General features: G+C 63.6%; 95 protein-coding genes and 3 riboswitches (2 of these 98 cut by a window edge). Of the genes, 45 read left to right on the forward strand and 50 right to left on the reverse strand.

Going from position 1 to position 115343, the window contains the following annotated elements; genetic code table 11:
• The 7 genes from nrdF to RTP54_RS22660 all read right to left on the reverse strand — a co-directional run.
• Positions 1 to 372, reverse strand: the start of a protein-coding gene (nrdF, locus tag RTP54_RS22630) for a class 1b ribonucleoside-diphosphate reductase subunit beta (protein ID WP_112815109.1). 618 nt of this gene lie to the left of the window's left edge; only the first 372 of its 990 coding nucleotides appear in the window; its start codon is at positions 370 to 372; its stop codon lies off the left edge, out of view.
• A gap of 16 nt (positions 373 to 388) precedes the next feature.
• A complete protein-coding gene (gene nrdE / locus RTP54_RS22635) occupies positions 389 to 2542 on the reverse strand; it encodes a class 1b ribonucleoside-diphosphate reductase subunit alpha (protein ID WP_312365869.1) in 2154 nt (717 codons plus the stop codon).
• Entirely contained in the window at positions 2512 to 2928 is a 417-nt protein-coding gene (gene nrdI, locus RTP54_RS22640; protein ID WP_112811163.1) for a class Ib ribonucleoside-diphosphate reductase assembly flavoprotein NrdI, read from the reverse strand. The genes nrdE and nrdI overlap by 31 nt, the downstream gene beginning before the upstream one ends.
• A 17-nt stretch (positions 2929 to 2945) precedes the next feature.
• Positions 2946 to 3167 (reverse strand): glutaredoxin-like protein NrdH, encoded by a 222-nt coding sequence (gene nrdH, locus RTP54_RS22645; RefSeq protein ID WP_077501226.1) that lies wholly within the window; start codon positions 3165 to 3167, stop codon positions 2946 to 2948.
• Between the two features lie 298 nt (positions 3168 to 3465).
• Positions 3466 to 3691: riboswitch (cobalamin riboswitch) on the reverse strand.
• Between the two features lie 156 nt (positions 3692 to 3847).
• Positions 3848 to 4648, reverse strand: coding sequence for an acyl-CoA thioesterase (locus RTP54_RS22650; RefSeq protein WP_312365870.1), 801 nt, complete (start codon positions 4646 to 4648; stop codon positions 3848 to 3850).
• The gene (gene metE, locus RTP54_RS22655; protein ID WP_312365871.1) at positions 4645 to 6999 is read right to left on the reverse strand and encodes a 5-methyltetrahydropteroyltriglutamate--homocysteine S-methyltransferase; all 2355 of its coding nucleotides are present in this window, start codon (positions 6997 to 6999) and stop codon (positions 4645 to 4647) included. The genes RTP54_RS22650 and metE overlap by 4 nt, the downstream gene beginning before the upstream one ends.
• A gap of 96 nt (positions 7000 to 7095) precedes the next feature.
• Positions 7096 to 7316, reverse strand: a riboswitch (cobalamin riboswitch).
• Positions 7317 to 7334: 18 nt separating this feature from the next.
• Positions 7335 to 7679, reverse strand: a complete 345-nt coding sequence (locus RTP54_RS22660) for a hypothetical protein (RefSeq protein ID WP_312365872.1) — start codon at positions 7677 to 7679, stop codon at positions 7335 to 7337.
• A gap of 130 nt (positions 7680 to 7809) precedes the next feature.
• On the opposite strand from RTP54_RS22660, the gene RTP54_RS22665 reads away from it, so the two are divergent.
• The 9 genes from RTP54_RS22665 (at position 7810) to RTP54_RS22705 (ending at position 18719) form a co-directional block, all read left to right on the forward strand.
• The gene (locus tag RTP54_RS22665; protein WP_162703648.1) at positions 7810 to 8697 is read left to right on the forward strand and encodes a LysR substrate-binding domain-containing protein; all 888 of its coding nucleotides are present in this window, start codon (positions 7810 to 7812) and stop codon (positions 8695 to 8697) included.
• 194 nt (positions 8698 to 8891) lie between these two features.
• Positions 8892 to 9920 carry a substrate-binding domain-containing protein gene (locus RTP54_RS22670; RefSeq protein WP_112811167.1) on the forward strand — a complete coding sequence of 343 codons (1029 nt, stop codon included), beginning with the start codon at positions 8892 to 8894 and terminating at the stop codon, positions 9918 to 9920.
• 65 nt (positions 9921 to 9985) lie between these two features.
• Complete coding sequence (locus RTP54_RS22675; RefSeq protein WP_112811168.1) at positions 9986 to 11533, forward strand: sugar ABC transporter ATP-binding protein; 1548 nt, start codon at positions 9986 to 9988, stop codon at positions 11531 to 11533.
• 28 nt (positions 11534 to 11561) lie between these two features.
• Positions 11562 to 12551 carry an ABC transporter permease gene (locus RTP54_RS22680; RefSeq protein WP_112815104.1) on the forward strand — a complete coding sequence of 330 codons (990 nt, stop codon included), beginning with the start codon at positions 11562 to 11564 and terminating at the stop codon, positions 12549 to 12551.
• 2 nt (positions 12552 to 12553) lie between these two features.
• A complete protein-coding gene (locus RTP54_RS22685) occupies positions 12554 to 13564 on the forward strand; it encodes a sugar-binding transcriptional regulator (protein ID WP_312365873.1) in 1011 nt (336 codons plus the stop codon).
• On the forward strand, positions 13561 to 14556 hold the full coding sequence (locus RTP54_RS22690; RefSeq protein WP_312365874.1) for an aldo/keto reductase: 996 nt from the start codon (positions 13561 to 13563) through the stop codon (positions 14554 to 14556). Before RTP54_RS22685 ends, RTP54_RS22690 begins: the two co-directional genes overlap by 4 nt.
• A gap of 12 nt (positions 14557 to 14568) precedes the next feature.
• A complete protein-coding gene (locus tag RTP54_RS22695) occupies positions 14569 to 16317 on the forward strand; it encodes a glycerol-3-phosphate dehydrogenase/oxidase (RefSeq protein ID WP_312365875.1) in 1749 nt (582 codons plus the stop codon).
• Positions 16314 to 17132, forward strand: coding sequence for a class I fructose-bisphosphate aldolase (locus tag RTP54_RS22700; RefSeq protein ID WP_173422252.1), 819 nt, complete (start codon positions 16314 to 16316; stop codon positions 17130 to 17132). Before RTP54_RS22695 ends, RTP54_RS22700 begins: the two co-directional genes overlap by 4 nt.
• A gap of 54 nt (positions 17133 to 17186) precedes the next feature.
• A complete protein-coding gene (locus RTP54_RS22705) occupies positions 17187 to 18719 on the forward strand; it encodes an FGGY-family carbohydrate kinase (protein ID WP_112832472.1) in 1533 nt (510 codons plus the stop codon).
• A gap of 163 nt (positions 18720 to 18882) precedes the next feature.
• Here the strand turns inward: RTP54_RS22705 and RTP54_RS22710 are convergent, their stop codons facing one another.
• From RTP54_RS22710 to RTP54_RS22750, 9 genes are all read right to left on the reverse strand, one after another.
• On the reverse strand, positions 18883 to 19521 hold the full coding sequence (locus RTP54_RS22710; RefSeq protein ID WP_112811175.1) for an outer membrane protein: 639 nt from the start codon (positions 19519 to 19521) through the stop codon (positions 18883 to 18885).
• 215 nt (positions 19522 to 19736) lie between these two features.
• Positions 19737 to 21074: a HAMP domain-containing sensor histidine kinase gene (locus RTP54_RS22715; protein ID WP_312365876.1), complete on the reverse strand. Its 1338-nt coding sequence runs from the start codon at positions 21072 to 21074 to the stop codon at positions 19737 to 19739.
• On the reverse strand, positions 21071 to 21745 hold the full coding sequence (locus tag RTP54_RS22720; RefSeq protein WP_112811177.1) for a response regulator transcription factor: 675 nt from the start codon (positions 21743 to 21745) through the stop codon (positions 21071 to 21073). Before RTP54_RS22720 ends, RTP54_RS22715 begins: the two co-directional genes overlap by 4 nt.
• A gap of 374 nt (positions 21746 to 22119) precedes the next feature.
• Positions 22120 to 23859, reverse strand: coding sequence for a M14 family metallopeptidase (locus RTP54_RS22725; protein WP_312365877.1), 1740 nt, complete (start codon positions 23857 to 23859; stop codon positions 22120 to 22122).
• A complete protein-coding gene (locus tag RTP54_RS22730) occupies positions 23856 to 24710 on the reverse strand; it encodes an ABC transporter permease (RefSeq protein WP_112832477.1) in 855 nt (284 codons plus the stop codon). The genes RTP54_RS22725 and RTP54_RS22730 overlap by 4 nt, the downstream gene beginning before the upstream one ends.
• Positions 24711 to 24714: 4 nt before the next feature.
• Positions 24715 to 25638: an ABC transporter permease gene (locus tag RTP54_RS22735; protein ID WP_112832478.1), complete on the reverse strand. Its 924-nt coding sequence runs from the start codon at positions 25636 to 25638 to the stop codon at positions 24715 to 24717.
• A 61-nt stretch (positions 25639 to 25699) separates the two neighbouring features.
• The gene (locus RTP54_RS22740) at positions 25700 to 27232 is read right to left on the reverse strand and encodes an ABC transporter substrate-binding protein (RefSeq protein ID WP_112811181.1); all 1533 of its coding nucleotides are present in this window, start codon (positions 27230 to 27232) and stop codon (positions 25700 to 25702) included.
• Between the two features lie 50 nt (positions 27233 to 27282).
• Entirely contained in the window at positions 27283 to 29115 is a 1833-nt protein-coding gene (locus RTP54_RS22745) for an ABC transporter ATP-binding protein (RefSeq protein WP_312365878.1), read from the reverse strand.
• A 13-nt stretch (positions 29116 to 29128) separates the two neighbouring features.
• The gene (locus RTP54_RS22750) at positions 29129 to 29713 is read right to left on the reverse strand and encodes a winged helix DNA-binding protein (protein WP_112811183.1); all 585 of its coding nucleotides are present in this window, start codon (positions 29711 to 29713) and stop codon (positions 29129 to 29131) included.
• A gap of 121 nt (positions 29714 to 29834) precedes the next feature.
• Here RTP54_RS22750 and RTP54_RS22755 point away from each other — a divergent pair, with 121 nt between their 5' ends.
• Entirely contained in the window at positions 29835 to 33455 is a 3621-nt protein-coding gene (locus RTP54_RS22755) for a hydantoinase B/oxoprolinase family protein (protein ID WP_312365879.1), read from the forward strand.
• Between the two features lie 284 nt (positions 33456 to 33739).
• Positions 33740 to 35641, forward strand: coding sequence for a methyl-accepting chemotaxis protein (locus RTP54_RS22760; RefSeq protein WP_112811185.1), 1902 nt, complete (start codon positions 33740 to 33742; stop codon positions 35639 to 35641).
• An 89-nt stretch (positions 35642 to 35730) separates the two neighbouring features.
• On the opposite strand, the gene RTP54_RS22765 is transcribed toward RTP54_RS22760, so the two are convergent.
• From RTP54_RS22765 to RTP54_RS22775, 3 genes are all read right to left on the reverse strand, one after another.
• Entirely contained in the window at positions 35731 to 37275 is a 1545-nt protein-coding gene (locus RTP54_RS22765) for an aldehyde dehydrogenase family protein (protein ID WP_409517185.1), read from the reverse strand.
• A gap of 15 nt (positions 37276 to 37290) precedes the next feature.
• Positions 37291 to 38178: an NAD(P)-dependent oxidoreductase gene (locus RTP54_RS22770; RefSeq protein WP_312365880.1), complete on the reverse strand. Its 888-nt coding sequence runs from the start codon at positions 38176 to 38178 to the stop codon at positions 37291 to 37293.
• Between the two features lie 155 nt (positions 38179 to 38333).
• On the reverse strand, positions 38334 to 39323 hold the full coding sequence (locus RTP54_RS22775) for a zinc-dependent alcohol dehydrogenase family protein (RefSeq protein WP_312365881.1): 990 nt from the start codon (positions 39321 to 39323) through the stop codon (positions 38334 to 38336).
• A 103-nt stretch (positions 39324 to 39426) separates the two neighbouring features.
• Between RTP54_RS22775 and RTP54_RS22780 the strand changes: the two genes are divergently transcribed.
• Positions 39427 to 40326: a LysR family transcriptional regulator gene (locus tag RTP54_RS22780; RefSeq protein WP_312365882.1), complete on the forward strand. Its 900-nt coding sequence runs from the start codon at positions 39427 to 39429 to the stop codon at positions 40324 to 40326.
• Between the two features lie 16 nt (positions 40327 to 40342).
• Here the strand turns inward: RTP54_RS22780 and RTP54_RS22785 are convergent, their stop codons facing one another.
• The 4 genes from RTP54_RS22785 to RTP54_RS22800 form a co-directional block, all read right to left on the reverse strand.
• A complete protein-coding gene (locus RTP54_RS22785; RefSeq protein ID WP_312365883.1) occupies positions 40343 to 41260 on the reverse strand; it encodes a LysR family transcriptional regulator in 918 nt (305 codons plus the stop codon).
• Between the two features lie 24 nt (positions 41261 to 41284).
• Positions 41285 to 42442 (reverse strand): M20 aminoacylase family protein, encoded by a 1158-nt coding sequence (locus RTP54_RS22790; RefSeq protein WP_312365884.1) that lies wholly within the window; start codon positions 42440 to 42442, stop codon positions 41285 to 41287.
• A 61-nt stretch (positions 42443 to 42503) separates the two neighbouring features.
• Positions 42504 to 43019 (reverse strand): hypothetical protein, encoded by a 516-nt coding sequence (locus RTP54_RS22795; protein ID WP_112815095.1) that lies wholly within the window; start codon positions 43017 to 43019, stop codon positions 42504 to 42506.
• A 17-nt stretch (positions 43020 to 43036) separates the two neighbouring features.
• The gene (locus tag RTP54_RS22800; protein ID WP_112811190.1) at positions 43037 to 43852 is read right to left on the reverse strand and encodes a DUF3100 domain-containing protein; all 816 of its coding nucleotides are present in this window, start codon (positions 43850 to 43852) and stop codon (positions 43037 to 43039) included.
• Positions 43853 to 44290: 438 nt separating this feature from the next.
• Between RTP54_RS22800 and RTP54_RS22805 the strand changes: the two genes are divergently transcribed.
• The 6 genes from RTP54_RS22805 to RTP54_RS22830 all read left to right on the forward strand — a co-directional run bounded on the left by RTP54_RS22805 (position 44291) and on the right by RTP54_RS22830 (position 51121).
• Complete coding sequence (locus RTP54_RS22805) at positions 44291 to 45316, forward strand: ABC transporter substrate-binding protein (protein ID WP_312365885.1); 1026 nt, start codon at positions 44291 to 44293, stop codon at positions 45314 to 45316.
• A 68-nt stretch (positions 45317 to 45384) separates the two neighbouring features.
• Complete coding sequence (locus tag RTP54_RS22810; RefSeq protein ID WP_312365886.1) at positions 45385 to 46890, forward strand: sugar ABC transporter ATP-binding protein; 1506 nt, start codon at positions 45385 to 45387, stop codon at positions 46888 to 46890.
• The gene (locus RTP54_RS22815; protein ID WP_312365887.1) at positions 46890 to 47882 is read left to right on the forward strand and encodes an ABC transporter permease; all 993 of its coding nucleotides are present in this window, start codon (positions 46890 to 46892) and stop codon (positions 47880 to 47882) included. Before RTP54_RS22810 ends, RTP54_RS22815 begins: the two co-directional genes overlap by 1 nt.
• Complete coding sequence (locus RTP54_RS22820) at positions 47879 to 48835, forward strand: ABC transporter permease (protein ID WP_312365888.1); 957 nt, start codon at positions 47879 to 47881, stop codon at positions 48833 to 48835. Before RTP54_RS22815 ends, RTP54_RS22820 begins: the two co-directional genes overlap by 4 nt.
• Positions 48832 to 49854: a LacI family DNA-binding transcriptional regulator gene (locus tag RTP54_RS22825; RefSeq protein ID WP_312365889.1), complete on the forward strand. Its 1023-nt coding sequence runs from the start codon at positions 48832 to 48834 to the stop codon at positions 49852 to 49854. Before RTP54_RS22820 ends, RTP54_RS22825 begins: the two co-directional genes overlap by 4 nt.
• A 22-nt stretch (positions 49855 to 49876) precedes the next feature.
• Entirely contained in the window at positions 49877 to 51121 is a 1245-nt protein-coding gene (locus RTP54_RS22830; protein WP_312365890.1) for a Gfo/Idh/MocA family oxidoreductase, read from the forward strand.
• A 72-nt stretch (positions 51122 to 51193) separates the two neighbouring features.
• On the opposite strand, the gene RTP54_RS22835 is transcribed toward RTP54_RS22830, so the two are convergent.
• Positions 51194 to 51664 carry a pyridoxamine 5'-phosphate oxidase family protein gene (locus RTP54_RS22835; RefSeq protein WP_112832486.1) on the reverse strand — a complete coding sequence of 157 codons (471 nt, stop codon included), beginning with the start codon at positions 51662 to 51664 and terminating at the stop codon, positions 51194 to 51196.
• 274 nt (positions 51665 to 51938) lie between these two features.
• Here RTP54_RS22835 and RTP54_RS22840 point away from each other — a divergent pair, with 274 nt between their 5' ends.
• Both RTP54_RS22840 and RTP54_RS22845 read left to right on the forward strand, forming a co-directional pair.
• Positions 51939 to 53414, forward strand: coding sequence for an SLC13 family permease (locus tag RTP54_RS22840; protein WP_312365891.1), 1476 nt, complete (start codon positions 51939 to 51941; stop codon positions 53412 to 53414).
• A 171-nt stretch (positions 53415 to 53585) separates the two neighbouring features.
• On the forward strand, positions 53586 to 54758 hold the full coding sequence (locus RTP54_RS22845; protein WP_312365892.1) for a glycerate kinase: 1173 nt from the start codon (positions 53586 to 53588) through the stop codon (positions 54756 to 54758).
• 126 nt (positions 54759 to 54884) lie between these two features.
• Here the strand turns inward: RTP54_RS22845 and RTP54_RS22850 are convergent, their stop codons facing one another.
• Complete coding sequence (locus tag RTP54_RS22850) at positions 54885 to 56297, reverse strand: S8 family serine peptidase (protein WP_312365893.1); 1413 nt, start codon at positions 56295 to 56297, stop codon at positions 54885 to 54887.
• A 158-nt stretch (positions 56298 to 56455) separates the two neighbouring features.
• On the opposite strand from RTP54_RS22850, the gene RTP54_RS22855 reads away from it, so the two are divergent.
• Together RTP54_RS22855 and RTP54_RS22860 are read left to right on the forward strand one after the other, a co-directional pair.
• Positions 56456 to 56998 (forward strand): RNA polymerase sigma factor, encoded by a 543-nt coding sequence (locus RTP54_RS22855; protein WP_112815089.1) that lies wholly within the window; start codon positions 56456 to 56458, stop codon positions 56996 to 56998.
• Positions 56995 to 57807 carry an anti-sigma factor gene (locus RTP54_RS22860; protein ID WP_312365894.1) on the forward strand — a complete coding sequence of 271 codons (813 nt, stop codon included), beginning with the start codon at positions 56995 to 56997 and terminating at the stop codon, positions 57805 to 57807. Before RTP54_RS22855 ends, RTP54_RS22860 begins: the two co-directional genes overlap by 4 nt.
• Before the next feature lie 3 nt (positions 57808 to 57810).
• Here the strand turns inward: RTP54_RS22860 and RTP54_RS22865 are convergent, their stop codons facing one another.
• Positions 57811 to 58305 (reverse strand): Lrp/AsnC family transcriptional regulator, encoded by a 495-nt coding sequence (locus RTP54_RS22865; RefSeq protein WP_312365895.1) that lies wholly within the window; start codon positions 58303 to 58305, stop codon positions 57811 to 57813.
• A gap of 103 nt (positions 58306 to 58408) precedes the next feature.
• Between RTP54_RS22865 and RTP54_RS22870 the strand changes: the two genes are divergently transcribed.
• Genes RTP54_RS22870 through RTP54_RS22880 form a run of 3 tightly spaced genes read left to right on the forward strand, consistent with a single transcriptional unit; the run spans position 58409 to position 62081 of the window.
• Positions 58409 to 59617, forward strand: a complete 1209-nt coding sequence (locus tag RTP54_RS22870) for a diaminopropionate ammonia-lyase (RefSeq protein WP_312365896.1) — start codon at positions 58409 to 58411, stop codon at positions 59615 to 59617.
• 5 nt (positions 59618 to 59622) lie between these two features.
• Positions 59623 to 60798: a M20 aminoacylase family protein gene (locus tag RTP54_RS22875; RefSeq protein WP_312365897.1), complete on the forward strand. Its 1176-nt coding sequence runs from the start codon at positions 59623 to 59625 to the stop codon at positions 60796 to 60798.
• 44 nt (positions 60799 to 60842) lie between these two features.
• A complete protein-coding gene (locus tag RTP54_RS22880) occupies positions 60843 to 62081 on the forward strand; it encodes a Zn-dependent hydrolase (RefSeq protein ID WP_312365898.1) in 1239 nt (412 codons plus the stop codon).
• Positions 62082 to 62230: 149 nt separating this feature from the next.
• Here the strand turns inward: RTP54_RS22880 and thiC are convergent, their stop codons facing one another.
• The 3 genes from thiC to RTP54_RS22895 form a co-directional block, all read right to left on the reverse strand.
• Entirely contained in the window at positions 62231 to 64051 is a 1821-nt protein-coding gene (gene thiC / locus RTP54_RS22885; RefSeq protein ID WP_312365899.1) for a phosphomethylpyrimidine synthase ThiC, read from the reverse strand.
• 95 nt (positions 64052 to 64146) lie between these two features.
• A riboswitch (TPP riboswitch) is annotated at positions 64147 to 64279 on the reverse strand.
• A 153-nt stretch (positions 64280 to 64432) separates the two neighbouring features.
• Positions 64433 to 65797: a sigma-54 dependent transcriptional regulator gene (locus RTP54_RS22890; RefSeq protein WP_312365900.1), complete on the reverse strand. Its 1365-nt coding sequence runs from the start codon at positions 65795 to 65797 to the stop codon at positions 64433 to 64435.
• Between the two features lie 3 nt (positions 65798 to 65800).
• A complete protein-coding gene (locus RTP54_RS22895) occupies positions 65801 to 67669 on the reverse strand; it encodes an ATP-binding protein (protein WP_409517186.1) in 1869 nt (622 codons plus the stop codon).
• A gap of 228 nt (positions 67670 to 67897) precedes the next feature.
• Between RTP54_RS22895 and RTP54_RS22900 the strand changes: the two genes are divergently transcribed.
• Complete coding sequence (locus RTP54_RS22900) at positions 67898 to 69223, forward strand: dicarboxylate/amino acid:cation symporter (protein WP_312365902.1); 1326 nt, start codon at positions 67898 to 67900, stop codon at positions 69221 to 69223.
• Positions 69224 to 69458: 235 nt separating this feature from the next.
• On the opposite strand, the gene RTP54_RS22905 is transcribed toward RTP54_RS22900, so the two are convergent.
• On the reverse strand, positions 69459 to 70175 hold the full coding sequence (locus RTP54_RS22905; protein ID WP_112811208.1) for a helix-turn-helix transcriptional regulator: 717 nt from the start codon (positions 70173 to 70175) through the stop codon (positions 69459 to 69461).
• Positions 70176 to 70251: 76 nt separating this feature from the next.
• Here RTP54_RS22905 and RTP54_RS22910 point away from each other — a divergent pair, with 76 nt between their 5' ends.
• Positions 70252 to 70863 carry a glutathione S-transferase family protein gene (locus RTP54_RS22910; protein ID WP_312365903.1) on the forward strand — a complete coding sequence of 204 codons (612 nt, stop codon included), beginning with the start codon at positions 70252 to 70254 and terminating at the stop codon, positions 70861 to 70863.
• Between the two features lie 98 nt (positions 70864 to 70961).
• On the opposite strand, the gene RTP54_RS22915 is transcribed toward RTP54_RS22910, so the two are convergent.
• The 4 genes from RTP54_RS22915 to RTP54_RS22930 all read right to left on the reverse strand — a co-directional run bounded on the left by RTP54_RS22915 (position 70962) and on the right by RTP54_RS22930 (position 75384).
• A complete protein-coding gene (locus RTP54_RS22915; RefSeq protein WP_312365904.1) occupies positions 70962 to 71846 on the reverse strand; it encodes an aldose 1-epimerase in 885 nt (294 codons plus the stop codon).
• A gap of 6 nt (positions 71847 to 71852) precedes the next feature.
• The gene (araH, locus tag RTP54_RS22920; protein WP_312365905.1) at positions 71853 to 72803 is read right to left on the reverse strand and encodes an L-arabinose ABC transporter permease AraH; all 951 of its coding nucleotides are present in this window, start codon (positions 72801 to 72803) and stop codon (positions 71853 to 71855) included.
• Positions 72804 to 72805: 2 nt separating this feature from the next.
• On the reverse strand, positions 72806 to 74332 hold the full coding sequence (araG, locus tag RTP54_RS22925; RefSeq protein ID WP_312365906.1) for an L-arabinose ABC transporter ATP-binding protein AraG: 1527 nt from the start codon (positions 74330 to 74332) through the stop codon (positions 72806 to 72808).
• Positions 74333 to 74400: 68 nt separating this feature from the next.
• The gene (locus tag RTP54_RS22930; protein ID WP_112811212.1) at positions 74401 to 75384 is read right to left on the reverse strand and encodes an arabinose ABC transporter substrate-binding protein; all 984 of its coding nucleotides are present in this window, start codon (positions 75382 to 75384) and stop codon (positions 74401 to 74403) included.
• Between the two features lie 198 nt (positions 75385 to 75582).
• Between RTP54_RS22930 and RTP54_RS22935 the strand changes: the two genes are divergently transcribed.
• The 6 genes from RTP54_RS22935 (at position 75583) to RTP54_RS22960 (ending at position 82144) form a co-directional block, all read left to right on the forward strand.
• Positions 75583 to 76344, forward strand: a complete 762-nt coding sequence (locus tag RTP54_RS22935; protein ID WP_112816040.1) for a FadR/GntR family transcriptional regulator — start codon at positions 75583 to 75585, stop codon at positions 76342 to 76344.
• 70 nt (positions 76345 to 76414) lie between these two features.
• On the forward strand, positions 76415 to 77563 hold the full coding sequence (gene dgoD / locus RTP54_RS22940) for a galactonate dehydratase (protein ID WP_112811214.1): 1149 nt from the start codon (positions 76415 to 76417) through the stop codon (positions 77561 to 77563).
• 38 nt (positions 77564 to 77601) lie between these two features.
• Positions 77602 to 78378, forward strand: a complete 777-nt coding sequence (locus RTP54_RS22945) for an SDR family oxidoreductase (RefSeq protein WP_312365907.1) — start codon at positions 77602 to 77604, stop codon at positions 78376 to 78378.
• Between the two features lie 306 nt (positions 78379 to 78684).
• Positions 78685 to 80400 carry an IlvD/Edd family dehydratase gene (locus RTP54_RS22950; protein ID WP_312365909.1) on the forward strand — a complete coding sequence of 572 codons (1716 nt, stop codon included), beginning with the start codon at positions 78685 to 78687 and terminating at the stop codon, positions 80398 to 80400.
• A gap of 12 nt (positions 80401 to 80412) precedes the next feature.
• Positions 80413 to 81321: a dihydrodipicolinate synthase family protein gene (locus RTP54_RS22955; RefSeq protein ID WP_312365910.1), complete on the forward strand. Its 909-nt coding sequence runs from the start codon at positions 80413 to 80415 to the stop codon at positions 81319 to 81321.
• Between the two features lie 142 nt (positions 81322 to 81463).
• Positions 81464 to 82144: a FadR/GntR family transcriptional regulator gene (locus tag RTP54_RS22960; protein ID WP_312365911.1), complete on the forward strand. Its 681-nt coding sequence runs from the start codon at positions 81464 to 81466 to the stop codon at positions 82142 to 82144.
• Between the two features lie 14 nt (positions 82145 to 82158).
• Here RTP54_RS22960 and RTP54_RS22965 read toward each other — a convergent pair whose 3' ends face one another.
• Positions 82159 to 82659 carry a hypothetical protein gene (locus RTP54_RS22965; protein WP_312365912.1) on the reverse strand — a complete coding sequence of 167 codons (501 nt, stop codon included), beginning with the start codon at positions 82657 to 82659 and terminating at the stop codon, positions 82159 to 82161.
• A gap of 519 nt (positions 82660 to 83178) precedes the next feature.
• Here RTP54_RS22965 and RTP54_RS22970 point away from each other — a divergent pair.
• Both RTP54_RS22970 and RTP54_RS22975 read left to right on the forward strand, forming a co-directional pair.
• Positions 83179 to 84081 carry a hypothetical protein gene (locus RTP54_RS22970; protein WP_312365913.1) on the forward strand — a complete coding sequence of 301 codons (903 nt, stop codon included), beginning with the start codon at positions 83179 to 83181 and terminating at the stop codon, positions 84079 to 84081.
• Positions 84082 to 84271: 190 nt separating this feature from the next.
• A complete protein-coding gene (locus RTP54_RS22975; RefSeq protein WP_112811220.1) occupies positions 84272 to 84676 on the forward strand; it encodes a hypothetical protein in 405 nt (134 codons plus the stop codon).
• 109 nt (positions 84677 to 84785) lie between these two features.
• Here RTP54_RS22975 and RTP54_RS22980 read toward each other — a convergent pair whose 3' ends face one another.
• From RTP54_RS22980 to RTP54_RS23005, 6 genes are all read right to left on the reverse strand, one after another.
• Positions 84786 to 85058, reverse strand: a complete 273-nt coding sequence (locus tag RTP54_RS22980; RefSeq protein WP_112811221.1) for a curli assembly protein CsgF — start codon at positions 85056 to 85058, stop codon at positions 84786 to 84788.
• A gap of 31 nt (positions 85059 to 85089) precedes the next feature.
• Positions 85090 to 85698, reverse strand: a complete 609-nt coding sequence (locus tag RTP54_RS22985; protein WP_112811222.1) for a hypothetical protein — start codon at positions 85696 to 85698, stop codon at positions 85090 to 85092.
• A 31-nt stretch (positions 85699 to 85729) separates the two neighbouring features.
• Positions 85730 to 86071, reverse strand: coding sequence for a curli-like amyloid fiber formation chaperone CsgH (gene csgH, locus RTP54_RS22990; RefSeq protein WP_162704230.1), 342 nt, complete (start codon positions 86069 to 86071; stop codon positions 85730 to 85732).
• 135 nt (positions 86072 to 86206) lie between these two features.
• Positions 86207 to 89728: a hypothetical protein gene (locus tag RTP54_RS22995; protein WP_312365914.1), complete on the reverse strand. Its 3522-nt coding sequence runs from the start codon at positions 89726 to 89728 to the stop codon at positions 86207 to 86209.
• Positions 89729 to 90010: 282 nt separating this feature from the next.
• Positions 90011 to 90706, reverse strand: a complete 696-nt coding sequence (locus RTP54_RS23000; RefSeq protein ID WP_312365915.1) for a CsgG/HfaB family protein — start codon at positions 90704 to 90706, stop codon at positions 90011 to 90013.
• Between the two features lie 492 nt (positions 90707 to 91198).
• Complete coding sequence (locus RTP54_RS23005; RefSeq protein ID WP_312365916.1) at positions 91199 to 91582, reverse strand: hypothetical protein; 384 nt, start codon at positions 91580 to 91582, stop codon at positions 91199 to 91201.
• A 140-nt stretch (positions 91583 to 91722) separates the two neighbouring features.
• Between RTP54_RS23005 and RTP54_RS23010 the strand changes: the two genes are divergently transcribed.
• On the forward strand, positions 91723 to 92442 hold the full coding sequence (locus RTP54_RS23010) for an invasion associated locus B family protein (protein ID WP_162703652.1): 720 nt from the start codon (positions 91723 to 91725) through the stop codon (positions 92440 to 92442).
• A 57-nt stretch (positions 92443 to 92499) separates the two neighbouring features.
• On the opposite strand, the gene RTP54_RS23015 is transcribed toward RTP54_RS23010, so the two are convergent.
• The 3 genes from RTP54_RS23015 to RTP54_RS23025 all read right to left on the reverse strand — a co-directional run bounded on the left by RTP54_RS23015 (position 92500) and on the right by RTP54_RS23025 (position 97344).
• Positions 92500 to 93420, reverse strand: a complete 921-nt coding sequence (locus RTP54_RS23015; protein ID WP_409517188.1) for a response regulator — start codon at positions 93418 to 93420, stop codon at positions 92500 to 92502.
• On the reverse strand, positions 93413 to 96799 hold the full coding sequence (locus RTP54_RS23020; RefSeq protein WP_312365917.1) for an ATP-binding protein: 3387 nt from the start codon (positions 96797 to 96799) through the stop codon (positions 93413 to 93415). Before RTP54_RS23020 ends, RTP54_RS23015 begins: the two co-directional genes overlap by 8 nt.
• 113 nt (positions 96800 to 96912) lie before the next feature.
• Positions 96913 to 97344, reverse strand: a complete 432-nt coding sequence (locus RTP54_RS23025; RefSeq protein WP_112811230.1) for an OsmC family protein — start codon at positions 97342 to 97344, stop codon at positions 96913 to 96915.
• Positions 97345 to 97608: 264 nt separating this feature from the next.
• On the opposite strand from RTP54_RS23025, the gene urtA reads away from it, so the two are divergent.
• From urtA to urtE, 5 genes are all read left to right on the forward strand, one after another.
• Entirely contained in the window at positions 97609 to 98901 is a 1293-nt protein-coding gene (gene urtA, locus RTP54_RS23030) for an urea ABC transporter substrate-binding protein (protein WP_312365918.1), read from the forward strand.
• 187 nt (positions 98902 to 99088) lie between these two features.
• Complete coding sequence (gene urtB, locus RTP54_RS23035; protein WP_312365919.1) at positions 99089 to 100705, forward strand: urea ABC transporter permease subunit UrtB; 1617 nt, start codon at positions 99089 to 99091, stop codon at positions 100703 to 100705.
• Positions 100702 to 101853, forward strand: a complete 1152-nt coding sequence (urtC, locus tag RTP54_RS23040; RefSeq protein WP_312365920.1) for an urea ABC transporter permease subunit UrtC — start codon at positions 100702 to 100704, stop codon at positions 101851 to 101853. The genes urtB and urtC overlap by 4 nt, the downstream gene beginning before the upstream one ends.
• Positions 101854 to 101858: 5 nt before the next feature.
• On the forward strand, positions 101859 to 102623 hold the full coding sequence (gene urtD, locus RTP54_RS23045; protein WP_312365921.1) for an urea ABC transporter ATP-binding protein UrtD: 765 nt from the start codon (positions 101859 to 101861) through the stop codon (positions 102621 to 102623).
• Positions 102624 to 102663: 40 nt separating this feature from the next.
• The gene (gene urtE, locus RTP54_RS23050) at positions 102664 to 103359 is read left to right on the forward strand and encodes an urea ABC transporter ATP-binding subunit UrtE (protein ID WP_312365922.1); all 696 of its coding nucleotides are present in this window, start codon (positions 102664 to 102666) and stop codon (positions 103357 to 103359) included.
• A 62-nt stretch (positions 103360 to 103421) separates the two neighbouring features.
• Here the strand turns inward: urtE and RTP54_RS23055 are convergent, their stop codons facing one another.
• From RTP54_RS23055 to RTP54_RS23070, 4 genes are all read right to left on the reverse strand, one after another.
• The gene (locus tag RTP54_RS23055) at positions 103422 to 104675 is read right to left on the reverse strand and encodes a hypothetical protein (protein ID WP_312365923.1); all 1254 of its coding nucleotides are present in this window, start codon (positions 104673 to 104675) and stop codon (positions 103422 to 103424) included.
• A gap of 73 nt (positions 104676 to 104748) precedes the next feature.
• Entirely contained in the window at positions 104749 to 105792 is a 1044-nt protein-coding gene (locus RTP54_RS23060) for a substrate-binding domain-containing protein (RefSeq protein ID WP_312365924.1), read from the reverse strand.
• A gap of 32 nt (positions 105793 to 105824) precedes the next feature.
• The gene (locus RTP54_RS23065; RefSeq protein ID WP_112832514.1) at positions 105825 to 106847 is read right to left on the reverse strand and encodes an ABC transporter permease; all 1023 of its coding nucleotides are present in this window, start codon (positions 106845 to 106847) and stop codon (positions 105825 to 105827) included.
• A gap of 4 nt (positions 106848 to 106851) precedes the next feature.
• A complete protein-coding gene (locus RTP54_RS23070; protein WP_312365925.1) occupies positions 106852 to 108327 on the reverse strand; it encodes a sugar ABC transporter ATP-binding protein in 1476 nt (491 codons plus the stop codon).
• A 351-nt stretch (positions 108328 to 108678) separates the two neighbouring features.
• Here RTP54_RS23070 and RTP54_RS23075 point away from each other — a divergent pair, with 351 nt between their 5' ends.
• The 3 genes from RTP54_RS23075 to RTP54_RS23085 all read left to right on the forward strand — a co-directional run bounded on the left by RTP54_RS23075 (position 108679) and on the right by RTP54_RS23085 (position 111809).
• Complete coding sequence (locus RTP54_RS23075) at positions 108679 to 109722, forward strand: substrate-binding domain-containing protein (RefSeq protein ID WP_409517189.1); 1044 nt, start codon at positions 108679 to 108681, stop codon at positions 109720 to 109722.
• A 265-nt stretch (positions 109723 to 109987) separates the two neighbouring features.
• Positions 109988 to 110446: an RrF2 family transcriptional regulator gene (locus RTP54_RS23080; RefSeq protein ID WP_112811240.1), complete on the forward strand. Its 459-nt coding sequence runs from the start codon at positions 109988 to 109990 to the stop codon at positions 110444 to 110446.
• Positions 110447 to 110582: 136 nt separating this feature from the next.
• On the forward strand, positions 110583 to 111809 hold the full coding sequence (locus RTP54_RS23085) for an acyl-CoA dehydrogenase family protein (protein WP_312365926.1): 1227 nt from the start codon (positions 110583 to 110585) through the stop codon (positions 111807 to 111809).
• A gap of 431 nt (positions 111810 to 112240) precedes the next feature.
• Here the strand turns inward: RTP54_RS23085 and RTP54_RS23090 are convergent, their stop codons facing one another.
• Together RTP54_RS23090 and RTP54_RS23095 are read right to left on the reverse strand one after the other, a co-directional pair.
• The gene (locus tag RTP54_RS23090) at positions 112241 to 113638 is read right to left on the reverse strand and encodes an LLM class flavin-dependent oxidoreductase (protein WP_312365927.1); all 1398 of its coding nucleotides are present in this window, start codon (positions 113636 to 113638) and stop codon (positions 112241 to 112243) included.
• A 76-nt stretch (positions 113639 to 113714) separates the two neighbouring features.
• Complete coding sequence (locus RTP54_RS23095) at positions 113715 to 114932, reverse strand: SfnB family sulfur acquisition oxidoreductase (RefSeq protein ID WP_312365928.1); 1218 nt, start codon at positions 114930 to 114932, stop codon at positions 113715 to 113717.
• A gap of 392 nt (positions 114933 to 115324) precedes the next feature.
• On the opposite strand from RTP54_RS23095, the gene RTP54_RS23100 reads away from it, so the two are divergent.
• Positions 115325 to 115343 carry the start of a hypothetical protein gene (locus RTP54_RS23100; RefSeq protein ID WP_409517190.1) on the forward strand. 368 nt of this gene lie beyond the right edge of the window, so the window shows 19 of its 387 coding nt (coding positions 1-19); it begins with the start codon at positions 115325 to 115327; the stop codon falls past the right edge of the window.

Raw genomic sequence — 115343 nt, forward strand, 5'->3', positions numbered from 1 at the left:
CGAGCAAAGCGTCGAGAAGATCGAGGAATAGGAACGGGCGTGCACCGCCTCCATGAAGGAGATGTTGGAATAGACGGCTTCCTCGTGCGGCGTGATCGAATCCGCCATCAGCGTCGGGGCGCCGATGCTCGTCTGGATCGTGTCGAGCAGGGTCAGGCCGGTGAACACGCGGATCGTCAGTTGCTGTTCTTCCGGGCGAAGTGCCGCCCAGGAGGGGATGTCGTTCGACAGCGGCACTTTTTCCGGCAGCCAGAAATTGCCGGTGAGCCGGTTCCAGACTTCGAGGTCCTTGTCGTCCTCGATGCGGTTCCAGTTGATGGCGCGCACGGCCTGCGCGACCTTGGGCGCCTTGGTCTTGACTTGGATGTTCATGATTGTCCCCGGAATATCAAAGAGCGCAGGATACGCAGCCCTGCACTTCCGTGCCGGACAGCGCCATCTGACGAAGGCGGATGTAGTAGATCGTCTTGATGCCCTTCTTCCAGGCATGGATCTGCGCCCGGTTGATGTCGCGGGTCGTCGCCGTGTCCTTGAAGAACAGGGTCAACGACAGGCCCTGGTCGACATGCTGGGTCGCCGCCGCATAGGTGTCGATGATCTTCTCCGGGCCGATTTCGTAGGCGTCCTGGTAGTAGTCGAGATTGTCGTTGGTCATGAAGGCCGCCGGGTAGTAGACGCGGCCGATCTTGCCTTCCTTGCGGATCTCGATCTTCGAGACGATCGGGTGGATCGAGGAGGTCGAGTGGTTGATGTAGGAGATCGAGCCGGTCGGCGGCACTGCCTGCAGGTTCTGGTTATAGAGGCCCGTGGCCATGACGGCCTTCTTGAGATCCTGCCAATCTCCCTGTGTCGGGATATCGATGCCCGCGGTTTCGAACAGCTCGCGCACCCGCTCCGTCGCCGGCTTCCATTCCTGTTCCGTGTATTTGTCGAAGTAGTCGCCAGACGCGTATTTCGAGTTTTCGAAGCCCTTGAAGCTCGTGCCGCGTTCGACCGCGATCCGGTTCGAGGCGCGGATGGCGTGGTAAGCCACGGTGTAGAAGTAGATATTGGTGAAGTCGATGCCTTCGTCCGAGCCGTAATAGACCCGTTCGCGGGCGAGATAGCCGTGAAGGTTCATCTGCCCAAGGCCGATCGCATGGCTGTCGTCGTTGCCCTTCTCGACGGAGGGAACCGAAGAGATGTGGCTCATGTCGGACACTGCCGTCAGTGCCCGGATCGACGTCTCGATCGTCTTGCCGAAATCCGTGCTGTCCATCGCGGCCGCGATGTTCAGCGAGCCGAGGTTGCAGGAAATGTCCTTACCCATGTGCTTGTAGGACAGGTCGTCATTGTATTCGCTGGCTTCGCTGACCTGCAGGATTTCCGAGCAAAGGTTGCTCATGGTGATGCGCCCGGCGATCGGGTTGGCGCGGTTCACCGTGTCTTCGAACATGATGTAGGGGTAGCCGCTTTCGAACTGGATTTCCGCCAGCACCTGGAAGAACTCGCGCGCCTTGATCTTCTTCTTGCGGATCCGGCTGTCGGCGACCATCTCCCGGTACTTTTCCGTGACCGAAATGTCGGTGAAGGCGACGCCGTAGACGCGTTCCACGTCATAGGGCGAGAACAGGTACATGTCCTCGTTGTTCTTGGCGAGTTCGAAAGTGATGTCGGGCACCACGACGCCGAGCGACAGCGTCTTGATGCGGATCTTCTCGTCGGCGTTCTCGCGCTTGGTGTCGAGGAAGCGCATGATGTCGGGATGGTGGGCGTTGAGGTAGACGGCGCCTGCGCCCTGGCGTGCGCCGAGCTGGTTGGCGTAGGAGAACGAATCCTCGAGCAGTTTCATCACGGGGATGATGCCCGACGACTGGTTCTCGATCTGCTTGATCGGCGCGCCGGCCTCGCGGATGTTGGTGAGCGAGAGCGCAACGCCGCCGCCGCGCTTCGACAGCTGCAGCGCCGAATTGATGCCGCGCGCGATGCTCTCCATGTTGTCCTCGACCCTCAGCAGAAAGCAGGAGACGAGCTCGCCGCGCTGCTTCTTGCCGGCGTTGAGGAAGGTTGGCGTCGCCGGCTGGAAGCGGCCGGAGATGATCTCGTCGACCATGTCGCGCGCCAGCGCTTCGTCGCCGCGCGAAAGCGCCAGCGCCACCATGCAGACGCGGTCCTCGTAGCGCTCGAGGTAGCGCTTCCCGTCGAAGGTCTTCAGCGTGTAGCTGGTGTAATACTTGAACGCTCCGAGGAAGGTCGGGAAGCGGAACTTCTTGTCATAGGCGTGTTCGAACAGATCGCGCACGAAATTGAACGAATACTGGTCGAGAACCTCCTGCTCGTAATAGCCCTCGGTCACCAGGTAATCGAGCTTTTCGCGCAGGTTATGGAAGAACACGGTGTTCTGGTTGACGTGCTGCAGGAAGTACAGCTTCGCCGCCAGCCGATCCTTGTCGAGCTGGATCCGGCCGTCCTCGTCATAGAGGTTCAGCATCGCGTTCAGCGCGTGGTAATCGAGCGCCGCTTCCGTCGCCTTCAGGGGGCGTTCGAGTGTTGAGACGTCCAAAATCGTTCCATCCCGTCTTTGACATTGGCGACGTCCTCGTCGGTGCCCAGAAGCTCGAACCGGTAGAGATAGGGCACCTGGCACTTGGCCGAGATCACGTCGCCGGCGATCCCGTAGGTCGCGCCGAAATTGCTGTTGCCCGCGGCAATCACGCCGCGGATGTGGGAGCGGTTGTCCGCATCGTTCAGGAAGCGGATGACCTGTTTGGGCACGGCGCCCCGGCCGTCGTCGCCGCAATAGGTCGGCACGACCAGCACATAGGGTTCCTTGATCTCAAGCGGCCCGTCGGCCGCGCTCACCGGAATGCGGATGGCGCGAAGGCCGAGCTTGCCGACGAAGCGATGGGTGTTTTCCGAGCGCGTGGAGAAGTAGACGATCAGGCCCATCGCCCGGCACCTCAAGCTTACGAGAGCGCGCTGATCTTGTCGGGGCGGAAGCCTGCCCAATGTTCCGGGCCGGCAACGACGACGGGAAGCTGCATGTAGCCGAGGCCCTTGACCGTCTGGAGCGCGTCCTCGTCGATCGAGATGTCGATCACCTCGTAGTTGACGCCCTTGCGGTCGAGCGCGCGGTAGGTGGCGGTGCATTGGACGCAGGCGGGCTTGCTGTAGACGGTGACGTTCATTTCTTCCTCGTTGGGTCGGCTGGATCTGGACATGAAAAGGCATGCGGGCGCGCGAGCGCGTTCCGGCGAAAGGGCAGGGCTGGCAGAATGGCGACGGGCTCGGATAAGGACCGAGCACGGGTCTTCGTCAGATGCGCGGGAACCCGCGCCTCTTCGGTGGCGAATGATAGGAATTCGATGACGCGGACATGACTTCACCCCGAAGTTGAAGACGGCGCTTCCGGGGAGACGTCGAGACGATCAGGCAGGTTTCATCCTGCCTCAAGCATACCTCTGACCTCTCCGGACACCCCGCCCGTGGACGTTTATCGATCGAGGCAGGTCTCCTGGCTCACGGGTCGCTGCTTCTGCCCGGACCTTCCCGAAGCCTCATGCTTCAGTGGCCGAATGCTGGACAGTCGCTCGCCGTTTACAGTTGCGGGGGCAGCCACGGCTTGACCGGGCGAAATCGCCACGGGGCACCGTATTCCCATCTTCGCTCCCAATCCTTGCGAATCGGAAGAACCTCGAACACTAGATATAGTATATGGCCGGAAAATCGCGTCAATAGGTTCGATGGCGCGGATGCCCGATGGCGTGGGCAATATTTTCCCGGGTGTGGATAACGGGGAGTAAATGCGCGGTTCCAACAAAGCCTGTGGATGAAGAGCCGTCGTCGACGGCTCCCCAAGTCGAACACGTCAGGCAGCGAAGGCCGGAACCGGGCGGTTGTCGCGGTCGACGGCCACCATGATGAAGACGCCACGGGCCGTCAGCGTCGGTTCTCCGCCCATGAGATCTTCCGACCACAACTCCACCTCTACGGTCGTCGAGCTCCGGCCGGTGCGCACGATCCTTGCAACAATCTCGATGATCGAACCAACGGTGATGCGATGCTTGAAGTCGATGCTTTGGCAGGAGGCAAGCACCGTCGTCTTGCGGCTTGCCCGTGTCGCCACGACGAAGGCCGCCTTGGTCATCTGCGACAGCGCGTCGCCACCGAACATGGCGCCGAAGCTGTTGGCCTGGTCGGGAAAGACGATGTCGACCATGCGTACCGCATCGTCTTTCGGCGGACCGATCGCGGCAGAGGCGAGCGAAGGCAGCGACCAGCTTCCTTCCTTGCCTTCGGGCATCGCCACCATGGTGAACTGGCCGCGGGTGCAAAGATCGCTTGTGCCCTCGATAAGATCCTCGGCGATCATGTCCACCTCCACCACCATCGAGCGCCGGCCAACCTTCATCGGGCGCCCGGAAAAGCTGACGATCTGGCCGATACGGGCAGGGGCGCGGAAATCGACCCGGTCGCAGGACGCGGTGACGAAGGGGACGCGGCCGTGGCGGGTGGCGACGATGAAGGCGATCCGGTCCATCAGCGCCAGTCCCGCACCGCCGAACAGCGTGCCGTGGTGGTTGGTGTCGCCGGGAAAGACGATGTCGATCAGCGTGGATGGCGCCGGGGTTTCCCCCGGCGCCATCCAGATATTCCCGTCGTCCGTCATGCGCTTGCCGCATCCCGGCCGGAGGCGGCGAAAGATTGCCGCAACGCCTGTGCCGCCTGCACCATGTTGACGAGGGCGGGGCGCACCTCCTCCCAGGCCCTCGTTTTCAGGCCGCAATCCGGGTTGACCCAGATCTGTGCCGGCGTCAGCCCGTCGGTCGCCTTTTCGATCAGGGCCACCATCTCGTCGACCGAGGGCACCCGTGGCGAGTGGATGTCGTAGACGCCCGGGCCGATCTCGTTCGGATAGGCCTGATCGGTGAAGGCGCCGAGCAGTTCCATCTTCGAGCGCGAGGTTTCGATGGAGATGACGTCGGCATCCATTGCCGCGATCGCCGCCATGATGTCGTTGAACTCCGAGTAGCACATGTGCGTGTGGATCTGCGTTTCGTCACCGACACCCGAAGCGCTGATCCGGAAGCACTCGACGGCCCAGTCGAGATAGGCCTTTCGATCGGACCGCCTGAGCGGAAGCCCCTCGCGCAGCGCCGGTTCGTCGATCTGGATCACGGCGATGCCGGCAGCCTCCAGGTCGGTGACCTCGTCGCGCAGCGCCAGCGCGATCTGCCGGCACACGATCGAGCGGGGCAGGTCGTCACGCACGAACGACCATTGCAGCATCGTCACCGGGCCGGTGAGCATGCCCTTCATCGGCCTTGACGTCAGCGACTGCGCATAGGATGCCCAATCCACCGTCATCGGGTTCGGCCGCGAGACATCGCCGAAGATGATCGGCGGGCGCACGTAGCGCGAGCCGTAGCTCTGCACCCAGCCGCTCTGGGTGAAGGCATAGCCGGAAAGCTGCTCGCCGAAATATTGCACCATGTCGTTGCGCTCGAACTCGCCATGCACCAGCACCTCGATGCCGATGTCCTCCTGCCAGCGCACGGCCTTCTCCGTCTCCTGGCGCAGATATGCAAGATAGTCGACATAGCTGAGCTCGCCCTTGGCATGCAGCGATCGCGCCTGGCGCACCTGCGGTGTCTGCGGGAAGGAGCCGATCGTCGTCGTCGGGAAAAGCGGCAGCGCCAACCTCTCTTCCTGCAGCCGCCGGCGCGTTGCAAAGCCCGACTGGCGGCGGCTTTCGGCAGCCGTCAGGCCTTTCAGGCGTCCGGCGACCAGCGGGTCATGGACCTTGAGCGAGGTCAGACGCGCCGCTGCCGCCACGATCGATTTCTCGAATACCTGTTCCGGATTGGCGAGGCCGGGCTCGAAGGCGCGGGCAAGCAGATTGAGCTCGTCCAGTTTCTGCAGGGCGAAGGCAAGCCATGAGGCGAGCTCCGGGTCGAGCGCTTTTTCGAGGTCGAGATCAACAGGCACGTACAGCAGCGAGCAGGACGGCGCAAGCTCGATGCGCTCGCGGCCGTGCGCCTCGATCAGCGGCTGCAGGCGGCGGAACAGGCCGGCGAGGTCTGTTCGCCACACATTGCGGCCATCGATGACGCCAAGCGACAGCACCAGATGCGCCGGTGCCGTCTGGATGAGGGCTTCCAGCTGCTGCGGTGCACGGACCAGATCGAGGTGCAGGCCCGCGATCGGCAGCGAAAGCGCCGTCGGCAGGTTGTCGCCAATCGCGCCGAAATAGGTCGCAAGCATGATCTTCAGCTGAGGGATTTCCGAGGCGAATGTCTGGTAGGTGAGCGCCAGCGCCTGGCGCTCCCGCTCGTTGAGATCGAGCACCAGGCAGGGCTCGTCGATCTGCAGCCATTCGACGCCCGCGTCTGCAAGCTCGCTCAGAAGCTTCACATAGACGGGCAGCAGCCGCTCGATCAGATCGATCGGTTCGAACCCGCCGGCAAGCGCCTTGCCGAGCTTCAGGAAGGTGACGGGGCCAAGCAGGACAGGCCGGGTGACATGCCCGAGCGCCTTGGCTTCCATGAAGGCCTCAAGCGGTGCGTTGCGCGTCAGCTCGAAGCGCTGGTCTTTGGTAAACTCGGGGACCATGTAGTGGTAATTGGTGTCGAACCACTTGGTCATCTCCTGCGCCGGGTTGCCGCTGTCATCGACTCCATGGCTGCAACCGGAAGCGCACGTGGCAGCCGTCGAACCGCGCGCCATGGCAAAGTAAGTGTCGAGATCGACCGGGCCGCCCTTCCAGCCATAGGCCGCAGGCACCGCGCCGACGAGCACGGATGTGTCAAGAACCTGATCGTAGAGCGAGAAGTCGTTCGATGGAATGATCCGGATTCCCCGCGCCTTCTGCGCGGCCCAGTTTTCCGCCCGCAGCGTCGCTGCGACGTTCAGCAGGTCGTTCCGGTCGATCTTGCCGGCCCAGTAGCGCTCCAGCGCGAATTTCAGTTCGCGGTGGCGGCCGATACGTGGAAAGCCGAGATTGGCTGTCTTGATGGTCATTTCCTTACCCCGAGGTTGTGGGCAAGGCTTTGAACGCGACGCATCCACGACCGAGGCAGGCTCGCTCGTCAAGGCGGCACATCGGACACCCCGCCCGTGGACGTTATCGATCGCGGCAGGTCTCCTGGCTTGCGGGTCAACACGAACCGTCCCGTCTTCCCGAGGCGTCTCCCTCAGTGACATCATTGGACGGCCGCTCGCCGCTTACAGTTGCGGGGGCAGCTCCGGCATGAGCACCTCACGGTGCCGCACCGAATTCCCTCTTAGCTCCGGCCCGTCGCAAGACGAGCCGCAGAACCACGATTGCACGACAATGCCCTTCCAAGTCGGCAAGGTCAACCGCATAAAGAAATGTTTATGTCTTTATTTTCCTCCGTCCGCGGTCGGGCGGCACTCGTTGCCTCGGGTCGCAGCGCGGCATCGACGTTCACGACCTGTGTGGAAGCGGAGGCGCTATCGGGCGCAGGCGCCAGAGGCGCTTGGAAGGGCTTGGCATCCACCACGTGCTGCCAAGGCGCGGCGATGTCGCCCGCCCGGGCACGGATGCTGTCATTGTCGCGCGTCAGGCCGATGTCCCTCAGCTGGAATTCGTTGAATGTATCGACCGACGTCGTGACGTCCGCGGCTCTTCTCGCGAAAGTCCAGACATGACGGATGATCGATCGCAGTGCGCTCGGCATTGCTAACCCCTTCAATTCTGCGGTGATGTGTTCGCGACAAAATTGAGGATTTTCGTGGATTCGCGCAAAGCGGTTTCTCGCATGCTGCCATAAAGAATGCTTATCTCAACGCATGAGCAAATTGCCCCCCATGAGCGCGGTGCGTGCCTTCGAGGCCGCCGCCCGACACCTGAGTTTCACCCGCGCGGCGCAGGAACTTGGCATGACCCAGGCCGCCGTCAGCTATCAGATCCGGTTGCTCGAGGAGCGCACCGGCACAGCCCTCTTCGTCCGTATGCCGCGGGAAGTGCGGCTCACGGCCGCCGGCCGGCAACTCGCGCCGAAAGTGACGGAAGCCATAGACCTCCTGGGCAACGCCTTTTCGGAGATCGCCGACAAGACCGAGCATCACCTGCACATCTCCGTCCTTCCGACGGTGGTCTCGAGCTGGCTCGGATCGAGGCTCGCCTCGTTCCAGGCGGCCCATCCGAACATCAGCATCCGGGTGCACATGTCGACCGAGCTCATCGACTTCAAGCGTGATGCCATCGACCTGGTGGTGCGCAGCGGCAACGGCGACTGGCCGGGCCATGACGTCTTTCCGCTTTTCCCGATCGAGTACCTGCCGGTCTGCACGCCGACATTCCTGGAGAAGCATCAGCTCAAGCACCCCGCAGACGTTCTCAATGTCAGGCGATTCGGCAATGCCAGCTGGTGGCGTCGCTGGATGGTCGAGACCGGCGTGGAACCGCCGGCCAGCAACGGCACGGAGCTGATCTTCGACGTCCAGGCGATGGATGTCGCCACCACATTGCTCGACCACGGCATCGCCATGGCGGTCTCCACCTTCCTGATCGAGGAGCTTCGCAGCGGAAAGTTGATCCGGCCGTTCAACCATGTGGTCCGGGACGGCCGCGCCTATTGGCTGGTCTATCCGCAAAGCCACCGGCGGCAGAAGAAGATCCAGGCGTTTCGGGAGTGGATCATTGCAGAGGCCAAGGCATCGAACCTGATGCTGGCGCAGGCGATGGGGGAATAAGGGCCATATCGGTCTGAAATACAGGCAGGCATGAATTATTATTCATGCCATGAATTATATTGACAGATGCCTTGGCCATGGTTTTAATCGTGACAGTCGGAAGTCGAGGAGGAGTTCCGGCAAACTCACACATCAGCGGTCATTTCTGACGGCAGTTTTGGTTTTGGGAGGGGCTTCGGCCTCGAGGAGGACGCGTGCGCACTTTTTTGAGCACGACCGCGCTGGCGGTCATTGCAACGACGTTTCTGGCTGGCCCCGCCAGCGCGGAGACGGCCAATCCGTTTCGCTGCGAACCCGGCGAAAAATACGTGATGAACGTCATGGTATCGGGTGTCGAATACTGGTTCCCGGTCTATGAAATGTTCAAGCAGGCCGGCCAGCAGTTCGGCTGCGAGACCGAATACACCGGCACGCCGGAATATGACGTCAACAAGCAGATCGCCACCTTCGACCAGGCGCTGGCGCAGAACCCGGCAGGCATCCTCGTTCACCCGATGAACTCGGATCCCTTCATCGAGCCGATCAATCGCGCCATCGACCAGGGCACGGCAGTCGTCACCTTTGCGGCCGACTCGCCGCTCTCCAAGCGCATCTCGTTCATCACGTCGGATAACACACGCGAAGGCGTCTATGCCGCCGATGCGATCGCCGAGAAGATGGGTGGCAAGGGCGAATACGCCGTTCTGGAAAACCCCGGCCAGGACAACCACGACAAGCGCATCACGGCCTTCGTCGGCCGCATGGCTGAAAAATGGCCCGACATGAAGCTCGTCGGCCGTGCCGCCTCCAACCAGGATCCGAACAAGGCCTACCAGGGCCTGATGAGCCTGATCCAGGCAAACCCGAACCTCGGCGCGGTCTTCATGCCTGAAGCCAACTCGGCGATCGGTGCAGCCCAGGCCAGCAAGGAAAGCGGCGGCAAGGTTCTCGTCATGTGCGCCGACGTCAACGCCAACATTCTCGACATGATCAAGGCCGGCGAAGTGTTCGGCTCGATCAACCCGAACCAGGGCATGCAGGGTTACATGGGCTTCATGCTGCTGTGGCTTGCCAAGCATCCCGAACTTATCGATCCGATGAACGACGCCAAGCGTTCCGGCTTCAATCCGATGAGCATTCCCTTCGTCGATAACGGTCTGTCGATCGTCACCGCCGCCAATGCGGACGACTTCTACTGGGACAAGTACCTGAAGCGCCGCGGCACCAAGGGTATTGACGAGTAAGGGTCTTTGACATGGCTATCCGGATGTCCGGATAGCCCGTCGAACGCATGAGAGTGGAGAAGGCGATGATATCGCAGCCGGTCCTTCAGGTCCGCAACGTCACCAAGCACTTCGGAGCTGTGAAGGCGTTGACCAATGTGGATTTCAACCTTGAAAAAGGCGAGATCCACGCGCTTTGCGGCGAGAACGGCGCCGGAAAATCCACCCTTATGAACATCATCGCCGGCGTGCTGCAGCCGAACGAGGGCGAGATCCTCGTCGACGGCACGCCGACGAAAATCGCATCGCCCGCCGCGGCTCAGACGCTCGGCATCGGCCTCGTGCACCAGGAGATTGCGCTCTGCCCGGATGCGACGGTGGCGGAAAACATGTTCATGGCGGCGACCAACCGGCGGCGCTCGCCGCTGATGAACTACGCGGCGCTTGCCCGCGACGCGCAAAAGGTAATGAACCGGCTGGCGCCGATCGACGTGCGCCGCAAGGTTGCTGACCTCACCATTTCCAGCCAGCAGCTGGTCGAGATCGCCAAGGCGCTGACGCTCGACTGCCGCGTGCTGATCCTCGACGAGCCGACAGCGGCACTGACGGAAGCCGAGGCGCAGGCGCTGTTCGGCATCATCCGCGACCTGAAGGCGGCGGGCATTTCGATCATCTATATCAGCCATCGCATGGCCGAGATTTTCAGCCTGTGCGACCGTGTCACCGTCTTTCGCGACGGTCGCCATGTCTCGACGGAGCGCATCGCCGATGTGACGCCCGATGACGTCGTGCGCCGCATGGTCGGCCGCGAGATCACCCAGCTCTATCCGCCGAAGCAGGCAGAGGGCGAAAAGTCCGGCGAGGTCATCCTGTCGGTACGCGGTCTTGGCGACGGCGAGCGTATCGCCGATGTCGGCTTCGAGCTGCGCAAGGGCGAAATCCTCGGGATCGGCGGGCTGATCGGCTCCGGCCGAACCGAGATCGCGGAAGCCATCTGCGGCCTGCGCCGCAAGGTGCGCGGCGACGTGAAACTGCACGGCAAGACGCAGGCGATCGGCAATTACCGAGACGCTGTCGATGCCGGCATCGTGTATCTCTCCGAGGATCGCAAGGGATCCGGTGTGTTCGTCGACATGTCGATCGCCCAGAACATTTCGGTACTGGACCTGAAGACGCTGACCGGGCCGCTTGGGCTGATGAACGCGAAGGCGGAAGCGGACCTCGCCAGCGAGTTTACCCGGCGGCTCGGCGTGCGCATGGGCGGCATCGCCATGCCGGTGTCGTCGCTGTCGGGCGGCAACCAGCAGAAGGTGGCGATCGCCAAGCAGCTTGCGGTGCGGCCGAAGGTCATTCTCATGGACGAGCCGACGCGCGGCATCGACGTCGGCGCAAAATCGGAAATTCACCGGCTGCTGCGCGACCTCGCGCGCTCCGGCATCGGCATCGTCGTCATCTCGTCGGAACTGCCTGAGCTTCTGGGGCTTTGCGACCGGGTTCTGGTCGTTCGCGAAGGCGGTATTGCCGGCGAACTCGGAGAAGCCGAGATGTCGGAGGAGGCGGTCATCCGCCTGGCATCCGGGGTCGGGTCACGGGACGAACGACAAGAAATAAGGGCGGCCGAGCATGTTGCCTGAGACAAGCAGAGTGAATGGGGAGGCGGAAATGGCAGTCGATACGGTGGTTGCAACGCAGGTGCAGGTTCCGGCCTGGCGGCGGATCGGCACGATGCGCGAGGCAGGGCTCATTGCCATCATCCTCGCGCTCGGCGTCATCATGACCTTCGCGTCGCCGCACTTTCTCACCTTCGGCAACATGCGCGCCATGCTGATGAGCTTCTCGGTCGAAGGCATCGTCGTCGTCGGCATGACGATCCTTTTGATCGTCGGCGGCATCGATCTGGCGGTCGGCTCTGTCGTCTGCTTCGCCATGGTGCTGGCCGGATCGCTGTTTCTTGCCGGCGTCGATCCCTGGACGGCTTCGCTCGTCGGCATCCTTGCAAGCAGCCTTATCGGCGCCATCATGGGCTTCTTCGTTACCGTTGTCGGGCTCAACCATTTCATCACGTCGCTTGCGGCCATGGTGATCGTGCGTGGTCTTTGCCTGGTCATTACAAAGGGCACGCCGCTGTCGCTCTTCACCCTGCCTGCATCGTTCAAGGCGGTCGGCCAGGGCACGTTCAACGGCATCCCCTACGTCATCCTGATCTTCGTCGCCGTCGTCGTCCTGTTCGACTTCCTGCTGCGCCGGGCGACCGCTTTTCGCAAGGTGTTCTATACCGGCAGCAACGAGAAGGCGGCGCTTTATTCCGGCATCAAGACCAAGCAGGTGAAGTTCTGGGTGACGGTGCTCTGCTCGACGCTCGCCGGTGTCGCCGGCGTCATCTACATGTCGCGCTTCGGCGCCGCCACCCCCACCTTCGGCGTCGGCATGGAGCTCAACATCATCGCCGCTGCCGTCATCGGCGGGGCGTCGCTGAACGGCGGTTCGGGCACGATCCTCGGCGCCATCCTCGGCATCGCGCTGCTTTCGGTGGTGACCAGCTCGCTGATCCTGCTCGACGTCTCCGTCTATTGGCAGGACATGATCAAGGGCTGCATTCTGCTCGCCGCCGTCTCCATCGACCATTTCCTGCATAAGCGGAAGGCCAGCTGACCATGCCGATCGCCAATCCCAGTCAGAACATCATCTCCAGCGCTCGCGAGGAACTCGTGGTCGCCCGGCAGATGCACCAGGCGCTGGTTCTGCACTTCCTCGAGGGCCTGACCCAGTCGCAGATTGCCGACCGGCTCGGAATTTCCCAGCCGACCGTCAACCGTCTGATCAAGCGTGGCCGCCAGCTCGGCCTCGTCGAGATCAAGATCAAGTCGCCGATCGAACCGCTCGTCGACATGGAAGAGCAATTGCTGGCGCTCGGCGGCATCAGCCGTGCGGTCGTCGTGCCGACCGTGTCGGACAATCAGCAGACGGCGCTGCAGGCGGTGGGCGAGGCGGCAGCCCGCCTGTTGATGGAGGAGATCGCCGACGGCGACACCATCTGCATCACCGGCGGCAAGGGCGTCAGCGCCGTCGTTGCCGGCCTGCATGCCTCGCGGCGCCTCGATATCGAGGTTATCCCGGCAACGGGCTGCGTCCAGGGCAAGCACTATACCGACGTCAATCATGTTTCGACGCTGATGGCCGAGCGGCTCGGCGGCAGGTCCTACCAGATCCATGCGCCGCTCTTTGCCGACAGCGCTGCCGAGCGCGCCATGCTGATCAACATGCGCTCGGTGGCAGACGTCTTCAAACGGGCGCGTGAAGCAAAGGTAGCAATCGTCGGCATCGGCTCGATCCTTTCCGACGATTCGAGCTACTACGACCTGCACCCGTCCTCGAGCACCGACCGCGCCGCGATAGAGCGCTCGGGCGCGAGCTGCGAACTGCTGGCACACTTGCTCGATGACCAGGGCCGCGTCTGCGACTACAGCCTCAACCGTTCGCTCGTGTCGCTGACACTCGACGAATTCGCGTCGATCCCGACCAAGATCGGGGTTGCTAGCGGACCGAACAAGGCCGGGCCGATCCTCAGCGTCCTGCGCGGCAGGCATCTCGATACACTCGTGACCGACGAGGCGACCGGCGAGCGCATCCTTGCCATGGCAAGCGAAAAGGGACTTTCGGCATGAGCAGTGAACAGTTGACGCGCGAGATCGGCCGCTCCGGTGTCAAGGCATCCGCCGTCGGGCTCGGTACCTGGGCGATCGGTGGCTGGATGTGGGGCGGAACGGATGAGGCCGAGTCCATTGCCGCCATCCATGCCTCGCTCGATGCCGGCGTGACCCTGATCGACACGGCGCCCGCCTATGGCCTCGGGCGCTCCGAGGAAATCGCCGGCAAGGCGCTTGCCGGCCGCCGCGACAAGGCCGTCATCGCCACCAAATGCGGCCTCGTCTGGCACACGACGAAGGGCAAGCATTTCTTCGACCAGGACGGCAAGCCCGTTCATCGCTACCTCGGTCGCGACGCCATCATGCACGAGGTGGAACAGAGCCTGAAGCGGCTCGGGACCGACTATATCGATCTCTATATCACCCATTGGCAGGACCCGACGACACCGATCGAAGAGACAGTGCGCGCACTCGAGGACCTGAAGAATGCCGGCAAGATCCGCGCGATCGGCGCCAGCAATGTCGACCGGTCCGAGTTGGAGGCCTACATCGCCACCGGCCGCCTCGATGCGATCCAGGAACGCTTCAGCATGATGGACCGCGAGATCGAGGCGGAGCTCCTGCCGCTGACCACGAAAAACGGCGTGGCGACGCTCAGCTATTCCTCGCTCGCCCTGGGTCTGCTGTCCGGCACCGTCGGTCCGGACCGGGTGTTTTCAGGCGACGATCAGCGCCGCGACAATCCGCGCTTCTCGGTTGGCAACCGTGAAAAGGCGACGGCCTTTGCCGGGGCGATCCGGCCGATTGCCGAAAAGCACGGCGCCAGTATTGCGCAGACGGTCATTGCCTGGACGCTGGCGCAACCCGGTGTGACGTTCGCGCTTTGCGGTGCGCGCAATCCGGCGCAGGCGCTCGACAACGCTCGCGCCGGAACCATCCGGCTCGACGGCCCGGATCTCGCGGCGATCGACGAAGCGATAGCGGCGAAACTCGCCCACATGGATAGGTAACGGACCGCCATCATGAACCGAGAAGAGATCTTTGACGGGCTCCGCCAGAGCCCGAAGGTGGACGTCTGCGTGCTGGGCGGCGGCATCAACGGCCTCAGCGTCTTTCGCGAGCTGGCGCTGCAGGGCGTCAATGTCGTGCTCGTCGAGAAACACGATTTCTGTTCCGGCGCCAGCGCCGCATTGTCTCGCATGGTTCATGGCGGGCTGCGCTATCTCGAAAACGGTGAATTCAGTCTGGTGCGGGAATCCCTCGTAGAGCGCGACCGGCTGCTGCGCAACGCGCCGCACTATGTCGGTCCGCTGCCGACCACGGTCCCGGTCTTCGATTTCTTTTCCGGTATCGCCAACGGCGCCGTCCGCTTCCTCGGTCTTTCCCGTCGGCCGAGCCGCCGCGGCGCGGTTGTCATCAAGGCGGGGCTCGCCATCTACGATTTCCTGACGCGCAAGCGCGCACTGATGCCGCGCCACGAATTCCGCGGGCGGCGCTCGACACTTGGCCGGTGGCCGGCGCTCAATCCCGCAATCAAGAGTTCGGCGACCTACTACGACGCCTGGGTCAGCCAACCCGAGCGGCTCGGCATCGAGCTGCTCGAGGACGCGCTTTCTGCCGGGACCGGGGCGCGTGCCCTCAACTATGCCGAACTCAGGCTCACAGCGCCGGGACGCTACGCGGTCAGCGACACGATCAGCGGTGCGGAGGTTTCGATCGAGCCTACCCTGATCGTCAACGCCACCGGCGGCTGGATCGACATCGCCAACCAGGGCCTGTTTTCCGAGCCTGCCCGTCCGGCACCGTTGATGGGCGGCACCAAGGGGTCGCATCTGATTGTCGACAACGACGACCTGACGCGGGCGCTCGACGGGCACATGATCTACTACGAGAACGAGGACGGGCGCATCTGCATCCTGTTTCCCTATCTCGGCAAGGTTCTGGTCGGCTCCACCGACATTCGCGTCGACGACCCGGAAACCGTGCGCTGCGAGACGGAGGAGCGCGACTACATCCTGCAGTCGCTCGCCTTCGTCCTTCCGGCGATAAAGATCAGAACCGAGGAGATCGTCTTCCAGTTCTCAGGGGTCCGGCCGCTGCCGGCTAGCAAGGACAGTTTTACTGGCCGCATACCGCGTGATCACTATTGCACCTTCGTCGAGACCGCCGATGGCGGTCCGCCAGTGCTGTGCATGATCGGCGGCAAGTGGACCACGTTCCGCTCCTTCGGCGAGTTGGCGGCCGACCAGGTGCTGGAGCGGCTGGCGCGGGCGCGGCGCATCTCGACATCAGAGCGTCCGATCGGCGGTGGGCGTGATTTTCCGGCCGATCGCGAAGCCTGGATCGCCCGGGTCGCCGCGGCGAGCGGCCTTTCGTCGGAGCGCGTCGAAACACTGTTCAAGCGCTACGGGACGGATGCAGAGCGCATTGCGGCCTTCACGGCGGCAGCACCCGATACAGCGCTTCCGCATGCCGGTTACTCGAGCCGCGAAATCCAGCTGCTGATCCGCAGCGAGAAGGTCGAGCATCTCGACGACCTGCTGCTACGTCGCACCACGTTGGCAATCACCGGCGAACTGTCTCTCGACATGGCGGATGCCGTGCTGGCGCTGCTCGCGGCCGAAAAACGCTGGTCTGCGGCACGTCAGGCGCAGGAGCGCGCCCGTTTTCTCACCCTTCTCCTCGAACGCCACGGCGTCGACGAAGACACGCTTTCCGCACGGAACGAACAAAGGAGTGCATTATGCGAAACAACCGCAAGGTCCGGATGAACCGTCTTTTTGGCGCGGGGCGCTGCCTGGACGTGGCGATCGATCATGGCGTCTGCAACGAGCCGTCCTTCCTCGACGGTCTCGAGAATATGGAGGCCGTCGTCAAGGCGCTGGTCGATGCACGGCCGGACGCGATCCAGATGAACTATGGCCAGGCCGATCTGCTGCAGGATATCCCCGGCAAGGACAAGCCGGCCCTGGTCATGCGCATCGACATGGGCAACCCGTACAACCGCATTCGTCACCGCGATATGTGGGCCGTGCTGCAGAACGAGGCCGAGCCGCTGATCGGCGCGCTGGAGATGGATGCCGCCTGCGTGGTCGTCAATCTGTTCATGCTGCCGGACGAACCGGATCTGTTCCGCCAGTGTGTTGCCAACATTTCCCGCGTGCGCGCCGACTGCGAAAAATACGGCATGCCGCTGATGATCGAGCCGCTTGTCATGCAGCCGGTGACCGAGCGCGGCGGCTACATGGTCGACGGCGATGCGGAAAAGATCGTGACGCTGACGCGGCTCGCCCGCGAGATGGGCGCCGACATCGTCAAGGCTGATCCGACGACCAATGCGGAGGATTTCCACCGCGTGGTGGAGGCGGCGCGCTGCCCGGTTCTGGTGCGTGGCGGCGGCAAGGAAGACCTGCGCGCCGTGTTCGACAAGTCCGCGGCCTTGATGCGACAGGGCGCTGTCGGCATGGTCTACGGGCGCAACATCTACCAGCATGCAAACCCGAGCGCCGTCGTCCGGGGCTTGATGGCCATCGTGCACGACGACGCCGACGGCGAAGCAGCCTTCGCATTGTATCAGCAAGGCTGATCGCAGCCGAAGCTGGTACAAGGACGACGATCCGAACCTTGGGAGGGGTTCTTTATGGCAGACTATCTTCTGGGACTCGACGCCGGAAACACCGTGATCAAGGCGGTGATTTTCGACCTCGAGGGCAACGAGATCGCGGCGGCCGCGCAGGAGGGGCACAGTCGTGTGCCGCGGCCGGGGCACGTCGAGCGCGGGCTCGAGGAACTGTGGACCCATGCGCGCGCCGTCATCCGCCAATGCGTCGAGCGCGCCGGCATCCGCGCCGAAGAGATCGTCGCGATCGGTTGCGCCGGTCATGGCAACGGCCTCTATGCCCTTGACGCGCAGGGCGAGCCGCTGCTTGGCATCCAGTCGCTCGATACGCGCGCTGCCGGATTGGTGGAAGAATGGAAGGCGCAAGGGGTCGGCGACCGGACCTATGCCATCGGTCGCCAGCGACCCTGGCCATCGCAGACGCCGACGCTCCTTGCATGGCTCAAGCGCTACCAGCCGGAGACCTTCGCCAGGATCGGCACGGTGTTCCTGTGCAAGGATTTCATCGTCAACCGCCTGACCGGGCGACGTGTCAGCGACGTCTCCGACATGACCGGCTGCGGTTTGCTCAACGTCGTCAACCGGCGTTACGATCGCGACCTGATGGCTGCCTTCGATCTCGGGGAAGCAACCGGCCTCTTGCCGGATCTGGCCGAGAGTGCAGATGTCGTCGGCACGGTCACGCCGGAGGCCGCAGAACAGACCGGGCTTGCCGCGGGCACGCCGGTGGTCGGCGGTCTCTTCGACGTCATCGCCTCTGCCGTCGGCTCAGGCGTGACGCGAACCGGCGCGGCCTCCATCATCGCCGGAACCTGGAGCATCAACCAGGTGATCATCGACGGCCCGGATCTTTCCGGCCCGGTCTTCATGTCGTCCACCTTCGATCGCGGCCGTTACATGGCCATCGAGTCGAGCGCGACCTCGGCTGCCAATCTCGAATGGCTGGTGCGTGAGTTCTTTGCCGAAAGCGGCATCGAGGACGGGCGCTCGCCCTACGATGTCTGCTGCGCGCTTGCAGCTGAAATCGAGCCTGCCGCCAACGATCCGATCTATCATCCGTTTCTATATGGCGCGCAGCAGGACGGCAATGCCCGGGCTGGTTTCTACGGGGTTGCCGGCTGGCACACGAAGGGGCATCTCGTGCGCGCGGTTCTGGAAGGTGTCGCCTTCGGCCATCGCCAGCACATCGCCACCATGCGCGCGGCAGGCGCGAGTTTCGACGAAGCTGTGCTTTCAGGCGGCGGGTCGCGCAGCCTGATCTGGCCCCAAATCTTTGCCGACGTGCTCGGCGTTCCGGTGTCTGTCGCCCGCTCGCGCGAAACCGGCGCGCTCGGGGCCGCGATTGCCGCCGGCACTGGGGCTGGCATCTTTGCCGATTTTTCTGAGGGTGCGGCTGCGATGGTCAGGACGGAACGTCATTACCGGCCAGATCCGGCAATGACGCGTCATTACGAGAGACGCTACGGCGTTTACCGCGATATCGCCGATGCGATGGGGCCCATCTGGCGACGGCTTTCGAACGCCGGCGCCGAGGTCCAGGAGGCGGCAGCCTAGCCACAAAAGGCGCGCTGAGAGGGAAGTCCCTGCTTGCCGCGGGTCGCTGAAACCGTGAAGCCGAGGGCCGGGAGGCGGCCATCGACTTGTTCGTTCTATCTCGAAACGAACGCCGCCGCCTTGGGAGGGAATGGGCAACGGCGCTGCAATCGCGTGGAAGAAATCAGAACCGCATGTTCACGCCGGCCTTGATGACGTGGCTGTTGATGTCCTTTTCGGTCGTGCCGAAGGCCGTGCTCGTGCGGACATCCGGCGTGGCGATGTAGTTGTACTCGAGCTTGGCCGAGAGGCCGCCGCCGAAGCCCTGCTCGACGCCGGCGCCGACCAGATAACCGCCCTTGAAGCCGACGTCGTTCTGGACGCCGCCGCCCTTCTTGTAGCTGGTCATGGCATAACCGGCGGTGCCGTAGACGAGCGTCTGGTCGAAGGACAGGCCGGCCTTCGCCTTGATCGCCCCGCGCCATTTTTCCTTGAGCTTGCCGCCACGGACATTGTGTTCGGTGTCGCCGAGGTAGGATCCCTCGATTTCCGCGCCGACAATGCCCGGCCCCATCTGCATGTTGTAGCCGGCCTGCGCGCCGAAGGCGACGCCGTTGCGATCGGAAAACGGGTTGGGGCTGCCGGAAAAGCCGATGCCGCCATGGGCGCCGACATAGGCACCAGTCCAGTTGAAGGCCGGCGGATCCTGGTAGGTGGACGCCGGCTCCGGCGAATAGGGATCGGCGGCCTGAGCCTGCTGGGTGCCGGCTGCGGCCAGAAGGGCGAGGCCGAGCGAGAGGCAGAGTGCGTGACGTTGCTGCATGGCGTTACTCCGTGGATTGGACTTGGCGCCGGTCGCGGCGCTCAGATCCTGCCGCCTCGTTCGCGCCGGACTGGCGCGATGATCGACGCTGCAAGATGGGTGCACTTGTGCGCCGCACGGATTGCATCAACATTGCAAATGTCGACTAAATTGCTGATTTTATTATTAATAACCTGTTAGGACCTGTGGCGCTGGCCGGGCGGCCTGCACGGTTCTCAGGCTACGGGTAGCGTGATGCGGAAACAGGCGCCGCCCGATGGCGCGCAGACCACCGAGATGTGCCCCTTGTGACGGCTGACGATTTCGCTGACGAGATGCAGCCCGAGGCCGGCGCCGTGGTCGCGGGGCAACAGCCGGTGAAAAGGCTCGAAGATCCGTTCCCTTTCACTTTCGGGAACGCCGGGTCCTTCGTCGCTGACTTCGATGATACCGCCTCGGTCCACATGGATGGAGATGAGGCCACCGGCGTGCTCGATCGCGTTGCGCACCAGGTTGGTGACGGCGCGCTCAAGGGCGCCTGCGTCTCCGCGGGTACTCACCTGGTCGGGGCCATGGCTGAAGGAGATGTCGCAATCGGCCGACAGCGCCAGCGGCGCAAGATCCGCGGCCACGTCGCGGCAGAGCGAGACAAGATCGAGTGGCGCGAAATGGGATCCGTCGCGGTCGATGCGCTCGAGATCGAGCAACTGCTCGGCAAGCCCGGCGATGCGGGCGGCATCGACCAGGAGACGGCTGCGCAGCGGGCCGAAATCCATGCCCTCAAGCCGCGTCTGCAGGATCGCGACCGGGGTTCGAAGTTCATGGGCGGCATCGAGAATGAAACGCTGGCGCCGTTCGTAGCCTTCGTCGAGGCGCTGCAGCGCACCGTTGACGGCCTCCACGAGCGGCCGCACCTCACCGGGCACGCGGCCATCGGGCAGGCGGGCGCCACGGCGGTCGACGTCGATGCTCCGCGCGTGGTCAGCCACCTCGGCAAGGCTCGAAAAGGCGCGGCGCACGATGATCGGAATGGCGAAGGCCGGAATGAGCACCAGGATCAGCACGATCGGCAACAGCAGCAGGTTCGTCAGGAAGAACACCGCGAACGAGGCGCTCCACAGTCGTCCGCCGCCGGTCAGAACGGTGTAGGGGCCGCCTTCGGCCTCGATCACGCGGACGACGGCTGACAGAACATAGGGTTCGACGCCATCGCGGATGTCGCCGAAAGTGACCCTGTCGAGATGGCCGCCGATGCCGCGATAGGCATCGGGCACCGGTCCGCTCTCGACAGTCTCGCCGCGGGCGTTTCGGACGATGAACCAGAAGCCGGGGCTCTCTGCGCGCATCGCGCCGAGCTCGGGCGTATCCTTCAGTCGCAGCCTCTGGTCGGGTCCGACCTCGACGGCGCCGGCCGCGATCGACGCAGAGCCGGCGTCGAGGATCATGCCGCCGAGATCGGCACGGATCAGGAGCGCCATGAAGCCGGCAATGACGGTGACGAGCAACAGCACCTGAAACGTGAGGATATGCCAGATCAGCCGCTTCTTCAGCGAGTGGTTGGCGCTGGCCGTCACGTCGCAGTCCTCAGAAGATATCCGACGCCGCGAATGCCGTGGATCTCGACGCCGGAGCCCGATTCCAGCAGCTTGCGGCGCAATCGTGAGACATGGGCGTCGAGCGAATTGGACTGGATCTCGTCGTCATAGCCATAGACCGATTCCTCCAGCGTCGAGCGTTGCACCGTCCGGCCCTGCCGGCGTACCAGCGCCTCGAGCACGAGAAGCTCACGACGGGGAAGTTCGAACACGCGGCCGTCGATGCGCGCTTCCCGACCGTCGAAGTCGAAGACGAGATTGCCGATGCGGGCCGTCATCGGGGCGAGCTCGGGCGCGCGGCGCATCAATGCGCGCAATCTGGCCAGCAATTCCTCGACTGAGAAAGGCTTGGCCAGATAGTCGTCCGCCCCCATGTCCAACCCTTTGATCCGTTCGTCGACGCTGCCGCGCGCGGTCAGCACGATGACGGGAATGCCAGCCTTCAGCGCACGCACGCGCGGGATGAGCGTTAGGCCGTCGCCATCGGGCAGTTGCCGGTCGAGAATGACTGCGTCATGCACCTGGCTCGCCATTGCCGCGATCGCGTGATCGAGCGACGGGGCGTGGTCGAGGATCATGTCGTAGCGGCCGAGGGCAACGCTGAGCGCTGCCGCCATCTCCAACTCGTCCTCTACAAGCAGCAGGCGCATGTCTCGTTACTCCGGCGTCGTTTCGTGGTTGCCGCACCTTTGATCGACGCGCATTGCCGCAAAGTTGCGGTGTGTGCGGGCACCGGCCGGATCATTTGTGGATCCACGCGCAAGGCAACCGCAACCCTTCCGCGACGGCATTTACGGTATCCGACGGCACGACGAAGCAGGCAGCGATCGATACAATCGTCGCGGGGACATCAAAAGAATGCGAGGGGGCTTGGTCGCAACGATCGGGCTCGGCCGCGTCCTGGCCGCAGTCGGGCAGAGCGGAACGTTGGACGGGCGTGATGGGCGCCGGCCAGACTGCCGCTGAGACGAGCGGCAGCGGCGGTCCTTCGGGCCCGCCGCGTTTTCGCTGCAAAATCCGGTCGCTACGCGACCGCCATCATCGTCTGGAACGCCTCGTAGGCGGCCAGCACCGTCTCGCGCTGGGCCTCATGTCCGGCAACGAACGCGTCGTCATAGATGGTTTCGTCCGGATATTCCGTGATCAGCGTCAACGGTGCCTTGTGGCGATCGTCGACGGAGATGAGGCAGGGGAAGCCGTTGATGATGCGGAAACCGGTTTCGCCGGCATGGGTTTCATAAAGCGCGATCTGCCGGTCGTTGTAGGCGAGCAGGCCGGGAACCGCTGCCAGGCGTGCCGTCACCGCCTCGATCAGTTGTTCGGCGCGCTGCTCCCAATCGGCATGATGGCGCATGATCAGGAAGAAGCCCTTTGGCAGGGTCCACATGGCAAAGCCGCGCGGCACGTAACCCGACAGCGGCCGCGTCCACTCATGCGATGGGTAGCCGTGCAAATTGACGTGAAGTTCGGCGCCTGACAGCGCATCGGCCTCGTTGCGGATCGCCCGCTCGTTGAGCGCGGTGCCGGTGCGGTATTCCAGGTCGTCGCCAAGCGCCGTGTAGCGGGCGGCATGGTGCATGTGCAGCGGGTTGTCGGCGCGCAGCCGCTGGTGAACGGCATAACCATCCGGATTTTCGAGCGGCGAGATCGTGAAGTGCGTACCCGGGAGCGCCGCGAGCGTCTGGGCGGCCCTGAGCGCGCCGACGATGCCGGTGGTCTCGTTGGGATGCTGGCCGCCGCTGATCATCACCGCGGCGTCGCTGCCCTGGCGATAGCGTGCCTTCACCGGCCGACCGGCGCGAGAATGCGCTTCGAACGGCTGTCCGCCGACCTTTTCCAGTTCGGCATGGATCTGGGCGACGGCAAGCGGCGCCTTCGCCGTGTCGATCGGCTGGTTCTCGCCTTCGGCGTCGGATGTGGCGAGCGGCCGGGTCTCGACGCGCACCGACGGCTTGCCGTCGGCAAGGACGATTTCCGGTACGATCTGGCCGGGCTTCAGGCCACGGTCGCCGAGCGGGCGGCCGGACTTCTTCTGGAACACTTCGAGCAGCGAGAAGTAGAAGTCCTCGTGCAGCGCTTCGCGCAGGCTCACGACCTCTTCGCCGACAGGCAGTCTGAGGTCGCTGATCGGCAAGGTCACGTGGATGTTGAGTTCGTCGAAATAGGGTTCTGCGTCGCCCCAGCCATGCTCGGCGATCGCGCGCATCGCGCCGGCGAACAGCCGTTCGTAATCGGTTTCGAGGTGGCACTCGCGCCTTTTGCTGCTGGTGTCGTCGAGACGGACCCAGCCGGTCGGCGACAGCAGCGTTTCGCCGACGAAATCCGTGTGCTGGCGGTTGGGTGCAAAGACCGCATGGGTTTCCGTGCGGCCGTCGGCAAAGGTCAGCGCGACATCGTAGGTCAGGGCCCGGTCGCTGCCACCGACAAAGGTAATTTGCGCGTCGCCGATGAGCGCCGCCAGCGGATAGGCCTCGAGCAGGAAGCGGTTTGCCGGGCAGCCTTCCGGCTGCGGATAGCGGATGTCGACACGCTTCAGCGCCTTTAGGTCGACGTCCTCGAGGAAGAAATGCAGGAGCGGCTTGTAGGCGCTCCTGAACTTCGCCTCGACGCCGAAGGCGGCGAGCGTCTGCTCGGCCGCCTCTCGGCTTTTACGGTCATCGAAGAGCCATGCCTCCAGCCGGGTGCCGCGGGCAGCCTCCTTGCCGTAGGTTGCGAGCATGGTGTCGAGCGTGCGCTCGAAGGTCCCTTCGAATATCGTGGTCATCGTGAAGTTCTGCCTGTTGGGTCGAGACTGTCGCGCAGCCAGTCGCCGAGAAGGTTGAGGCCAAGGACTGTGAGAAGGATTGCAAGGCCCGGGAAGACGCTGACCCACCAGGCGTTCTGCAGGTAGGTGCGGCCGTCGGCCAGCATGCCACCCCAGCTCGGGATCAACGGGTCGACGCCGAGGCCGAGGAAGGTCAGGCTGCTTTCGAGCAGGATGTTGTTGGCGACATTGAGCGTCATCAACACGATGACCGGCCCGATCAGGTTCGGCAGCAGATGCTGGAACAGGATCTTGTAGTCGCGAACGCCGATGGCACGGGCCGACTGGATGAACTCGCGCTCGCGCAGCGACAGCACCGAGCCGCGCACCAGGCGGGCATATTGCACCCATTGCGACACGATCAGCAGGATGATGGTGTTACCGAGCCCGCCGCCGACGATGGCGATGAAGGTGATGGCAAGCAGGATGAACGGAAGCGCCAGCTGAACGTCGGCAAAACGCATGACCACCATGTCCCAGAAGCCACGGTAATAGCCGGAGACGAGACCCATCACCACGCCCACGACGACGGCGCCGGCAACCGAGGTAAAGCCGACCAGCAGCGAAATCTTGCCGCCGGCAACCACGCGCGCCAGCACGTCGCGGCCGAGCGGATCGGTGCCGAACGGATGCGCCCAGTTGACGAACGGCGCAGTCAGCCGCGCCATCAGATCGATCTTGTCGGCGCCGCCTGGAAATAGCACGCCGGAGAGCAGAACGGCGAGGCACATGCCGCCGGCAAGCAGCGTGCCGAGGATGAATTCGAGATTGCGGAAACGGGCGAAGCGGCTGTTTGCGGCCTTGGTGGTCATCGGCTCACTCCGTCCGGATGCGCGGGTCGACGAGGCCATAGGCGATGTCGACGATGAGGTTGACGCCGACAATCATCAGCGAAAGCACGGTGATGCAGGCCTGCAGAACGGGATAGTCGCGGGCGCCGACAGCGTCGAAGGCAAGCGTACCCATGCCCGGCCAGTTGAACACGCGCTCGACGACGACGATACCGCCGAGAAGACCGCCGAACTGAAGGCCGAAATAGGTGATGAGCGGGATCGCGCAATTGCGAAGGGCGTGCTTGTAGAGCACCTTGCTTTCGCTAAGCCCCTTGGCGCGGGCGACCATGATGTATTGCGACTGCAGCGTTTCGAGCATCGCCGTGCGCACCAGGCGCACATTGGTCGCCGTCAGGATGATGCCCATGGTGACGGCCGGCATGATGAAGCTGGCAAAGCCGTCCATGCCGCTTGGCGGCAGCCATTTCAGCGTGATCGAGAACAACAGCACCAGCATGATCGCGAGCCAGAAGTTCGGGAAGGACAGGCCGACGAGCGAGAGGATGCGGATCGCCTGATCGGCCCACTTGCCGCGGGCGACCGCAGCCTTGATGCCGAGCGGGATCGAAATGACGATTGAAACGATGAGCGACGCGAAGGCGAGCATCATCGTGGCGGGCAGGGCGGCGGAAATCAGCTGCGACACCGGGGTTCCGCCCATGAACGAGCGGCCGAAATCGAAGACGAACATGCCTTTGATGAAGGCGAAATACTGCGCCAGGAAAGGCTGGTTGAGGCCGAGCGCCTCACGGATGCGCGCAAGGTCTTCTTCGGTGATGCTGCCGGCACCCTGGGCGAGCATCAGTGCCGGGTCGCCGGTCAGGCGGATGGCAAATGAGACGGTGAGCGTTACGACGAAAACGACGAACACCGCCTGCAGAACACGTTTGATCAAAAATCCGGCCAACTTACCCGCCCTTCATGAAGAGGATCCGCCGCTCGACGTCGAGGAGCGGCGGATCTGATTGTTACTCGACCGTGACGTCCGTCAGCCGCAGGCGGCTGTCGGGAACGGGCGTGAAGTTCTTGACGCGCTTGCTCACGCCGTAGATGGCGTTGAGGTTGTAGAGCGGCATTTCCAGCGCACGGTCGGCTGCGTAGTTGGCGATCTGCTTGAGGATTTCCTCACGCTTGGGCTGGTCGATGATCGAGCGCTGGGATTCTAGCAGCTTGTCGAGATCGGCGTCCTTGTCGTAGGGGTTCCACTTTTCGCCCGAGTGGTACATCGAGTAGGCGGTGTTGTCGTAGTCGAGCGTCCAGCCGCCCCAGGCCTGCTGGAACATCGCACCGGTCTTGCCGGCCGGGATGATGTCGTTCAGCAGAACGTTGGTCTCGTAAGGCTTGATGGTCGCGTTGATGCCGACGAGCTGCAGGTAGCTGGCAACAGCCTGCACCACTTCGTTGAACGTCGCGTCGTTGCCGCGCACGTCGATCTGGACGGAGGCGCCCGGTGCGACGCCCGCTTCCTTCAGCAGAGCCTTCGCCTGCTCGGGGTCGTAGGGCAGCGGCTTCATCGTCGGGTCGAAGCCGAACGACAGTTCGCCCTGGAAGCTGGCGATCGGCGCCGCTTGGCCACCGAGGATCGACTGGATGATGGTGTCGCGGTCGACGCCGAGGATCAGGGCCTTGCGAACCTTCGGGTCCTTGGTGATGCCGTCGCGGGTGTTGAAGCGCAGAGCATAGACCGTCGGGCCGGGGGTGGAGACGATCTCGAGCTTGTCGTCGCCCTGGATCGTCGGGATCATGCCGATCGGAATGGTCGGCGGGATAACGAGGTCGACGCGGCCGGCCTGCAGTTCGGCAACGGCGGTTGCCGGCTCGGCGATGAAGCGGAAGTCGAGGTTGGAAAGCTTCGGTGCGCCGCCCCAATGGTCGGCAAAGGCTTCGAGCTTGATCGCGACCTTCGGCTCATAGGAGACGAACTTGAACGGACCGGTGCCGACCGGATGGGTGTTGAAATAGTCTTCACCCTTTTCCTGGATGTACTTCGGCGGCACGATCATCGCGCCGTAGCCGGCGAGCTTGGTCAACAAAACCGGATCCGGCGCCTTCAGGTGCAGATCGACGGTCTTGTCGTCGATGATCTCGACTTTTTCGATCGCGGCATAGTTCGACTTCTGCGGACCCTTGGAACCTTCTTCGCCGAGCAGGCGGTCGAAGGTGTACTTCACGGCTTCGGCGTTGAAGGGTTCGCCGTTGTGGAACTTGACGCCTTCGCGCAGCGTGAAGCGCAGGCGCTTGCCGCCGTCGAGCTCTTCCCAGGCGGTTGCAAGGCCGGGAACCAGCTTGCGGTCAGGACCGCGATAGGTCAGGCCGTCGAAAATGTTGGTGGAGACAGACGCCCAGTTGACGAGGAAGGTGTCGACGGGATCCCAGCTGCCCGGATCCTGCGGCGACGAAACCGTCAATGTGCCGGCGGCAAAGGCCGGCCCGGTCGTCAGAAGGCTGCCAGTCAGCGCAAGCGCGATGAAGGCGGCGTGGATCCCCTTTTTGTTGATCATTTTTTACTCACTCCTGTTTCGACTGCCTTCCCCTCACGGAGAAAGCGGCTTTACGCGTCCAGGGCCACGAAATGGCCTGGCGCGATCTCCTTGCGCGGCAGCACCGCGGGTTCTTCTCCGACGCGTCGGATCGGGCTCGGGATCTCGCCCTCGATCATCCCCCTCTCACGCCCCTTGCCGGGATCGGCGACGGGAACGGCCGAAAGCAGCCGGCGGGTATAGGGATGGCTGGGCGTCTCGAATACCTGGCGGCGGCTGCCGAACTCCATCACCTGGCCGAGATAGAGCACGGCGACGCGATGGCTCATGCGCTCGACCACGGCCATGTCATGGCTGATGAAGAGGTAGGCGAGGCCTTCCTGCTCCTGCAGTTCCATGAACAGGTTGATGATCTGAGCCTGGATGGACACGTCGAGCGCCGACAGGGCCTCGTCGGCGATGATCAGTTTCGGCCGTGAAGCGAGCGCGCGGGCGATGCAGACGCGCTGGCGCTGGCCGCCGGAGAACTCATGCGGATAGCGCGTCGCGTGGGCAGATGTCAGCCCGACGCGCTCGAGCAACTCGTCGACACGCTTTGCAATCGCCTTTTCGCCGAGGATCAGCCCGTGGGTGCGGATCGGCTCGGCGATCGAGAAGCCGACGGTCTTGCGCGGGTCGAGCGAGGCGAAGGGGTCCTGGAAGATGTACTGGATTTCCTGCTTCAGCCGCTGGCGCTCGGCAAAGCTCATCGAGGAGACCGGGCGTCCGCCAAAGAGGATTTCACCCGAGGTGGCGTTCTGCAGCTGCTGGATGGTGCGCCCGATCGTCGACTTGCCGGAGCCGCTTTCGCCCACCAGCGCCAGCGTCTCGCCGGGGAAGATATCGAAGCTGACATTTTCGATCGCATGCACGCGGTGCGTGGTCTTGCCGAACAGGTTCTTCTTGACGTCGAAGCGGGTGACGAGATCGCGCACCGACAGGATCGGTGCCGCATCATAGCGCGCGGTACGCTGGATATGCTCCTCGCCCACCAGCGTCGGTGCACCGTCTATCATCATGGTCAGCGGCATGCGCTTGGGGAAGTCTTCGCCGGTCATGCTGCCGAGCTTGGGCACTGCCGACAGGAGGGTCTGGGTATAGGGATGCTTCGGCTTGGCGAAGATCTCTGCGACCGGACCTTCCTCGACCTTGCGGCCCTTCCACATGACGACGACATCGTCGGCCATCTCTGCCACCACACCCATGTCATGGGTGATGAAGATCACCGCCATGCCGAGCTCCTTCTGGAGATCGCGGATGATGGTGAGGATCTGCGCCTGGATGGTGACGTCGAGCGCCGTCGTCGGCTCGTCGGCGATCAGGAGCTTCGGGCGACAGGCAAGCGCCATGGCGATCATCACGCGCTGGCGCATGCCGCCGGAGAGCTGGTGCGGATAGCGCCCGACGAGTTCGGCGGAATCGGGAAGGCGCACCATGTCGAGCAGGCGGCATGTCTCCTTGAGCGCTTCGGCCTTCGTCATCTTCTCGTGCAGCATCAGCACTTCGGCGATCTGGTCGCCGATCGTGAACACCGGGTTGAGCGAGGTCATCGGCTCCTGGAAGATCATTGCGATCTCCTTGCCGCGGATGCTGCGCATCGACTTTTGCGGTTCGGCCGTCAGGTTCACCGCGCCGTGCTTGCCCTGAAACATGATGCGGCCGGTCGGGAACTTGCCGCCCATCATGTCGGCAAGCCGCATGATCGACAGCGACGTCACCGACTTGCCCGAGCCGGATTCGCCGACGATCGCGAGCGTGCGTCCGGCGGTGACCGAGAAGCTCAGGTCTTCGACGACGGCATTGCCATTGAAGGCGACGGACAGGTTTTCGACGGCCAGCAGCGGGGGAGTGGTATCAGCAGTCACGCGATCTTCCTTGTCACAATGTGGTCGCGGCGCGCGCGGACTGTTCATAGGCGCCCGACATGAAGCGCAGCACGGCGGCGATTTCCGAGAGCGTTTCCTCGGAGGGCCGTGCATTGGCCGTCGACGTCACGAGCAGGCGCTCGCGGATCTGCGCATAGCGGGTGCAGGCGTCGGCACCCTTGTCGGTAATCTGGATGGTCTTTTCCTTGCCCGCCTTGCCAGTGGTGACAAGTCCGGCCGCCTCCAGCTTGCGGATGGCGTAGGTGGCGACATGGGTGTCTTCGATATCGAGCACGAGGCAGATGTCGGCAAGCTTCTTGCCGCGGTCGCGGTGGCGGATCGTATGCAGGATCAAGATTTCTGTGGAGGAAAGACCGGGCACCCCGGCAGCGGCCATGCAACGCACCATCCAGCGGTGGAAGGCGTGCGAGGCGAGAATCAGGCCGTACTCGACTTCGGAGAGGCCCGGGGAGCCGCCTTCGGCCAGATGTGCGGAGGAGACGATCGGCCCGATGGCCGCCACGGGCTTCATATGGCCGGGTAGAGCGTCCTGCGCCCACTCCCTGCCGTCAAAGCTCTCCTCAGACTTCTTTGTCATTCAGCACTTCCTCATCTTGACGATTTTATGTCATCATTTTATCGACATTTTGTCAACGAACTGCTTTGATGAATTTCGGAGCCGACCCGAGATGGCGGCATACGAGTGAGAGGGATGGACGATGAGCGCACGCGACACCGGCAGCTGGGACTTCTGGATCGACCGTGGCGGCACCTTCACCGACGTGATCGGCAGGGACCCGCAGGGCGTTCTGCATGCGCGCAAGGTGCTGTCGGAAAATCCGGAAGCCTACCGCGATGCGGCCGTGCAGGGCATCCGCCTGCATCTGGGTCTGCCGACCGGCGCGCCCATTCCGGGCGGCCTCATCGGCGAAGTGCGCATGGGCACGACGGTTGCGACCAATGCGCTGCTCGAGCGCAAGGGCGAACCGCTGGCGCTTTTGACGACGCGCGGCTTCCGCGATGCGCTTCGTATCGGCTACCAGGAACGCAAGAACATCTTCGCGACCGAGATCATCAAGCCTGAAGCGCTCTATAAGGACATCGTCGAACTCGGCGAAAGGGTGCTGGCCGACGGCACGGTCGAGCAGGCGCTCGATGAGGCCGAGGCGCGCCAGGCGCTGACGGCGCTGCGCGACAAGGGCTACGACACCGTCGCGATCGTCTTCATGCATGCCTACAAATATCCCGAGCACGAGGCGATGGTTGCCCGGATCGCCCGCGAAATGGGCTTCGAGCAGGTCTCGGTCAGCCACGAAGTTTCGCCCTTGATCAAATATGTCGGTCGTGGCGACACTACGGTCATCGACGCCTATCTCTCGCCGGTCCTGCGCCGCTACGTGGCGCAGGTCTCGAGCGAACTGGATGTGGCGCGCTCCGGCGCGCGCGTCATGTTCATGATGTCGTCGGGCGGGCTAACGGCCGCCGACATGTTCCAGGGCAAGGATGCGATCCTCTCCGGTCCGGCCGGCGGCGTGGTCGGCCTTGCCAAGACCGGGGAAGCTGCCGGTTTCGACCGGGTGATCGGCTTCGATATGGGCGGTACGTCCACCGACGTTGCCCATTTCGATGGCGAATATGAGCGTGCCTTCGAGACGGAAGTGGCCGGCGTGCGCGTGCGCGCGCCGATGATGCTGATCCACACGGTCGCCGCCGGTGGTGGCTCGATCCTGCATTTCGACGGCGAGCGCTTCCGCGTCGGCCCGGATTCGGCCGGCGCCAATCCCGGTCCCGCCTGTTACCGCAACGGCGGCCCGCTGGCGGTCACCGACGCCAATGTCATGCTCGGCAAGTTGATGCCGGACTTCTTTCCGGCGCTGTTCGGGCCTGAGCAGAACGAGCGGCTCGATGTCGAGACGGTGCGCACGCGTTTTAAGGCGATGGCCGATGAAATCGGCGACGGCCGCAGCCCCGAGGACGTCGCCGACGGCTTCATCCGCATTGCGGTCGCCAACATGGTCGAGGCGATCAAGAAGATCTCCGTCCAGCGCGGCTACGACGTGACGCGTTATGCGCTCAGCTGCTTCGGCGGCGCCGGCGGCCAGCACGCCTGCCTGGTTGCCGACCAGTTGGGGATGAAGAGCATCCTGGTGCATCCGATGTCCGGCCTGCTTTCGGCCTATGGCATGGGCCTTGCCGATATCCGCGCGACCCGCCAGAAGGCGCTCGGCGTCGCTCTCGACGACAAGGCGCCGGCGGCACTGGCAGCACTTGGCGCGGACCTGCAGGTCGAATGCCTCGGTGAACTCGAAGCGCAAGGGATCGCCCGCGACGAGATCCGCACCCACCTTCGCGCCCATGTTCGCTACTCCGGCACCGACACGGTCCTGGCTGTCGATGCGCGCTTCCCCGACCATGACGATATCGCCCGCCTGCGCGCCGAATTCGAGACGCTGCATAAGCGCCGCTTCGGCTTCGTCGCCGAAAACAAGGCGCTGGTGATCGATGCGGTCGAAGTCGAGACCGTCGGCGGCGGCGCTGCCCAGATGGAAGGCGAGGGTCTCGCGACCACGGAAGGCGCGCCCGCGCTCAGCCGCAGCACCCGCTTTTATTCGCAGGGCCAGTTCCATGAGGCGCCGGTCGCGCTTCGCTCCGACATCAAGCCCGGCCAGCGTCTCGACGGTCCCGCAATCATCATCGAGCCGAACCAGACCGTCATCGTCGAGGACGGCTGGCAGGCGGAACTGACGGCCAAGGACCATATCGTGCTTCGCCGGGTCAAGGCGCTGCCCGAGCGCAGCGCGATCGGCACCAAGGCCGATCCGGTCATGCTCGAGATCTTCAACAATCTCTTCATGTCGATCGCCGAACAGATGGGCGTGACGCTGCAGAACACCGCCTATTCGGTCAACATCAAGGAGCGGCTCGACTTCTCCTGCGCGGTCTTCGACACCAGGGGCAACCTCGTCGCCAACGCGCCGCACATGCCGGTGCATCTCGGCTCCATGGACGCTTCAGTCGCAACCGCGATCCGCGAGAACCCGGTCATTCATCCCGGCGACGTCTTCCTGATCAATGCGCCCTATAACGGCGGCACGCATCTGCCCGACCTGACGGTCTGCACGCCCGTCTTCGACGACGAGGGTCGTGAGATCCGCTTCTGGGTCGCCAGCCGCGGCCACCACGCCGATATCGGCGGTATTTCGCCCGGCTCCATGTCGCCGCTTGCGACGAACATCGAAGAGGAAGGCGTCTATATCGACAACTTCAAGCTCATCGATGCCGGCCGGTTCTGCGAGGCCGAGCTCGAGGCCCTGCTCAACGGCGCGCGTTATCCGGTGCGCAACATCGTCCAGAACGTCAACGACCTGAAGGCGCAGGTCGCCGCCAACGAAAAGGGCGTGGCGGAGCTGAAGAAGATGATCGCGCAGTTCGGCGAAGATGTCGTGGAGGCCTATATGGGCCACGTCCAGGACAATGCCGCCGAAAGCGTGCGCCGCGTACTCGACCAATTGCCGGACGGGGAATTCTCCTACGAGATGGACCAGGGCTGCAAGATCGTGGTGAAGATCACCGTCGATCGCGACAAGCGCGAGGCGACCGTTGATTTCACGGGCACGTCGCAGCAGCGCGCAGACAACTTCAATGCGCCGGCACCGGTCACCCGCGCGGCTGTTCTCTATGTTTTCCGCGTGCTCGTCGAAGCCGACATCCCGATGAATGCCGGCTGCCTCAGGCCGATCCGCATTGTCATCCCGGAAGGCACGATGCTGACCCCAAGCTATCCGGCCGCCGTCGTTGCCGGCAATGTCGAGGTCAGCCAGGCCGTGACCAACTGCCTGTTCGGCGCCGTCCAGAGCCAGGCGGGCGCGCAGGGCACGATGAACAACCTGACCTTCGGAAATGCGCATTACCAGTATTACGAGACGATCTGCTCGGGTGCGCCGGCCGGACCGGGCTATAACGGCGCCGATGCGGTCCACACCCACATGACCAACTCACGCCTGACCGATCCCGAGATCCTCGAGACCCGCTTCCCGGTGGTGCTGGAAGATTTCCACATCCGCCGCGGTTCCGGCGGCAAGGGCAAGTGGTCGGCAGGCGACGGCACCAAGCGCACCATCCGCGCCCGCGAAAAGCTCGACTTCGCCATTCTCTCCGGCCACCGCCGTGTTGCCCCCTTCGGCATCAAGGGCGGCGAGGCGGGCAATCTCGGCCAGAACCTCGTGCGCCGCAACGACGGCCGTACCGAGGAGCTGTCGGGTTGCGCCCACACGGTTCTGGAGGCCGGCGAGGCCTTCACCGTGGTCACGCCGACGGGCGGCGGCTACGGCCGGGACTGATCTCCCAAGACTGCTGCGGTGGTCTGCGGGCGGGCGAGCAATCGCCCGCCCGCTTTGCGTTTGGAGCATGCACGCGCCGTTTGCGTGTCCTGGCCGGGGCGAACCTGATGTTGCTGTTTTAACTTTAATTTAAATTCGCAATTACTAAGGATAACGCGGTCGGTGCGCTCAGGACCTCCGCCTCCTCCCACGGAGCGCGCGCAACATCCCGGATCTCCTCCCGCCGGTTTGGCCGACCATGTCCAGCAAACCAGCGCGATCGCGGCATCACAGGAGTCACGGCAGTGGCGTTCAAGAATTTATCGATATTGACCAAGGTCGGCCTCGTGGTCGTGGTCATGGGCCTATCCTCAACCCTGATCGCGCTCGCTGGCGCCCGCGGGCTGTCTTCGCTCGGAACGACGATCGTCGAAGTCGGCGCCCGCGAGGAAGCAGCTCGCGAGGCGATGGATCTCCGGGTCGACATCATCGCCATCAGCCGCATGACCTATCAGTTGGCGGCAACGCCCGCGAAGGCTTCCGAGTTCGGCGCCGAGACCGAGACGCGCGCCACCGAAATGCTCGCTCGCGTCACCAAGATCGAGGCGGTTGCCGACGATGCCGAGGATAAGCTGCTCAACGACATCCGCACGACGCTCAACAGCTACTTCGACGAAATCCGGGCGATGGTCGCCGTTGCCGGCTCCAATGGCGCGGATGCCGCTGCTGTCAAGACAGCACTCGACAAGGCGCTCGACGCCCAGAAGATCGTCACCTCCACGGTCAAGGCCTATACCACCTATTCCGGCGAGGCGCTTGCAACGGCCCGTGCCGAGGCGCTGTCCTCCTCTTCCGTCGCGATGACGATCCTTCTGGGGGCAGCTGGCGCCTGTATCGTGTTCGGCATGGGGGTCAGCCTCGTCGTCGCCCGCCGCGGCATCGTGGTTCCGGTGCAGTCGCTGACCGCGATCATGAGCGAACTCGCAGACGGCAAGCTCGATGGCGATGGCGCCGACGTTGGCCGCCGCGACGAGATCGGCGAGATGGCCCGTGCGGTCGAGGTTTTCCGCCGGAACGCCATCAGCATGCGCGACATGAAGGCCCAGGAGGCGGTGCTGCACGCCCGCAGCAGCGACCTCCAGTCCAACATCAGCATCGTGGTCGCTTCCGCCGTTGCCGGTGATTTCACCGGCCGGATCACCAAGGACTACGACAACGAGGACCTCAACCGCTTCGCCGCCAGCGTTAACGAGCTGGTGTCGAGCGTCGACCTGACGGTCAACGAGGTCCGCCGGGTCGTGGCAGCACTTGCGGACGCCGACCTGACGCAGACCATGCGCGGCGAATTCCACGGTGCGTTTGCCGAGCTTCAGACCAACGTCAACGCCACGATGGTCACCCTGCGCTCGACCATGCAGAACGTGCGCACGGCCGCCGGAACGATCAACGACAATTCCGCCGAGCTGAGCTCGGCCGCCAACGACCTGTCGAAGCGCACGGAGCAGCAGGCGGCAGCACTTGAAGAGACGGCGGCAGCCCTCGACGAAATCACATCCACGGTCAGGACCGCTTCCGAGCGAGCCAACGAGGCGCATGACATGGTGCGCGCCACCAAGGACAGCGCCGGCCGCTCCGGCCAGATCGTGCGCAGCGCGATCGACGCCATGGGCCGCATCGAGGATTCGTCCAACCGGATCAACCAGATCATTTCCGTCATCGATGAGATCGCCTTCCAGACCAACCTGCTGGCACTGAATGCCGGTGTCGAGGCGGCGCGCGCCGGAGAAGCGGGACGCGGCTTTGCCGTCGTCGCCCAGGAAGTGCGTGAACTGGCCCAGCGCTCGGCAAACGCCGCCAAGGAGATCAAGACGCTGATCAACAGCTCGGCCAGCGAAGTCGAAAACGGCGTGTCGCTGGTGCGCTCGACCGGCGAGGCGCTGCTGGAGATCGAGACCCTGGTCAACAGTGTCAGCGGTCACGTCAACACGATTGCAACGGCCGCACGCGAGCAGGCAACCGCGCTGCAGGAGATCAACACCTCCGTCAACCACATGGACCAGATGACCCAGCAGAACGCTGCGATGGTCGAGGAAACGACGGCTGCGAGCGGCACGCTTGCCGAAGAAAGCCGCCAGCTGCGCACGATGTTGGCGAAGTTCAAGCTCGAAGGTGCCGCAACACGCGAAAGCTGGAGCCGCGCCGCCTGACGCTGAAACGCGAGCGGAAGCAAATGCGAAGGGCCGGCAATTGCCGGCCCTTTTGTTATCTTGCCTTCACGTCGCCGCCTTGGACGTCGTCACGCTTCCGGCGAATAGCCGAAGACCACGGCCGGGTTCTCCGCCGTCTCGACCCAGACGCTTTTCGTCTGCGTGTAGGCGAGCAGCGCATCGCGGCCGCTGGAGCGACCATAACCCGACCGGCCAAAGCCGCCGAAGGGCGACATGACGCTGATCGTCTTGTAGCCGTTGATCCAGAACGTACCGGCGCGCACGCGGCCGGCCATGCGGTGAGCGCGCCCGACATCCTTCGTCCAGACGGCGCCGGCAAGGCCGTAGGGGTTGTCGTTGGCAAGGGCGACAGCCTCGTCTTCATCGTCGAAGACGGTGACGCCGACGACCGGGCCGAAGACTTCCTCGCGCGCGATCGTCATGTCGGGCTTGACGTTGTCGAGAATGGTCGGGGCGAAGAAGAAGCCGCCGGAGGAGGCAAGCGCTTCAGGCTTGGCGCCGCCCGTTGCAAGTGTTGCGCCCTCGGCCACCCCCTGGCGCACCATCGCTTCGATCTTTGCCCATTGGCGCTGATTGTTGATCGGGCCGATCTGGGTCGTGTCCAGATAGGGATCGCCGACAGGGATGCGCTCGGCAGCGCGGGCATAGCGCTCGACGAATTGCTGGTGCACCGAACGGTGGATCAGGAGGCGAGATCCGGCGACGCAGCTCTGGCCCGCGCCCGAAAAGATCGCCGACTGCGCGCCGACGATGGCGCGGTCGAGATCGGCGTCGGCAAAGACGATGTTGCCGGATTTGCCGCCGAGTTCGAGAATGCAGGGCACGACGTTCTTCGCAGCCGCAGCCGCAATCGCAGAGCCGGCCTCGGCCGAGCCGACGAAGACGACCAGTGCCGTCTTTCGGTGCGCGACCATGGCGGCACCCGCCGTCAGGCCGGCCCCGGCGATGACGTTGACGAGGCCGCGCGGCGCGCCGCCAGCCTCGCAAAGTGCGCCGAGCACGAGCGTGCTGAGCGGCGTCAGCTCCGACGGCTTGATGACCACGCCGTTGCCGGCGCAGATCGCCGGCGCGATCTGCCAGCCGCCGGTAAAGAGCGGCGCATTCCAGGGCGTGATCTGGGCGACGACGCCGACCGGCTCGTGCCTGACATAGTTCAGGTGCGAGGTCGGCACCGGGATGACCTCGCCATGCAGCTTGTCGCACCAGCCGGCATAGTATTCGAACATCTCGGCGACACGCAGGGCTTCGCTGCGGATGTCGCGGATCGGCCGGCCGGCGGACCGGCTTTCAAGCTCGGCCAGTTCGGGTGCGCGCTCGCGGATCTTGCGGGCGATCTCGTTCATCACCCGGCCGCGGGCGGATGCCGTCAAGGCCATCCATTCGCGCTGGGCGCGCGAGGCCGCGTCCATCGCCGCATCGATGACGGCAGCATCGGCGTCCTTGAACGTCGCGAAAACGGCGCCGGTTGCCGGGTCGGTCAGATCCTGCTCAGGTCCGGAGCCTGCCATCAGAGCGCCGTCGACATAGCTGCCGATCTCGGCTCCGGGCAGGAAGCCATGGAAGAGTTCGCGGATGCGCTCGGCCTTAGCGGCCGGCATGGTCATGTCATTCATCGTCTTCCCCTGGTTCTATCGATTGTCGTTGGCTGCCGCGCGAAAAGCGCCCATGCGGGTGAAATCGTCGGCATTGTCGAGCGGGCTTTCAGCCCAGAGGCGGGCGACTTCCGACGAAAGCGGCAATGCGGCGCCGGTCCGGGCGGCAAGCTCGCCTGCGAGCCGGACATCCTTGCGCATCAGCCCCATGGTGAAGCCGCTGTCGAAGCGGTCGTTCATCACCCAGGTCGGAAAATGCACCTCGCTGATCATCGATTTTCCGGAAGCCGCGTTCAGCACCTTCAGCGCCTGCTCTGGCTCGAGCCCGGCGGCAAGGGCGAGCTTCAGGCCTTCGCCCGTCGTCACCATATGGGCTGCCGCCAGCAGGTTGTTGACGAGCTTGGCGACATTGCCGGCGCCGCTCGGACCCACATGCAGGGCTTTTGCCGCCATCGCGTCGATCACCATCTTGGCGCGTTCAACGTCGGCGTCGCTGCCTCCGATCATCATCGTCAGGGTGCCGCCGGCCGCGCCCGCAGGTCCGCCGGAGACCGGCGCGTCGATAAAGCCGTGGCCAAGCGCGTTGAGGCCGGCTGCAAGGTCGCGCGAAACGTCGGGTTCCGACGTCGAGGTATCGATGATGATCACCCGATCGGCAGCGCCCTTCAGGGCGTCGAGATTGGCCTCGACGACCGCTGCCACATCCTTGGCGGTCGGCAGCGAGAAGACGATGAATTCAGCGCCGGAAAAGACATCAGCAAGCGTTTCGCACGGCGTCACCCCGCCGTCGGCGGCGAGTTTCCGCCTGACGTCGGAAAGGTCGAAACCCCTGACGGCAAAACCGTTACTTGCAAGCGTGGTCGCCATGCCGAGCCCCATGGCTCCAAGCCCGACCACGCCTATGGCTGTCTGTTTCGTCGTCATATCCGATGTCACCCTCAGCATTTGTCTTGATCGCGAGAAGGTGGCATGGGCTCCCGGGAGCCGGTAGACGGCGGCGCCGGTACACTGCGTTGCTGGCGCCGCAACGTCGGTTTGCGATGGGAGAACGGCCTGTTGTTGACGGCTCTCTGCGTGCGTCAGACGGTCACGACAATCTTGCCGAATTGCTCGTTCGTTTCGAGATAGCGGTGTGCCTCGACGATCTGTTCGAACGGGAAAGTCCTGGCAATCACCGGTTTTAGGGCTCCAGCGGCAAGGCCATCGAGAATGAAGGCCTTGGCCGCTTCCAGTCGACGGGCCTCGCCCGTGATCTCGTGAACGAGGTAGCCGCGCAAGGTCAGCGATTTGCCGAGAACCGCAGGCAATGGAAAGGGCGTGGGATCGCGGCTGAGGCCGCCATACTCGATCAGGATGCCCCCGCGCGCCATGGCCGCGGTCAGCGCTTCGAAGATCGGCCCGCCGATCGGGTCGAACACCACACGAATGCCCCGGGGGCCGCCGATCTGCTGCAGACGCGCGGTCAGGTCTTCTTCGGCCGAGGCAACGACATGGGTGGCGCCGGCATCGAGCAGGGCCTGCTTCTTGGCAGAGGTGCGCGTGACGGCAATCGCCTTGGCGCCGACCCGGTTGGCGATCTGGATTGCCGCAAGGCCCACACTGCTCGAGGCGGCCGTGATGACGACTGTCTCTCCCTTCTCCAGTCCGGCGATGTCGATCAGGCCACCATAGGCGGTGAGATACGGCATCCAGAGTGATGCGGCTTCTTCGAAGCCAAGCGACGGCGGGTGCCTGACGACGCGAGCGGCGGGCCAGGTGATGACGTCGCCATAGGTCGGCCAGCGGACCATTGATATCGGCGGAATGACGCTGACGGCATCGCCGGCAATGAGGCCGTCGACCCCTTCGCCAACCGCATCGACCACGCCTGCTGCCTCAAGGCCGAGGCCGGATGGGAAAGCCGGTGTTTCGATGTAGTGACCCGAACGCAGCAACGCCTCCGCGCGATTGAGACCGAGTGCCTTGACGCGAATGCGGACCTCGCCCGGCCCGGGGATCGGCACCTCCTGATGCTCGACGCGCAGAACGTCGGGGCCACCATGTTCATGAAAACGAACGACACGTGCCATCGGGTGTAACTCCATAATGATTGAACTGAATAAGCTATGCCTTTCGTTATCGTTGGGATAAATCAAGGTTTTGGCAGAGCAGTAGAAACCAGGAGTTTTGAATATGGATCGCCTCACGAGCATGGCGGTATTCGTCAAAACCGTGGATCTGGGCTCGTTTGCCGCAGCGGCGGAAGCACTCGACATCTCAGGGCCGATGGTCGGAAAGCATGTCCGGTTTCTGGAAGAGCGGCTCGGCGTGCGGCTCCTCAACAGGACCACGCGCCGACAGAGCCTGACCGACTTCGGACGCGCCTATTACGACCGGTGCCGCATTGTTCTCGCCGAGGCGGAGGCTGCGGATGCGCTTGCAGCCGACCAGCTTGCCGAGCCGCGCGGCCGGCTGCGGGTCACCATGCCGGCGCTACTCGGTCGGCGCTGCGTCGCGCCGATCCTTCTGGCGTTTTCCGAGAGATACCCGAGGCTCGAACTGGAGTTGTCCTTCGGCGATCGCATCGTCGATCTGGTGGAAGACGGATATGATCTTGCCATTCGAACCGGCACTCTGGAGGACCGGGCAGGCCTCATCGCGCGCCGGCTGGCGAGCCACAAGATGGTCGTTTGCGCGGCGCCGTCCTATGTCGAGCGTCATGGTTCACCGCACCAGCTCGCGGACCTTGGTGCCCACCAGGCGATCACCTACAGCCGGCCCGGATGGGTGCATCCCTGGCTCTTCCCGCGTGATGGCCAGCGGGCGCTTGAGGTGACGCCGGCCAGCCGGGTGCGGCTCGACGACCTCGAGGCGATCGCGGATGCCGCTGTCTCCGGGATCGGGCTGGCGTGGTTGCCATCCTGGCTCGTTCGCCAGCGCATCGACAGCGGTGCGCTCGTCGAAGTGCTCCAGGAAGAGCCGGGATATCGCTTCGACAATTACGCCCTGTGGCTGCGCACGCCGCATCTGTCGCTGAAGGTGCGGCTTGCTGTCGATGCCTTGGCGGCCGCCTTGCCGAAGGCAATGATCTGAGCGGGCGCGGTCGCGTTCAGCTGCGGAAGGACTGCATTTCGAGCGCCAGATGCTGACCGAGCTTTTCCACCGAAAGTGGCAGACGCCGGTGGGCGCGCACCATGAGATGGGCGCTTGCCTCGCGCAGCAGCGGATCCTGTAGGTCGATCGCCTGCATGGCCCCGCGCGTGATCTCGCCGGAAACCGCGGCGCGTGGCAGGAAGGTGACGCCGAGGCCGGAGGCAACGAAGCGGCGCAGCACTTCGATAGAGTGGGTTTCGAGCAGTGGCGCCAGCGCCATGCCGGCATCGGCGGCGACACGGGCGACGATCTGGGTGACGCCATTGCCCTTGCCGAGCAGGGCGCAGGGCGTGGCCAGACAGTCCGCCAGCCTCAGGTCGGTGCGGTCGGACAGGGCATGCCCGTTCGGCACGATGACGCAGAGCGGCTGGCGGGCGATCGCCAGCGCCCGGATGCGCGGGTCCGTCAGCGGCGTGTAGGCGATGCCGATATCCGCATCGCTGTTGGCGATGGCGTCGACCACATCCTCCGTGCTTCCCAGTTCAACGATGTAGCGCACATACGAATGTGCCCTGGAGAAGGACGACAGTCCGTGTTCGACGAGATCGGCCATGAAGCCTTCGCCGCAGCGGATACGGATACGCGTCTGCTGTACGCCGCGGATCTGGTCGAGCTGTTCGGCCAGGAGGCCGTTGTCCTCGAGGACACGCTTTCCATGTTCGAGGACGAGTTCGCCGGCATCCGTAAGCACGGTGCCGCGCGCGGTACGTTCGAACAGGGCAAGGCCGATCTCGCGTTCGGTGTCGGCGATCTGTCGGCTGACGATCGATGGCGCCAGCCCCATATGTTCCGCAGCGCCACGGATCGAGCCGATGCGGGCAACTGCCATAAAGATTTTCAGCGCTTTCGCGTCGAGCACGTCCATAGGGGGCATGGATGCGACGGAAACCGTTTGAGGTCAACGACCAAGAGACGTGGCGATCAGCCTTGTCCAGAGGTCAACGCCCTGGGCAATGATGGCGTCGTTGAAATCGTAGTGTGGCGAATGCAGGCCGGGATTGACGCCGTCGCGGCGTGCGCCGAGCCAGAGGTAGCAGCCGGTGCGTTCTTCGAGCATGAAGGCGAAGTCTTCAGCCGCCATGCTCGGCGCGGCGTCGACGACGGAAAGAGCGCCGCCCTGCGCTGCGACCGAACGGGCGAATGCAGCCGATGCCGCATCGTTGATGGTGGCGGGATAGCGGCGCTGGTAGTCGAGTTCGGCTGCGCAGCCGAGACCCTCGGCGACGGAGGCAACGAGCGTGCGCATGCGCTGTTCGAGGATGTCGCCGACATCCTTCTTGAACCAGCGGGTGGTGCCGCGAATGATCGCCTCCTGCGGGATGACGTTCCAGGCGTCGCCGCCATGGATCTGGGTCACCGAGAGAACGGCTGCATCGAGCGGCGAGACGTTGCGGCTGGCAATCGTCTGCAATGCGGTGACGACCTGGGCTGCCGCAACCAGCGGATCGGCGCCCTCATGCGGCATGGCGCCGTGCGCGCCGCGGCCGGTGATCTTGATTTCGAAGACGCCGAAGGCGGCCATCATCGCATCGTCGCGGGCAACGCAGGTGCCGACGTCGAGCGCCGGCCAGTTGTGCATCGCGTAGACGGCGTCAGCCGGAAAGTCGCGAAACAGACCATCGGCGACCATGGCGCGGGCGCCGCCTTCGGCCTCTTCCGCCGGCTGGAAGAGAAAGTGTACCGTGCCGTCGAAATCCATCTCCGAGGCCTGACGCGCGGCGGCGAGCAGCATCGCGACATGGCCGTCATGGCCGCAGGCGTGCATCTTGCCGGCGGTTTTGGACGCATAGGCAACGCCGCTCGCCTCGACGATCGGCAGCGCGTCCATGTCGGCGCGGATGGCGATGGTGCGCGGCGAGGTGCCGCGCGACAGCGTGCCGACGAGGCCGGTGCCGCCATAGCCGCCTTTGACGGCGATACCCCATTCCGCGAGCTTGCCGGCGATGAAGGCCGCCGTTTCCCGTTCCTCGAAGGCGAGTTCCGGGTGGGCGTGCAGGTGATGGCGCCAGGCGATCGTTTCCGCGATGCGGTCGGGGGTGATGTCGTGGCGGCTCATCTCGTTCATCCTGTCTCGTTAAATAGGACCCGGCCGCGAAACGGCCGGATCCAGCTCTATTCTACTGGCCGAGCCTGAGGAACAGGTCGGCGACGACGACGGAGCCCATATAGGTGCCGACCATGACGCAGATCGCCACGATGACGATCTTCCAGCCCGAGCGGCGGGCGATCGCGAACTCGCTGGCCGTCAGTGCAAGACCGCCGTAGGCGAGCGCCGGGGTTGCGAGCGCCAGGAAGTTCAGGTGCTCGACCTGTTCGCTGACCCAGGCCGCACCCGGCACGCCGGGGATGGTGATGAGGATCGCGATCAGCGAGACCCAGGCGACGCTCGGCAGGTAGAAGGGCACGAAGCGGGCAAAGCCGAGGCCGATGATGCAGGCGACATAGAGCACTGCCATGCCCGGCAGGGCGACGAGCGGCGACGTGCCGGTTCCGACCCAGTTGGCGATGAGGCCGATGGCGCAGGCGATCAAAAGTAGCCCGGCGTGCTTGACGACATCGATCTTGCGTTCGTCTTCCGGGTTGAGCGGCAGGTCGTCTGCGAGATTGGCGGTGGTGTTGGTTTGGTTGGCCATTGTTCCTGTCTCCCCGATCAGGCTGTTTTGCGTTCGGACGGGCGGGCCTTGTTGTAAAGCCATTCCGTCAGCGGCAGGGCGACGAACATGCCGACGTAAAGGCCGGTCGCGTAGGTCAGGATGTTGCTGGCGGCTGCGAGCGCCAGGATGATGTCCTTCTGGTCGGGAACCACGGCGACGAGGCCGCCGGTGCAGGCAGCAAGCATCGAGCCGGAGCCGACGCCGCAGGACATGGCAAGCGCGCGCACGTCGAAGATGCCGAGCCCATGGATGAGCGGCGGCATGATGGCGAAGACGAAGGTGCCGATCAGTGTGCCCGTTGCATAGACGCCCATGGCGCCAGCCCCCTCAGGCGAATTGAGGCCGTACTTGTCGGCGATCAGCGCCAGGTTCGGCTCGCGGTCGATCGAATAGGTGGCGCCGACGGCTTCACGACCCATCTTGAGCAGGAAGACGGCGACCGGGAAGGCGAAAAGGATCGTGCCGAGATTGCCCAGCTCCTGCAGCACGAGCGCTGGACCGGCCTCGATGATCTTGGAGATCTGCGGTCCGACCGTCGTGCCGAACTTGGCGATGAACGGCATGATCGCGACGGTGATCATTGCGCCGGACAGCTTGACTGCATCCTTCGACAGGAACTTGGCGCTCGCCTTGAAAATGGCGGGATTGAGCATGATGCCGAGTGCGAAGGCGTAAAGGATCGGCAGGAAGATCACGGTGCCGAGGCCGATCGAAAGGCGTTGAATGCCGATCAGCTCGGAGACGATGACGATCGCAAGCACAAGGATGTGCAGATAGAGCCCGCCCGCGGCGGCTCCGGGTTTTCCGGTCATGATGTTCTCCTCTGGTTGGGGACCAGTTGTTGTTCTTTGCCCAGATTTCACACTATGGGGTGCGGGCAAATTGCGGCTAGCCGGTCGGCGAGCAACGAAGTGTTGCCGTTCCAGCAACAGCTACAGCGCTGAACGCGGCACTTGCAGCGCCGCTCGTCGCATCTCTTCAATTCATGGTCGCAGTCCTGTCCTTGGGTCCGTGCGGCGTCGCATGCTCATGCGAATCTGCAGCCTTGCCGGCCCTCGCTGTTGCACGGGACGGCACGCGGGTCAAAGGCGACGGTGGATCGCGGAGACGTCGCCAAAGCTTCCGCCGCCGGTTCACCGCGGTCCTCAACGAGAATTCTGCGGAAAATCACCAAAATTGGCTGAAAACCCCCATTGAAATCGATTACATTTTCTGGCTTCATGGTTCTCGCAAGATTTTGGGAGGATCTTATGAAGAAGTTTATCGCCGTAGCACTCGGCACCGTCGCATCCATTGCCATCTCCGCTTCGCTCGCCAATGCCGAGACCTTCAAGATTGGTCTGTCCAATGGTTGGGTCGGCAGCGAGTGGCGCACGCAGATGATCGACGAGGCCAAGGCGGCTGCGGAAAAATGGAAGGAAAAGGGCGTCGACGTCGAAGTCAGCGTCCAGAGCGCCAATGTCGACGTACCCGGGCAGATCGCCCATGTGCGCAACTTCATTGCCGAAGGCGTCAACGCCATCATCATCAACCCCAACAGCCCGACCGCTTTTGATCCGATCTTCGCGCAGGCGAAGGAAGCCGGCATCCTGGTGATCGCCACCGACGCCGAGGTCTCATCTCCGGATGCAACCTATGTCGGCATCGACCAGACGGCCTGGGGCGCCTCCGGCGCCAAGTGGCTGGCCGAAACGCTCGGCGGCAAGGGCAAGGTCGTCGCCATCAACGGCGTTGCCGGCCATCCGGCAAACGAGATGCGCGTCGCTGGCTACAAGAGCGTCTTCAAGGACTATCCGGATATCCAGGTGGTCAACGAGGTCAACGCCAACTGGGACCAGGCACAGGGCCAGCAGGCCATGCAGAACATCCTTGCCACCTATCCTGACGTCAACGGCGTCGTGGTGCAGGACGGCATGGCGGCCGGCGCCTGGAAGTCGATCATGGATGCCGGCAAGGCAAGCCAGATCGCCGCGACCGGTGAGATCCGCAAGGACTTCATCGATCTCTGGAGCAAGGACAAGCTGAACTCCGGCGCGACCGTCAATCCGCCCGGCGTCATGGCAAGCGCGCTCAACGTCGCCGTGCTCATGCTGCAGGGCAAGGAGCTGAAGGAACCGGCAACGGCCGGCCAGTACAAGAACGCCATGTACCTGCCGATCCCGTTCATCGACTCAAAGAACCTGGCGGACGCCGCCAAGCAGGTCGACGGCAAGCCGGGCTACTACTCCTACACCAGCGCTCTCTCGATCGCAGACGCCGAAGCGCTCTTCAAGTAAGCGCCTGAAGCCGGGCGGATCGCCTGATCCGCCCGGCGCCCCGGACCCGACTTTACGGACCAAACCCCATGTCGAAACTGAAGTTGAACGGCGTAAGCAAGGCTTACGGCGCCACCCTGGCTTTGCGCCGCGGTGACCTCGAAATCGCCGCCGGCGAAGTGCATGTGCTGATGGGCTCGAACGGCTCGGGCAAGAGCACGCTGTGCAAGATCATTGCCGGAAGCGTGCGGCCCGATCGCGGCGAAATCCTCATCGACGGCCACCCGGTGACGATTTCCGGTCCGCAGTCGGCGCGTGAACAGGGCATCGGCATCTTCTACCAGGAGCTCAGCCTTGCCGCGAACCGCTCGGTCGAGGAGAACATCTGCCTGGCAATGCTGCCGACAAAGGTCGGGATCTTCGTCGATCGCGCCGCGCTGAAGGCGCGGGCGGCGCGCTACATAGCGCTGTTTTCCGGTGTGTCCGGCGATGGGTTTGCGGCCACGACATTGGTCGGCAATCTGCGTGCCGATCAGCGGCAGCTGGTCGAGATCATGAAGGCGCTCGCGAGCGAAGCGCCGATCCTGATCTTCGACGAGCCGACCTCGGCGCTCGATCGTGCCCAGGTCGACCGCTTCTTCGACATCCTGCGCGGGCTGAAGCGCGACGGCCGCGGCATCATCTTCATTTCGCACCGCATGGACGAGATTACTGCCATAGGAGATCGGGTGACGATCATCCGCGACGGCGAGACCATCCAGACGCTCAACCTTTCCGAGACCGATCCCGCCGCCGTCATCCGGCTGATGGTCGGCGGTGCCGGCGACATGCCGGCCTCGCAATCCTCGGCGCCTGCCGCCGCGCGCTTTTCGGCTGGCGCCGCCATGACGGTCGACGGCCTTTCCGGCGCCGGTTTCCGCAATGTCAGTTTCGAGGTCGCCAAGGGCGAGATCCTCGGGCTCGGCGGGCTGCACGGCCAGGGACAGTCGGCCCTGCTGCGCGCGATCTTCGGCGCAGGCTCTATAACCTCTGGCGAGATCCGCATTGGCGGCGACCGTTTCGACGCCAAGAGCCCGCGCGACGCCATCCGGCGCGGCTGCGCCTATGTCTCGGGAGACCGTGGCCGCGACGGCGTCATCGCCGGCCGGCCGATCATCGAGAACGTCACGCCCATCCATTACCTGCGCGATCGGCTGATGGTCGCGCGTCCGTCGAGCCTGAAGGCCAAGGCGATGCCGGCGCTCGGGGCCATGCACACCAAGTTTGCGAGCCTGATGCACCCGATCAATTCTCTCTCCGGCGGCAACCAGCAAAAGGTGATCATCGCCCGCTGGCTGATCGACCGGCCGGACGTGCTGCTGCTCGACGATCCGACCAAGGGTATCGACCTCTCGGCCAAGGCCGATCTCTTCGCCCTCATTCGCCAATTGGCGGGCGAGGGGCTCGGGATCCTGCTCTATTCCTCCGAAGATGCCGAGCTGCTGGGCAACGCCAACCGCATCCTCGTCTTCAACGGCGGATCGGTGACGCGCGAACTCACCGGCGAGGATCGCACCCGCTACAATCTCTACCAGGCTGCATACGAGGCCGCGTGATGACACCGACCACGATAGAAACCCGAACCATCCGTCCCGGCGGCCTCAAGCTCTGGCTCGAACGTTATCCGTTCCTGCCGGCGTTGATCATCGTCGTCGCCCTTCTGGCGCTCAATGGCGCGTTCTCGCCCAACAGCCTCAGCTACCGCTCGCTGACGGGGCTGCTGAGCACCTACATGGCGCTGATCATGCTGGCGATCGCCCAGACCTATGTGGTTTCCGCAGGGGATATCGACCTTTCCGCCGGCGCGACGCTGTCGCTTGTCAATGTCGTGATCGTCGTGCTGATGGAGAAATGGGGCGGTGGCGCCAGCGCCGTCATCGGCGCGACGCTGGCGGGCATCCTGCTCGGACTTGCCTGCGGCGTGATCAATGGCATCGTCGTTGCAGCGCTGAGATTGCAGGCGATCGTCGCCACCTTCGCGACCAGCATCTTCTTTACCGGGCTCGCGCTCTATGTGATGCCCGTTGCCGGCACGCCGGCGCCGGCATTGTTCTGGCGCACCTATGGCGGCAGGCTGCTCGGGCTTCCCTTCGTCTTCTATGTGCTTGCGGCACTGGCGCTTCTGCTCTTCGTCCTGTCGCGCACCCGCCTCGTCACCCAGCTCCTGGCCGTCGGTGACGACCAGCAAGCAGCCTACCAGACTGGTCTTCCCGTGGTCCTTGTGCGCATCAAGGGCTATGCGCTCTGCGGCCTGTTCTCGGCACTCGCAGCCTTCTGCCTCACCGGCGATACGGCGAGCGGCGATCCGCTCGTCGGCAGCAAGATGACGCTCTACAGCGTCGCAGCCGTCGTGCTCGGCGGCAGTGCGCTTGCCGGCGGTTGGACAACCGTCGTCGGCTCGCTGCTCGGGGCGCTGACCATCGGCCTCGTCAATTCGCTGGTCTTCTTCATGGGCACGCCTTCCGAGTGGCAGAACTTCGTCCAGGGCCTCGCCATCCTTCTCGTCTTGATGGCCGGCGTGCTTGCCGGCCGGAGGGCACGCGCATGACCACCGTCGTTTCGTTCCTCAAACAGCCGCTGGTGATCGCGCTGCTCCTGATCGTGGCACTGCTCGCTCTCGGCGAAAGCCTCTCGCCGGGCTTTGCCTCGGCCGACCAGATCCTGCGGCTTCTGATCGTCGCTTCGCTGCTCGGCATCGTCGCCGCCGGCCAGAATGTCGTCATTCTCGGAGGGCGTGAAGGCATCGACCTCTCGGTCGGTGGTGTCGTCTCGCTCTCGGCGATCATTGCCGGTAATGTCATGAACGGCGCCGATGGCGGCATCCTGCCGGCAATCCTTGCTTGCCTTGCGGCCGGCGCCTTCTTCGGGCTCTTGAACGGCCTCGGCGTGACGCTGCTGCGCATCCCGCCGCTGGTCATGACGCTCGGCATGCTCGGCGTGCTCCAGGGCCTGCTCGTCGTGATCCGCAACGGCATTCCCTCCGGCCGCGCCGCCCCCGGCCTTTCCGCTTTCGTCACCCAGCCGCTGGCGCTCGGCATTCCCGGCATCATCTGGCTGTGGATCGCCATCGGCCTCGTCATGGCCTTCATGCTCAACCGCACGGTTTTCGGCCATCGCATCTATGCGATCGGTTCCAACGAGCACGCGGCCTACATGGCCGGCGTGCCGGTCCGCCGCATGCGCATCGGCCTCTTCATGATATCAGGCATGTTCGCGGCCATCGCCGGCCTCTGCCTGCTCGGCTATTCCGGTTCGTCCTTTGCCAATGTCGGCGAGCAATACATGCTGTCCTCGATCATCGCCGTGGTCTTCGGCGGCACGTCGCTTGCCGGCGGCAAGGGTGGCTACACCGGCACCATGGCCGGAGCCTTGCTGCTCGTCATCCTCCAGGGCATCCTCACCACCGTCAACATCGACGAATCCGGCCGCCAGATGGTGTTCGGCGCAACGCTGTTGCTGCTGATGCTGTTCTATGGCCGGGGAAGGGCGATGCGCGCATGAGCGACCACCGGCCCAAGATCAAGGATATCGCCGAGCGCGCCGGCGTCTCCGTCGCGACCGTGTCGCGGGCGCTCAGCGATTCTGGCCTGGTGACGGCCGAAACGCGCCAGCGCATCCATGCGCTTGCCCGCGAGCTCAACTACCGTCCGAATGTCAGCGCCCGCAACCTGCGCACCCGCAAGTCGATGTCGGTGCTGCTGGTCGTGCGCGACGTCGGCAACCCGTTCTATCTCGACATCCTGAAGGGCGTCGAGGCAACGGCGCGCGAGGCTGGCTACTCCGTCCTGATGGGCAACACCGAAAACGACCCCGATCGCGAGACGGAGTATTTCAACATGCTGCGTGACGGTCATGCCGATGGCATGATCCTGATGACGGGCAAGCTGCCGCCGGCGGGACAAGACGTCGGGGGCGACCTTGCGCAACTGCCTGTCGTCGTCGCGCTGGAAATGATCGAGGCTTCCGGGCTGCCGCATGTGCAGGTCGACAATGTCGCGGCGGCAAAAGCCGCGGTCGAACACCTGATCGCGCTCGGCCACCGCAAGATCGCCCATATCGCCGGTCCTCTGCCCGAGGTCATGGCCGTTCACCGGCGCGACGGCTATCGCGCCGCCATGCGGGAGGCCGGCCTTGCCATCCCCGAGGGCTATGAGGTTCGCGGCGACTATCTGCTCGAAACCGGCCAGCTCTGCTGTGGACAGCTGTTTGCCCTGTCCGAACCGCCGACGGCACTTTTTGCCGCCAACGACGAAATGGCCTACGGCGCCATCCATGAGCTGCGCCGCCTTGGCCGCGACATACCGGGCGATGTCTCGGTCGTCGGCTTCGACGATCTCTACCTGAGCAAGGCCTTCTATCCGCCGCTGACGACCGTGACCCAGCCGCGCGCCGACATCGGCCGGACGGCGATGTCGCTGCTGCTGCGCATGCTTTCCGGCGAGGAGGTGGGACTTGCCCCGCCCATCGTGCTGCCGACGGCCCTGAGCGTTCGAGCCAGCACCGCTTCGCCACGCCAATAACCTGACAATCTGGGAGAAGAGAATGACACAGCTACCGAAGCAGACGCTGCGCGTGGGTTTCGTCGGAACCGGCTTCATCGCCCACTTCCACCTGAAGTCGATGATCGGCGTGCGCAACGTCGAAGTGACCGGTGTCTTCAGCCGCAAGGCGGAAAACCGCGAGAAATTTGCGCGCGAAGTCGAAGCACTCGGGCTCGGCACCTGCCGCACGCATGAGAATCTTGAAGCGCTGCTGTCGGCTGACGACGTCGATGCGATCTGGATCCTGTCGCCGAACTACACGCGCCTCGATGTGATGCGTTCGTTGCACGGGGCGATCAAGTCGGGCCGTAGCAAGGTGTTCGCGGTCGCCTGCGAGAAGCCCCTGGCGCGCACGGTAGCGGAAGCTCGCGAGATGCTGACGCTTGCCGAAGATGCCGGCCTCAACCACGGCTATCTCGAAAATCAGGTGTTCTGCACGCCGGTGCTGCGGGGCAAGGAAATCATCTGGCGCCGGGCCGCCTCCACCACAGGCAGGCCCTATCTGGCGCGCGCGGCAGAGGAGCATTCCGGACCGCACGAACCCTGGTTCTGGCAGGGCGACAAGCAGGGCGGCGGCGTGCTCTCCGATATGATGTGCCACAGCGTCGAAGTGGCGCGCTACCTGCTCACCGCACCCGGCGCACCGCGCAATTCGCTGAAGATCAAATCGGTCAACGGCACCGTCGCCAACCTGAAATGGACGCGTCCCCACTATGCCGAACAGCTGCGCAAGCGTTTCGGGAGTGATGTGGACTACCGCAACCGTCCCTCCGAGGACTTTGCCCGAGCCACCGTGACGCTCGAGGATCAGGACGGCAACGAACTGATGATCGAGGCGACGACCTCCTGGGCCTATGTCGGCGCGGGGCTGCGCATCCAGCTCGAACTGCTCGGGCCGGAATACGCGCTCGAATACAACTCGTTGAGCACGGGCCTGAAGATCTTCATGTCCCGCGAGGTCACGGGTTCGGAAGGCGAGGATCTCGTCGAGAAGCAGAATGCCGAGCAGGGGCTGATGCCGGTGCTCGAGGACGAGGCGGGCGTCTACGGCTATACGGACGAGAACCGTCACATGGTCGAGTGCTTCCGCAAGGGCCAGAAGCCGCTCGAGACCTTCGAGGACGGACTGGCTGTCGTGGAGATGCTGATGGGGCTTTATCGCTCCGCCGAGATCAACGCGACCTTGCAGTTCCCGGCCCCGGAACTTGAACATTATGTACCGGTCGTAGCCCGCAAGGGCGCCTGATCGGGCTTAGTCGAGACCGGCGGGGGAAGCCCCCCCGGTTCGGCGAACCAGCCTGGTCTTCGCACCGGCGTGTCAATGCGATGCGAGGTCCACCCGGTCTTCGCCGGCGGCGCGCCCGGTCATCTCGTCGATATCGATGACAAAGAAGAGGTGATGCGACGCAGCCGCAACGCCCTCTTCGACCGGCTTCAGGCCGCCCGGTTCCCACCAGTTGGTGCGTTTTTCCAGCAGAGACCAGGCGTGCATGTGTTCATCGTGCCCTTCTCTGGTGTCGGCCAGTTCGCGATATCTGCCGTAGATCACGGCGCTCTTCCAGCTTTCCCGTCCTGCCAATTCGTCGACCTCGACGCAGACGCGCGGGTTCGTGCGCATCCAGTCGACCTTCCGGCCGGGCATCGAGAAGCCATAGAGCCGGTTGGTGCTGTAGGCATATTGAATGGGAACGACATAGGGCTGGTCGTTTCTGGCGCAGGCCAGCCGGCCGATGTGATTGGAGGAGACGAGGCCGATACACTCCTCACGCGACAATTCCCTGACGAACATGTTTCGTTTCCTTCAACGGTGAACTGCGAGCTGAGGATTGTGGAGCAATCGCCGACCTCGGCATTGATATGGCGCAAGGCGAGCACATTGAAAGGCACCCTTTTGGTCGCGCCGGCGATCTCTCCCGCGGTGGAAAAATCGAAACGCGGCGCGTAACTGCCGGGAATAAACCCCGCCCGGCGCCGTTAGGCCCTCATCGAATGACCATGACGGTCGGTTGCCGTGCGTCTCTGCTGTCGCCAACCGACCGAACGAAGAAAAGGATCGGGCCATCATGACCAGCGTTCGGGCAATTGCATCGGAGCGAGACATCGTCATCGCCCCGGCCAGTGGAGGGCACGATTTCGGGGCGCAGATGCCGCTGCGCCAGGTGCGGCTGTTGACGGGCTCGATGCTGCTTCTTTTCGCGGCGATCCTGATCTTCGTCGCGGCCGACGGGCTGACCTTGCCGATGCGGTTCGCGCTGATGGTGTTTGCGACGACGCTGGTCTGCTGGACAATCTTCGACCTGCCGGAAACACCGGTGGCGCTGGCCGGTGCGCTCGCGCTCGGCGCGACGGGCACGGTCAGCGAAGAGGCGGTGTTTGCGGCCCTTGGCAACGATATCGTCTGGCTGATGATCGCCGCCTTCGTCATCGCCTCGGTGCTGCAGGCATCGGGTCTTGTGGAGCGTCTCACCTTCCGGCTGCTCGCGCCGTTTCGCCGCGTCAGCAGCCTGTTCTGGGCCTTGACGCTGACAATCTCTGCCTCGGCCTTCATCATTCCTTCCACTTCGGCGCGGGCGGCCATCTTCATGCCGGTGTTCCTGGGGCTGACGGCAGCGATAGGCAGGCCGGGCGTCACCCGGGCGCTTGCCTTGCTTTTCCCCTCTGCGATCCTGCTCTCCGCCGCCGCTTCGCTCACCGGTGCCGGGGCACATCTGGTCGCGGTCGACTTCATCCGCCGCAGTGGCGGCAACGCGCCTGATTTCTTCGACTGGGCGCTGCTGGCAGCGCCCTTCGGATTGATCACCAGTCTGACTGCCTGCGGCCTCATCCTCAGGTTCTTCCTTGGCGCCGAAGATCGCAATGCCCAGTTCGAGACTGCCATGCGGGACGAAAGACAGCCGCTGCTCGTGCAGGAAAAGACCTTGCTTGCTGTGACGGCGCTGATCGTTCTGGCGCTCGCGACGTCAGGCCTGCACGGCATTGCCTTGCCCTTCGTCGCGTTGATCGGCGCCCTGGTGATGGCGTCGGAAAAGGTTTCGGGCATGCCGTTTCGCAAGGCGCTGAAGACTGTTGAGTGGAACCTTTTGCTGTTCCTCGCCGGCACGCTCGTCATCGGCGAGGCGCTGATGAGCACCGGCACCGCGGCGTTGCTTGCCGAGCGCGCCATCGGCGTGCTCAGCCTTGTCGGCAAGCCGCCGGCCTGGCTGGTGATCCTGTTCACGGTGATCCTCGCGACATTGGCTCACATCGTCGTCGCCTCGCGGACGGCGCGGGCGACGGTGCTGATCCCGGCGCTCGCCCTGCCGCTCGCCGGCCTTGGCGTCGACCCGGCCGTGCTCATCATGGCAGCAACCCTTGGTAGCGGTTTCTGCCAGACGCTGATGGTTTCGGCCAAACCCGTCGCTCTCTTCGGGGGCATGGAACCGCCTGCTTTCACACCCTCGGATCTGATGCGGCTCGCAGCCATGCTGCTTGTCCCCTTCATCGGGCTTCTGACGCTTGTCGCCGTCGTCATCTGGCCGTTGATGGGTTTCGGCGCGTGATATAAGCGACTGAAAATATTGAATTTAGGTAAGGCCGGGGCTCACAAGCTCCGGCCTTTCCATTTTTTTGCATAGGCGGCGAAATAGTTTCGTATCGCGCGGAATAAACCCTTGGAGCTGCCGTTTCTCCCTTGCATCCGCATTGTCACAAAAACGCAAGGAGACTGTCACATGACACTAACCATTCTGGTTGCACCGTCTGGTTTCAAGGAAAGTCTGTCGGCGGAAGAAGCGGCCGATTGCATCGAGAAGGGCGTGCTGCGCGCCTGCCCTCAGGCACGGGTTCTGAAGGTGCCGATGGTCGATGGCGGCGAGGGTTTTACCAAGGCCCTGGTCGCCGTCACCGGTGGCACGCTGCACGAATGCGTCGTCACCGGGCCGCTCGGCACGCCGGTCCTGTCGCATTTCGGGTTTCTCGGCGGCCAGGACGAACCGGTCGCCATCATCGAAATGGCGGCTGCCGCCGGCCTCCGGCTGGTGCCGCGTGATCGCCGCAACCCTTGCATCACCTCGAGCTACGGCGTTGGCGAACTGATCCGGGCGGCGCTCGACGCCGGCGCGCGCCGCATCCTGCTTGGTTGCGGCGACAGCGGCATCAATGACGGCGGCGCCGGCATGGCGCAGGCGCTGGGCATCGCGCTCATCGACAAGGATGGCTTGCCATTGCCACCCGGCGGCGGCGCGCTGGGTCGGCTCGCCCGCATCGATCTCTCCGCCCGCGACCCGCGCCTTGCGGATGTTCGTATCGATGCGGCCGTCAACTGGCACAACGTGCTTCTCGGCGAACGCGGCGTTGCCCGGGTCTTCGGCCCGCAGAAAGGGGCAACGCCCGCGCAGGTCGAGGTTCTGGCCGATGCGATGGAAACCTATGCGGCGGCAATTCACCGCGCCACCGGCATCGAGGTCGGCAGTGCTCCTGGCGCCGGCGCGTCGGGCGGTCTCGGTGCCGCCATCCTCGGGCTGCTCGGCGGCACGCTGCATCCGCGCTACGACATCGTCATGCAATATCTCGATCTCGACAGCATGATCGCGAGGGCGGATCTCATCATCACGGCGGAAGGCAGCCTTGATGGTCAGACGCCGTTCGGCAAGGTGCCGGCGGAAGTCGGTCACCGCGCCAAGGAGGCCGGACGTCCGGTGATTGCGCTCGCCGGCACCATCGGCAAGGGTGTTACCTTGAACTTCGAGCATGGCATCGACGCCTTCGCCTCGATCCTGAAGGCGCCCTGCAGTCTCGATGATGCGATCAACGCGGCACCGAAGCTGCTGGTCCGAGCGGCCGAGGATGCGGTGCGCATGGTCCGGGTCGGCATGCTCCTGACCGAGCGAGGACTTGCGGCCTGATTGAACCAGGCATGACGGCTCCGGCGGAAAGGAGGTGCGCAATGCGACACCTTCTTTCCGCCGGAGCTTCTTTATGGGCTCGATACGGGACGTCCTGCCGCCAGGGAGCGGCGAAAAAGCCCGCCACTATGAACGGCAAAGCTCGCGCGCGTTGAGAACGCCCCAGCCGAATACGGGATCCTTGCCGGGCGCGCCGACATCGTCTGCGGTTTGCGCCACGAGCTTGCCGATCTCCTCGGCCGAAAGCGAAGGGTTCGAAGCCCTGAGGATGGCGACGGCTGCGGTCACGAACGGAGCGGCGAATGACGTGCCGGTGCGCGGCCGGCCACCATCGACGGACGCGGCCGTCCAGACGCCGGTGCCAAGCGCCGCAACGTCGATATGCTCTCCCTGCGCGGCGCGGCGATAGGGGCGGAAATTGCGGTCGACGGCGGTCACCGCGATCAGTTCGGGGTAGGCGGCGGGATAGACGGGCTTTGCCCTTGGGCCATCGTTGCCGGCGGCCGCGACCTGGAGGATGTTGCGCTCGGCAACCAGCCCGACGGTCTTTTCGAGCAACTGGTTGTGCGGGCCTGACAGGCTCATGTTGATCACAGTCACGCCGCGCGATGCCAGAAGATCGATCGCCCTGATGAGATCATAGCTCTCGGCGACATCGGCGTCGCCGTTCGTTTTCTGGAAGGCGTCGACGGCGATCACGCGTGCATCGCGCAGCAGACCGGGCGCGCGGCTGTCCTGCCGGCCGGCGATGAGAGCGGCAACAGCCGTGCCGTGCTGGCGCCCGGACTCAGGCGCTTCGTCGGCCGCCAGCCGGATGATGTCGAGGTCGATGCCTTGAAGTGCGGGGTGGTCGGGGTTGATTGCCGTGTCGATCAGCCCGATCGGACCGGCGGCGGTGCAGGCCTTGCCGGCATCGGGTGCGGGCCAGCCGATCGCCGTGCGCACCAGCGCGCAGCGGCCTTCACCGCAGGGAGCGGGCTCGGCGCTCCCCTGGTTCGGATCGAAATAATGGTTGAGATCGGCAACGGCACCGGGTGCGGCAGCGGCGACTTCCTGGCGCGCGGCATCGAGCGTCATGCCCGTGGGCACCGAAAGCTTGACGATCTCGGATCCGGAAAGGCCGAGGGATTGGCGCCCCCGGGTTGTGAAGCCACGTTCGCCGAGGCGGTGGATCGCGGCTTCGTCGAGGCCGATCGCGATGATTTCGCCGGGAACATGGGTTGGTTTGCGCACAGGCGGCGGGCGTCGGGCGACGCGTTTTTCCGGTGCACCCCGAAAGAGATCGAGGAGATTGCCGCCACCGCGCCAGGTGCCGCTCGATCCGCGATCGGATGACCGGTTCGATGACGAGCCGCCGCCGCCACCACCGCCGTCATCATCGTCTCCGCCGCCATCGTCGTCGTCCGCATGGGCCGGCGTGATGAAGCCGAAAGAACTGCTGGTGGAGGAGCCGGCCACGCCGGATGCGACGATGTCGCCATGGGCGACAACCAGGCCGCAGATCGATGCGGCCGTCAATCGGAGCAGGTGTTTCTTCAAGGCATTCTCCTCGTCCCGACCGCGCCGGGGTGGATCAGCTTACCGTGAAAGGCTGGCCCGCCGGTGGTGACATTTGCGTGTGCTTCCCATATCGCTCAACGGATGAATCGACAAATTATTCCCCCGCGTGCCCGTCGAAGCGCCGGAAGGAACGCGAAATGACCGAACAGGACATCGCCTTCGGCGAACGCCTGGTGGCTTTCCTGCCGAACCTTCGCCGCTTCGCCATCTCGCTATGCCGTTCGCGCGATCTCGCCGACGACCTCGTGCAGGCCGCTTGCGAGAAGGCGCTCGTTGGTTCGGAGCGGTTCGAGGAGGGCACGCGCTTCGACGCCTGGATGTTCCGCATTCTGCGTAATCTGTGGATAGATCAGCTTCGCCGGCAGAAAACGGCGGGGCCGACCGAAGAAATCGATGCCCAGCCGGAGCTTGCCGTTGCCTCCGGCGAGGCGGGCTCGGAAGCGCGCATGACGCTGAAGAACGTGGCGACCGCCATCGACGGCCTCGTGCTGGAACAGCGCGAGGTGCTGCTTTTGACCTGCGTCGAGGACCTCTCCTACAAGGAGGCGGCCGAGGTTCTCGGCATTCCCATCGGCACTGTCATGAGCAGGCTTGCGCGCGCCCGCAAGAATCTTGCTGAAGCGGCGGGAATAGAACCGCCAGCCGCGCGTTCACCGGATATGAGAGGCGGGGCAAGATGAGCGACATGGAATTCACCGACGAAATCCTGATGGCATTCGCCGATGGCGAGCTCGACGAGGAGACGACGCGCCTTGTCGAGGCGGCGCTCGAAACGGACGACGAATTGATGACACGCGTTGCGATGTTCATGGAGACGCGCGCCGCTTCGAGCGAAGCCCTGAAGCCGCTGCTCGACGAGCCGGTTCCCGATCATCTGGCAGACAAGGTGCGCGCAATGGCCGCCGAAGCCGCAGCGCGGCGCGACGATGACAGGATGGCGGCAACGGCTGCCGCCGACGATCGTGCCAACGCGGACAACGTCGTTGCCTTCCGTCGGCCAGAAGCACACGCGCAACCACAGCGGCCCCTGTCGCAGGGAATGATGGCTCTGGCCGCCTCGCTGCTAATCGTCGTCGGTGGTGTCGGCGGATATTTTCTGGGCGGCGCGGGCCAGACGGGTATCGGCAGCCCCGAGGTCGCCGGCCTGGTCGATCCGGCCGTCGCCGGCATTCTCGACCAGCGTGCATCGGGTGAGGAACTGGCCGTCGGCGACGCGCAGCTGCGTTTGGTTTCGACCTTTGAGACCGGCGGAGAGCAGCTTTGCCGCGAATACGAGTTGAAGCGGCCGAACCTGCCAGACTTCGTCTCGGTGGCTTGCCGCAGCGACAGCGGCTGGCGGACGCAGCTTGCGATCGTCACGCCGGAAGCCGGTGAAGGCTTTGCGCCGGCGTCGTCGCTGGAAACCGTCGATGCCTACCTGACCTCGATCGGTGCCGGCGGCCCCCTTGACGCGGAAGCCGAGAAGAAGGCGCTTGCTGGCGTCAAATAACGCTCAGCGCGGCTTGTCCACCGGTACGGACAGGCCGACCTTGACGCGGTCCATGGTGACGAACGTCCGGAACCGCCGGATGTTCGGGTTGCCGAAAAACATGCGGCGGGTGAAGGCTTCGTAGTCGCCCATCGTCGGCACGATCACGACCAGCATGAAATCGACGTCGCCGGTGACGTAGTAGCATTGCTGTACTTCGGGTGCGGCCGAAAAGGCGGCCTTGGCCGCATCCAAAAGCGCGATCTGCTCGCTTTCCACTTCCACCTCGACGAGGATCGTCAGCGCCTGGTTGACGCGGGCCGGGTCGATCACGGCGACGTTGGCGCGGATGACGCCGCTCTCCTCCATGCGCTTGATCCGCCGCTGGACGGCCGGCGCTGACAGGTTGACCGCTTCGCCGATCTGCCGTTGTGGCGTCGTGTTGTCCTGCTGCAGGATCGAAAGGATCGCGAGATCGAAGCGATCGAGCGCCGCCGGTGCGGTCTTGGAAGCGGCCATCATGTCCTCGTGGTGGTTTACAAACTTGCATCTGACGACGCCAATTAGAGCGCATTTCTCTCGCCCGGTGAAATAGAACTTCACGAAACGAGGAGATTGCCCCATGCTCATTCGCAACCATCATGTCGATTTCGGATCGCCGCTTTTGCCCGAAGACGCCGAGATCCTCTCGATCCCGGCGGCAGCGGAGGTCGAGCGCATGTTGTCTCGCCGGGACGATCATCGCGAGACGCCGCTTCGCTCGCTTCCGGCGCTCGCGGCCGAACTCGGCGTCGGGGCGCTCTTCGTCAAGGATGAAGCCCACCGCCTCGGGCTCGGCAGCTTCAAGGCGCTTGGCGGGTCCTATGCCGTGATCCGGCTGGTGCTGGAGGCGGCGCGCAAGCGGACCGGCCGCAACGTCGATGTCGACGATCTGGCGCATCCCGACATAAGGGCGGTGGCACGGGAAATGACGTTCGGCTGCGCGACGGACGGCAATCACGGCCGCTCGGTCGCGATGGGGGCGCAACTGGTCGGCGCGAAGTCGGTGATCTTCGTGCACCAGGGCGTCAGCCGCAAACGCATAGAGGCGATCGCGCAATATGGCGCCGAGATCGTCCGGGTCGAGGGAACCTACGACGACTCGGTCGAATTTGCAGCGAAGGTCTGTGGCGAGCGCGGCTGGACTGTTGTGTCCGACACGTCCTGGCCGGGTTACGAACATATCCCCGGTCTCGTCATGCAGGGCTACACGGCGCTCCTGTGCGAGGCGCTACGGGAAATGGTCGCGCCGCCGACCCATGTTTTCGTCCAGGCGGGCGTCGGTGGCATTGCGGCGGCAACGGCCGGCCATCTGGCGCTGCGCTACGGCAAGGATCGGCCCCGCTTCGTCGTCGTCGAACCGGCGCGCGCCGCATGCCTCCTGGAAACGGCCAAGGCCGGGCATCCTGTGAAGGTGGCGCATGGCGAGCCGACCGTCATGGCCATGCTCGAATGCTACGAGCCTTCGCTTGTCGCCTGGCGTATTCTTTCGCGTGTCGCCTGCGCCTTCATGACCGTCGACGAGGAGGATGCCGTTTCCATCATGAACCGCCTGGCGCGCCCGACAGGTGCAGATCCGGCCATCGTCGCCGGCGAGAGCGGTGGCGTTGGTCTCGCCGGCCTTGTCACCGTCGCCGGGGATGCGAACATGCGTGCCACCCTCGGGCTCGATGCCGGCTCGCGAATCCTGGTGATCAATACGGAGGGCGCCACGGACCCCGAGCGCTATGAGGAACTGGTCGGTCTGCCAGCCTCGACTGTCGCCGGCACCTTGAGCGTGGAAAGGGTGTGAAACCGATGGCAAACGTGGATGTCGAGAGGCTCGTGGCCGAGATGACTGCATGGCGTCATGATCTGCACGCCCACCCGGAATTCGGCTTCGAGGAGAAACGCACGGCGGCCTTTGTCGCCGCCAAGCTCCGGGCGTTCGGTCTGGACGAGGTCGCCGAAAATGTTGGCGGTACCGGCGTCGTCGGCACGCTCAGGCGCGGCGCGGGAAACCGCGCGATAGCGCTGCGCGCCGACATGGACGCGTTGCGCATAACCGAGCAGGGGACCGCCGCGTATTGCTCCACCCGGCCGGGCACCATGCATGCCTGCGGTCACGACGGTCACACGGCCATGCTGCTCGGGGCGGCCAAGCTTTTGGCCGAGGAGGGCGGCTTCGATGGCACCGTGCGCTTCATCTTCCAGCCGGCCGAGGAATGGGGCAAGGGCGCGCAAGCTATGCTCGCTGATGGCCTGATGGAGCGCTTTGCCTTCGACGAGATCTACGGCCTGCACAACATGCCCGGCCTTCCGGTCGGCAAGTTCGAGACGCGTCAAGGCGCGATCATGTCCGCCGAGGACAATTTCGAAATCACGCTCAGGGGCGTCGGCGGTCACGCGGCCCGGCCGCATGCCGGCAACGAAACGCTGGTCGCTGCCTGCGCCACCGTGGTCAATCTGCAGACCATCGTTTCGCGCAGGCTGTCGCCCGCCGATATCACCGTCGTCTCGGTGACGGAAGTGATCACCGACGGCACGCGCAACGCGCTTCCCGGTCTTGCCCGCATTCTCGGCGATGCCCGCAGCTTTCGGCCCGAGGTAAGCGCCAGGATCGAAGAGCAGATGCGCACGATCGCCAAGGGGACGGCGGATGCCTATGGCTGCGCGGTCGAGGTAAACTACACGCGCGAGTTCGTTCCCCTCCAGAATGATCCGGCACTTGTCGACCATGCATTTTCGGCGGCCGGCGTGGTGTTCGGAGCGGAGAATGTCGGCGTTGCCGCCGAACCGATGACCGGCTCGGAGGATTTCGCGCGGTTTCTCGCCCATGTTCCGGGCTGCTTCGTCTTCATCGGCAACGGCACCCAGTCCGCGCCACTGCACAATCCCACCTACGACTTCAACGACGATGCGCTGATCTTCGGCGCCCGCTTCCATGCGGAAATCGCCCGGCAGCGTCTGGCGGTTCCGGATGCCGGGCAATGACCGACGCACCGCAAAGCATCCGCCGATTCGAAAGCAACGCTTAGATGTCTCATTCTTCCATCAACGCCGGGCGCCTGCTGGCGCATATCGACGAACTCGGCGCCATCGGGCGGGACGATCAGGGACGGCTGACCCGGTTAGCCGCCTCCGACACCGAAAAGCAGGGACGGGATCGCCTTGTCGCATGGCTGGAGGCTGCGGGTCTTGACGTCGTCATCGATCGCATCGGCAATATCTTCGGCCTGTGGCAGAGCGAAGACAATGCCGGACTGCCGGCGCTGATGCTCGGCTCGCATATCGATACGGTCATCAATGCCGGTATCTACGATGGCTGCTACGGTGTCCTGGCCGGGCTTGAGGTGATCGAAACGCTGAGGGAGCAGGGTTTTGCGCCAGCGCGGCCGATCGCCGTCGCCGCCTTTACCAACGAGGAGGGCGTGCGCTACGCGCCCGACATGCTGGGCTCGCTGGTGCATGTCGGGGGCATTGCCACCGAGGCGGCGCTTGCGACGGTTGGAACCGATGGCACGACACTCGGGTCGGAACTGGCGCGCATCGGCTATGCCGGTGCCGTCGCGCCTGGCGCCTTGAAACCCCATGCCTATGTCGAGTTGCACATCGAACAGGGGCCGGTGCTGGAGCGCGACGCGACACCGATCGGCGCCGTCGAAAACCTGCAGGGAATTTCCTGGCAGCGTATTATCATCGACGGCGTCGCAAACCACGCGGGCACCACGCCGATGGCGATGCGTTGCGACGCGGGTCTTGCGGCGGCCCGCGTCGGCCTGTTCCTACGTGATCATATCGCGCGATCGAACGCCCCGAGCGTGGCGACGGTTGGCACCATGCGCTTCGAGCCGGACGCGATCAACGTCATTCCTTCGCGCGCGGTCTTCACTGTCGACTTGCGCGACCCGGACGAGGAGCGCCTGCAGGCGCTGGAAAATACGCTTGCAGGGGAATTGCGCAGGATCATTGCGGAGGAAGGCGTGACGGTCACCGTCGAGCGGCTGGCCCGCTTCGAGCCGGTGACATTCGATCGTGCGATCGTCGAGGTGATCGAGACGTCGGCAAGCGCCCGTGGGCTGAAGTGCCGGCGCATGACCTCGGGTGCCGGCCACGACGCCCAGATGATCGCCCGCATTGCGCCGGCGGCGATGATCTTCGTGCCAAGCCGCGATGGCATCAGCCACAATCCGCGTGAACACACGGCTCCGGCCGACCTCGTCGCCGGCGCCAATGTTTTGCTTGATGTGGTCAGCAAGATTGCGGGCCGGCCTTAGGGAGGGCGCGTCACAACTACCGGACTGTCGAACGTCAAGGCACTCCCACCGGTCATACTCGGGCCAAGCCCGAGCATGACGGAAGAAAGGTGCGCACGCGTGACAAACATAGCGATGCCCGACAAAAATGACCCCTGCTGCCGTCGTCGCTAACCTTCGGCCGCAGCGACCTCCACTGGCATATAGAGGTCGCCACCCTCGCGATATTTCGCCGCCATCGCCTGAAAGCCTTCCTTCTGCGCCTCGGCGCGGATGTCGTGCGAGATCCGCATCGAGCAGAATTTCGGGCCGCACATCGAGCAGAAGTGCGCGACCTTGTGCGCCTCCTTCGGCAAGGTCTCGTCGTGGAAGGCACGCGCAGTCTCCGGGTCGAGCGACAGGTTGAACTGGTCCTCCCAGCGGAACTCGAAACGAGCGCGCGACAAGGCGTCGTCGCGGGTGCGGGCGGCCGGATGCCCCTTGGCAAGATCAGCGGCGTGGGCGGCGATCTTGTAGGTGATGACGCCCACCTTGACGTCGTTGCGGTCGGGCAGGCCCAGATGCTCCTTCGGCGTGACGTAGCAGAGCATGGCGGTGCCGAACCAGCCGATCATCGCCGCTCCGATCCCGGACGTGATGTGGTCGTAGCCGGGCGCTATATCGGTCGTCAGCGGCCCCAGCGTATAGAACGGCGCCTCGCCGCACACGGCGAGCTGCTTGTCCATGTTCTCCTTGATCTTATGCATCGGCACATGGCCCGGACCTTCGATCATCACCTGGCAGTCCCTGGCCCAGGCGATCTTCGTCAGTTCGCCCAGCGTCTCCAGTTCGGCAAATTGCGCGGCGTCGTTGGCGTCGGCGATCGAACCGGGGCGCAGGCCGTCGCCGAGCGAAAACGACACGTCATAGGCGCGGCAGATATCGCAGATCTCCTCGAAGTGCTCGTAGAGAAAGCTCTCCTTGTGGTGATGCAGGCACCACTTGGCCATGATCGAGCCGCCGCGCGAGACGATGCCCGTGACACGGTTGACAGTCAGCGGGATGTAGTGGAGCCGGACGCCGGCATGGATGGTGAAGTAGTCGACGCCCTGTTCCGCCTGCTCGATCAGCGTGTCGCGATAGACCTCCCATGTCAGGTCCTCGGCGATGCCGTTGACCTTTTCCAGCGCCTGGTAGAGCGGCACGGTGCCGATCGGCACCGGCGAGTTGCGGATGATCCATTCGCGGATGTTGTGGATGTTGCGCCCGGTCGACAGGTCCATGACCGTGTCGGCGCCCCAGCGCGTTGCCCAGACCATCTTCTCGACCTCTTCGGCCATCGAGGAGGTGACGGCGGAATTGCCGATATTGGCGTTGATCTTCACCAGGAAATTGCGGCCGATGATCATCGGTTCGGATTCCGGGTGGTTGATGTTGGCCGGTAGCACGGCGCGGCCGCTGGCAATCTCCCGGCGGACGAATTCCGCCGTGACGTGATCGGGGATTTGGGCGCCGAAGCTCTCGCCGTCGCGCAAGGTGGCGCGGGCCGCATCGCGACCGAGATTTTCGCGGATCGCGACGAACTCCATCTCCGGCGTGATGATGCCGGCGCGCGCATAGGCAAGTTGTGTCACCGCGCGCCTTCCGGTCGCGCGCAGCGGCGCGTGGCGGAAGGGAAACGTCGGCGTCAGCCGGTCACCCGTGGCAAAGCCGTTATCCTCCGGTCGCACGCTGCGCCCATCATAGGCCTCGACATCGCCGCGCGCGATGATCCAGTTGCGCCGCGGTCGCGGCAGCCCATCCTCGATGCGGATGTTTGCGTCTTCGACCGTATAGGGTCCGGAGGCATCATAGACCGTGACCGGCGGCTCGCCCGACGTCGGGTGCAGGGCGATCTCGCGCATCGGCACGCGGATATCGGGATGGATCGTGCCCGGCTTGTAGACCTTCTTCGAGGCAGGAAGCGGGCCCTTGGTGACGGAGAGGTCTGCGGGTTTTGTGGCAATATTCATGACGAGGCTCCAAGTTTGCGGTTGGAGACCCAGTTCTGAAGCCGGAAGGAAAAGACACGTCCGCCCCGAAACTCCGCGCGAATGACGGAATCGTGGCGTCGATGTCTGCACCGTCCCTACGCCAGTATGAACTGGATCAGGTTCAACGGGTCACTGCGCCTCGGTCGGCAAAAGCCGTTCCGACCAGCAGAATCTCAGCCCCTTGACGGGACCCCCCTGGTGAATGTCTTGAGATAGCCATCGATGAGGATGCGCCGTCAAGCGCTAATCCGGCGGTTGTGCCCTTCGCTTGTTGATCGCGCGCCAGGCCCATTGCTGTTCGCACGCTCTCTTCGCGCAGCTCCTGGCGGAAAAGTGCTGCGCATATTTTCTGGAAATGCCTTAGCGACCGGGCCTTTCGGATGCCGGGCGCTCGGCATAGTCGGCGCGGTTGATGCCGTGCCGTTGCAGCTTGTCGTAAAAGGTCTTGCGCGGAATGCCGAGTGCCTCGATCGTCGCCTTGACGTCGCCGCGCTGCGCCCGCAGCACTTCTTTGAGAATCTCCGCCTCATAGCGCTCCAGCCGTTCGGGCAGGGCAGCAGCGGATGTTGTCGCGCTCGCCGGCATTTGTCCAAGCGGGCCCTCGACGCCAAGGGCGACCCGTTCGGCAAAATGCGACAGCTCGCGCACATTGCCGGGCCAGGAATGCGACATCAGGTGATGGCGCACCGCCGGAGAGACGTCGGGCACCTCGCGCTTGAAGCGCTCTGCCGCGCGCGTCAGGAAATGCGAAAAGAGCAGCGGGATATCGTCCCGGCGCTCGCGCAGCGGCGGGATCGACAGGGTGATGACGTTCAGGCGGAAATAGAGATCTTCCCGAAAGTCGCCGCGCTGCGCCGGGTCGCCGAGATCGATCTTGGCTGCGGCGATCACGCGGATATCGACCGGGCGGACCAAATTGGTGCCGAGCGGCGTGATTTCGCGGGCTTCAAGCACGCGCAGCATCTTCACCTGCGTTGCCGGCGGCATTGCCTCTATCTCGTCGAGGAAAAGCGTGCCGCCGCTCGCATGTTCGATACGGCCGATGCGCTTCTTCAAGGCGCCGGTAAAGGCACCCTGCTCATGGCCGAACAGTTCGCTTTCGATCACCGTCTCCGGCAGCGCGCCGCAGTTGAGCGCGACGAAGTTGCCGTCGCGGCGCCGGCTCCAATTGTGCAGCAGCGTCGCCACCACTTCCTTGCCGCTGCCGGTCTCGCCGGCGACAAGTACATCGACATCGGTGTCGGCGATATGTCGCAAGGTCTGGCGCAGTCGCTCCATGACCGGCGTCTGGCCGATCAGCGGCAGGCTTTCGCCGGCCACTTCGGCTGCGCGCTTCAGCGCGCGGTTCTCCATCACCAGCCGGCGTTTTTCGAGCGCGCGCCGCGCGCTCTGTACCAACCGGTCGGCGGCAAAGGGCTTGGGGATGAAATCGTAGACGCCGTCCTGCAGGGCCTGCACGGCCATCGGAATGTCGCCGTGGCCCGTGACCAGGATGACGGGAAGGTCGCGGTCAAAGCCTGAGACGCGGCGAAACAATGTCAGGCCATCGATCCCCGGCATGCGAATATCGCTGATGACGATGCCGCCGAAGTCGGGATCGAGCATGGCGAGCGCTTCCGCCGCACCGGGGAAGTCCGTGACGCTGAGGCCGGCCAGTTCGAGCGTCTGCTTCATTGCCTTGCGGAGGTCGCCGTCGTCGTCGACAAGGCATACGGATTGCTGCATCGCTCAGGCCCTCTTCAGTCGCACGGTGAAGACGGTGCCCTCAGGGCCTGTCTCGACGGCAATGTCGCCGCCGTAGTCGACGACAATTTCCTTGGAGATCGCAAGGCCAAGGCCGAGCCCCTGATCCTTCGAGGTGTTGAACGGCGTGAACAGGTCTTCAAGGATGTCGGGACTGATGCCGGGGCCGTTGTCTGCGACCACAAGCAAGACCGTGTCGGAGGTGCAGACCTCGCAACGCACCTGGATTTTCGCGTCCGGCCGATCGCCGAGTGCCTCTAGCGCATTCTGCAACAGGTTGATCAGCACCTGTTCCAGACGGATGCGGTTGCCGTGCACGCTGAGGCCGTTCTCCGGCAGGTCGACGACGATCGCGTCCATGCGGCCGGCAAAGCGGCTGCGAAGCAACAGCCGAGCCCCTTCGATCACCTCGCGCATGGCCGTCGGCTCGGCAACGAAGCGGCCCTTGCGGGCAAAGCTGCGCAGCTCGTCGGTGATGGTGCCGACCCGCTCGGTGAGGGCTGCGATGCTTTCGAGGTTTTCGACGGCGGTTTGCTTTTGTCCACGGTCAAGGAACGTGCGGGCGTTGTCGGCATAGGCGCGGATGGTTGCAACCGGCTGGTTGATCTCGTGGGCGACGCCGGCCGCCACCTGGCCGAGGATCGCCAGCCGGTTCGCCTGGACCAGTTCCTGCTGCACGGCCTGCAATTTCTCGCCGGTGCGCCGGTGGTCGGCGATCTCGGTTTCGAGATGATCGCGAGCGAGGCTCAGATCGTGCGTGCGTTCGGTCACGCGCCGCTCAAGCTCGTCGCGCGCGGCACGTTCATTGTTGGCAGCAAGCGTCGCCGACTGGCGGCGGCGAAGGAGAAAGGCGCCAAGCGCCAGAAGCGGCACAAGGGCGGCCAGCGCCAGCAACCGCGCTTCACGGCTCGCCGCGCTCAGGGCGTCGTCCAGCGGCGCGAGTTGCTCCAGCCGCCAACTGGTCGAGGGAACCATGGTCTCGACCCTCAGGAACTGCTTCTCGCTGTTCCCGGGTAGCAGCGCCGTCAGCATGCTCGAGCCGTCGCTGGTCGGCTCGATCCGCCGGAACGGCAGGGGCAGCAGCGAGGCGTCGCCGAACTGCAAGCTGTTGCGGATGGCTGCAAGACGGTCGGCCGGAATGTTGCGGGTGGTCATGAAACGCCAGGAGGGGAAGCTGGTGATAAGCACGATGCCGCGCCGGTCGGTGACATAAACAGGCTTGCCGGAAGCGAGCCAGTCGGCCTCGACCCCATCGAATTCGAGCTTCGCGACGACGACGCCGATCGGGCCGGCGGGCCCGTCGACCCGCCGCGAAATGTAAAGGCCCGGCCTTTTGCTGACGTTGCCCATGGCGAAATGCTCGGCCTTGCCGTCGCGCATCGCCATGCGGAAATAGTCGCGGAAAGCATAATCGTTGCCGACGAAACTGGTGGGCTCGCGCCAATTGCTGGCCGCAACCGCCACGCCGTCAAGACCGATCGCGTAGATCACCGCCGCGTTGGTATTTTCGGCCAGCGCTTCGAGCTTCTGGTCGAGGCGCTGCAGCGACGGCGCGGCCCCTTTTTCGAGCGCGGCCTTCACCTCGACGTCGTCGGCCAGAACCAGCGGCAGGGCGCGCTGGCGCTCCAGCACAGCCCGCAGCAGCGAAGCCTTGAGATTGGCGTCGATGCGGCTCTGGATATCGACCGCCGCCAACGCCTTGTTTCGTCCATACTCGCCGGCGACAAAGAGACCGGCGCTGAGCAGCGCCACCGCGACCACGGCGAAAATCAGCCAGGAACGGCGCATATTCCGGTCGAGATCTCCGGCTTTCAATGGGGCAGAGGCAGGCATTGTCATGGCGGAATTGTGCATTATTCCGCTCATATTTCCATATGCGTTGTGCGGATATCCGCTCAAATTTTCGTGTGCCCGAACCAGCCATCAATAAAATAGACCGATATTTCAATGGCATGATGGTGCGCGCCACGATCTGGCACGCCCATTGCAAATGACGTCCTCATGACAGCCCGAGCTGTCGCGCTTCTGAAAATGGCCCGGGAGGCCCGGCACGACGCCGGACTGGGCTTAGTGGAGGATATCATGATTATCGACCAATCCGCGGAACCGCGCGGCAAGACACCCTTCTATCGTCATCTCTATGTCCAGGTCCTGGTGGCGATCGCAGCGGGCATCCTGCTCGGCCATTTCTACCCCGAGATCGGCACGCAGCTGAAGCCGCTTGGCGACGCCTTCATCCGGCTGGTGAAGATGATCATCGCGCCCGTCATCTTCCTGACGGTTGCCACCGGCATTGCCGGCATGACCGATCTTGCCAAGGTCGGTCGGGTCGCCGGCAAGGCGATGATCTACTTTCTGACGTTCTCGACGCTGGCCCTCATCATCGGCCTTATCGTCGCCAATGTGGTGCAGCCGGGTGCAGGCATGCACATCGATCCTGCCTCGCTCGACGTCAAGGCGGTCACGTCCTACGCCGACAAGGCGCATGAGCAGTCGATCACCGGCTTCCTGATGAACATCATCCCGACGACGCTCGTCGGCGCGTTCGCCGAAGGCGACATCCTGCAGGTGCTGTTCATCTCCGTCCTGTTCGGCCTGGCGCTTGCCATGGTCGGCAAGAAGGCTGAGCCGGTCGTCGACTTCCTGCATGCGCTGACGCTGCCGATCTTCAAGCTGGTCGCGATCCTGATGAAGGCGGCGCCGATCGGCGCCTTCGGCGCCATGGCGTTCACCATCGGCAAGTACGGCGTCGGCTCGATCGCCAATCTGGCGATGCTGATCGGCACGTTCTACGTCACCTCGCTGCTCTTCGTCTTCGTCGTGCTCGGCGCGGTCGCCCGTTACAATGGCTTCTCGATCGTTGCGCTCCTGCGCTACATCAAGGAGGAACTGCTGCTGGTTCTCGGCACGTCGTCCTCGGAAGCGGCGCTTCCGGGTCTGATGAGCAAGATGGAGAAGGCCGGCTGCAAGCGCTCGGTCGTCGGCCTGGTGATCCCGACCGGTTATTCCTTCAACCTCGACGGCACCAACATCTACATGACGCTCGCGGCGCTCTTCATCGCCCAGGCGACCGACATTCCGCTGTCGCTCGGTGATCAGGTGCTGCTGCTGCTGGTGGCGATGCTGAGCTCCAAGGGCGCTGCCGGCATCACCGGCGCGGGCTTCATCACGCTTGCCGCTACGCTTTCGGTTGTGCCGGCGGTGCCGGTCGCCGGCATGGCGCTGATCCTCGGCATCGACCGCTTCATGTCGGAATGCCGGGCGCTGACCAATTTCGTCGGCAATGCGGTTGCGACCATCGTCGTCGCAAAATGGGAAGGCGAACTGGACGAGGCCCAGCTTGCCGCGACCCTTGGCGGCCGGGCGCTGCCGGAAAGCCCGGTACAGGGCCTGCAGCCCGCCGAATAAAGCTGCCTCCCAGGGCAAGACCGCATCTCGGTGCGGCAAGGCGTGGTTCACCTTCGGTGGGCCACGCCTTTTTCATTTTAGGATCAGCCGCGTGGCGCTGGTGCGCCACCACGCGGCCGACTGTCGGCAAGACGAAGCGTATTGCCGCAAAACGCATCGGCGTCGAACGCCACAAGGGCGATGAACGCCTCTATGTCGTTTCCGGAATGCTCAGAGTCCGCGTGCACGACACGGCCTATCCGTTGCGGTGGGCCGGCGCCGCGATCGGTGTCCCGGCATTCATGCGGGCGATGAAGTCGCGCAGCATAGGCACGCGCCGGGGTCGGAAGCTCTCGTCCGTCGCCCTCATTTCAGCGATGCGATCGATGCGGAACTTGCGGTAATCCTGGCGCAGGCAACACCAGCCAAGCAGCACAAGAACCTGTTCGAGATAGACGATGCCAAGCGGCAGCACGCGCCGTTCGCTGTGTTGTCCCCCGGCGTCGACATAGTCGATGACGATGGCCTGCTCCTGCCAGCAGGCTTCGCGTAGCAGGCCGACGTCGATATCCGGCACGGCCCTCTGCTCGAAACGATGAACCTGCGAGACCGCATGGATGGTCTGCTGCTGCAGCCGGTCGGGCAGGGTGGCCGTGATCTTCGACAGTACGGCTGTCGCGGCGCGTGCGAGCTCGGGCTCGCCCATGTGGCGAACCTCGCCGAGCCCGAGCACAAGGGCTTCGATTTCAAGGCGCGTGAAAGTTTGAGGCGGAAGGGCGATGTCCTCCGTCAGGCGGTAGCCGAAGCCACGCTCGCCGTCGATGACGGCGCCGGCGGCGCGCAGGCTGTCTATATCGCGGTAGAGCGAGCGCGGCGACACGCCGGTTTCCTCCGCCAGTCGCGCGGCCGTCACGGGCTGCGGCAGGCTGCGTAGCGCCTGGAGAAGACGAAACAGACGATCGCTGCGTGCCATGGTCCTACTGACGGAAATTGACAGTTGGCCCCGTTTATAAAGAGGCCAGACAGAAACCGCAATCGAGGTCTTTTCCATGTTGACGCTCTATCACGCCCCGCGCTCCCGCTCTTCGCGCATCATCACTTTGCTTCGCGAGCTCGATGCGCTCGACAAGGTCGACATCGTCATCGTCGATATCACCCGTGGCGACGGCAGCGGCGCGAAAGATCCGAGGAACCCGCATCCCGATGGCAAGGTGCCGCTGCTGGTGCACGACGGTGTCGTCATCTGGGAAAGCATCGCCATCATCCAGTACCTGACCGATCTGTTCCCGGCCAAAAAGCTGGCGCCGCTTGCCGGCGATCCCAAGCGCGGCCGCTATCTGAGCTGGCTTGCCTGGTATGCCGGCGTGGTCGAGCCGGTCCTGATCGCCGAGGCGGCTGGCCTTTCGCATCCCTATCTGCAGGCCACGTTCCGCGGCTCTGCAGAAATGGCGCAGCAGTTGGAGACGGCGCTCACGAAGAGCCCCTATCTGATGGGCGATGAATTCTCCGCTGCCGACCTGCTGCTTTATTCGCCGTTTGCATGGTACCCGGAGGCAACGCCCGACGTTCCCGCCGTCAAGGCCTGGATCGCGCGCTGCGCCGCGCGGCCATCGGTACAGTGGGCGGCAGAATTCGATGCGTCGCAGCAGGTTGCAGCGTAAGCGGCGAAACAAACGAGCTACGATGGCCAAAGCGCTGCGCGCCAATTGTGACGCGGCGCTTTGGTGTTTGAGTCGGCTGATCGGCCGCCCGTTCCCCTTCAACGCTCTTTCGCAATCAGGCGCGGCGTGAACGTGATCGTGCCGACAAGGCTTTCGTCGCTCTGAAGAACGGAAAGACCGCCGAGGCCGGGAAGGTGATGGCCGTTCGGCAGATGCGTCATCGGTTCGAGGCAGAAGAAGTCTGCATCTTCCGGGGTGTAGAGCATGAAGTGGCGGAAGGGGAGCCCCGCTTCGATCTCCAGGCAGAGGTCACGCTCCGTCCACTCGATCACAGCCTTGCCGTCCCAATCCTCATAGGCGTTGTTGAGCCATTGGCGCGGAAGTGGATTGCCGCTTTCGAAGTCCAGATTGCGCGGTATCGCCCCCGGCTGATCGGGCAGGTGACCGGCACGCTCGGTCCAGAAGCGATCGGCTTTTGCCCCCAACCGCGTGCCTGCGGTTTTCGGGAAGAAGGGATGGTGCCCGAGGCCCATCGGCAGCGCGAGAGCCGACCTGTTCGTCACCGCAAGCCTAATGGTCAGGCGGTCTCCGTCGACGCTGAAGTGCTGAACGGCATCATAGGCATAGGGGCTCGGCGCAACCGCGCGGTGTTCGTAGCGCAGGCATGCCTCGGTTTTGCTGTGCGAGGCCACCTCCCATGTCGCCAGCCAGCCGTCGCCGTGCAGATAACAGGGATCGCCGGCATTCCGGGGGAGGGCGTAGCGATGTCCGGCGAGGGTGAAGGTATTGCCCTCCAGCCTGTTGCCAAAGGGAACGAGCGGAAAGCCGGCTTCCGCCCCGTGGCGCTGAGACGCAAGGCCATCGGTTTCCGTGGGTCGAAAGATGGGGATGCCGGCATAGCTGCCAGAGAGGATCGAGCCGCCGAAGCGGCTCAATTCGATCGAAAGCGCGCCACTGGCGAGGCGCAGCGTGTCCCCGGACATGGGCTGCTAGGCTCGCCGCCCGGCAGCCGACGAGCGCAGGTTGTCGAGCAGCACGGCGAGCAGCAGGATGAGGCCGCGCACGACATACTGGTAGAAGGCCTGGATGTTGAGCAGGTTCATGACGTTTTCGGCGATGCCCATGATCAGCACGCCGACGATCACGCCCGTCATCGCCGCGCGGCCACCAGCCAGCGATACGCCGCCAAGCACGCAAGCGGAGATGACCGAGAGCTCGAGGCCGGTTGCAGCGTTCGGCTGGCCCGAGGTGATGCGCGAGGCGAGCAGCACGCCGGCAACGGCGCAGACGAGCCCCTGCAGCGCGAAAATCCAGATGCGCATGCGCGCGACATCGACGCCGGCCAGCCGCGATGCCTCCGGGTTGCCGCCGATCGCCAGCGTGTTCTTGCCGAACACCGTACGGTTTAGCAGGAAACCGAAGGCGACGAAGAGCAGCGCCATCACCCAGATCGGTGTCGGAATGCCGAGGAAGCGCGACAGCGCCAGCTGATAGAAGCTTGGGTCGTTGATGCCGACGGCGCGGCCGTCAGACGCGATCAACGCCAGGCCGCGCACGATCTGCATCGTCGCAAGCGTGGTGATCAGTGCGTTGATGCGGAAACGGGCGATGACGACGCCGTTGACCGTGCCGACGAGGCCACCGCAGATGAGGGCGGCGACGAGGCCGAGCAGGATCGAGCCGGTCGCATTCGATGCCATGACCGCGACCATGCCGGAAAAGGCGACCGTCGAGCCGACGGAAAGGTCGAAGTCGCGCGAGGCGAGGCAGAACATCATGGTGCAGGCAACGATGCCGATGGTGACGACGGACTGCAGCAGGCCGAGCATGTTGCGCTCGGTCAGGAAGTTCGGCACCGTCAGCGACACGACGAGAAAGGCGAGCGCGAAGATGACGACAAGGCCCTGTTCGCCGAGAAGAAGTTTTTTCAAGGAGGTCATCGTCAACGTGCCTGTGCGTGAGAAGGAGTGTTTGGGTTTTGAACGTCCGGAAGGGCGGCAGCCAGAACGCGCCGGTCGTCGAAATCTGCTCGTGGGATATCGGCGGCGACGCGACCCTCGCACATGACCATGATGCGGTCGGCGATGCCCATGACTTCGGGCAGTTCGCTTGATATCACCACGATCGCCATGCCGTCGGCTGCCAATTCATAGAGGATTTCGTAGATTTCCGACTTGGCGCCGACATCGATGCCGCGCGTGGGCTCGTCAATCATCAGGACCTTGACGCCCTCTTCGGACAGCCAGCGGCCAAGGATCACTTTCTGCTGGTTGCCGCCCGAGAGATTGATGATGTCCTGGCGACGCGACGGCGTGCGCACGCGCAGCTTGGCAATGAACTTGTCGGCAAGCGCGCCCTCCTTTTTCGGGTTGATGATGCCGAAGGGCGAGAAGTGGCGGCGTGAGGAGATCGTCATATTCTCCTCGATCGAGCGGCCCTGGACAATGCCGTCGAACTTGCGATCTTCCGGGCAGAGCACCATGCCGGAGCGGATCGAGTGCGGCGGGCTGTCGGCCGCGATCGTGACGCCATCGACAGAGACCGATCCGCCGCTTCGCGCGTCGGCGCCGTAGACGAGACGGGCCAATTCGCTGCGGCCGGCGCCGATCAGGCCAAAGAAGCCGAGGATCTCGCCGCGACGGACGGAAAAGCTCAGAGGGTGGCGCAGTTTCGGCCCCGAAATGCCTTCGACGCGCAACCGTTCCTGGCCGAGCGCGCGTTCGCGCCAGCCCCAGATGTTGGCGATCTCGCGGCCGACCATTTCGGAAATGATCTGGTCGCGCGTCACCTTCGAAATCTCGGGGTGATGGGCGGCGAGCTTTCCGTCGCGCAGCACCGTCAGGCTGTCGCAAAGGCGGAAGATTTCGTCGAGGCGATGCGAGACATAGAGAATGACGGTGCCGCTGGCGCGCAGACGGTCGATGAGGGCAAAGAGGATCTCGCTCTCCCTTGAGGAGAGTGACGACGTCGGCTCGTCGAGCGCGATCACCCGGGCATCGAGCATGACGGCCTTGGCGATTTCCACCATCTGCCGTTCGCCGATCGATAGCGAGGCGACTTTCACGGAGGGGTCGACGTCGATGCCGATCTCGGCAAGCTTCGCCGAGACGACGCCTGTCAGTTGCTGGCGATCGATCACTCCGCCTTTGCCCGGAAACCGCCCGAGCCAGAGGTTTTCTGCCACGGTCAGTTCCGGGACGAGCTGCAGTTCCTGGTGGATGACGATGACGCCGGCATGGAAGGCGTCGCGCACCGAGCGATAGTGCTGCTCTTTGCCGTCGATCAGGATTTCGCCGGTGTCTGCCGACTGGTCGCCGGAGAGAACACGGATCAGCGTCGACTTGCCGGCGCCGTTTTCGCCCATCAATCCATGGACGGCACCTTTTTTCACCGAGAACGAGACGTTCGACAGTGCCTGGACGCCGGGGTAACCCTTGGAGATGGATCGGAATTCGAGGAAGTCTTGCATCTGCGACGCTCCGGAATGGGGCGCCCGGCGGCGATGGGCCGCCGGGCAAAAGTCATCGAAGACGGGGATTACTCGATGCCGAGGTCCTTGCGCACGGCCTCGTAAGTGTCGCGCAGCGCGATCTGGCCGGCGGTGAGCGTCAGCTTTTCCGGCTCCTTGCCGTTGGCGACCCACTCATACATGTTGAGCGCGGTCTCATAGCCATGGCGCTTCGGCGAGATGATCACGGTGCCGTAGAAGCCGGTGGCTGCCGGTTTCTTGAACTCGTTGATGGCCGAGTCCGCACCGCCGATGCCGACGCCGATCATGCTGTCGGGGGCGATGCCGACGGTTTCGGTGGCGCGCACGGCGCCGAGCACCGCTTCGTCATTGAGACCGACGGCCACCCACTTCTTGATGCCGGCATTCTTGTTGAGAACGACGGTCGAAGCGTTGAGGGCCGCTTCCGTGTCGGTCTTTGCCTGCGGCGCGTCGAAGATGTTGGCTTCCGGGAAGCCGTTGGCCTTCAGCACCGAGAGCGCACCTTCTACGCGGTCGACGGCGGTCGGCAACTGGTCGTAGGAAACGCGGATCGCGCCGACGTCCTTCATGTCCCAGCCGCGCTTCTTGATCTCGTCGACGATCGACTGGCCGACGGCTTCACCGATCTTGGTGGCGGAAATGCCCATATGCGGCACGTCTTCGATCGGGCTGCCATCGGCATTGACGAGGCGATCGTCGACCGTCATCAGCTTCAGGTCGTTGGCTTGAGCCTTGGCGATGATGCCGGGGCCGAGCTTGACGTCGGGCGTGCAGATGATGAAGCCCTGTGCGCCCTGGGCGCCGAGATTGTCGATCGCCGACTGAACCTTTTCGCCGTCTTCCGCGCCGATCTTGACCAGCGTGAAGCCTTTTTCCTTGGCGGCGACGTCGGCGAACTTCCACTCGTCCTGGAACCACGGCTCCTCGGGCTGCTTGACGATGAAGCCGATCTTGACGTCGGCAGCGAAGGCCGAAGTTGCGGCGAATACGGCGACGGTGCCAGCCAAGATGGCGGCCTTGAAGAAGCGCATGATTTCTCTCCCTGGTGAACTGCCTCCTGCAGTTGCTATTTGTGTATGATGAATCATCATATCCGTCAATTGCCTTTGTATGATGATTGAGATAGTGATGTATAACTATTGTCGACGCAGCCCCATGACCCCCGTCGCGAGGGCGGGTGAACTGGAGTAAAAGCGTCGAAGGAATTGAAGGGATGGGTGGAGATGCAGATGGAAGGACAGGAGCCGCAAGCCGCAGCGGGAGAGCAGGTGCAGCGCCGGCCGCGTGTTCAGAAGAACGTGACGCGGTCCATCGCCTCCGACATCTGCGCCGACGTCTTTCCCGTCGGCTCAACGCTGCCGCGGGAAAACGACCTCTGCGAGCGCTATGGCGTCAGCCGGACGGTCATTCGCGAATCGCTGAAGATCCTGGAATCCAAGGGCATGGTGCGTGGCCGCTCGCGGGTCGGCACCGTCGTTTGCGGCAAGGACGAGTGGAACATTCTCGATGCGCAGGTGCTCGAATGGATCGGCGAGCGCATCTTCGAATTCGATCTTTTGAACTGCATTCTGGAAGCGCGCCGGGCGATCGAGCCGGTCGCGGCCGAATTTGCCGCGGAACGCGCGACGGTGCAGGAAATCGCCGATCTCGAGCGAGCCTGGCAGGCGATGCGTGACGGCGAACGTGATGTCGCCGGCTTCACCGATGCCGACGTCGCGTTCCACACCTGCCTGCTCAAGGCCAGCCACAACCAGGTCTTCCTTCAGCTTGTCGGCATCATCCAGGCGGCGCTCAAATTTTCGCTGCATGCCTCCAACGAGGCCGCCGAGCGGCGCGACGAGGCGATCGACATCCATCGCGAACTGGTCGAAGCCCTGCGCATGCGAGACAAGGCGGCTGCGCGCGACTGCTCGATCCGCATGCTCGATCTCGCCGCGCGCGACCTGGCGACGGCAGTCAAGCAGCACAGCCCCGCGAAGCCCGTTCTCTGAAAATCCCCGCAGCCGTGCTGTCGCCCGGCTGGTCACGACCCATTATCCCCACCGAACCGGACATCATTCGATGAAGATCACCAAGCTCACGACCTATATCGTTCCGCCGCGCTGGCTGTTTCTCAAGGTGGAGACCGACGAGGGTATCGTCGGCTGGGGCGAGCCCGTCGTCGAGGGCCGGGCGCTGACCGTCGAGGCTGCCGTGCACGAGCTTTCCGACTACCTCGTCGGCAAGGATCCATTCCTGATCGAGGATCATTGGAACGTGATGTATCGCGGCGGTTTCTACCGTGGCGGTGCCATTCATATGAGCGCGCTTGCCGGCATCGACCAGGCGCTCTGGGACATCAAGGGCAAGGCGCTCGGCCAGCCGGTGCATTCCCTGCTCGGCGGCCAGTGCCGCGACAAGATCAAGGTCTATTCCTGGATCGGTGGCGATCGCCCGAGCGACGTTGCCCGCAACGCCAAGGACGTGGTGGCGCGCGGCTTCAAGGCGATCAAGCTCAACGGTTGCGAGGAGCTGCAGATCGTTGACACCAACGAGAAGATCGACAAGGCCGTGGAGACCATCGGCATCATCCGCGATGCGATCGGCCCGAATATCGGCATCGGCGTCGACTTCCACGGCCGGGTGCACCGGCCGATGGCCAAGGTGCTGGCCAAGGAACTCGAGCAGTTCAAGCTGATGTTCATCGAGGAGCCGGTGCTGTCGGAAAACCGCGAGGCGCTGAAGGAAATCGCCAACCATTGCTCGACGCCGATCGCGCTCGGCGAACGGCTGTATTCGCGCTGGGACTTCAAGTCGGTGCTGGCCGACGGTTATGTCGACATCATCCAGCCCGACCTTTCCCATGCGGGCGGGATCACCGAATGCCGCAAGATCGCGTCGATGGCCGAAGCCTATGACGTGGCGCTGGCGCCCCATTGCCCGCTCGGGCCGATCGCGCTTGCCGCCTGCCTGCAGATCGACGCCATCAGCTACAATGCCTTCATCCAGGAACAGAGCCTCGGCATTCACTACAACGAGGCCAACGACATTCTCGATTACGTCTCCAACAAGGATGTCTTCCACTATGAGGACGGCTTTGTGTCCATTCCGCAGGGGCCGGGTCTCGGCGTCGAGGTTGACGAGGCCTATGTCATCGAGCGCGCCAAGGAAGGTCACCGCTGGCGCAACCCGATCTGGCGCCATGAGGATGGCAGCGTCGCCGAGTGGTGACGGCTGCGCCGGTTGATCGAATGAGGGAGGGGACAAACATGAGCAAGCGGCTTGCTGGCAAACGTATCGTCATAACAGGTGCTGCCCAGGGCATTGGCCTCGCCATGGCGGAGGAGTTCCTGAAGCAAGGCGCCAGTCTCTTCCTGATCGATCGCGACGGGCCGCTGCTCGACAAGGAGACGGCAAGGCTCAAGGCGGATGGCGGCACCGTTGCCTCGACGACAGCCGATATCACTGACGCCGACGGCATCGCCGAAGCTATCCGTCAGGCGGAGCAGGCGATCGGACGGCCGAACGCGCTCGTCAACAATGCCGGCATCAACATCTTTTCCGAGCCATTGGCATCGAGCGATGCCGACTGGCAGCGCTGCTTCGACGTCAATCTCAAGGGCGCGTGGAACTGCAGCCGTGCCGTGCTGCCGGGCATGATTGAGGATGGCGGCGGCGTCATCCTCAACATTGCCTCCACCCATGCCTTCACCATCATTCCGCATACCTTTCCCTATCCGGTGGCCAAGCATGCGCTTCTCGGCATGACCAAGTCGCTCGGCATCGAATACGCTTCGAAGGGCATCCGCGTGAACGCTCTTGCGCCCGGATACGTGCTCACGCAGAAGGCGGTCGAATACTGGAACAGCTTTCCGGATCCGGTTGCTGCCAAAGCCGAAACAATGAAGCTGCATCCGGGCGGCCGCATCGCCACGGCTGACGAGATTGCCCGCGCGGCACTCTTCCTGGTGTCGGACGAATGCACCTTCATCAACGCCACCTGCCTGACCGTCGACGGTGGCTTGAGCGTCCTGCACCATCCCTGAGCCGGGGCGGGCGGTCTGATCTCAATCGCTTTCGCCAATCAGCGCGGCCCGCGTTGGTTGGCGTTGCCTGCCGCTCTCTGCTTGACGCCGGCCGCGAAGGCCCCCTGTTTCCCTACTGCGGCTTTCGCATTCTCATCTGCCTCCTCACCGGCTTCCTCCATCAACTCCCTCCGACGTGGCCCGGTTTCCGAAACCGGCGAGCAGGGCGGCTTGTTGTGCAAGTTCAATGCTTGACTGCGAATAACTCCGATTATATGAGAAATAAAAAGTGCCACGCAGCGCGTGGCGCAAGGTGGAGGGGTGGACATGCCGAGAAAACTGAGATCGCAGCACTGGTTCGGAGGGCTCGACAAGGATGGCTTCATTCATCGCAGCTGGATGAAGAACAACGGCCTGCCGGATGACGCCTTCGACGGGCGTCCGGTCATCGGCATCTGCAATACCTTCTCCGAACTCACGCCGTGCAACGCCCACTTTCGCGGCCTGATCGAGCACATCAAGGCGGGCGTGCTGGAGGCAGGTGGCCTGCCGCTGGAGTTCCCGGTGTTTTCCTGCGGTGAGTCCAATCTGCGCCCGACGGCCATGCTCTTTCGCAATCTCGCTTCCATGGATGTGGAGGAGGCGATCCGTGGAAACCCGATCGATGGCGTCGTTCTGATGGCCGGCTGCGACAAGACCACGCCGTCGCTCGTCATGGGCGCTGCCTCATGTGATCTGCCGGCGATCGTCGTCTCCGGTGGGCCGATGCTGAACGGCCGGCTGAAGGGCAGGACCATCGGTTCGGGCACCGACGTCTGGAAATTCTCCGAGGATGTGCGGGCCGGCGTCATGTCGCCGGCCGAGTTCATGGCGGCGGAAAGCGCCATGTCGCGATCGCCAGGTCATTGCATGACCATGGGTACGGCCTCGACGATGGCATCGATGGCCGAAGCCCTTGGGCTGGCCTTGCCCGGCAATGCGGCCTATCCGGCGGTCGATGCACACCGCGCGCGCCTGGCCCGGTTGTCCGGCCGGCGGATTGTTGCGATGGTGGCCGAGGACCTGCGCCCCTCGCACATCCTGACGCGAAAAGCCTTTGCCAATGCCATCCGTGTCAACGGCGCCATCGGCGGCTCGACCAACGCCGTCGTGCATCTGCTGGCGATCGCCGGGCGGGTCGGCACCGAACTGACGCTCGAGGATTGGGACCGGTTCGGCCGGGATATCCCCACGATCCTCAACCTCATGCCATCAGGAAAATTCCTGATGGAGGACTTCTGTTACGCCGGCGGCCTGCCCGCAGTCATGAGGGAGATCGCCGACCTGCTGAACCTCGACAATCCGACGGTGACCGGCAAAAGCGTCGGCGAAAACATCGCGGATGCGGAAAATTACAATCCGGATGTCATCCTGCCTCGTGCCGTTGCGCTGACCCAGCAGGGCGGCATCGCTGTGCTCAAGGGCAATCTCGCGCCGCAGGGCGCGATCCTGAAACCGTCTGCGGCAACCCCGGCGCTGATGCAGCACCGCGGCCGCGCCGTCGTCTTCGAAACGATCGATCACTACAAAGAGCGTATCGACGATCCCGAGCTTGCCATCGACGAGACCTCGGTGATGGTGTTGAAGAACTGCGGCCCTAAGGGCTATCCAGGGATGGCCGAGGTCGGCAACATGGCGCTACCGCAGAAGCTGTTGAAGCAAGGCGTGCGCGACATGGTGCGCATTTCCGATGCGCGCATGTCCGGTACGGCCTTCGGCACCGTCGTGCTGCATGTGGCGCCGGAGGCAGCTGTCGGCGGTGCCCTGGCGCTGGTCAGGGACGGTGACTGGATCGAGCTCGACGTGGCAGGACGCCGGCTGCACCTCGATGTCGACGAGGCCGAACTGGCGCGCCGGCGGCAGGAATGGACGCCGCCCGAGATCGCCATGCCCGGAGGTTACCAGGGCCTTTATGTCGAGCGGGTGATGCAGGCCGATCGTGGCGCTGATCTCGATTTTCTCGTCGGTTGCCGCGGGCACGCCGTGCCGCGCGACAGCCACTGAGGGGGAGCGGCGATGTCCCGGTTCGATCCCACTGACCTTCACGGCATCCACGCCATCCTCTATGCGCTCTTTGATGGCGACGAGAAGCTCGATCGCGAAGCCATGCGGCGGCAGACAGAAGTCTGCCTCGTGGCCGGCGTGCACGGCATGGCGGCACTCGGCCTTGCGACCGAAGCCTCGAAACTGAGCGAGGTGGAACGCATGGCGGTGATGGAATGGCTGGTGGAAGACACCGCCGGCCAGGTGCCGGTGGCGCTCACCATTTTCGGGCCGTCAGTCGAGGAGCAGGTGCGACAGGCACGCCACGCCGTTGGGGCCGGCGCCGACTGGCTGATCCTGCAGCCGCCGATCGTCGGCCAGTTTTCGGCCCAGGAATACATCCGCTTCTTCGGCCGGGTTGCCGACGCGATCGACGTACCGGTCGCCATCCAGAATGCACCGGCCTTCATGGGCAGGGGCCTGACGGCAACGGACATTGCCGAGCTTGTTCGCCAGCATCCGAACATCACGCTCATCAAGGGCGAGGGGCCGGTGGTGGATATCGCCGCGCTGATCGAGGTTACCGAGGGACGACTGCCGGTTTTCAGCGGGCGGGCCGGGCTCGAACTCATCGACAACCTGCGGGCCGGATGCCGCGGCTTCATTCTCGCCCCCGATTGCATCGACCATGCCGTCAGAGCCTATGAATTTTATCGCGACGGCTGGGACGAAGAGGCGGAAGCGGCCTATCGCGACATGCTTCCTGCGGTCGTTTTCACCATGCAGGGCATCGAGAACCTGATGTGCTACGGCAAGCGTCTCTTCGGTGAACGCGCCGGCCTGCCGGTTTTCGACCGTGCCCCGGCGCTGCGGCCGACCGCGACGGGTTTGGCGATGGTTCAGCGTTTCGCATCTGAACTTGGCCCCTTCGGCGGGGAATAGGCGCGGTCGCTATCCCTCTTGGCTCGCGCCTGTTGGGGTGTGCCGGGGGCTATGGTAGCAAGGGGAAGAATCGCGCCAGAGTGCGCGACGGGATTTCAAAAACGGGCGGCAGATGACGACATTTACGATCGGAGACCGGGGCTTGCCCGCGCAGATCGCAGCCGAGATCGGCCGCCGGATCGCGATGGGCGAACTCAAGCCCGGCGTGATCCTGCCAAAGGAATCCGAGATGCTCGGCAATCTGCGCGTCAGCCGGACGACCTTGCGCGAGGCGCTGAAGATCCTGTCGACAAAGGGTTTCATCGAAGCCAAGCCGCGCCTGGGCACCCGCGTGCGGGCGCCCGAACATTGGAACACCCTCGATCCGGTGGTGCTCTCCTGGCATGAGGGCGCGCAGGACCAGCCGCACCTGGCCGAGGAACTCTTCGAAATTCGCCTGGCGATCGAGCCGATGGCGGCAAGTCTCGCCGCCCGCCGCGCGTCGGACGACGAGCGCCAGCGCATCCGTGCCGCCTACGAGCGGATGGTCGAGGACCATGCGGCGGTTTCCGACGCCATCGAAGCCGATATCAACTTTCACCTGGAAATCATCCAGGCGGCGCACAATCGCTTTCTGCTGCCGGTATCATCGGTGATCCGCACCGCGCTGACGATCAGCATCCCCAGGACGCTTCGGACATTCGGTGGGCTGCAGCACTCCTTGAAGATGCATGAGGCGATTGTCGAGGCAATCGAAGCGCGGGACCAGTCGGCGGCTGCGACGGCCGCGGAAACGCTGCTGAACGCAACCTACCAGCGCAATTTCCAGGCCGGGAAACGCTAGGAACGCCTTCAGCTTCACTTGCGATGCAGGTTGATCTCGCTGGTGACGACCTTGTTGCCGGAGGTTGGGTCGACGTCGACGGTGGTCAGTCGCATGCCGTTTGCACCGACTTTCTGAACCGTCAGGTTGGCGCTGCGATCGCCGTTGACCTCCTTGGCCCAGCGGATAGTGAGATTGATCGCGTCGCCACGACGGCTGCCGCTGAGGCCCGCCCGTCCGCCGCGCGGTCCAAGATAAGACCCACTGTATTTCGTGCCGCTGGCCTTCAGTTGTGCGTCGATCGAGCGCGAAATCAGGATGAGCCCGCGACACACCCCTTCCATCGACAGAGCCATGCCCCTGGATTGGCTATCGAAGTTACAGGAGACGTTGACGGGCGACATGTGTGTGCGAATTCGAACCGTGCCTTCTCCCGACCAACGCCCTTGAAGCGACTTCAAGAACGCGCCTTCGTCAGCCTCGGCGCCACCGGCAAGCGATGTTGTCATGGCGGCCAGTGCGAGCCATCGAAGCATGTCGCAACCCTCCGTTCAGAGATCGGCATGGTACACCAGGCATGGCCCGGACCACCAGCCGCAACGTCTGGCTGCCCGCAATGTTCCACCGTCTCCTTGGAATTGGCTTTGTTGAACTGGCGTCAAGGTCGGTTTCGTCGTGCCCCAGCCGCCGTGCGCTACCGCTTCGGGTTGCGAGCGTTGTAGCGAAGCCATCAATGCGGGTGGAATGTCGCCAGCAACGCGACGCGGTCGTTAACCTCATCACCCGAAAATGGCGTCGGAGTGATGGTGTTTAGCGATGGAGGTCGGTAAATAAACCGTTAATGTTGTTGTATATGCAGTGAATGGCAACGCCGCCTCGGCTTGAATATTGTAGCGCACGACATTTTGGATCGGTTTAATGTTTATCGTATCGGGTTTTGTTCTATTTTCAGGCTTTCCAATACACATCGCCGATTGCCGCCGCTCCGTGGATAGGGGCGAGTGCGGCTTTGCCGGCGTTGCGGTCGATCTTCCGGCGCGGCGGAGCCTGACGGCATGAGCGTCCACCCATCCGTCAGCGACATGTCGGCGCTGCCGCTATCCGTCCGGGTGCAGGCGATCCTCGGTCGCGAGCAGTTCGCAGAGGCCTTGCGCGATGTGGCGTTGCGACTGGTCGAAATGCACGATGTCGCGCCGCGGATCGTGCGATACACCGCCAATTTGCAGAAATGGTTGCTGACTCAGGCCATCCTGACCCTTCACTTCGAGCACAAGACCGATGTAACCCGTCCCGGACTGACGGCGGCCAAGCTCATCGATTTCTTCGTTGCCAACAATGTCGCAAGCAGAAACACCGCCGTCGCCCATCTTTCGGAAATGCGAAGCTACCGATTGCTGCTCGACGCCGAATGGGCGGGCGACAAGCGTTTGCGGCCCCTGACGGTGGCAGATACCGCCGAGGATCTCATCCGCCAGTGGTTCGAGGGGCATCTCAAATCGCTCGACCGGCTGGACGGCGGTACGCGCTACCGGCGCTCCGTTGCCGAGCCGTCGTTGATGCATTTCGCGCAGCCGAGGATGACGCGACACCTGATTGACGAGCCCGGCTGGTGTTCGCCGCCCGAGAGTGTCGCGACCTTCGTGTGGACGGAATCCGGCAGCAATATTCTGCATGATCTGATCGCGCGCCTGCCGAAAGGCGAGCTTGCGTCGGGGCAGATACCGATCGGCGCATTGCGCATCAGCGAGATCACCGGACGCTACATCATTTCGAAAAGCCACGCCCAGAGGGTCTTTGCCCGTGCCCGCGACCTTGGCTTCGTCGGTTGGCAAAAGCCCGGCAACCGGGGTGACCTGTGGGTGTCGTCCGATCTGGTGTCCGACTATCGCCGCTGGCAGGCGATCAAGTTCGCAGCCCTTGACGAGGCCTTCGACTGGGCCGTCGCGCAGTCCCGCTGATCGCTGGTTGCTGGTCGCGCCGCAGATGAGGCCAGGCAATTGGCCGGCGGCCGCATCATGGTTGTTTTTCCGTTAATCCCGATCGCCGCTTTTTATCGTTCAAATTGGTGGAAATTTTTCCAAGTATCTATGGTCATTGCTTAATTTCGCGTCGTTACAACTCATCTCACCAAGAACGGGGAGATAAGAAATGAACAACGCTAAAGTAATTTCCGCAGTATTGCTTGCATCGCTTCTTTCGGCTCCGGTCGCCATGGCCGGCCCTGAGTTCGCTTCGCCGGCCTTCGTGCAGCAGGCAACCGGCGGCGCCGGCTTTGCGGCGCTCGATACCGCTTCGATCATGAAGCCGGTGATGGATCTGATCGTCGCAGCACCGACCGTCGATACGACGTCGCTCGCCGGCAATCTGTCCTTCGTCTACCAGAGCGGCGACTTCAACACGGCCTCGATCCAGCAGAGCGGCGTGCGCAATGTCGGTTTGATCCAGCAGGCCGGCTACATGAACTCGGCTTCGATCAGCCAGACCGGCGTCGGCCACCAGGCGTTCATCTCGCAGCAGGGCCGCAACAACGTTGCGATCATCAGCCAGCGCTGACATGCAAAAAACAGATCGAAAGCAGCGCCCGGGACAGGCGCCGCTTTCGATCCTCACTCGAGAGAGCCGGCGTTCGCTGGCTCTTTTTCGTTTTGTGCGGGCGCCGGGTTTACTGCCCGTCGTCCACCTCCGGCAGCGGTACCGGGTTGGGGTTGGGCTGCGGCACGCCGCCGAAATCCGGGAAGTCGATGGTGAAGCCCGGACCGCTGGAGCTTGCGCCTTCGCCCTGGGCGGTTGCCTGAGACAGCAGCCAGTTGCCGTTCAGCGGGTCGCCGCCGAGCGAAGGGTTGATCGGCCGGTAGACCAGTTCGGATGCAAGGCCGGTGCCGGCCGCGGCGATGGTGACCGTTGCCGCGAGAAGCGCGGTTTGAAGCAACTTCATGGGTATTCTCCTTCTTGAAGATCGGGGGCGGTCAACGTTTCGGTAAAACGTACATCCGGCCCGGAACGACGACAACGGTCTTGTTTTCCAGGCCGCGCAGGCCGGTCGGCATCATGTACCGCCCGCTCTGCGCCGTCTGGATCGCCAGCACTGTCGAATTCTTGGAATCGCGCACGTCCAGCACGCCAGCGAGGCTGTTGCCGTCCTGGATGTAGGCGATCTGGTTGTTCTCGCCGGAAACGCCGACGAGCTGGAAATTGTTGTCGCCGCGGCTCGCCTGCACCACCGAGTTGTTGGTGCCGCCCTGGACGAGAAGCAGGGCCGAGCTGTGGCCCTCGATCGCCTGGACAGCGCGGTTGTTGGTGCCCGCCTGCTGGATCAGCGCCAGACTTCCCGTTCCCTCGATGCCGGCATTGGCGGTATTGCCCTGGCCGAGCTGGATGATCGAGGTGGTCGAGCCGCTTTCGCCGCCGAGGAACGGCTGGATCGGCGCCATCAGCGCGTTCACCTCTGCCGGGTTGGTGCTGTAGTCCTTGACCAGCAGGTCTTCGGCCGAAGCCGTCGTTGCGGCCGCCGCGAAGCCTGCGGCGACGAGCGCGTTGCGAAGAACCTTGCTGAATGGGCGTGTCGAGCGTTTCATCTTTTTTCTACCCGTTTCTCTGTTTCTTCGGTCAGATGCGTGTCGTCGGTTGCGAAAGCTCGATCGTCTGGTCGAGGTCGCAGAGTGTCTTGCCGCTGTCGTCCGTGACAACGAGCATCAGGCGAACCTTGCCAACACGGTTGATCACGACCTGCGTGTCGCCGAGCGAACCCGCGAAAAAGCGGTTCTTCTGGCTGGTCGTGCTGCTTCCCCCCGGAGATTGTGTGGCGATGCTGAGGGAGAAACTGCCGTTGAGATCGGTTGCACCTTCGATGAAGGGTCTGAGCGTTGCCATCTGCTGCCCACCGATCCGCACGCCGCATGCCGTGATTCGGGGATCGCTGGTGTTGCCGAGGATGGTTTGACCGCTCATCGAAGTGGCACTCGCTGGGAAACCGAAAATGATTGTGACTGCGAAAATCTGGAGAAACCGAATTGCCTGCTGAAGCCGCATGATCTGAACCTCCGTGTGGGGAGTGGGGCGCCCGAAGGCGCCCCACCAGTTCGATCAATTCTGGCTGACGAAGGCGACGTTTCTGGCGCCGGCCTGGATGACCACCGAGTTCTGGCCGTTGTTGCCCTGGTTGACGATCGCATAGTTGCGATCTGCATCGCTGGTGCCGCTGCCGTACTGCAGCACAACCGAGTTGGAGGCCGAGCCCGTCTGGCTGATCCAGGCGTTGGAGTAGGCGCCTGCCTGGACGACTGCCGACGAATGACCGCCAGCGCCCGTCTGGTCGACGAGGGCGAGCGAGTTGTTCGACGACTGTACGATCAGCGAGGTGTTGCCCACCGTGTTCGACTGGTTGGTGGCCGCGACGTTCTTCTTGCCGTTCTGGATCGTCAGAGCGGCATTGCCGAGGCTTGCGATCTGTGTGGTCGTTGCCACGTTGTCCTGGCCGGCCTGGATGATGCCGGCTGCCGACAGGATGGCACCGGTCTGCAGGTTGCTCGCGGAGTTGCCGTTACCCGACTGAACGATGGCGGCAGCAGCACCAAGCGTTGCGGTCTGGATGTTGGCAGCACCGTTGCCGTCACCGATCTGAACCGTGGCTGCAAGCGAACCGGCAGCAGCGGTCTGGAAGTTGAAGGCGTCGTTGTCGTTGCCGGTCTGAACAATCCCTGCAGCCGAGGCAACCGTCGGAAGCACGATTTCCGGCAGAGCATCGCCAACTGCCTGAAGACCGTCAACGGCCACTTCACTTAGTGTCGGACCAACCAGGCCATTCACGAAGTTTACGATCGATCCCGGCGCCGATGCTCCGTTGGATGTGCGCTTCACATAGAGCGAAACATCGGCGTGCGCTGTAAGTTCTCCCGGTATGATGACCTGCCCGACTTGGCTGTTGAGTGCCACGTTGTTGTTGCCGAACTGAGCGATGGCCGCAAAAGAATCCTGTGCTGGTGCTGCGTCAGTGCCAGTCAGACCCGCATTCGTCCACTGCACGCCATACTCCCAGTAGTTCGCCGTGCCGCCCAAGGGACCGAACCGACTTGCATTGCCCAATTTCTGGGAGCCGTCGTCCAGGCCAATTGTCACCGTCTGGAACTCGCCCTGAGTGTTGTAGGCCGTGTTGCCATTGCCGACCTGGAGCACTGCCGCGGTCACGCCCGAGCTTTCTGCCTGCTGCAGGTTGCCGGCGGTGTTGTCCCAGCCGAACTGGCCGATGAGGGCCGTTGCGCCGGTGACGTCGTTCTGAACGTTGGCAGCTTCGTTGTTGCCGCCAGCGCCCTGGATGATGAAGGCGTTCGACAGCGACGATGCCGTCTGGCTGTTGACCGCCTCGTTGGAGCGGCCGCCCTGGATGATCGTTGCATCGACGCCAGTGCTGGAGAGCTGCAGGTTGGCAGCCGAGTTGTCACGGCCGTCCTGCAGGATGTTGGCACTGCCGCCGGTCACGCCGGATTGCAGGTTGGCTGCCTCGTTGCGGTTGCCCGACTGGATGATCGAGGCGTCGACACCGCTGCTGGTGAGCTGGACGTTGCCGGCCGCGTTGCGGTTGCCGTCCTGGATAATGCCGGCGGTGCCGCCGATTACGCCAGACTGGCCATTGTTCGCCTCGTTGCGGTCGCCGTTCTGCAGGGTAAACGCATCAACATTGCTGCTGTCGGCCTGGATAGTGCCGGCAACGTTGCGATCGCCCTTCTGCAGGATGACGGTGGCCATGTTGGTGCCGTCGGTCTGGAGGTTGGTCGCTTCGTTGCGCGCGCCGTCCTGGACAACAAGCGCATCGGAGTTGACCAGATCTGCCTGCACGTTGCCAGCCGTGTTGCGGCTGCCGAGCTGCAGGATCGAAGCGTTGGTCGGATCAACGTTGGTCTGCAGGTTTGTCGCCTCGTTGTTCGAGCCGCCCTGGATGATGTTCGCAGTCGCTTCAGAGCCGCCGCTTTGAACGTTGGCGCCGCTGTTGCCGCTGCCGACCTGCAGGATGTTGGCGGTGTTTTCTACGCCGCCGCCGACCTGCGCATTGCTTGCGCCGTTGCCGGTGCCGAACTGGGCAATGTTGGCCCCGTTGTCGCTACCGGTATCCTGGAAGTTGGTTGCGGTGTTGCCCGAACCGAACTGGCCGATATTGGCGCTGTTGCTTCTAAAGGCTTCGGTGCCGATCGCGTCGTTCTGGTAGTTGCCGGCGATGTTGTCGTCGCCGAACTGCAGGATCGTCGCGTCGTTGCCGGCTTCCGGGCTGCCGCCGCGGTTGCGGGCGTTGACGGCAAGGTTGTCGTCGCCGAACTGGCCGATGGCGGAGTTGTGGTTCGTGCCGCCTTCAGACAGGTTGAAAGCGTCGTTGCGCTTGCCACCCTGCAGAATGGTTGCCGTCGAATTGCGGCCATCGTTCTGGGTGTTGACGGCAAGGTTGTCGTTGCCGACCTGGCCGATCGACGCCTTGTTGTCGTTGTTGTAGCCGTTGTTGTGGTAGTCGCCGATCTGGCTGTTGAGCGCGGTGTTGCGATTACCATCCTGCACTGTCTGCGCCGTGTTGTTCTTGCCGCCGCCGGCACCGCCCGCCTGCAGGTTCACGGCGTTGTTCCTGTTGCCGCTCTGGACGATCGAGGCGTTCAGCTTGTCGGCCGGGCCGGCCTGGGTGCCGGGCGACTGCAGGTTGGAGGCGGTGTTGTTGTTGCCGTCCTGCAGGATGAAGGCGTCGGAATTGTTCACTGACGTCTGGACGTTGGCAGCGCCGTTGCTGTTGCCGTCCTGGATTACCGTTGCGGAGGTCGGATCGACATTCGTCTGCGTGTTGACGGCGCTGTTGTCCTTGCCGTTCTGGGCAATGATCGCCGTCGCGTCAGCCGAGCCACCTTGCTGGGTGTTGATCGCGCCATTGCCCTTGCCGACCTGGAGGATGCCGGCATTACCGTCTTCGCTGCCGGTCTGGTTGTTGATGCCGGCATTGCCGGTGCCGCTCTGGGCGGTTACGGCGTTGGATGAGGTTTCGTTCGTCTGGTTGTTGATGGCAGCGTTGCCCGATCCGCTCTGCAGGATCCCGGAGAAATTGCCGCCGCCAAGCGCGCCCTTCTGGTTGCTTTCGGCGTAGTTGCCCGGCTTGTTGGCGTTGTCGTTCAGCTGGATGATGCCGGTGTCGTTGCTCGTTACGCCCTTTTCCTGGGTGTTGCGGGCAATGTTGGCATTGCCGCCCTGGAAGATGGTGCCACGGTTGCTGCCGGTCTGGCGGAACGTGTCGACCAGGTTGTTGGTGCCGAACTGGGCGATGCCGCCGACGTTGCTGCCCTTCTGCAGGAAGTCGCCGCCGACGACGTTCTGGCTGCCGAGCTGCATGACGCCGAGGTCGTTCTTGCCCTGCTGGGCATCACCGGGTGCGCCGGCAGCCGTCAGAGGCAGGAACACGTTCTGCCGGTCGTGCTGATAGATGAAGCCGCGGTTGGCCTCTTCCTGGGACAGGTAGGCGAAGTTGCTGACGTCGCGCTGGCCGATGTAGCCGGTGTTGGCTTCCTGCGCGGAAGCGCCTGCGGACATCGCCAGGATGGCAACGCCGGTCAGCAGCAAAGTCTTTCTTGCTGAGAATTTCATGGACTTCTCCCTTTTGTTCGGCGCGGGCGTCTTGGTCGCCTTGAGGCGCCGCACTCAATTAGAGCGTTAACAATTCGTTTAATATCACTGCGTCCTGTGTCTGAACAAGGCGCTCATACAGATTAATTAAGTAATAGTTAATCCAGAAAAGGCAAGCACCCAAAATTGGGTCAATTAAATCCGAATCGTGGAAAATAAAAAATGCGCCATTACGAATCGTTATTGATTCGCAATGGCGCATTTTAAAGTAGAGGCTGATTTAATATTTATTGTGTATTAGGATCATGAAGATGGAAGTGAGATATTTCCGTACTTCTGATCGTAATTGCGGATGAATTCGGCCTCGCTGGCGCGATCCTTGAGGTGCCAGAGGCCTTGACGTACGCCATCGACGGCGAGCGAATAGACGCCGAGCTCGATGCCTTCGCGCACGGCGAGCGAGCCGGGGTCGTTGCGGGATTGACCGAGTTCGATCTCGAGCAGTTCACCGGCCGTGGCAAACTTGTATGCGCCGCCGCGCACCTGGACCGAATAGATCTGCTTCGTGGTCGTGGTGGAGGCGAGAACCTCACCGGTCTGGACGCTGACAGCGCGCAGATTGACGGTGACGATATCGGAGCGATACTGCACGTCGCCGCCGATGCCGAGGTAGCGCGCTCCGGCGCCGCCGGTCAGCTCGTTGGAATCGTAGCCGACGATGCCGCCTTCGAGCAGCAGCCCGGCAAAACGCACGGGCGGCAGGCCGCTCTGGCGACCGTAGGCGCGCTGCGTGTTCTCGATCAGGGTGCGTTCCTGGACGAGGTTCTTCAGGCCGGAGCGCTCGACGACGCGGAACCACTGGCCGTTGCCGGTCTTCTTCAGGACGTCCACGAGGATGGCAGCGCCGCCCTGGGTAACGGCGCGGCTATATTCGGCAAAGGCCTCGTTGGGTTTCGCCTGACCTGTGAGGTCAGGAAAATCATAGACGGCGATGTCCACCGGGATCTCCGGCGAGGGCATCGATCTGACCTTGGGCGTCGTCTTCGTCGGCGCGGTCAAAGTCGCTGCCGGCGTCGCCAGCTGTTGACCGCTTTGACATCCTGCAAGGAGCCCACCAAAGACACAAAGAGCTGCCAGTTTGAACTTCATAATTCCCCCGTCAGATTGCTGCCGCCAGGTGCAGCAAGCCATGCGTCATCGCTTCTCGAGCCGGATCGGACCGAAACTAAAGGCGCGCGGTTATACTTCCCCGAAAACTATAGTTTCCGAAGCGAAAGCACTTCCAGACTGATTAAATTCCCTCAGCGGTTCACCCGGACGAACTAGCCCAGCCCTGTCCATGCGAACTTTCTCACACAGCTTCCCTACCACTGAAGTTTTATGGGTTCGCAGTCCCATTTTTGGGTGAATTGGTCATTTTGGCCGAAAATGAGGCAGGAACGACGGAACTGGTTAACGCGGTGGTAACCAAGATGAGGTCGTACTTTCGGGTTATCGGCTCACCGTGCCGCGTCCGACCGAGGGCCAGTCCATCTCGGAAGAGACCAGTCGGACGATCGCCGATGATCCGGTGCCGACGGTCGGCACGATGTCATTGCCTGCACCCTGTACAGTGCTCGATTTACCTGCGGCCGCTGCCTGTCCCGCAGTCTTTCCCGAGCGTGTCGACGATGCCGAAGTATTTCTTTTTGCTTGAGAATTAGGCTTGGCAATGCCTGGCTTCGCGCCGGCCGGCATCTGCTCGACATAGGCCTTGTTGCCGCCATTCCTGTTGACCTGATCCACATAGGCCTGGGCCCAAGCGGCGCCGCTTGTCGATAGGGACAGACATAGCAAGGTGGCAATCTTCATGGGCGACAGCAGGCTCGACATCATGTTCCTCACCAAATCTAAAAACCCGGATTAGACATGATCCTTAGGCATTTCTTCATGAAACCACAATCGCCGCGACCTGTTTGACTCGGGTATTGTTCCGTGGAAGACAAAATGCACGAAGATATATTGGAGGACTTCCCATGACGTACAGGAGCGCGATGCGTCTTGTATTCGGCCTTTCGACGGCGCTGGTGCTCGGTTCACCGTTGCCGCTGGCCGCGCAGCAGTCGACGACGGGGCCGATGTTCTCCACGCCCGCGTCGCGGTCGACAACCGGGGCGCCGATCCTCAGCGATCCGACGGCAGACGGAAACGGCGCAATCATCGATTCGATCGGTGGCGGAGCGAAGACGCGACCGGCTGCGACAACGGAAAAGGCGCAGAAGCCGGCGTCGAACACAGATGCCGCCGCCGCGCAGTTCAAGGAATGGGTGCTGCAATGCGTCGAGCAGGGCAAGGAGCCGGCCCGCTGCCAGGTCTCCGGCAGCACGCTTTCCGGCGATGGCAAGCAGGTTATCCTGGTGATGAGCCTGGCGTTCCGGCCCGACGGCAAGACGGTTGCCATGCAGATGGCCGTTCCGCTCGGGGTCGCGTTGAAGGATGGCGTCAAATTCGATGTCGCCGGCGGCTACAAGACGTCGATGGCGCTCAGCCGCTGCACGCCGCAGGGCTGCCTGGTCGAAGGTGCGGTCGAACCCGCCCTGATCGACGCGATGAAGGCGAAAGCAAAGGCGACGGTGACGGTGGCAACACCGGAAGGCAAGGCGATCCCGATTGCGCTTTCGCTCTCCGGATTTTCCGATGCCTATGCCGCGCTGATCGAGCGTCAGGCAGGGGCAAAGAAAGCCGCCGGCAACTGAACCGCGTCGCCCCCGGCCCGCCCGCCTCGTTACGGCGCGCGGGTCGGATGCTTGCGACTAGATCCCGTGCAGGACCTGCGTCGCCTTGACGGCCGCCGAGGCGCGGTTTTCGACGCCGAGCTTCACATAGATCTGTTCCAGATGCTTGGTGACGGTACGGGCGCTGAGGCCGAGGATCTCGCCGATATCTCGGTTCGATTTTCCCTTGGCGATCCAGAGCAAAACCTCCGATTCGCGCTGGGTCAGCGAAAAATGCTGCCTGAGCATTCCGTCGTCGCTGCGCCCGCTGTCGGCCGTCAAGCGGAAGAGATACTCATTGGCGCCGATCGCGCCGAGAAACGAAACCTGCAGGCCCGACGGTCCCGGTCCTTCCAGGGTAAAGCTCGCCTCCCGCGCGCCGCGTGCCCCGGTCGTCTCCATCCAGTGGGCGATACGCCGCGCGATCGTCGCCAGCCCGTCGTCGCTGCCGGTTGCGGCGTTGACGAGGCGGGTCGCCTGCGGCGTCGACCAGCGAATGCCGCCGTCGGCGCGCACGGCAAGCAGGTGCCGCCCGGCCGCATCGAGTGCGACATGGGCGCTCTGCGCGGAGCGGGCGTTGGACAGGTGAACGCGAATGCGTGCCCGCAATTCGTCGATATTGATCGGCTTCGTCAGATAGTCGACGCCGCCGGCTTCGAGCGCGCGAACCACATGCTCGGTTTCCGTCAGCCCGGTCATGAACAGCACTGGCGTCTGCCCGACCGCGGCGTTGGCTTTCAGGCTCAGGCAGGTTTCAAACCCGTCCATTCCCGGCATGACCGCATCCAAGAGGATGACGTCGGGCGTGATCCGCTCTGCAATCGAAAGCGCCGCGTTGCCCGAGGTGGCGATCAGGACGGAGAAGCCGGACTGTTCCAGTGCCTCGGTCAGGAAGCCGAGCGCTTCGGGCGAATCGTCGACCAGAAGCACAATGTCTCGACGATCGTAGGTCTCAACCACGGGGAGCGGCTCCATTGGTCGTTGTCTTCTTCAGGAAGGCGTCGTAGCCGGCGAGGTCGAAGGCCTGGACGTAGTTGCGGGCCGCCGCCACGAAGGGCTGATGTTGCGGTTCCAGCGCGATCTCGGCGAGCTTGGCCTCGATACCCCTAACGTAGCCGATCTCGCCGAGCCGGATCAGCTCCTCGACATGGTGCCCGTCCGGCAGCGGCATCGCGTCGGCACGGATCGATGCCGGCTCCTCGCGCGCTTCGTCTTCATGGATCCAGGTGAGCCCGAGCTGTACGGCGAGCTTGTCTGCGAGTTGGCCGACGCCGAAGGGCTTGGCCAGGGTGTCGTTGTGGCCGGCATAGGCGCCGGTCCCCGAACCGTCGCCGATATTGGCCGACAGCATGATGATCGGTGCCATCTGGCCGTCCCGGCGCAATCTGTCGACCAGCTCCCAGCCGTTCATGTCGGGCATGGAGATGTCGATGAGGAAGATGTCGGGAGCAAGGGTTTCGAGCATCTCGAGGCAATGGCTGCCGCTTTCGGCCGCAAGCACGGTGAAGTCCATGGGGCTGAGAATTTCGTGCATCAGGTTGCGATGGTCGGCGTTGTCGTCGACGACCATGATCGTGCGGCGCGGGCCGGGATAGGAGGTGACCCGGCGCAGGGCGGCAGGGGGTGCCGGCCGGTCGACGGCCGACAGCATCAGGCGTACCCGGAATGCCGTGCCCGTGCTCGGCTGACTGGTCACGGATACTTCGCCGCCGAGCGTTTGCGTCAGCAGCCGGGTGATGGTCAGGCCGAGGCCGAGGCCTGGCATGCTGCCGAGGTGCTCCGCTTCGCCGCGCTGGAACGGATCGAAGATGCGCGGGAGATCCTTCTCGGCGATGCCGCGGCCGGTGTCGGCGATGGTAAATGTCGCAACCTGGCTGCGATAATCGACGTCGAACCGGATCTCTCCGCGCTCCGTGAATTTAAGGGCGTTGGAGAGCAGGTTGACGAGGATCTGGCGCAGGCGCTTTTCGTCGGATTTGACGTAGCGCGGCAGGCTGGACGCCCGACGATGCAGGAAGGCGATGCCCTTTGCCTGTGCCTGCGGACGGAACATCTCGACCACCTGGTCGAGGAAGTCGAAAATGTTGATCTCGTTGGAATAGACCTGCAGCTTGCCGGCTTCGATCTTCGAGATGTCGAGCAGTCCGTCGATGAGGCCGGACAGATGGTCGGCGCTGCGCTTGATGACCTTGATGGCGCCCTGGCGCGCAGGCGGGATCGTGTCATCGCGCTCGAGCACCTGGGCGTAGCCGAGCACGGCGTTGAGCGGCGTGCGCAGTTCGTGGCTAAGGCCGACGACGTACCGGCTCTTGGCGCGGTTGGCCGCCTCCGCGGTCTCCTTGGCCTGCTGCAGGGCGGCATCGGTCTTCTTGTGCGCGGCGATTTCCTTCAAGAGCAGGGTGTTCTGCCGCGACGATTCTTCTTCCGCGACGACCCGGCTATCGTGGGCGAGCACGTAGAACCAGCAGACGATGCCGGCGAGCACGGCAAAGACGAAGAAAACCGCGGCAATGGTCCGCTCGACGACGGCAGCCGTCTCCGGCGACGCGTTGCCGGTCTGGTGCGCGATCATCGCCAGGATGAGGCCGATACCCGCGATCGAGAGCATGGCCGAGATGGCGTAGCGGCCGAGCCGTGTCGAGAGTTTCGCCGTTATCGCTTCTGGAAGCAGCGTGTGGGCGACCGTTGCGATCTGTGCGTTGAAGCGCGCCTTCGGCTTGCACATGTCGTGGCAGCGGCTGTCGAGCGAACAGCAGAGCGAACAGATCGGTGCCGCATAGGCCGGGCACCAGGCCATGTCCTCCGGCTCGAACGGGTGTTCGCAGATCGAGCAGGTGATCTCGCTCTGGGCGGCCCAACTTCTTCTCGGCTTGCGGGCGAGGTAATATTTGCCGCCCGTTGCCCAGGCGATCAGTGGCGATGCGACGAAAGCGATGACGAGGGCGATATAGGGCGCAAGCGAAGCGGCGATGGTGCCGAAGGCCCCGAAATGGGCCGCCAGCGCGATCGTTGCCGAAAGCGCCATGGCGCCGAGGCCGACCGGATTGATGTCGTAGAGATGAGCGCGCTTGAACTCGATGCCCGGAGGCGACAGGCCGAGCGGCTTGTTGACGAAGAGGTCGGCCGAAATCGTGCAAAGCCAGGCCATGGCGATGATCGAGAACACGCCAAGTGTCTCCTCGAGCAGGCGGTAGATGCCGAGTTCCATCAACAGCAGCGCGATCGCCACGTTGAACACCAGCCAGACGACGCGGCCGGGATGGCTATGGGTCAGGCGCGAGAAGAAGTTGGACCAGGCCAGCGACCCGGCATAGGCGTTCATCACGTTGATCTTCAGCTGCGAGACGACGACGAAGGCGACCATCATCATGAGGGCTGCGGTGTCTGACGGGACCATGTAGCCGAAGGCCGTGTAGTACATCTGCGCCGGATCTGCTGCGCGCGTCGAGGGAACGCCCAAGGAGAGTGCCAGCACGACGAGAAAGGAGCCGGCCAGCAGCTTCGGCGCCCCGACCAGCACCCAGCCGGAGCCGGCCAGGAAGACGGCAACGCGATGATGCAGCTTGCGCTGGCCGTCTGGCGGCAGGAAGCGAAGGAAGTCGACCTGTTCGCCGATCTGCGCCATCAGCGCGAAGATCACCGCTGAAGCTGCGCCGAACTCTATCAAATCGAAGGGAGCGAGCGTGCCCGGCGGGCCGGAGGCGTGATGGATTCCGGAATAGGCAAGCCAGATGCCGACCTTCTCCCAATCGGCAAAGGCGATGAAGACGAAGGGCAGGATATTGAGCACGATCCAGAAAGGCTGGGTGATCAGTTGAAACTTGCTGATCAGGCGTACGCCATGGGTGACGAGCGGGATGACGACGACGGCGCTGACGATGTAGCCGATCCAGAGCGGAATGCCGAGCGCCAGCTCGAGCGCCCCTGACATGATCGAAGCCTCGATTGCAAACAGGATGAAGGTGAAGCTGGCATAGATCAGCGACGTCAGCGTCGAGCCGATATAGCCGAAGCTGGCGCCGCGCGTCAGAAGGTCGATGTCGACGCCATGGCGTATGGCGTAGCGGCTGATCGGCAGCCCGACCGTCAGGATCATCAGGCTGGCGATCAGAATGGCAACGATGGCGTTGGTCGTGCCGTAGGACATGGTGATCGCGCCACCAATGGCTTCGAGCGCCAGGAACGAGATCGCCCCGATCGCTGTCTGTGAGATGCGCTCGGAGGAGAAGCGCCGCGCGCTCTTGGCGGTGAAGCGCAGGGCATAGTCTTCAAGCGTCTGGTCCGCGACCCAGCGGTTGTATTCGCGTCGAACGGGAATGATGCGCTGGCGTGCCGCCATGTTGCCTCGTCATCTCTCGCATTGCTGGCGGGTGAATGCCTATTTTCACGGCACTGGAATTCTATGCGTGAAATTTATGCAATGCGGAGATGGCGAAAGCAAGCGTGAAAGGATCAGCCGCTGACAGTCGTCGTGTCGACGACGACAAAATCGTGGGTGATCGTCGCGGACTTGGCGAGCATCGCCGACGCCGAGCAGTATTTTTCGAGCGAGAGGGCGACCGCGCGCTCGACCTTCTTCTCAGAGAGGCCGCGGCCCTTCACGACGAAATGCATATGGATGCGGGTAAAGACCTTGGGGTCTTCTTCGGCGCGGTCGGCATCGAGCTCCACGGAGCAATCCTCGACCGGCTCGCGGCCCTTTTCGAGAATATGCACCACGTCGTAGGCCGAGCAGCCGCCGGCGCCGATCAGCATCAGTTCCATCGGGCTCGGGCCGGGCGTCTTGCCTTCCGGGCCGGAGGCTGTTCCCAGAACGATCTTGTGACCGCTGCCGGATTCGCCGACGAATGTCCGCTCTTCAACCCACTTGATACGTGCCTTCATGATCTCTCACCTGTCTCGATATCCCTGTCGCGGCCGATTGGCCGTCGAAGACCCTCAATAGCCGGAAACAGCATCGCGCGGCCAGTCCGGCGTGCGGATTTCGATGCCATCAGTCATGGCGCCTTGGGTGCTTCCACTTTGCCCCCTCGGCCTACGTAGAATGACGTATGTGCAGTGCAACAGGACTGGCGGATGATCCCTCAAGCAACGGTCAAAAGGAACGACGCCTCGTTGCGGCGACCAGAACGAGAGGGGTTCAATCAGATGAATATCAGGGCACGCATCACCGGCGCATTCCTGGCAACGGTCCTGTCGACCACGGCCTTCAACGGCGCCTTTGCTGCCGACGACACGATCAAGGTCGGCATTCTGCATTCGCTTTCGGGCACCATGGCGATTTCCGAGACGACGCTCAAGGACGCCATGCTGATGCTCATCGACGAGCAGAACAAGAAGGGCGGCCTGCTCGGCAAGAAGCTCGAAGCCGTCGTCGTCGATCCCGCCTCCGACTGGCCGCTGTTTGCCGAAAAGGCACGCGAGCTCGTTTCCGTCGACAAGGTCTCGGCCGTGTTCGGCTGCTGGACGTCGGTGTCGCGCAAATCCGTCCTGCCTGTTTTCGAGGAGCTGAATTCGATCCTCTTCTACCCGGTGCAGTATGAGGGCGAGGAAAGCCAGCGCAACGTCTTCTACACCGGTGCTGCGCCGAACCAGCAGGCCGTTCCGGCGGTCGACTACCTGATGGAAAACGAAAGCGTCGAGCGCTGGGTGCTGGCCGGCACCGACTATGTCTATCCGCGCACGACCAACAAGATCCTCGAAGCTTATCTGATCTCCAAGGGCGTGAAGCCCGAAGACATCATGATCAACTACACGCCGTTCGGCCATTCCGACTGGCAGACGATCGTCTCCGACATCAAGAAGTTCGGCTCGGCCGGCAAGAAGACGGCCGTCGTCTCGACCATCAACGGCGACGCCAACGTACCGTTCTACAAGGAACTGGCAAACCAGGGCGTCAAGGCTGAGGATATCCCGGTTGTCGCCTTCTCCGTCGGCGAAGAGGAACTCGCCGGTCTCGACACGACGCCGCTCGTCGGCCACCTCGCTGCGTGGAACTACTTCCAGTCGGTCGACACGCCTGGCAATGCCGAGTTCATCAAGACCTGGAAGGCCTATACCAAAAACGACAAGCGCGTCACCAACGACCCGATGGAAGCCCATTACATTGGCTTCAACATGTGGCTGAAGGCTGTCGAAAAGGCCGGAACGACCGACACCGACGCCGTGCTCGACGCGATGATCGGCGTTTCGGTTCCCAATCTTTCCGGCGGCTATTCGACGATGATGCCGAACCACCACATCACCAAGCCGGTGCTGATCGGCGAGATCCAGAGCGATGGCCAGTTCGAGACGGTTTGGGAAACGCCCGGTCTCGTCGTTGGCGACGAATGGTCGGATTACCTGCCCGATTCCAAGGACCTGATCGCCGATTGGCGCGCGCCGATGTCCTGCGGCAATTTCAATGTTGCCACCGGCAAGTGCGGCGGCAAGGGCTCCTGATTTCATCACCTAGGGATAGTGCCGGATCGAGAGGCCAACCCCTCGTTCCGCTTTGCATAACGAAACCATAGGCAGGCATGCTCTTCGCCCGACGCTCCCGTCGGGCGAAGGGATAACGAATTCCAAGCCGCCACGACGGCGCCTCCTTGCGCTTGCCGCAGGCGCGCCAGATCCAAGCGAGAGGGCGATGTACCGCATTCTGCAAACCCTGTTGATCACCCTTTGCCTGCTGGTGTCAGTCCATGTCACCGGCCTGCGCGCAGCGGACGATCTCGCAGCCCTGGTTGCCACGCTCGGGACGGCCAAACTGTCCGAGCTCGACGACCGCATCGACGCGCTTGCCAGGAGCGGCGATGCGCGGGTCATCCCGGTGCTCGAAGCGCTTGGCGAAGGCAATCTTTACACCCGCAAGGCCGACGGCAGCGTCTTTCTCACCACGGAAAAGGGCGCGAGCCTCGTTCTCCTCGACCCGTTGAGCGGCGCCGAGATCGGCGAGGCTGCCAAGGGCGACATCCAGAAGATCAAGGTCAACAATTCAGTCCGTCGCGCGGTTCGAAGCGCGCTCGGCGGGCTTACGCTTTTCAGCACGGATACGAGTGCAAGATTGAAGGCAGCGCAATCCATGCGCCAGACGCCGAATGCCGACGCGCTCGAAGCGATCGAGACGGCGCTCGCCGCCGAAAAGGATGCCACGGTGGGCAAGACCCTCGACGAGGCGCGCGCCGTCACACTTCTCATCTCCGACCGCTCCGACGACGACAAGCGCGCCGCGATCAAGACCCTGGCCGAAAGCGGCGGCCGCGAGGCTCTCGGCGTGCTGACATCGGCGCTGTCTTCGGCGGATGCCAGCCTGAAACCCGATATCGAAGCGGCGCTGCAGCAGATCGAGCAGGCGCAGGTCTTCTGGAACGCCGGCCAGAACGTCTGGTACGGGCTTTCGCTCGGCTCGGTGCTGTTGCTTGCGGCGATCGGCCTTGCCATCACCTTCGGCGTCATGGGCATCATCAACATGGCGCACGGCGAGATGGTGATGCTCGGCGCCTATACGACGTTCATCGTCCAGGACGTCATCCGTACGTCCTATCCGGTGCTGTTCGACTGGTCGCTGGCGATCGCTCTGCCGCTCGCCTTTCTCGTCACAGGGATCATCGGCCTTGCCATCGAGCGCAGCGTCATCCGCTTTCTCTATGGCCGCCCGCTCGAAACGCTGCTCGCTACCTGGGGCATTTCCTTGATCCTGCAGCAGTCGGTCCGCTCCATCTTCGGGCCGACCAACCGCGAGGTCGGCAATCCCTCCTGGATGGCCGGCGCCTTCGAGCTCGGCGGTCTGACGATCACCTGGAACAGGATGTGGATCATCGTCTTTGCGCTGGCCGTCTTCGCTGCGCTTCTGTTCCTGCTCAAAAGAACATCGATGGGCCTCAAGATGCGCGCCGTCACGCAGAACCGCCGCATGGCGTCGTCCATGGGCATTCGCACGCCCTTGGTCGATGCGCTGACCTTTGCGCTCGGCTCGGGGATTGCCGGCATGGCCGGCGTGGCGCTGTCGCAGATCGACAATGTCTCGCCCAATCTCGGCCAGGGCTACATCATCGACAGCTTCATGGTCGTCGTCTTCGGCGGCGTCGGCAATCTCTGGGGCACGCTGGTCGGTGCATTTTCGCTGGGCATCCTCAATAAGTTCCTCGAACCCTATGCCGGCGCCGTTCTCGGCAAGATCCTGGTCCTCGTTCTCATCATCCTCTTCATCCAGAAGAAGCCGCGTGGGCTCTTCGCGCTAAAGGGAAGGGCGGTGGAAGCATGATCACCTCGTTTCTGTTCAAGAATCTCGACCGCGGTATCATCGTCGTCGTTGCCATCCTGCTCGGCCTCGCGGTCGCCATTCCCGCGCTCAATCTGCTGACGGCGCCGGATCATCCGTTCCACGTGCCCACCTATCTGGTCTCGCTGTTTGGCAAGTACCTGACCTACGCCCTCCTGGCGCTGGCGCTCGATCTCGTCTGGGGCTTCTGCGGCATCCTCTCGCTCGGCCATGCCGCCTTCTTCGCGCTCGGCGGCTATGCCATGGGCATGTACCTGATGCGCCAGATCGGCGCGCGCGGCTCCTACGGCAATCCCTTGCTGCCGGACTTCATGGTGTTCCTCAACTGGAAGGAATTGCCCTGGTTCTGGCAGGGCTTCGACATGTTCTGGTTTGCCGCGCTGATGGTGGTGCTGGTGCCGGGTCTGCTCGCCTTCGTCTTCGGCTGGTTCGCCTTTCGCTCACGCGTCAACGGGGTCTACCTCTCGATCATCACCCAGGCGATGACCTATGCGCTGCTGCTCGCCTTCTTCCGCAACGACATGGGTTTCGGCGGCAACAACGGCCTGACGGATTTCAAGGATATCCTCGGCTTCAACATCCAGGCCCAAACGACGCGGGCTGCCCTTTTTTCCGCCTCAGCCGTCACGCTCGCCTCGTGTCTGGTGCTGACGACGGCGATCGTGCGCTCGAAATACGGCAAGGTGCTGGTTGCCGTGCGCGACGCCGAAAGCCGCACGCGGTTCCTCGGCTACCGCGTCGAGCATATCAAGCTCTTTGCCTTCACCGTCTCGGCGATGATGGCGGGCATTGCCGGCGCGCTCTACGTGCCGCAGGTCGGCATCATCAATCCCGGTGAGTTCGAGCCCGGCAACTCCATCGAGGTCGTCATCTGGACGGCCGTGGGCGGACGCGGCACGCTGATCGGCCCGATCGTCGGCGCCATCCTCGTCAACGGTGGCAAGAGCATCTTCACTGCTGCCTTTCCGGAATTCTGGCTGTTTGCGCTCGGAGGGCTCTTTGTCTTCGTCACGCTGTTCTTGCCCAAGGGCGTGGTCGGCACCGTCAGCGCCTATCTCGCCCGCCGCAAAGCGCATGGCCGGGCGGCGGATGCCGACAAACTTGTCGCCGAACCCATGGCGGCGGAGTGATAGCGATGAACCAGACGATCAGCCAGACCAAGCCGAAAAGCCTTCTCTATCTCGATGGCGTCTCCGTTTCCTTCGACGGGTTCAAGGCGCTCAATTCACTCTCCTTCGTGATCGAGCCGGGCGAACTGCGCGCCATCATCGGCCCGAACGGCGCCGGCAAGACGACGATGATGGACATCATCACCGGCAAGACGCGTCCGGACGAAGGCCAGGTGTTCTTCAAGGGGGACATCGATCTCACCCAGCGCGACGAAGCCGAGATCGCCAATCTCGGCATCGGCCGCAAATTCCAGAAGCCGACGGTGTTTGAAAGCCATAGCATATGGGACAATCTGGAACTGGCGCTCAACCGTCGTCGTGGCGTCTTCCCGACGCTCTTCTACCGGCTGACGGCGGACGACAGGGCGCGCATCGAGGAGATCCTGTCGACCGTGCGCTTGAATGCGCGCCGCGACGATCTTGCCGCCAACCTCTCGCACGGCCAGAAGCAATGGCTGGAGATCGGCATGCTGCTCGCGCAGGAACCGGAACTGCTTCTGGTGGACGAACCGGTGGCCGGCATGACCGATGCGGAGACCGCCGAAACGGCAGTCCTGCTGAAGGAGATCGCACGGACGCGCTCGGTGGTCGTCGTCGAACACGATATGGGCTTTATCCGCGAGCTTGGCGTCAAGGTCACCTGCCTTGCTGAAGGTTCGGTGCTTGCCGAAGGCTCGATCGATTTCGTCAGCAGCGATGCCAAGGTGATCGAAAACTATCTCGGCCGCTGACCGCGGGTCGACGATACGCGCAAAGGAAAGGGACGCCTCCATGCTGAGCGTCGAAAACGTCAATCTTCACTATGGCGCCGCGCAGGCGCTGCGCAACGTCTCGATCGAAGCGCCGATGGGCAAGATTACCTGTGTGCTCGGCCGCAACGGCGTCGGCAAGTCGAGCCTGTTGCGCGCCATCACCGGGCAACATCCGGTCAGTGCCGGCGCGATCGCCTTCAATGACGTGCCTCTCAGCGGCATGGCACCCTATCGCCGCGCCCGGGAAGGCGTCGGCTACGTGCCGCAGGGGCGCGAGATCTTTCCCCTGTTGAGCGTCAAAGAGAACCTCGAAACCGGCTACGCCCCGGTCAAGCGTGGCGACCGTTCGATCCCGGAGGATGTCTTCAACCTGTTTCCGGTGCTGCGCACGATGCTCGGCCGGCGCGGCGGCGATCTTTCCGGCGGCCAGCAGCAGCAACTGGCGATCGGCCGGGCGCTCGTCACTCGTCCGCGCATCCTGGTGCTCGACGAACCGACCGAAGGCATCCAGCCATCGATCATCAAGGATATCGGTCGCGCGATCCGCTATCTGCGAGACTCAACCGGGATGGCGATCCTGCTGGTGGAGCAGTATCTCGACTTCTGCCGCGAGCTTGCCGATCACGTCTACATCATGGACCGCGGCGCCGTGGTGCACCAGGGGCCGCCGGAAACGCTGGACACAGTCGAGGCCCGGCGCCATCTCACGGTCTAGCGGAAGCGCTCTCTTGCGCATTTCCGGATGGAAAACCGCTTCGCACGTATTCGGGAAAGGCCCTAGCCGCCATATTCGATGATCGCGAGCCCTGCATTGTAGTCGGTCGCATAAATGATGCCGGCTGCATCGACGAAGACGTCGGCCGATTGGATGACGCGTGGGCGCCCGGCGCGCCGGTCGGTCATTTCGCTCGGTCCGGCCGGAACGAGCGCTCCGGTCTCGCGCGGGCGATAGGGGTCGGTGATATCGAAAGCGCGGATGCCGGCATTCTGCCAGGTGGCAAAGATCAATGTCTCCGAAACGAAGGAGCCCGGGCGATTTTCGTGCAGGTTGTGCGGACCGAAATGGCCGCCCTTGGCGACGTAGTCGGCTTCCGCGGGAACCGGGAATGTCGAGATGCTGACCGGGTTCGACGGCTCGCGGATGTCGAAGATCCAGGTGTGCTTGCGGCCGTCCTCCTCATGATCGAGCACGGCCTCGTCGGCAACGACAAGCAGGTCGCGACCGGGCAGCGGCAGAGGCGAGTGCGTTCCGCCCCCGAAGGGCGGCGACCAGTTGCGGCGGGCGATCAGCTTCGGGTCGGCATGATCCTTGATGTCGAGAAGTGTGAGGCCGCCGTCGCGCCAGCAGGCATAGGCCGTGTCGCCTGAAACCAGCGCATGGTGCAAAGCGTAGCGCTTGCCATCCGGCGCCGTCGATGTCTCGCCAGCCGCCTTGTTCATGCCCGGCAGCCACCAGCGGCCGACGATCTCGGGCCGGGTCGGATCGGCCATGTCGATGGTGACGAAGATATAGTCGGTAAAGCCGTCGAACAGCGCCGAAGCATAGGCGTAGCGGCCGCCGACATACCAGAGGCGGTGGAAGCCGACGCCGTCGATATTCAGCTCGCCGATCTTGCGTGGGCGGTCGGGAACGGAAATATCGAAAACCGACATGCCGGCGCTCCAGGCGCGCTTGCGGCCGCTGCCGGCGACGGTGTCGCCGACGGACTTGGTGTAATAGGTCTTCTCGTCGGCGAAGGTCTCGACATCCGCAAACAGATCGAGCGCATTGATGACCAGCAGCAGGTCGTCATGGGTCTGGAGATGGATGTTCCAGGTGTTGGCCGGCGCCGGCACGTAGGTCACCGCACCTGGTTTCTTCGGGTCGCGCACGTCGACGATCGAAAACCCTTGCGACCAGGGATGCGCGACATAGGCAAAGCCGCGGTGCACCATCAGTTGCAGACCGTCGCCGCGACCGCCGATCGGCGAATGGCCGATCAGCTTCATGTTGCTGGTGAAATCGGGCGTGGGAAGGTCGATGCCGGTCATGGTCTTTCCTGTCTCGGTCTAGCAAGCAAAAAGCGCCGCGCGGTTCGGCGCGGCGCTTCTTCCAGTCAAGCCATCAATTGGTCGCGGCCGGGATCCACTCGGCGGTCGCCGCATCGCTCTTGCGGAAGGCCGGGAATTTTTCCTGCAGGTCCTCAATCGACTTGATCTCGCCCTTGGCGAGATCGTCGCGGGTGACGAGGGTCGGTTGCAGCAGCACCGACGTGCCGGGGAACTGGCCGGCGATGGCCAGCGAAACAGCGCGCACCGAGACTTCGCCGACGACAGCAGCATTGGTAGCGGCCGTTGCCTGCCAGGCGCTATCAGGCTCGTTCATCAGCTGGATGTCGGCGGTCGAGATATCGACGCCATAGATCTTCACCTTGCCGGCAACGCCCAGTTCGTCGATCGCAAGCTTCACGCCCTTGGCGAACTCGTCCCAGGGGGTGAAAATGACGGAGATATCCGGGTTTGCCGTCAGCACGGCCTTGGTCTGGTCGGCGACGGAAGCGGGAACCGTGTCGTTGACGACGCCCCAGGTCGCCTTTTCCGTCAAGTTGTGCTTGGCGACGAAGTCCTTCCAGACGGCGTAACGACGGTCGAGCGGCGCGAAGCCGGCGACATAGACGGCGCCGCCGACGAAGCCGTCGCCCTTGTCCTTGACGGCCTGTTCCAGCACCAGGCGCGCCATGTCCTTGTCGCTCTGCTCGATCTGCGGGATCTGCGGATTGTCGAGGTTGACGTCATAGGCGACGACCTTGATGCCGGCGTCGAGCGCCTTCTGCGCCACGTCCTTCAGCACTTCCGGGCGGCCATTGTTGATGATGATGCCATCGACGCCGAGGTTGATTGCCTGCTCGATGAGGCTGCGCTGGGTGTCGTTGTCGTTGCGCGCCTGCGAGACCGTCAGGTTGACGTGAAGCGCGTCCGCCTGGCGCTTGACGCCCGCTTCGAAGGCCTGCAGCCAATCACCGCCGCCGAGGAAACTGACGACGGCGATATCGACGTCGCCCTTGTCGAAGGGGGCTGGTGCGCCATCGATACCAGCCGAAAATGCGGGGCTCGTCATCAGCGTTGCGGCGAAAAGGCCGCCGAGAAGGGTTCGCGTCAAATGCTTCATGGTCAAAATCCTCACACGGTTTGAAAGGGGTGTCAGCGCGCCTGGCTGCGGCCAAGGCCATAGGTGAGCGCAAGTGCGCCGACGAGCACAGCGCCCTTGACGAAGTCCTGGGTGTAATAGGGGGCGTTCAGCATCGTCAGGCCGTTGAGCAGGAGGCCGACGAAGACGGCGCCGACGATGGTGCCGAAGACGTTCGGGCGGCGCAGGCCGAGAACCGCAAAGCCGATCAGCGCGGCGGCGACCGAATCCATCAGCAACGAGGCGCCGGACGAAACGTCGCCACGGCCGACCCGCGCTGCGACGATGATGCCGCCGAGCGAGGCGAGCGTGCCAGAAAGCACATAGGCCAACGTCTTCAGCTTGGGCACCGAGGCGCCGGCGAGACGGGTGGCGAGCTCGTTGCCGCCGGTGGCAAACAGCAGGCGGCCGAGACGCGTGCGCTCCGTGAGCACGAACAGCACGATCGCGACAAGCGCCATGATGACGACGGGGGCGGGCACGACGCCGAAGAAACTCGAACGCCCGATCAGAAGGAAGGCCGGATCGTAGGCGCCCGTTGCCGTGGAGCCGTCGGGCAGGATCAGGCCGGCCGAGATCGAGCGGCCGGCCGTCGGGATCAGTTGCAGCCCGGTCAAAAGGAACATCATCGCCAGCGTTGCCAGCAGGTCGGGCACGCGCAGGCGCACGATCAGGAAGGCATTGACCAGACCCACCAGCGCACCGAACAGGAGGACCAGCGGCACGGTCTCGTAGACGCCGAGGCCCCAGACGATCATCGAATAGCTGGCTGCCATGACGCTCGACGCTGCTACCGCGCCGATCGACAGGTCGAAGCCGCCGACGGCAAGCGTGATCGTCACGCCGGCGCCAAGGATGGCGACGACGGAGACGGCCTGAAGAATGCTCATCAGATTTGTGACGTTGATATAGGCGGGCTGGGCGAGCGCAAAACCCGTGACCATGACGATCAGCAGGATGAAGACGGCGCTGGCGCGGATGGCGGCGCTCAGGCGCTCGCCGGCCGAGCTTTGATTTTCGCTGTTGAGGGTCGTCATCCGTTCATGCCTCGATTGCTACTGCCGGCCGCTGCGCATCGAGGGCCGGCGTCAAGGTGTGGTGATCGATGATCAGGATCCGGTCGGCGACTTCCAGCGCCTCCTCCGGGTCCGACGTGGCGATCAGGGTGGCGCGGTCCGTACTGGCGCGGATCGCCGTGATGATGTCGTGGCGCGCTCCGACGTCGACGCCCTGGAACGGTTCGTCGAGCAAAAGCACGCGGCTCGGCTCGGCGTTCCAGCGTCCGAGGATCACTTTTTGCTGGTTGCCACCGGAAAGCGAGGACATCGGCGCATCGGGCCCGCTTGTCTTGATGCCAAGCGTATCGATGGCGCGCTGCGCTTCCTGCCTTTCGCGGGTGCCGAAGAGGAAGCCGAGCGGATACCATTTGGGCAGATGCGGCAGGCTGACTGTGGGCGCGAGAGCGCTGCCCGGCCAATCCGAAGGCATCAGCGAGGTGCGGTGCCGGTCTTCGCCGGCCATGAAGACCCCCGCGTTGATCGCATCGGCTGGCGTGGTGGGTCGGTAATTCCTGCCATCGAGCCGCATCGCGCCGGCGGCGAGCGTTCTTGTGCCGAAGATCGCCTGCAGCAAGCGGCTCTTGCCGGCGCCGAGCACGCCGGTGACGGCCACCACCTCGCCCGGGTGGAGCTTGAGGTCGAATGGCGTGCTGCCGGCAACAAGCTGGACGCTCGCCATCTCCAGCACTGGCTCCCCGTGCGCGACGCGGGCATCCGGTCGCGCGGTGAGCAGCGGTCGGCCGATCATGGTCTCGACTGCACGATCGAAGTCGATGGGTCGAGCGAACTCTCCAACGACCGTGCCGCCGCGCATGACGATAGCGCGATCGGCAAGCGCATTGAGATCGGCGATGCGGTGCGAGATGAACAGGATCGCCAGGCCTTCGTCGCGAAGCCGACGCAGGATCGCATAGAGCCGTTCGGACTCGCGGCCGGAGATGCTGGCGGTCGGCTCGTCGAGGATCAGCAGCGATGCCCGTCGCGACAGGGCGCGGGCAATGGCGACGAGCTGACGATCGGCCGCCGTCAGTTCGGCAAAATCCCGGTCGAGCGGCAGTTCGAAGCCGACATTGTCGAGCATGGCGGTCGCCTTGCGGCGGACCGCGGAGCGGCTGAGGAAAAACGGTGCCGAGCGATCCGCATAGGCCTGCAGCAGCAGCGCATCGGCGACCGTCAGTCCGGGAGCGCCGACGCGCTCGGTCGACTGGTGCACGGTCACGACGCCGGCATCCGTCGCCTCCGCCGGCGAGCGCGGCGCATAGGATTGGCCGGCAAGCGTCATCGTGCCGTGGTCGGGCGCAAGCGTGCCCGCGAGCACGTTGACGAGGGTCGATTTGCCGGCGCCGTTCGCGCCCATCAGGGCGACGATTTCGCCCGAGCGGATCTCCAACGAGGCCCCGGCAAGCGCCTTCGTCGGCCCGAAAGCATGGGCAAGTCCGTCGATGCGGAGAAGGGGCATTGCCAAACCAATTCGTCACTGCGCGCTAATAAGGGCCGAAAAATATGCATTTTCAGTAGAGAAGAACAGCGCAGTAAATGAAAGCGGATGTCAAAGTTATGCTAATATGTCGCAAAAATATCCGCTGAATTCGCAATAATCGGAAATTTCATCCATCCACTCTTGCTGACTGTTTCGTAATTGATAGCGGGGCGCGCAACTTCTGCTGCCAGACCGGCGGTTGCGAGCAAGGCATTCCTCCCGGGCCCGCCGGATTGGAATGCTGTTATTGTACATAGAAATTGTAGATTATACCATCGTCATCACGGCTGATGGTCAGCCGCAAGGGTTCTGATCAACAGGAGATCGGCAATGCGGTACGATTTGAAACGCGCGACGATGGCGCTCATGGCTTTTGGGGTTGCGGGGTCGGCGTCGGCTGCGGGGCTGGAAGGCGCGCCGGCGCCTTTCGACAAGGGCGGGGTGAAGGTGGCGCTCATTTCCTACATTTCAACGGGCGATTTCTTCCAGGCCTATCAGGCCGGTGCGCAAGCCCAGGCCAAGGCGCTGGGCATCGACCTGCGCGTGTTCCCCGGCAAGCAGAACGCGGCCGAACAGCGCGAGCAGGTACAGCAGGCGATCAATCTCGGCGTCGAAGGCATTGTCGTCGATCACGGCCTGCCGGAATCGCTGGGAGATGTCGTGCAGCAGGCGGTCGATGCCGGCGTGAAGGTGGTGGCCTTCGACGTCAATCTCAACAATCCCGCGGTGCCGCAGGTGGAGCAGAGCGACCATGAACTGGCGCGCCTGGCGCTGGAACAGGCAGTCAAGGACAATGGCACGAGCTTCACGGCCGGCTACGTCTATGTTGCCGGTTTCGCGCCGCTCGACCGGCGCAACGAGGTCTGGGACAAGTTCAAGGCGGACAATCCCGGGGTGGTCGAGAAGGCGCGCTTCGGCAATGTCAGCGACACCACGGCGACGAGCACTGCCGACCAGGCGAAGGCGGCCTTCGCCGCCAACCCTGACATATCGGTCGTCTTTGCGCCCTATGACGAGTTCGCGCGCGGCGTGAAGCTCGCGGCGGCCGATCTCGGCTTGAAAGACAAGCTGAAGATCTATTCGGCCGATGTCTCGACCGCCGATATCCAGGAGATCGTCGAGGAGGGCAGCCCCTGGGTGGCGACGGTCGCCACCAATCCGGCCGTCGTCGGCGCCGTGTCCGTGCGCGCCGTTGCACTCAAGATCGCCGGTCAGGACGTGCCGAAGCAGATCCTCGTCAAGCCGGCGCTGTTGACGCAGGAAGCGCTGCGCCAGGCGGGCGTGACGACGATCGAGGAGCTGGCGGCAAAGGTTCCGGCCTTCAGCACCAGCGATGAGGTAACCGCCGATTGGATCCCGGCGAAGCTTTTCTAGGGCCTGATCCGGCGTTCACGGCCGACGCTCAAGAGGGCCGTCCAAGTCTCGAAAGAGCAAAACGTTGCCGTTCTGCCATAGATTCGACAATATAATTCACAAAATCTATGCAGATACTTACGTAATTTCTTGAGAGTGACCCGATTTGGGTGTATGGCATCCTAAGCGAAACAGTGCGGCCGTCTCAACCCGTTGCCCCCGGTGATATCAACGTCGGTGCGGAGCGGACTTGTGGCGGCCTTTGTGTTCAGGAAAGCGAAGTGCAATGTTGACCAAAAAGGGTAAATACGGGCTGAAGGCTCTTGTCGACCTGGCTCAACTGGAGCCCGGCGAAACCGCCTTCATCACTGAAATCGCCACCCGCAACAATATCCCGAAAAAGTTCCTCGACGCGATCCTGCTGGAGTTGCGCAATGCGGGCATTCTGCGCTCGAAAAAAGGCCCAGGCGGCGGCTATTCGCTTTCGAGGCCGGCGTCCGATATTCGCATCGGCCAGGTCATCCGCACACTCGACGGCCCGCTGGCACCGATCCGCTGCGCCAGCCGCACCGCTTTTGAAGCCTGTGACGACTGTTCCGATCCGGTCAACTGTCATGTGCGCAAATCGATGAGCGACGTGCGCGATGCCGTGGCGTCGATCCTCGACAACATGACGCTCGAGCAGTTTGCCGCCAATGACAACGGCACCGAGATCGTTGCGCTCAAAGACGCCGAAGTCGGCTGAACGGCGCGCGACGACGGCTGTCTTGCCGGCAAGGCAGGTAGGACTTTCCCGCTTGTCGGCGCGAGTTGAAATTCGTTTGCTGTTATTGTCTATAGAATAAATGCACTATTCCCTCTCAAGCTATGGAGAGAGGCGAATGAGCAACGTGCATTTCCTCCGGGAACCCGAACCGGCCAATACCGAACAACAGGAAAGGCGCCAGCACCTGTTTGCGCAGGCAAGCGAAGTGTCGGCCAAGTTTGCTCGGCGCGGTCCCGAGCTCGATCGCCTGGGCCTACCGCCGCGCGACGAGATCGAGGCGCTGCGGCAGGCGGGGCTGCTGTCGGCGCTGCATGCGCCCGAAGTCGGTGGTGCCGGTTTGAGCTGGGTGGATGGATTGCGTCTGGTGCGGATCGTCGCACGCGGCGAAAGCTCGATCGGGCAATTGCTCGGCTATCACTACGTCAACAGCCAGTATGTCTATTGGGCAGCCGCCGACCCGCGCCAAGCCTGGGTGTTTGGCGCCGAGACGGTGGAACGGCAGCTCTACTGGGGCGCCGCCGTCAATCCGCGCGATCCAGGCCTGGTGCTGACAAGGCGCGGCGGTCACTATGTGCTCAACGGGCGCAAGACGTTTTCGACTGGCGCGCATGTCTCCGATCGCATCAACGTCAATGCGACGCTCGACGAGAAGGTTGCCAATTTCGTCGTGCCCACAGATCGGCCCGGCTACGTCGCCCATGACGACTGGGACAATATCGGCCAGCGGCTCTCCGACAGCGGCAGCGTCGAGTTTCAAGACTTTCCCGTCTATGAGCGCGATTTCATTCTGCCGCTTGCCGCCCCGTCCGATCCGCCACCGGTACAGGCAACGTTCAATACGCCGCTGATCCAGCTGGTGTTCGTCAATTTCTATCTGGGGACGGCGGAAGGCGCGCTTGCTGCGGCGCTTAACTATGTCAGCACCACGACGCGTCCATGGATCACATCCGGTGTGACGCGCGCCGGCGACGATCCCTATATTCTCGAACGGATCGGCGAGTTGCAGGCGGCACTCAAAGCCTCCGTGGCTCTGGCCGATGTGGCGGCGGGCATTGTCGAAACGGCGCTGGCAAAGGGCCGACCGGTAACGGAGCGCGAGCGCGGCGAAGCGGCTCTTGAAGCATACGCCGCCAAGGTGAGCGCCACCCATGTGGCGCTCGACGTGACCGCGAAAGTGTTCGAGCTGATGGGCGCGCGCGCGACGGCGTCCCACTACGGTTTCGACCGCTACTGGCGCAACGTCCGCACCCACACGCTGCACGACCCGGTGTCCTACAAGGCCCGCGAGGTCGGCGATTTCGCTTTGAACGGCCGGATCCCGTCGGTCAGTCTCTACAGCTGAGCGACAGGCAGCGGCACCGGGAGAGAAACCATCGGGCTTCGGCCCGATGGGCCGCGCCCGTATCGTTCCAAGCGGTCCGCCTGCCGTCAGGGTTCAGTCGACTGACGAGCCGGCTCTGGCTTTGATCGGCGCCTGTTCCATTCTCTTTGTCATGCTCGGGCTTGCCCCGAGTATCCATCTGGCTCAAACCATGACGATCTTATCGCGCTTGTCGCCACGTGCATCATGGCTGGATCCTCGGGTCGAACCCGAGGATGACTGAATCCCGGGCCAGCCCGAAGAAGGTGAAACGCCTGTCGAACCGTGGACGAAGGACGCAGGGGCACGACCGTTTCTGCTCGGTCTCCCGTTGGATCTCAAGATACCGTCTTCGGTCGCGCACAGGAGGGCCGGCACCTCCGGCCTCCCGAAATCTCTGGCGAGCGGTGTTCCTATGCGGACGCCGCGATCGCCTGGCTGTTTCCGGCGCGGTCGCGATAGCCGGCGCCAGGGTGAGGGGCTGTGAGCCTCGGACCGGCGCCAAACAGCTTTTCGCGCAGGGTACCCTGGCCATAGGCGGTCTTGTAAACGCCGCGCTTCTGCAATTCCGGCACGAGCAAGTCGACCGTATCCTCGAAGGTTTCAGGCGTGACGGCATAGGCGAGGTTGAAGCCGTCGACATCGGTGTCCTCAACCCACTCCTGCAGCAGATCGGCGACCGTTTCCGGCGAGCCGACGAAGACAGGGCCGAAGCCGCCGATGCCGACCCAGTCGGCCATTTCGCGCACGGTCCAGACCTTGTCCGGGTCGATCGTCGTGAAGGTCTCGACCGCGGACTGGACCGCGTTGGTATAGCGATGGCGCAGCGGTTCGTCCGGCGAAAACTGGCCGAAATCGATGCCGGTCCAGCCCGAGATCAGCGCAAGCGCGCCCTCGTAGGACACATGCCGGCGATACTCGTCGAACTTCCTTTTGGCCTCCGCGTCGGTTTCGCCGAGGATCACCGTTTGCAGGTTGAAGGTGAGGAGATCGCGCGGATTGCGCCCGGCGCGGGCGGCGGCCTCGCGGACGTTTGCTACATAGCGTTTCAGAACGGTCTTCGAGGGCGCTGCGACGAAGACGCATTCGGCATGGGCGCCGGCGAAATCCTTGCCTCGGCTGGAAGCGCCGGCCTGGTAGAGAACGGGTGTGCGCTGCGGCGACGGTTCGCTGAGGTGGATGCCGGGAACGGTGAAATGGCGACCGCGATGGTCGATTGCATGGACCTTGTCGGGATGGGTGAAAATACCGCTTGCGCGATCGCGCACGACGGCGCCGTCTTCCCAGCTGCCCTCCCAGAGCTTGTAGCAGACCTCGAGATATTCTTCAGCGACATCATAGCGGTCATCGTGGCGCGTCTGTTGTGCCTGGCCGATGTTGAGCGCGCCGCTGTTGAGATAGGAGGTGACGATGTTCCAGCCAACGCGACCCTTGGTGAGGTGATCAAGCGTCGAGATCCGCCGCGCGAAGGTATAGGGATGTTCGAACGATAGCGAGGCGGTGAGCCCGAAGCCGAGATGCTCGGTCGCGTGCGCCATCACCGGCACCAGTTGCAGCGGATCGTTGACCGGAACCTGGGCGGAATGGCGCAGCGCCGCGTCGAGATTGCCGTTGAGCACGTCATAGACGCCGAGCACATCGGCGATGAAGAGACCGTCGAACTTGCCGCGTTCGAGCGTCCTTGCCAGATGCACCCAATAGTCGAGATCCTTGTAGCGCCAGGACTGGTCGCGCGGATGCGTCCAGAGGCCGGGCGATTGATGGCCGACACAGTTCATGTCGAAAGCATTCAGCCGGATTTCGCGGCTCATGTCCGTCTCCTCGTGGAAAGCTCAGTGTGCCGCTTCAAGGTCGGTTCCGACCCTCAAGCGGCATCGGGCCGGGATCTCAGAGCGCGCCGTTCTTCGGCGGCGCAATGCCGTTGAGGTGAAAGTTGCCGACGACGTGATGCTTCCAGCGCACCGGATCGTGGAGGGTGTGCGTGCGGGCGTTGCGCCAGTGCCGGTCGAGATTGAGGCCGATGCGGGTCGAGGACGTGCCGGCGAGTTCAAACAGCGTGTTGGTCGCCTCGAGCGCGATTTCCGTCGTCAGCACCTTGGCGGCGGCAACGGAAAGCGTCGCCTCGACGACGCTCTCCTCGGTGCCGTTGATCTGGGCGATGTCGACCTTCTTGCCGGCCCGCTCGACGATGGCGGTAGCCGCCTCGAGCCGGATCGCAATCTGCCCGATGCGGGCGATCGTCAGCGGGTCGTCGGCTGCCCGCTCGACGCCGCTGTCCGTCCACGGCCGCGCGCGATTGCGAACGAAGTCGAGCGTTTCAGCAAAGGCGGCGCGCGCGATGCCGAGATCGACGCCAGCATGGATGATCTGGCCAACCGAGCCGATCGTGGTGGCGCGTTCGAAGCCGCGATGATGACGCACGACCGCGTCGGCCGTGACGTAGACATTCTGCAGCACAGTGGTGCCGCTGCCGGTGGTGCGCTGGCCGAAGCCGTCCCAGTCGTCGATGATCTGCAGGCCCTCGGCGCCGCGCGCCACAAAGGACATGGTGAGTTTTTCGTCGGGATCGAGAGCGAAGACGACGATCCATTCGGCAAAGAGCACCCCGGTCGAATAGAATTTGCGGCCATTGAGCCGATAGCCGAGGCCATCCGGCGTCAGGCGTGTCGCATAGTCGCCGACGGTTTTCGTGTCCTTCTCCGACAGCGCATTGCCGAAGCGATCACCCGCAAGGGCGCGACCAAAGAAGAATTTCTTCTGCTCCTCCGTGCCATCGGTGCGCAGCGCTTCGAGAATGTAGAAATGGTTCTGCGGGATCTGTCCGATCGAGCTGTCGGCCTCCGACAGGATGGCGGTGATCTCCGCCAGCACCGCGTTGGAGACGTCGATGCCGTCATAGTCGGAGGGCACGGTGATCGCGAGCAGGCCCGATTGGGCCAGCGTGTCGAGCTCGTCGAAGGGCAGGATGCGGTCGGTATCCCGTTCGTTCGAGCGTTTGGCGAATTCGCGTGCGAGATCACGCGCGATCTCCAGCGCCTCCTCCTCGCTTTCGATCCGATGTGCCGAGAGCCTTGTCTTCTCGGAAAGCTGCGAGATCGTCCCCATGTGATTGCTCCCTGTCGATAGTGGGGCATATCTGTGAATTATCTGGCGTCGTCAGGTAAGATCGTATATTCTATGGAATATGTGGATAATAGTTTTTCGTTCCTCATGCGCAAACGAACGCTCGGCATTTCGAGGCTGATACGACGTTCGCAGGCACGAAATGGCGTTCGCGAGGCGTGGCCGCGCTGACACCAAAATTCGCGCCCCGGAACGGATATCGAAAAAAACTGCGGATCGCTCGGAACCATTGTCGCGCTTTCGCATTTCGCCATGGCCTGCAGTCTACCGACTGTGCGGCCGTCAGAGTACCGGCCACACGGCACGATGACAAATACATGCTGACAGTATTGGCCATTCGCGTTTCCCGGCCTTAACCACTGAAGGAGACACAAATGACGAATTTGCTGCCCG

It is taken from the genome of Ensifer sp. (assembly GCF_031989085.1).
GTDB lineage: Bacteria > Pseudomonadota > Alphaproteobacteria > Rhizobiales > Rhizobiaceae > Ensifer.

Excerpts from the sequence above, each read along its gene's own strand:
- RTP54_RS22695 (WP_312365875.1), top strand. The coding sequence starts at position 14,569 with ATGAACCGAGAAGAGATCTTTGACGGGCTCCGCCAGAGCCCGAAGGTG.
- RTP54_RS22900 (WP_312365902.1), top strand. The coding sequence starts at position 67,898 with ATGATTATCGACCAATCCGCGGAACCGCGCGGCAAGACACCCTTCTAT.
- urtC (WP_312365920.1), top strand. The coding sequence starts at position 100,702 with ATGATCACCTCGTTTCTGTTCAAGAATCTCGACCGCGGTATCATCGTC.
- RTP54_RS22705 (WP_112832472.1), top strand. The coding sequence starts at position 17,187 with ATGGCAGACTATCTTCTGGGACTCGACGCCGGAAACACCGTGATCAAG.
- RTP54_RS22855 (WP_112815089.1), top strand. The coding sequence starts at position 56,456 with ATGACCGAACAGGACATCGCCTTCGGCGAACGCCTGGTGGCTTTCCTG.
- RTP54_RS22810 (WP_312365886.1), top strand. The coding sequence starts at position 45,385 with ATGTCGAAACTGAAGTTGAACGGCGTAAGCAAGGCTTACGGCGCCACC.
- RTP54_RS23055 (WP_312365923.1), bottom strand. The coding sequence starts at position 104,675 with ATGACCGGCATCGACCTTCCCACGCCCGATTTCACCAGCAACATGAAG.
- RTP54_RS22665 (WP_162703648.1), top strand. The coding sequence starts at position 7,810 with ATGAGCGCGGTGCGTGCCTTCGAGGCCGCCGCCCGACACCTGAGTTTC.
- RTP54_RS22825 (WP_312365889.1), top strand. The coding sequence starts at position 48,832 with ATGAGCGACCACCGGCCCAAGATCAAGGATATCGCCGAGCGCGCCGGC.
- RTP54_RS23090 (WP_312365927.1), bottom strand. The coding sequence starts at position 113,638 with ATGAGCCGCGAAATCCGGCTGAATGCTTTCGACATGAACTGTGTCGGC.
- RTP54_RS23005 (WP_312365916.1), bottom strand. The coding sequence starts at position 91,582 with ATGATGTCGAGCCTGCTGTCGCCCATGAAGATTGCCACCTTGCTATGT.
- RTP54_RS22765 (WP_409517185.1), bottom strand. The coding sequence starts at position 37,275 with ATGAATGACATGACCATGCCGGCCGCTAAGGCCGAGCGCATCCGCGAA.
- thiC (WP_312365899.1), bottom strand. The coding sequence starts at position 64,051 with ATGAATATTGCCACAAAACCCGCAGACCTCTCCGTCACCAAGGGCCCG.
- RTP54_RS22935 (WP_112816040.1), top strand. The coding sequence starts at position 75,583 with ATGGAAGGACAGGAGCCGCAAGCCGCAGCGGGAGAGCAGGTGCAGCGC.
- RTP54_RS22795 (WP_112815095.1), bottom strand. The coding sequence starts at position 43,019 with ATGGCCAACCAAACCAACACCACCGCCAATCTCGCAGACGACCTGCCG.
- RTP54_RS22680 (WP_112815104.1), top strand. The coding sequence starts at position 11,562 with ATGGCAGTCGATACGGTGGTTGCAACGCAGGTGCAGGTTCCGGCCTGG.
- RTP54_RS22910 (WP_312365903.1), top strand. The coding sequence starts at position 70,252 with ATGTTGACGCTCTATCACGCCCCGCGCTCCCGCTCTTCGCGCATCATC.
- RTP54_RS22975 (WP_112811220.1), top strand. The coding sequence starts at position 84,272 with ATGAACAACGCTAAAGTAATTTCCGCAGTATTGCTTGCATCGCTTCTT.
- RTP54_RS22945 (WP_312365907.1), top strand. The coding sequence starts at position 77,602 with ATGAGCAAGCGGCTTGCTGGCAAACGTATCGTCATAACAGGTGCTGCC.
- RTP54_RS22770 (WP_312365880.1), bottom strand. The coding sequence starts at position 38,178 with ATGACGACGAAACAGACAGCCATAGGCGTGGTCGGGCTTGGAGCCATG.
- RTP54_RS22710 (WP_112811175.1), bottom strand. The coding sequence starts at position 19,521 with ATGCAGCAACGTCACGCACTCTGCCTCTCGCTCGGCCTCGCCCTTCTG.
- RTP54_RS22685 (WP_312365873.1), top strand. The coding sequence starts at position 12,554 with ATGCCGATCGCCAATCCCAGTCAGAACATCATCTCCAGCGCTCGCGAG.
- nrdH (WP_077501226.1), bottom strand. The coding sequence starts at position 3,167 with ATGAACGTCACCGTCTACAGCAAGCCCGCCTGCGTCCAATGCACCGCC.
- RTP54_RS23095 (WP_312365928.1), bottom strand. The coding sequence starts at position 114,932 with ATGGGGACGATCTCGCAGCTTTCCGAGAAGACAAGGCTCTCGGCACAT.
- csgH (WP_162704230.1), bottom strand. The coding sequence starts at position 86,071 with ATGAGCGGTCAAACCATCCTCGGCAACACCAGCGATCCCCGAATCACG.
- urtB (WP_312365919.1), top strand. The coding sequence starts at position 99,089 with ATGTACCGCATTCTGCAAACCCTGTTGATCACCCTTTGCCTGCTGGTG.
- RTP54_RS22820 (WP_312365888.1), top strand. The coding sequence starts at position 47,879 with ATGACCACCGTCGTTTCGTTCCTCAAACAGCCGCTGGTGATCGCGCTG.
- RTP54_RS22840 (WP_312365891.1), top strand. The coding sequence starts at position 51,939 with ATGACCAGCGTTCGGGCAATTGCATCGGAGCGAGACATCGTCATCGCC.
- RTP54_RS22870 (WP_312365896.1), top strand. The coding sequence starts at position 58,409 with ATGCTCATTCGCAACCATCATGTCGATTTCGGATCGCCGCTTTTGCCC.
- RTP54_RS22700 (WP_173422252.1), top strand. The coding sequence starts at position 16,314 with ATGAACCGTCTTTTTGGCGCGGGGCGCTGCCTGGACGTGGCGATCGAT.
- RTP54_RS22895 (WP_409517186.1), bottom strand. The coding sequence starts at position 67,669 with ATGCACAATTCCGCCATGACAATGCCTGCCTCTGCCCCATTGAAAGCC.
- RTP54_RS22965 (WP_312365912.1), bottom strand. The coding sequence starts at position 82,659 with ATGCTTCGATGGCTCGCACTGGCCGCCATGACAACATCGCTTGCCGGT.
- urtE (WP_312365922.1), top strand. The coding sequence starts at position 102,664 with ATGCTGAGCGTCGAAAACGTCAATCTTCACTATGGCGCCGCGCAGGCG.
- RTP54_RS22725 (WP_312365877.1), bottom strand. The coding sequence starts at position 23,859 with ATGACCACGATATTCGAAGGGACCTTCGAGCGCACGCTCGACACCATG.
- RTP54_RS22660 (WP_312365872.1), bottom strand. The coding sequence starts at position 7,679 with ATGCCGAGCGCACTGCGATCGATCATCCGTCATGTCTGGACTTTCGCG.
- araG (WP_312365906.1), bottom strand. The coding sequence starts at position 74,332 with ATGCAAGACTTCCTCGAATTCCGATCCATCTCCAAGGGTTACCCCGGC.
- RTP54_RS22675 (WP_112811168.1), top strand. The coding sequence starts at position 9,986 with ATGATATCGCAGCCGGTCCTTCAGGTCCGCAACGTCACCAAGCACTTC.
- RTP54_RS22835 (WP_112832486.1), bottom strand. The coding sequence starts at position 51,664 with ATGTTCGTCAGGGAATTGTCGCGTGAGGAGTGTATCGGCCTCGTCTCC.
- RTP54_RS23075 (WP_409517189.1), top strand. The coding sequence starts at position 108,679 with ATGCGGTACGATTTGAAACGCGCGACGATGGCGCTCATGGCTTTTGGG.
- RTP54_RS22860 (WP_312365894.1), top strand. The coding sequence starts at position 56,995 with ATGAGCGACATGGAATTCACCGACGAAATCCTGATGGCATTCGCCGAT.
- araH (WP_312365905.1), bottom strand. The coding sequence starts at position 72,803 with ATGACCTCCTTGAAAAAACTTCTTCTCGGCGAACAGGGCCTTGTCGTC.
- RTP54_RS22650 (WP_312365870.1), bottom strand. The coding sequence starts at position 4,648 with ATGACGGACGACGGGAATATCTGGATGGCGCCGGGGGAAACCCCGGCG.
- RTP54_RS22755 (WP_312365879.1), top strand. The coding sequence starts at position 29,835 with ATGAGCGCACGCGACACCGGCAGCTGGGACTTCTGGATCGACCGTGGC.
- RTP54_RS22930 (WP_112811212.1), bottom strand. The coding sequence starts at position 75,384 with ATGCGCTTCTTCAAGGCCGCCATCTTGGCTGGCACCGTCGCCGTATTC.
- RTP54_RS22980 (WP_112811221.1), bottom strand. The coding sequence starts at position 85,058 with ATGAAGTTGCTTCAAACCGCGCTTCTCGCGGCAACGGTCACCATCGCC.
- RTP54_RS22845 (WP_312365892.1), top strand. The coding sequence starts at position 53,586 with ATGACACTAACCATTCTGGTTGCACCGTCTGGTTTCAAGGAAAGTCTG.
- RTP54_RS22750 (WP_112811183.1), bottom strand. The coding sequence starts at position 29,713 with ATGACAAAGAAGTCTGAGGAGAGCTTTGACGGCAGGGAGTGGGCGCAG.
- RTP54_RS22865 (WP_312365895.1), bottom strand. The coding sequence starts at position 58,305 with ATGGCCGCTTCCAAGACCGCACCGGCGGCGCTCGATCGCTTCGATCTC.
- RTP54_RS22800 (WP_112811190.1), bottom strand. The coding sequence starts at position 43,852 with ATGACCGGAAAACCCGGAGCCGCCGCGGGCGGGCTCTATCTGCACATC.
- RTP54_RS22915 (WP_312365904.1), bottom strand. The coding sequence starts at position 71,846 with ATGTCCGGGGACACGCTGCGCCTCGCCAGTGGCGCGCTTTCGATCGAA.
- RTP54_RS22775 (WP_312365881.1), bottom strand. The coding sequence starts at position 39,323 with ATGGCACGTGTCGTTCGTTTTCATGAACATGGTGGCCCCGACGTTCTG.
- RTP54_RS23070 (WP_312365925.1), bottom strand. The coding sequence starts at position 108,327 with ATGCCCCTTCTCCGCATCGACGGACTTGCCCATGCTTTCGGGCCGACG.
- RTP54_RS22805 (WP_312365885.1), top strand. The coding sequence starts at position 44,291 with ATGAAGAAGTTTATCGCCGTAGCACTCGGCACCGTCGCATCCATTGCC.
- RTP54_RS22970 (WP_312365913.1), top strand. The coding sequence starts at position 83,179 with ATGAGCGTCCACCCATCCGTCAGCGACATGTCGGCGCTGCCGCTATCC.
- RTP54_RS22785 (WP_312365883.1), bottom strand. The coding sequence starts at position 41,260 with ATGCCCCCTATGGACGTGCTCGACGCGAAAGCGCTGAAAATCTTTATG.
- RTP54_RS23025 (WP_112811230.1), bottom strand. The coding sequence starts at position 97,344 with ATGAAGGCACGTATCAAGTGGGTTGAAGAGCGGACATTCGTCGGCGAA.
- RTP54_RS22880 (WP_312365898.1), top strand. The coding sequence starts at position 60,843 with ATGTCTCATTCTTCCATCAACGCCGGGCGCCTGCTGGCGCATATCGAC.
- RTP54_RS22955 (WP_312365910.1), top strand. The coding sequence starts at position 80,413 with ATGTCCCGGTTCGATCCCACTGACCTTCACGGCATCCACGCCATCCTC.
- RTP54_RS22780 (WP_312365882.1), top strand. The coding sequence starts at position 39,427 with ATGGATCGCCTCACGAGCATGGCGGTATTCGTCAAAACCGTGGATCTG.
- metE (WP_312365871.1), bottom strand. The coding sequence starts at position 6,999 with ATGACCATCAAGACAGCCAATCTCGGCTTTCCACGTATCGGCCGCCAC.
- RTP54_RS22985 (WP_112811222.1), bottom strand. The coding sequence starts at position 85,698 with ATGAAACGCTCGACACGCCCATTCAGCAAGGTTCTTCGCAACGCGCTC.
- RTP54_RS22690 (WP_312365874.1), top strand. The coding sequence starts at position 13,561 with ATGAGCAGTGAACAGTTGACGCGCGAGATCGGCCGCTCCGGTGTCAAG.
- RTP54_RS22875 (WP_312365897.1), top strand. The coding sequence starts at position 59,623 with ATGGCAAACGTGGATGTCGAGAGGCTCGTGGCCGAGATGACTGCATGG.
- RTP54_RS22815 (WP_312365887.1), top strand. The coding sequence starts at position 46,890 with ATGACACCGACCACGATAGAAACCCGAACCATCCGTCCCGGCGGCCTC.
- RTP54_RS23065 (WP_112832514.1), bottom strand. The coding sequence starts at position 106,847 with ATGACGACCCTCAACAGCGAAAATCAAAGCTCGGCCGGCGAGCGCCTG.
- urtA (WP_312365918.1), top strand. The coding sequence starts at position 97,609 with ATGAATATCAGGGCACGCATCACCGGCGCATTCCTGGCAACGGTCCTG.
- RTP54_RS23080 (WP_112811240.1), top strand. The coding sequence starts at position 109,988 with ATGTTGACCAAAAAGGGTAAATACGGGCTGAAGGCTCTTGTCGACCTG.
- RTP54_RS22740 (WP_112811181.1), bottom strand. The coding sequence starts at position 27,232 with ATGATCAACAAAAAGGGGATCCACGCCGCCTTCATCGCGCTTGCGCTG.
- nrdI (WP_112811163.1), bottom strand. The coding sequence starts at position 2,928 with ATGGGCCTGATCGTCTACTTCTCCACGCGCTCGGAAAACACCCATCGC.
- RTP54_RS23085 (WP_312365926.1), top strand. The coding sequence starts at position 110,583 with ATGAGCAACGTGCATTTCCTCCGGGAACCCGAACCGGCCAATACCGAA.
- RTP54_RS23020 (WP_312365917.1), bottom strand. The coding sequence starts at position 96,799 with ATGGCGGCACGCCAGCGCATCATTCCCGTTCGACGCGAATACAACCGC.
- RTP54_RS22890 (WP_312365900.1), bottom strand. The coding sequence starts at position 65,797 with ATGCAGCAATCCGTATGCCTTGTCGACGACGACGGCGACCTCCGCAAG.
- RTP54_RS23060 (WP_312365924.1), bottom strand. The coding sequence starts at position 105,792 with ATGAAGCATTTGACGCGAACCCTTCTCGGCGGCCTTTTCGCCGCAACG.
- RTP54_RS23010 (WP_162703652.1), top strand. The coding sequence starts at position 91,723 with ATGACGTACAGGAGCGCGATGCGTCTTGTATTCGGCCTTTCGACGGCG.
- RTP54_RS22830 (WP_312365890.1), top strand. The coding sequence starts at position 49,877 with ATGACACAGCTACCGAAGCAGACGCTGCGCGTGGGTTTCGTCGGAACC.
- RTP54_RS22730 (WP_112832477.1), bottom strand. The coding sequence starts at position 24,710 with ATGACCACCAAGGCCGCAAACAGCCGCTTCGCCCGTTTCCGCAATCTC.
- RTP54_RS22950 (WP_312365909.1), top strand. The coding sequence starts at position 78,685 with ATGCCGAGAAAACTGAGATCGCAGCACTGGTTCGGAGGGCTCGACAAG.
- urtD (WP_312365921.1), top strand. The coding sequence starts at position 101,859 with ATGAACCAGACGATCAGCCAGACCAAGCCGAAAAGCCTTCTCTATCTC.
- RTP54_RS22905 (WP_112811208.1), bottom strand. The coding sequence starts at position 70,175 with ATGGCACGCAGCGATCGTCTGTTTCGTCTTCTCCAGGCGCTACGCAGC.
- RTP54_RS22790 (WP_312365884.1), bottom strand. The coding sequence starts at position 42,442 with ATGAGCCGCCACGACATCACCCCCGACCGCATCGCGGAAACGATCGCC.
- dgoD (WP_112811214.1), top strand. The coding sequence starts at position 76,415 with ATGAAGATCACCAAGCTCACGACCTATATCGTTCCGCCGCGCTGGCTG.
- RTP54_RS22720 (WP_112811177.1), bottom strand. The coding sequence starts at position 21,745 with ATGCGCCTGCTGCTTGTAGAGGACGAGTTGGAGATGGCGGCAGCGCTC.
- RTP54_RS22995 (WP_312365914.1), bottom strand. The coding sequence starts at position 89,728 with ATGAAATTCTCAGCAAGAAAGACTTTGCTGCTGACCGGCGTTGCCATC.